A 115343-nucleotide genomic window follows, 5' to 3' on the forward strand; every position below is an offset into this window, starting at 1 on the left:
GCCATATGCCATATACAGCCTTAGCCTTATATGCCATATGATAAATAAGATCTAAAATATTAAAAGACAGTCTGTTTTGAACACTTAGGCCATTTGCCTGTAATAGTAATAGTAGAAAGAAGATAGATATACATAAGAAGTTCAGCTATTCTTGACAAACAGCGGAATCGCCATTAAAAGATAATACCAAGGCGCAAGATTGGAAGACCATGGAGTACGTAGCATCGTTAGCATTTGCTAAAGAGAGGGACCAACAGGATCCATTAAATAAATTCAGAGACCAGTTTTATTTCCCACAGCGTAACGGAAAGGATGCTATTTATTTATGTGGCAACTCGCTCGGATTACAGCCAAAGAACGTGAAAGCGGCTATAGAACAGGAATTGACGGATTGGCAACAATGTGCGGTAGAAGGTTATTGGGCGGCTAAGAATCCATGGTTATATTATCAACAATATTGCAGTAAACCGTTGACAGCCATTTTAGGGGCCAGCCAGCAGGAGTTGACAGTAATGAATACGCTTACGGTAAATCTGCATCTGATGATGCTCAGTTTTTACCGGCCAAACAAACAGCGATTTAAAGTGTTAATGGAAGCAGGGGCTTTTCCCAGTGACCAATATGCGGTTGAAACGCAGGTTAAGTTTCACGGTTACGATCCTGAAAGTGCGATTATAGAAGTTTCCCCGCGACCCGGAGAATATTTGATAAGATTAGAAGATATTTTAGAGATTATTAACAGAGAAAGTGATAGCTTAGCATTAGTTTTATTTGGAGGTATAAATTACTATACCGGACAGTTTTTTGATATACCCGCTATAACAGTTGCTGCTCATAAGGCAGGCGCTTACGCAGGTTTCGACCTGGCACACGTAGCTGGAAATATACCGGTAACTTTGCACGATTGGGAAGTAGATTTTGCCGTTTGGTGCTCTTATAAGTACCTGAATGGCGGTCCCGGCGCAGTAGGAGGCGCTTTTGTGCATGAGAAACATGCCAGTAACCGCGATTTTCTTCGTTTAGGTGGCTGGTGGGGCAATGAAGAGAGTGCACGTTTTAAAATGGARAAAGGGTTTGTGCCTAAAAAAGAAGCTGAAGGATGGCAACAAAGCACCGCTCAGGTGTTCAATATGGTTAGCCTGAAAGCCTCCCTGGAATTATTTGAAGCGGCCGGTATCGGCGCTTTGCGTATCAAAAGTGAAGGAATGACCAATTATCTTGAATTCCTGTTACGACAGTTAGAAGGCATAGATTTCCAGATTATTACACCGGAAAAAATTAATGAAAGAGGCGCTCAATTATCTTTATTGTTCCTGGACAAGGGTAAAGAAATACATCAACGAATGACCGATGCCGGAATAATCGTTGACTGGAGAGAGCCTGGAGTTATCAGGGTATCACCGGCACCCTTATATAACTCCTATCAAGACGTATTTCATTTTTATGAAATCATAGCTAATATTGCTTCAAACGCTTAATTAAGTAAGATGACTTTTGAGAGAAACGAACGCCCCCGCAGGCCTTATTCTTCTGATACCAACAAAGAGAATGATCCCAATAAGGAGAAAGGCGATGACAAACCCAATGTAAATAACGAGCGGGAAGGCGGCAAACCCGACTACAACAGTGGAAGCTCTGAGGGGCGCCCTGGTTACAATCGAGAAGGCGGATATCGTCCGCGCACAGACTACAATCGTGATGGCGGCACTGGTGGCGGCTACAACCGTGAAGGCGGAAGTGGTGGTTACAACCGTGATGGCGGTGGCGGCGGCTACAACCGTGATGGTGGTAGCGGTGGCTACAACCGTGATGGCGCAGGTGGCGGCTATAGCGGCGGCGGTGGTAGTGGTTATGATCGCGGCGGCAGCGGCGGTGGTGGCTACAATCGCGGTGGCGGCGGCTATGGTGGCGGCAGCGGTGGTGGATACGACCGCGGTGGCGGCGGTGGTGGCTATAATCGCGGCGGTAGCGGCGGTGGTGGTTACGATCGTGGCGGCAGTGGCGGTGGTGGATACGATCGCGGCGGCAGCGGCGGTGGTGGATACAACCGTGGCGGCAGTGGCGGTGGTGGTGGCTATGATCGCGGCGGAAGCGGCGGTGGTGGTGGTTACGATCGCGGCGGTAGCGGCGGCGGTGGTGGATACAATCGCGGCGGTGGCGGCGGTGGTTACGATCGTGGCGGCAGCGGCGGCGGTGGTGGATACAATCGCGGCGGTGGCGGCGGCGGTTACGATCGCGGCGGTGGCGGCGGTGGTTACAACCGTGGCGGTGGCGGCGGTGGTTACGATCGCGGCGGCGGTGGCGGTGGTTACCGTGGTGGTGGAAGCCCAAGACAGGGTGGAAGACCTCAACGCTTTGAACCAAAACCTGATAACAAAATTTACTTTATCGCCCTCCTGCCAACTGCAGAAGTAGGTAAAGAAATCATAAAAATCAAACAGGAATTTGCAGAATCATATGGTCCTATGTACGCATTGAAAGTATTGCCACATATTACCCTGCAGGTACCTTTCACGGCTGATCCGGCATTGGAAAAAGCTTTCTGTGATGAACTGACGGATTTTGCCAAAACACAGGCACCTTTCGAAGTTTCCCTGAAAGGCTTCGGTACTTTCCCGAACAAACAAAACCGTGTACTCTTCATCAACGTGGAAAAAAGTGAAACCATGTCTGCAATGCACCGTCAACTGATCAACTTCCTGCGTAAGGAATTTGGTTTCAGTACGATGCTGGCTCGTACAGGATTTACACCTCACGTTACCGTGGCCTTTAAAGACCTGGAAGATGATCAGTTTAATAAAGCATGGCCCGACTATGAAAACAAGGAATACGAGGCTACCTTCAAGGTAAATAACCTCTACTTCCTCCGTCACAACGGTAAATCATGGGAAGTGCTGCAGAAATGCAAATTAGGTGGTGCCTGATAAAAGCCCCTCCTGTAAAATAAAAAAAGGCCTCCGCTAATGCGGGGGCCCTTTTCGTTTTATAAACACAGACAGTATAACAGTGTAGGTTATACGAAGTTAATCGCTCATTGTTTGATCACTTTGCCGGATCCTACTATATTACTTACTACTACAGGCTCACCTTTGTAATGAACCTCCCCGCTGCCGCTGATATCCACATCCAGGTACTGACGCACAAATGCTTCTTGCTCACCAGAACCACTGATCGTGATATTGGCTTTTTGTACTTCCATATCAATACCAGCTATGCTGCCACTGCCATTGATTTCGCTGTTATGCGTATCGGCATTGCCCTTCAGTACCATATCCCCTGAACCGTTAATCGTGGTAGTCAGGTTAGTAGTAGTCAATGTAAGCCATCCTTTACCACTGCCATTAATTTCATACTTGAAAAGAGAACTACGTATGGTGTCCTGATTATCTGCCGTACCTGATCCATCAAACTGCAGCCGTTGAAAAATAGGACTCTGTACATATACTTTTATAGGCAGATGATTCTTGATATGTGTCCGCTCCCGGATACGCACATACAATGTATTGCCGCGTACACCTGTTTCTACCACGCCTATAATATTATCTTCTGCTTTTATTTCCAAAGCAGTCACCGCAGCCTGTTTCAGGTGTACCTCAAAATCTCCCAATACTTCCACATCCGTGAGCGCACTAATACTGCGGGTTTCAGACACTATATGGCCGGAACCGCTGATATTATCTTTGGTACAGCTGGAAAGTATAATGCTGAAGATCGCTATCATCAAAAGCAGCCATCCAATACTTAAGCTGGTGTATGTAATTATAAATTGCTTTTTCATATCGTCACTTTTAAGGAGCTTTAAGAAATGACGTGTATGGAAGAACATACCCCTATGCAGAAAAATATTTTCCGGAGAAGAGAAGGAGAGAGGAAGACCGGGAATGGCCATCCGTACGGAAACAGGTATAAAAAAATAAGCCGGCCGTACAGACGTACGGAACCGGCTTTTTGATTAACCCCTATGAAAACAAACTATTGCTCTTATTTAATGTGCTAATTTAATTTCTCCCAAATCAGTGGACTTTCCTTCGTCCACCTTTACATCAGTAACAGTTGCAGGCTTAAAAGGCGCCTTCGCCCCTATAATAACGGTATATGCACCCACTTTCGCATGTTCAAAACTAAAAGCGCCATCGGTAACAGGTGATGTTAATGTATCTGTTCCCTGAATGGCCCAGGCTTCAGTGGCTCCTTCTGCCGGTGTTACTTTACCTGCTATGGATCCACCATCAACGCCCTTAAATGCGAATGCTCCAAACGCTACAGCTGCAAGTGCTAACATGCTTACTTTTATCTTCTTCATAGCTTACAATTTTAAATGGTTTAACAATAAAGGTTATATGGCAAGTAAAGGTGTTAGCATTGTTTTATTCTGTTTTTAAAGATGTAAAAGAACTTTGTTGTTGAAGCACAATTTTGCAATTACGATGCCATAATATTTTGAACACCTGCCATTTAACATATCTTTTGGAAGACATTAACAAATCTGATAAGACATGAAATAAAACAAAAAAGCCCTGTCTATACAGACAGGGCTGGGAATTATTTATACAGACGTTTATTATCTTCTGCTATTCAGATTCATTAATAAGCGCAGTATTTCAAGATATAACCAGATCAATGCAAGCAGCAAAGAGAAGGAAGCATACCATTCAAAATATTTTGGTGCGCCCATAGATGCTCCTGTTTCGATTTCATCGAAATTCAGAATGAGTCTTAATGCAGCAATAGCTACAATGAAAAGGGAAATACCAATGCTCAGTGGGCTACCCGGCGCTAATGCAGGCATACTTACATGAAACATACCTAATACAAAGGTGGCCAGATAAAAGATCAGGATTCCCAGCATCGCCGTGAAAATGATCGCCCTGAGTTTTGCAGTAGCCCGTATCACACCTGTACGATATAATACCAGCATGGCCACGAATGTACCGAGCGTCAGACCTATTGCCTGGAAAGCAATACCCTGGTATTTAGCATTAAATAAAGCAGTAACGCATCCCAGAAACAAGCCTTCCGCAAGCGCATAGGCGGGAGCGATATATGGTGACCATTCTTTCTTAAAAATCATTACAAACGCCAGGATGGTGCCAACGACAGCGCCACCTATTGCCAGTAAGCCGGCCTGACCGGTTTCTCCTTTGGTGATTAAGCCCCAGCTATATACGGCTGCGGCCAGTAATAACACAAACAGGAAAGACATTTTGTTAACAGTGCCACGTATCGTCATGGATTCACCCTGGACAGGCGTTGCACGACTGTACACATCTTGATTCAGTACAGGGTTGTTCGATTGAAACAGTGCCATAAAGTATAGTTTAAATTTATGGGTTAAAAATACGATTTGATTTGATAAAAGGACATTAGAATCCGGTAAACACTGCCAAAATTAGCATTTCTATAACCAATAACTACCGGTTATCACCCATAACCAGAAGTAATGGGAATACGCTATTTATACCGTAATAGTCTACTGAAGTTGTGTACTTTTGTGATCGGATCGGGAATAATATTCGCGGGTAGCATAATACTACCGCCCGATTACCTAAATTTACATCTTTAAAAAGAATACCTTAAAAGAATAAATAGATGCCTAATACTTCGATTCAACAGCTGGAGGATGTAGTGATAAAATTTGCAGGCGACAGTGGAGACGGGATGCAGTTAACAGGTACCCAGTTTTCAAACAACACCGCTTTGTTCGGCAATGACCTCAGCACATTCCCGGATTTTCCGGCGGAGATACGTGCCCCAATAGGTACCTTGCCCGGCGTGAGCGGATTCCAGCTACATTTCTCTTCTAACAGAATATTTACCCCGGGTGATGCCTGTGATGTACTGGTAGCCATGAACGCTGCTGCGCTGAAAGCTAACCTGAAAGGACTTAAGAAAGGAGGGATCATCCTGGCCAATACCGATGGTTTTGACTCCAAGAACCTCCGCCTGGCCAACTATCCGGAAGGCGTTAATCCGCTGGAAGATGGTTCCCTGGCTCCCTATCAGCTCCATACCATGGACGTGACCAAAATGACGCGCGAAGCGCTCAAGGACATGAACATGGGTATGAAAGAGAAAGACCGTGCAAAAAATATGTTTGTACTGGGATTCCTCTACTGGCTGTACGACCGTAACATGGAGAATACCGAGGTATTCCTGAAAGATAAGTTTGGTAAAAAGCCAGATATCCTGGAAAGTAACCTGAGAGTGCTGCATGCCGGCTACAACTTTGCCGATACCGTAGAAGCCTTTACTACCCGCTACCGGGTGGAAAAAGCCCGCATGGAACCGGGTACCTACCGCAGTATCACCGGAAATACGGCGCTGTCATACGGACTGGTAGCAGCTTCCCAGAAAGCTAACCTGCCCCTGTTCCTGGGAACTTATCCTATTACACCGGCCTCCGATATCCTCCATGAACTGAGCCGCTTTAAGAATTTTGGCATCCGCACCTTCCAGGCAGAAGACGAAATTGCAGGGATTACCTCTGCTATTGGCGCTTCCTATGGTGGACATATGGGGATTACCACCACTTCCGGCCCGGGTATGGCATTAAAAGGCGAAGCTATGGGACTGGCAGTAATGCTGGAAATTCCGTTGATAATCGTTGATATTCAACGTGGAGGTCCTTCTACCGGCTTACCTACCAAAACAGAACAATCCGATCTGTTACAGGCGTACTACGGCCGTAATGGAGAGTGCCCGATGCCAATCGTTTCTGCATCCACCCCGGCAGATTGCTTTGAGGCGGTGTTTGAAGCATTCCGCATTTCCGTGCAACATATGACACCGGTTATTTTCCTCAGTGATGGGTACATTGCCAACGGTTCCGAACCATGGCGCTTCCCTAAAGCTGCTGATCTCCCGTCTATTGAAGTGAAATTCAAGAAAGGACTGGAAGAAGGAGAAGAACAATTCCTGCCTTATCACCGTGATGAAAACCTGGTACGCCCCTGGGCTGTTCCTGGTACACCCGGCCTGGAACACCGCATCGGTGGTCTGGAAAAGCAAAACATCACTGGTAACGTAAGCTACGACCCGGAAAACCACCAGCTGATGGTGAAGATCCGTCAGGAGAAGGTAGATAAGATCGCAGATCATATTCCACTACAAAAAATTGAACTCGGCCCGGAAAAAGGAAAAGTGCTCGTGCTCGGCTGGGGATCTACCTATGGTGCTATCAAAAGTGCCGTACTGGACCTGATAGCAGAAGGACACGAAGTAGCGCATGCACACATCCGCTATATCCGTCCTTTCCCTAAAAACCTGGGCGAAATACTCCACAGCTACGATAAAGTACTGATCCCGGAAATTAATAATGGTCAGCTGATCAAAATTATACGTGATCAATTCCTGATCGATGCACAGGGTTATAATAAGATTATGGGTGTTCCTATTACCAAAGGTGAATTGATCACTAAGATCAAAGAAATGCTGGCATAGGTTCCTCCACAACATATTATTTTATTGCACAATAAAAAATCCTGTCCGTTGTGACAGGATTTTTTGTATTTTCCTGTATCGGCAGACTATTCACAGCTACTTCTGCCAGGATTTTTTTAGTTTAAGTTTACTATTATGTATAGCCTTTTTCGTGTATTGCTAACCGTTGTAACAGTAGCTGTATTGTATTTGCAGGCAAATGCCCAAACTAATACTTTTGAAGTGCGGATCGCAAACCATGCGGTAGGTACAATAGAAGCTAACAGGAAAACGAACGGACCGGTAAAAAGTATCATTATCAAAACGCGTATCCAGGTGATGCTGTCTAAAATTAACAGCGATATTGCCAATGAATACAGTAACAATGTGCTCTCTTCTTCTAAATCTTCCCGTATATCCGGTAAAAACGGGGAAGATAAAAATACCACGACCACTCGTAATGGTAAAGAATATACGATTACAGTGAACGGGGAAAAATCGGTGATCAATAATGCCGAAATAGAAGAATGTGTGGCAGATCTTTACTTTGCGGAACCCAAACAGATCACCCGTGTGTTTTCTGAAACATTGGGCAAGTTTCTGCCGCTGAAATCTATCGGAGGAGGAATGTATGAGCTAATATTGCCCGAGGGGAAAAAGAACGTGTTTAAATACGAAAACGGTACATTGGTATTGGTAGAAGTGAACCACACTTTCGGCAAAGCTTTCTTTGTGAAGGTCAGCTAATACTTTGTCTGCCAATGATGGTGATTTCCCCGATGGGCGAAGACGGCAGACAATGCTATCATCTTCGCACACCTGGTTTATCATAAAAAGATCTATACTGTTTGCTCAATAATCTGCCCGGACACTTTATCTTTCAGGATCAGTTTCCTCGCCCCAAAATGCGTCATTTCTTCTTTCACCAGGTAGTATTGATCGTTATAATCTGTTAATGTTTTGATTTTGGGAACACCTTCCTGTCCACGCCATATGTCTAATTGTACCGGCTCCCATTGCCTGGTAGCGGCACTTTTATAAGCGGCATCCAGGATCGCATTTACCACATAGCCATCATAGAATGTTTCTTTGGCTGCATGTCCACCCTCCATAGCGTTGAACATATCTGTGAACATGTGATTATATCCCAGTTCATTGAGTTCATCGCCTACCGGAAATAACCAGCCGGTGTTGCTCTCTGCTTTTTCAGCTACATAATCAGCACCTTTGCCGGTGGTAAACATATCAAAGCCGGTACGTAAAAAACTGTTGGTCCAGATCGTTCCTTCTGTGCCCATGACTTCATCACGCAGATCCAGTCCGCCGCGGAAAGTCCAGCTCACTTCAAACTGACCGATGGCGCCGTTTTCATATTTTACCAGCCCGATAGCATGGTCTTCTGCATCAATCGGCTTTACCTGTGTATCTGCCCAGCACATTACTTCTACCGGTCTGATATCTTTCCCGATAAAATTGCGGCCAATTTCCACGCAATGGCAGCCCAGGTCAAGGATACAGCCGCCACCGGCTTGTTCCTTATCCCAAAACCATTCACTGTGAGGGCCAGGATGCGTTTCCCTGGACTTGGCCCAGAGTATCCTGCCTAACGCGCCACTCTGTACGCTTTCTAATGCTTTCAGAAATTTGGGTGTATATACCAGGTCTTCCAGGTAACCATGGAAGATACCGGCTTTTTCAACGGCTTCCAGCATTCTCTTTGCTTCTGCTGCATTGCGGCCCAGGGGTTTGGTACAGATGACCGCCTTTTTGTGTTTGCAGCAAAGCAGCACCGCTGCCTCATGCAAATTGTTGGGCAGCGATATACATACTACCTCCACCTCCGGATTAGATACCGCCGCTTCCATCTCTGTTGTTTGGTGTGCTACCTGGTAATCTTCCGCAAATTTCTTTGCGCTTTCTTCCCTGCGGGAATACACACTTACTATTTTATCGCGGCTGCGCTGTCCCTGCAATGAATCTGCATAAAACCGCGCAATAAAGCCTGAGCCAAGCATTGCTATTTTTGCCATAGAAACCGTTTTGCCGATGATTAATTTTTAAGAACCTTCTCTTTATTGCTATCTCTGAAAAATAACATAAACAGTACTAATACTACTGCTGCAATACCAGCAGGTATAAGCCAGATGATATGCCAATCGTGGCTTTTTTCACTGGTTTGGTAAATATCAACAATGCGCCCGGAAATGAGGAATCCAATGAGCATACCTACGCCATAGGTCGCTAATGTTACAAAGCCCTGGGCCGAGCTTTTAAATTCTTCCCCTGCAATTTTATCTGTATAAATCTGTCCGGTTACAAAGAAGAAATCATAACAGATGCCATGTAAAATAATACCTATAATCAGCATCCAGTAGTTTCCATCCACATTACCGAAAGAGAACAGCACGTAGCGCAATACCCAGGCCAGCATACCTAATGCCAGCATCTTTTTTACCCCTAAGCGTGCAAAGAATAATGGCATTACCAACATAAACAGGAACTCTGACATTTGTCCCATGGTTTGTTTACCAGCAGCGGCATTCATGCCTATTTCATTCAGGAACAGATTGGTGAAATTATAATAAAATGCCAACGGAATACAGATAGCAATGGATGCCAGGAAGAACAGGAGGTAGGCGCGGTTCTTCAACATGCGGATAGCATCCAGACCAAGTATTTCGTTGATAGAAATCTTTGTTCCTTTTTTAGCAGGTGGTGTTTTCGGCAGCGTGAAACTGAAAAGCCCTAACAGGATAGAAGCACCTGCGGCCATTTTAAAGGTAAGGTCTAATGTATTGGATTTTTCCCATTGCAACCATGCAATCAGTAAACCGGCAATGATCCAACCTACGGTACCGAATACACGAATAAAGGAAAATTCTTTACTGGGGTCATTCATCTGTCGGAAGGAGATAGCGTTTACCAGTGCCAGGGTAGGCATGTAAAGGATCATGTATACAAGTAATACGGGATAGAACGTGTCGTAGGTTGTCATGCCGGAACAAATCCACAGCATTGCCGCACCTGCCAGGTGTATTACACCCAGAATGACCTGTGCAGAAATAAATCGGTCTGCAATAATGCCCACAATGAAAGGGGCAATCACCGCACCGATGGATTGTGTAAGAAAGGCATAGCCAATTTGTTCTCCCACTTTTTCGTTGGCGCCATGGGCCAGCCCATTTGCTACAAACGTGCCCAACGTCACAAACCATGCTCCCCAGATAAAGAATTCGAGGAACATCATGAACGATAGTTGTATCCTAACAGCTGATTTCATAACGACTAATGCTTTATTGATTGAATCTTAATGAACTGCTTAAGTTAATAAAAATTGGGAATTGCCCATTAAATTAATGATGGACAAAAGAAACTTTTTGCGTTCACAAAGTACTGGTCCTGATCTTTGTGCCGGGCATTACCGAAATCTCGGAACCTGCCGCCAGCAAGGCGCTGCGGGGAGGTTGCTGCAGCATGTTTTCAAAATCTGCACCGTAGAGGGCCCGGGTACTGCAATGATAATCGAAACTGGTAACCGGATGTGTATGCCACTGAGGATGGGTAACCTGGTATTCGCCGGTAGTAAGGTCATCTACCCGTGTATAACCCCAGTAATGTTCTGTAATAAATTCTTCTTCACTGCCGGTGATGATAGGTTGTGTGGCTTGTAATGCAGTGGCCGTTAAATGATTCCATTCATTATTTACTTTCCATTTATACGCTACTTTCAACGTATCTGCATCCGGGTATTCCCAGCTGTGTTCCATGACATGTGTAGCGTATTTTTCTTTGTAAATAGTATTGGCCACAAAGGTAATAAATGGTTTGGGTACCAGCTCTTTTACAAATACCACCCCTCTTTTCCATACTCCGTTTTGTTTATAGCGGACATAGAAACGAAGATTTACTTCTTCAAAAGTACGGTGGCCGGGTAAACTCAGCCCTTTTACCCGTGTGTCCTGGAACAGGAAGCCTACCAGGCTTACATAGCTGGTATTATTCCAGGTATCCAGTTCTGTATGTGCAGGTAAATATGCTTTGAGTACTGCCGGATCAGCTTCAAAGTTGATCATCAGCAAGTTTCTCCAGGCAGCAGTCAGAAATGGGCGCATAGTTAACTGGCTTTTATAAGTTTGGCATAATACTTACACGCCGGTCTTAGTCCGCATTCACCGCATTTTGGGCTTCTGGCCACACAAATATATCGGCCATGTAAAATGAGCCAGTGGTGTGCAATATGTACTTTCTCTTTAGGAATATGTTTCAGCAGTTGAAGCTCTGTTTGTAGCGGCGTTGTGGCATTGGTGGTAAGGCCAATGCGGGCGGATACCCTGAACACGTGGGTGTCCACTGCCATATTGGGCTGATGATGTACTACAGAGGTAATCACATTGGCCGTTTTGCGGCCTACGCCGGGCAGCTTGATCAGTTCAGGTACTGTAGCAGGTATTTCCCCATTGAAGTCTTCTACCACCATTTGTCCCATTCCTATGAGGTGTTTGGTTTTGTTGTTGGGATAGCTGATACTTCGGATCAGGGGAAACAGGTCATCAAAGGTGGCCTTACTGAGGGCATATACATCCGGATACTGTGCAAAGATGGCAGGAGTGGTCATATTCACCCGTTTATCGGTGCATTGAGCAGATAGGATAACAGCTACCAGCAATTGGTAAGGATTGTCGTAAATGAGTTCCGTTTCGGCATTGGGAGCATGTTCCTCAAAGTACTTGAGAACAAATGCATAACGCTCTTTTTGAGTCATGCCATAAAGATAGGAAAAATGAAAAAAGTAAGGTCAGCTACTACTTTTCTTCCTGAGTTTGTTTGTTGGCAGCATAATCAAAGATTAGCTGGAGGGTGGCTACCCGGGGAGCATAGCGTACCGTGTTAAGGGCAGCTTTGGTATTGTCAAAACAAGCCTGCTCTTCCTGGGTTAAAGAAAGTTCCTCCTGGTGATGTTTGATGTCGCTCTTTGTAACAAGACACAGGGTTGATAGTACAGAAAGTGTAAAATTACTCATGCATTATTATTTTAATACTAAAATAGGTTCTGTTTTATAACGAAATAAGCGCGGAATCTATTGTTAATTTAAGATAAATTTTTAAGAAATGCAAGGGCAGTGCGTGCTTAAGGCTTAGGGGCAGGGGTGATAATGAAGAGGTCCTCGTTATCTTTTTTCATATAATATTTCTCGCGGGCAAACTTTTCCAGTTTTTCGGGGCTGGAAAGCAATTCCTGTTGCTCTTCTTTGGTTTGTTTGATTTCCTGGATAAAGAATTCCTTCTGGCTTTCCAGTTTATTTACTTCCGACTGGAACTGATATTGGGACATCAGGTTGGTTTTGTCCAGGAAGGCGATCCATATTACAAAGGCAGCGAAGGCCATGAAGAACTTATTCTTCAGGAAACTCGGTACTTTTTTGATGGATGTAGACCAGGACATATGGCAATTTACTAAAGAATTACGAATTACAAATTACGAATTACGGGGAAGGAATGATCCCCGATAGTTCGTAATTTGTAATTCGTAATTTGTAATTTATTTTTTAACGCTGATAGAGTTGGTAGGATAAATCGCTACTTCACCCAATGCTTCTTCGATACGGAGTAACTGGTTGTATTTCGCCATACGGTCAGTACGGGAAGCAGAACCGGTTTTGATCTGCCCGCAATTCAGTGCTACTGCGAGGTCAGCGATGGTAGTATCTTCAGTTTCGCCGGAACGGTGGCTCATGATGGAAGTATAACCAGCTTTGTGTGCCATGTTTACGGCATCAATTGTTTCTGTTACAGTACCGATCTGGTTTACTTTTACCAGAATGCTGTTAGCGATACCTTTGTCGATACCTTCTTTCAGACGCAGTACATTGGTTACGAATAAATCGTCACCTACCAGCTGAACGCGGTTACCGATAGATTCGGTCAGTTTTTTCCAGCCATCCCAATCATCTTCAGCCATACCGTCTTCGATAGACACGATAGGATATCTGTTAGCCCAATCAGTCCAGAAAGCGACCATTTCATCGCTGCTGATTACTTTTTGGGAGCTCTTATAGAATTTGTAGCTCTTGGTAGCATCATCATACATTTCGCTGCTGGCAGCATCCAGGGCAATAGCTACCTGGGTACCTGGTTCGTAACCAGCTGCTTTGATAGCTTCCAGTACCGTTTCGATAGCTTCTTCGTTGCTCTGGATTTCAGGAGCAAAGCCACCTTCATCACCTACGTTGGTGCTGTAACCTTTCTTTTTCAGTACGGATTTCAGGTGGTGGAATATTTCCACGCCCCAGCGCAGACCTTCAGAGAAAGAAGGAGCACCTACCGGTACGATCATGAATTCCTGGAAGTCAATTTTATTATCCGCGTGCGCACCACCATTGATGATGTTCATCAAAGGAATAGGCAAGGTGAAAGCGTTTACACCACCGAGGTAACGGTAAAGTGGTTGGTTGCTTTCTTCAGCAGCAGCTTTAGCTACCGCCATGCTCACTGCCAGGGTAGCGTTAGCGCCCAGTTTGGCTTTATTTGGAGTACCATCGAGTTGAATCAGGAATTTATCGATGCCGGCCTGGTCTGTAACTTCCCAGCCTATCAGCTCTTCAGCAATGATGTCATTTACGTTATTAACGGCCTGCAGYACGCCTTTGCCCATGTAAACACTTTTATCATTATCACGCAGTTCTACCGCTTCGTGCTTACCTGTGGAAGCACCGGATGGAACGGCTGCACGACCAAAATGGCCGTCTTCTGTGGTTACATCAACCTCAATCGTAGGATTACCACGGCTGTCGAGAATCTGCCTGGCATGGATTTCTGAAATAGTACTCATAATTCGAAAAGTTATTATTGTTAGCGATTTATATAGCGAGTTAGCTGTTAGCCTTTAGCTGTTAGCTTTTAGCAAATGCAGCGAAGATTAACATATGGTAGTCTTCGCTGCATTTGCTAAAAGCTAACAGCTAAAGGCTAACAGCTAATCAGAGCTTTTCGTCATTTCCCGGAAAATTGTTTCCAGGCTTTGTGAATTGCTCTGCAAAGAAAGTATGTTCCTGTTATTAATCAAAGCAAATTGTAACAGGTTTTTTCTCACTTCGTCTACCTGGCTGGTAAATAATTGCCAGCTATGGTCTTCCCGGGCCACCACGCGTGTGATTCCGCCGATGGTCAGCAACTCGGTTTCCGTAACAGGTTCCGCAAAGGTAACCTGTAAATAACCGTTGGCCGTATTGTTTTGCTGTAAGATGGATAATTTATCGTCTGCTACGATTTTTCCTTTGTTGATGATGATTACCCGGTCACAAAGTGCCGCTACTTCCTGCATAATATGCGTGGAAAGGATCACCGTTTTGTTGGCACCCAGTTCTTTGATCAATTGCCGGATATCCGCCAGCTGATTTGGATCCAGGCCCGTGGTGGGCTCGTCCAGGATCAGCACTTCCGGGTCATGTAGTAAGGCCTGCGCCAATCCCACCCGTTGTTTGTACCCGTTAGACAATGCGCCAATCTTTTTGTGACGCTCCGGTTGCAGCCCGGTGAGCTGCATAACCGTTGTAATCCTTTCTGCTCCTGCCTTTCCCAACTGATGAATACCAGCTACGAACTCCAGGAACTCCCGGATATACATATCGTAATACAAAGGATTCGATTCCGGCAGGTATCCCACTCTTTTGCGTACTTCCAGCGACTGGGTGACAATGTCAAAACCACATACACTGGCCTTTCCGCTGGTAGGCGGTAAAAAACCGGTAATCATTTTCATGGTGGTGGATTTTCCGGCGCCGTTAGGCCCCAGAAAACCAGTGATTTCGCCCTTTTTGAGTTCAAAGGAGATCCCATCTACCGCCCGCTGTTCGCCATATACTTTACTGAGTTCTGATACCTGGATAGACATGTATGCTTGCACGTTTTGCGGGAACTAATGTACTATAAAAAGAGGATAAACTATAACGCTGCCGCCAGCAGGGGATTGAGTGGACTTTTCGTGGTAAAAATACAGCCCGGTAGTACGTTTTTTACCGGATCCGGAACGGTTTTAAAGCCTTCCGGTACGCTTTTACACTAATATGGTACTACTTCTCTTAAATATATATATATTTATAGCCAAATTAACTAGCACATATATGTGAACAGAAATACCTGCACTGACATTGGCATATAACTTGCATTTAACCTGATACCTATACGTTATATAACCTATACAGGCAAAGCACTACATATAAAATCACTTTCATGCTTCAACCCAATACTTGATGTCAAACTTTCTAAAAAAAGCAATGGGCCTTTTTGTGGAATTTGAACCCGACGAAAACAGCGATGTCAGGAGGCCGGAACAGCCTTCCCTGTCGCAAAAATTCCCGCTTAGTAATCCTTCAGGATCTGCGCCAGCCCGGCCACCAGGACCTGTTGCCCTGTCTGCCGCAGATATGGACAAGTTTGAGCAGCATTTCAGTGCGCTGTTTGAAAAAAGCAACTTTCCCGGACCTGATTATTACGAGTTCTGGAAAATGATGGACACACTGGAAGCGCATGTAAAGGACGAAAACGCCCGTATGGCAGCCGTGTATGCTACACTCAGCATTCAGGGCCTCACCAAAAACAGGCTGATTGAAAGCGCTGCCCAGTACAAACAAATCATTGAACAAGATAAGGCTGAATTTGAAAAAGCTGCCAGCGACAAAGCCGCTACGGAAGTAGATGGTCGTCATCAACAGCTGAAGGACATGGAAAAGAAAATGGCCGATAACGCCGCTCTGATCCAGCAACTTACCAAAGAAATCACCGAAGCACAGGCTAAGTCAGAACAGCTCAGGGCGCAAATGGCAGAACAGGAAGAGAAAATAGTAGCGAACCGCCAGGGTTACCAGGTGGCTTGTGAGGCTATGGTTAGAAAAATAAACACAGACATTCAAAAAATAGAAACATCGCTTTAACGCTATGGAAACGCAAATCTTTCCTGCCGCTGAATCGGGGCAGAAACTGAAATCTTACTGGAACAGACCGGGCGGTAAATTTGGACTCCTGATCGGATTAGGACTCCTGGTAGCTATCGGGTATTATGTAATCCCCATCCTCACCGCCGTTGTCTGGAACACACTCAACTTCGGTATTGCACTGGTGTGCCTTGGCGTATTCCTGTACTGTATCACACATCGTAAACTTCGCCTTAGCCTGTTTTACCTGTATGAGTGGCTCATGAAGAAACTCGTAGGACTGGTGATTGAACTCGACCCCTTCCTCATTGCAGAAGATTATATCGGCGACATGGAAGAACAGCGTGAAAAGCTGTACGCTCAATCCGTTGATGTAGACGCACAGAAGGAAAAGATCGACCTCAAAATCAGTGAAAAGGAAAAGGAAATGACGCAGCTCCTGAGCCGCGCCAAAGCCGCCCAAAATAATAACATGTTGCCGGAACTGGGTAACGCTACCAGGCAGATTGCCCGTGTGAAAGAATACATCGCACAGCTCACGCCTATACGTGATAACCTCGCCCGCATTGGTGACTACCTCACCAAAGTGCATAAAAACAGTGGTTACATGATTGAAGATGCCCGCAATGAACTGGAACTGAAAAAAGACCTTTACAAGTCTGTCACCTCCGGTAACAAAGCGTTATCATCTGCACTCAAAATTTTCAACGGAGATCCGGAGAAAAAACTGATGGTAGAGCAGTCTATGGAATTCCTGAAAGAGGATATTGCGACCAAACTGGCCAGCATGAAAAAAGCCATCAACTATTCTACAGACTTCATGCGCTCTATAGACCTGGATAATGCCACCTATGAGCTGCAGGGACTGAAAATGCTAGAGTCTTACGACCCCGATAAAACATATAAACTGGATGTACAGAAGTGGGAGCCTTCCCGTGAACCCCATCAACCGGGTACTGTTCGTACTGACAACTACAACGATCTGTTAAGTTAACAATAACCTTTAATCAACAAATATTACAACTATGGCCGTGAAAGTAAAACCCGGTGGAAAGGTTTTTGGCATCGTACTGCTGTTAGGTGCCATCTATGCAGGAAAAGTGTTATGGTGGGATAAACGCCCACAGGAAGCTAAAGCAGCTACCGAAATTGGGAAAGTAGCCTTGCCGGATGCGGCAGAAGCTTCCCTGGGTGGTAATGCCGTGAAATTGCCTTTACCGGAAAGTACAGAAGCATTAAATGGCGGTACTAAAATATCCTGGCGCGTAATGGCGTGGAACTCTCAGTTCGCGCTGATGTACGCCAACGGTGGTGTAAATACCACCAAAGGTTCACTGATAGATAAAGCAAAACTGCAGTTGCAACTGGTACGCCAGGACGACTGTAATAAATCACTGGCAGACATGGTAAAGTTTGCACAGGACTATAAAAAAAATCCTAACACCGCAGGGGTATTTGCTTCCTTCATGGGAGATGGTATGCCGGCCTTCTTTGCCGCACTGGCAAAGGAACTGGAACCACTGGGTGCTGACTACCAGCCTATCGCTTTCTATACCATGGGTAAAAGCTATGGTGAAGATAAACTGATGGGGCCTGTAGAATGGAAAAAAGATCCTAAAAGTGCCATGGGTAAAACTGTTGCTGGCGTACTGCGTGATGGTGATATCAACATCATGCTGAAATGGGCTGGTGATAACGGCATCCCTGTAAATCCGGACGAAACTTCTTATGACCGCAATGCGATCAACATCATTGCTGCCAACGACTTTCTGGATGCCGGTGCGAAATACATCGCAGGTTACAAAGAAACCCGCAAACTGGTGATCGATGGTAAGAAAACCAGCAAAGACACTACTGTTGGTGTGGATGGTGTGGCTACCTGGACTCCTGGTGACGTGAATATTGCACAGAAGAAAGGTGGTCTGGTGAATATTGCATCTACCAAAGAATACTCTTCACAGATGCCGAACATCACCATTACCATTAAGAAATTTGCTTACGATCACCGTACAGATATCGAAAACCTGATCATTGCGCTGGCTCAGGCCGGCGACCAGGTTCGTTCTTACAACGAAGCAAAAGCCTTTGCAGGTGATGTATCTGCGAAAGTGTACAACGAGCAGAATGGTGCTTACTGGCTGAAATACTACAATGGTGTGGAGGAGAAAGATGCGCAGGGCCTGAATATTCCTTTGGGAGGATCTATGGCATTTAACCTGACAGATGCTGCCAACACCTTTGGTATGGGTAAAGATGCCATTGACCGTTACAAAATAGTGTACACTACTTTCGGTGAAATCCTGACCAGGATGTATCCTGAAATTATGCCTACCTATCCGGTATATACCCAGGTAGTAGATAAGTCCTTCCTGGCCTCTGTGGTGGCTAACCACCCTGAGTTACTGGAAGGTGCTGCTATCAAGGAAAAATATGCGGAGAGCATCACTTCAGAAGTATCTTCCAAATCATACCAGATACAGTTTGAAACTGGTAGTTCTGTGATCAAAGCTGCTTCTCACGCCGTACTGGATGAAATCCTGAAGAGCGCTGTGGTAGCGGAAGGTTTGAAAGTAGGTGTGTATGGCCATACCGATAATGTAGGTAATCCAACTGCCAACGAAAAATTATCCAACGAACGTGCTGAATCCGTAAGGAAATACCTGCTGGATAAAGGCTTACCAGAAGCACGTATCGAATCAAAAGGTTATGGTGATACCAAGCCTATCGCAGATAATACTACCAATGATGGTCGCGCGAAAAACCGCCGCGTACAGATCGTATTAGGTCAATAATATGAAATTGTCTGAATGGTGAATCAGCGCTGTTCAGACAATTTTCTCTCCGACCCATTTACACATTGACTCAATAACTTTAGACGTGATAAAATCTTTTTTTGAACCACTGCGTATACTCAACCGCCGTGCGATGTTGTCGCTGGTGATTGCTGAGGCTATAATAGCATTGGTATGCTGGCAGCTGAGTGGAGGTGGTTTAATTCCGACTCCGGTAAAAGTATTGCAAACACTGGGTAAGATAGTGCAGGATCCGTCTTTCATCGACAACCTTTTCAGTAGCCTGGTACTGACCATCAAAGGCATGTTTATTTCTATTGTCATCGCCCTGGTGATCAGCTATCTTTCTATTGTTCCGTTTTTTAATCCGATTGCACGTTTTGTAATCAAGTGCCGTTACCTCACCCTTACCGGCTTAACGTTTCTCTTCACCCTGTGGACACAGGATGGGCACGAACTGAAACTCAGTCTGCTGATTTTTGGTATCGTTCCGTTCTTTGTTACCTCGCTGTTGTCTGTAATCGATGGCATTAATAAACAGGAATTTGAGCTGTGTACCACACTGCGTATGAACAGCTGGAAAACCCTGTGGGAAGTAATTATCGTAGGACGACTGGACCAGGTTTTTGAAGTAATGCGGCAGAACTTTGCCATTGCCTGGCTCATGATCACCTCCGTAGAAGGACTGAGCATGAGTGAAGGGGGACTTGGTGTAATGCTGATCCGCGCTAATAAGTATGTACAGCTGGATGTGGTATTCGGTACCCTGGTGATCATCTTTCTGCTGGGCATCTTCTTTGACTATATTCTCGGCAAATTCCGGGAGTGGTTATTTCCTTACACTAAACTCACGACCCGCTGATGAACACCAACGTATATACGAAACATGCGCCGTTGCTGTGTGCGGAACACATTACGCTGAAATACGGTGAGAAAACCATTCTCCGCGATATTAATTTCTGTATCCATGATATTCACCGTCCTGATGTACAACAGGGACAGGTGGTTTCATTGATTGGACGCAGTGGCATTGGTAAAACTCAGTTGTTCAAAACCCTGTCAGGACTGATTCAGCCCACAGAAGGAGTGGTGAAAATAGATACGGACCAACACCCGGTGAAAGCAGGAGAGGTGGGCATTGTACCGCAGAATTATATCCTCTTTAACCACCGTACTATTTATCGTAACCTTAAGATAGGACTGGATAATGCTGCCGTGAAGCTGACAGAAGACGAGAAAAAACACATCATTGAAGATTATGCGGCTACCTTTCAACTGACAGAGCACCTGAACAAATACCCGGCGCAAATCAGTGGTGGACAACGTCAACGTGTTAGTATCATTCAACAAGTACTTACCGGCAACAAGTTCATTTTACTGGATGAACCCTTTTCCGGATTGGACGTTCTCATGATAGATAAGGTGATTCAACTGTTGATAAAAGTATCAACACTGCATGAAGAAAACACCCTGATCATTGTGAGCCATGATATTGAAAATGCGGCCGCTATTTCCGATACCGTTTGGGTATTGGGAAAAGAAGAAAATAAAGAAGGGGCTACCATTATACAGGAATATGACCTGTGCAAAATGGGATTCGCCTGGCAGCCTGAAATCCGTAAGGAACCCGGATTCCAGGAGCTTATCAGCACTATTAAAAAACAGCTGTAGCTTACCAATAGTTTTTTAATTTTTTTGGGGAGATGGATACTGCCACAGCGGTATCCATCTCCCCAAATCTTTTTCCTATGGTATATATTAAAAACTGTTAAAACTGATGGAGGGAAAAAGGGCATCCGCATGACAAACTTCTCTTTTCCCTACATTTGCAATATTATGAAGAGAGTCATCGGTCTATTTTGTTTACTACCGCAATTATTACAGGCGCAAACCATTCCGGTAAAGGACTATCCCCAGGGCTATTTCAGAAATCCGGTGAATGTTCCAATAGAGCTGGCAGGGAATTTTGGTGAGCTGCGTCCTAACCATTTCCACTCGGGAATGGAYATTAAAACCCAGCAAAAGGAGAATCTGCCGGTACATGCTGCCGCAGATGGTTATGTAAGCCGTATTGGCGTTTCACATACGGGATTCGGGAATGTATTATACATCACTCACCCCAATGGATATACGACCGTATACGCGCATCTAAATGCCTTTTTCCCGGCGCTGCAACAATATGTAAAGAAACAACAATACCAGGTGGAAAGCTGGGCAAGCGATCTGGCTATTCCTGCCGGATTGTTCCCGGTAAAGAAAGGCGACTTTGTAGCCTGGAGTGGTAATACCGGAGGTTCTGCCGGCCCGCACCTGCACTTTGAAATCAGGAATACCCAGTCGGAAAAACCATTGAATCCGCTACTCTTTGGATTCGATATTGCAGATACCCACGCGCCGGACGTATATCGCATCGCTGTCTACGACCGGGAGAAAAGTGTTTATGAACAGCAGCCTATTATGTTGCCGGTGAAAAAAGTAGGAGGCGAATATGTGACCACCCAGCCGGTCATTAAAATTAATGCAGCGAAAGCAGGATTAGGGGTGAGTGCGGTAGATCGCATGAATACAGGTAACATCTACGGCATATACGAAGTTACTTTATTGCAAAACGGTGAGCCGGATATCGACTTTCAGCTGGATAACATCGGCTATGAAGAAACCCGCTACCTCAATGCGCATATAGATTATAAAGTGAAGAAGGGTGGTGGTCCGTATTATCAGCTGCTCTTCTCTTTACCCGGCAATAAACTGGATATCTACCACGATCTGAAAGGAGATGGTACTATTCACCTGGAGGATGGTGCTGTGCACGAAGTAAAGCTGCTGGTAAAAGATGCTTACGGGAATACGTCTACTGTGAAGCTCCATCTGCAGCAGGGAGGACCTGAAGCCGCAGATAAAAGCTGTGCCAACCTCATGTATCCTGATTCACGCAATATCTTCGAAAATAACCAGGTAGAATTTTACCTGGATGAAGATGCTTTGTACGACAAGATCTGCTTTAACTATGCAGAAACACCATCTGTCAGTACCAAAGCATATTCTAATGTATATCATCTGCACAACCCACTGGTGCCGGTACACGATTTCTTCAATGTACGTTTGCGTGCTTCCCGTACGGTTCCCGAAAACCTGCAACCTAAAGTAGTGATGGTGAGAGAAGGAATGGGCAGCAATGCTTCTGCTACTACACTGGAAAACGGCTGGTATAAAGGAACGTTCCGTGACTTTGGCAACTTTCACCTGGAAGTGGATACCATTGCGCCGAAGGTAACGCCATTGGGCGTGAAGCCAGGGGCGAGTCTGGCTAGAGCCGCGAAAATAATTTTTGCCATGAACGATGCCAGTGGTATTAAAAGTTACCGGGCAGAACTGGATGGCAAATGGTTATTGTTTTCCCGTAGGAGTAACGTGCTTACCTATACGTTTGATGAACATTGCCAGCCGGGCACACATATCCTGGTGATGAAGGTAACAGATATTGCCGGCAACGAAGGAACATACAGACTATCTTTTAAGCGTTAGGAACATAATTTTAAACAGCTAAAACCTTATATATGGGAAACTTAAATGAAGGCGATAAAGCCCCGGTTTTTAAAGGACATGATCAGCACGGCAAAACCGTATCCCTGACAGACTTTAAAGGAAAGCGGGTGGTTCTGTATTTTTATCCGAAAGACAATACCCCGGGATGTACAGCTCAGGCCTGCAACCTGCGTGATAATTACGATGCGCTGTTGAAAAAAGGATATGTAGTAGTAGGCGTAAGCACAGATAGTGAGCAAAGCCACCAGAAGTTTATAGAAAAGTTTGATCTGCCTTTTACTTTACTGGCGGATGAAGACAAGAAGATCGTAAACCAGTACGGTGTTTGGGGCGAAAAACAAATGATGGGGAAAACGTATGATGGCATTCACCGCACTACCTTTCTCATTGATGAAAAGGGTGTAATTGCTCACATCATTAAAAAGCCGGATACCAAAAATCATACAGAAGAGATTCTGGAACTCTGGAAATAGTCAGCGAAAAAAAGAACATAAAAAAAGAGCGAAGATCACTGATCTTCGCTCTTTTTTTATGTTCAGTTATAACTGTTATCTCTTCTGGCGCTGTTTCTTGAACAGGTTACCGGTTTTAAACTTATTACCTTCAGGGCTACCTACACGATCCATGGCGCAACGGAAACCTACGGTGTTAGTGGCCATATCTTCCTGCATGTAACGGCGGGTACCTGGTGAAAGCCAGTAAGCGCGGTCGTTCCAGCTACCACCCTTGATCACGTGTGATTTATCGTTGATCAGCGTAGTAACGCCGTAACCATATTCGACCTGTGAAAGGGAGTCACCATCCAGGTAGTTGATTACATCACCTTTCTGGTAGTTAAGACGGTTAGCACTTTCTTCGTCTGTTACATCACGCATTTTGAGGTGACCGAGACTATCTTTCTCCAGTTCTTTATTTTCATTCTGGTAAACAGTCTGGAACTTGTTACCACGGAAGTAGTTGAAGTCTTCCCCATCAATTGGGTTCAGTGGTCTGTAAACGTCCAGTACCCATTCTGCTACGTTACCTGACATATTATAGATGCCAAACGTATTAGGGTAGAAGGAGCGGATAGGACCTGGAATGGAAGCACGGTCATTCAAGCCACCGGCCACACCCATGTTATCACCGGAACCACGTTTGAAGTTGGCCAGAAACTGACCCTGCATGGTACCGCGGCGGATATCACGTAATCCGCTGGTGTTGGTACCCCAGGAATATACCTGTTTGTTCATGATCAGCTCTTCCCCGTGTTTGCCTTCTTTTTTGGAAGGGCCAGGGTTTTGACCAATATAACCCAGTGCGGCGTATTCCCATTCTGCTTCTGTTGGGAGGCGGTAGTTTGGTAACATTACGCCATCTTCAAAGGCAGCATTACGGGGAGTTCCGTCTGCGTTTTTAAATTGATTTTTGGCACTTTTAGACAACTTGCCGGGAGTACCTTCGTACAAACCAGCGGTGTATGACTTGGTGTCAAAAGTATTGTCGTCTGACTGGTTACCGACATCTGCTTTAGAAAGCAGGCCTTTATCCATCAGCAACTTTTCGTTTACACGGTTGGAACGCCATTTACAATAGTCGGTTGCCTGTTTCCAGGTAACACCTACTACCGGATAGTCGTTGTAGGCCGGGTGGCGGAAATAATATTCTACCAATGGTTCGTTGTAAGCCAGTTCACTACGCCATACCAGGGTATCGGGCAGTGCATTGCGGTAAACATCCGGGAATGACTCGCCATAAACGCGGTTCAACCAGTAAAGATATTCACGATAATGTACGTTGGCTACTTCAGATTCATCAATGTAGAAAGAGGAAACAGTGATACGACGTGGAATATTATTCCAGTCGCCCATTACATCCTGCTCCGTTGCTCCCATCGCAAAGGTACCACCTTGTACAAACACAAGTCCGGGCCCCGTTTGCTGGGCAACGTTTTTAGCTACGCTGAAACCGCCCATTTTCTGGTCGTTGTAGTTCCAGCCCGTAGCGGAAGAAGATTCCTTCTTCTTACCGAAAAGTCCCCCGCCGTCTTTATGACAGGCACTCATGGATAGCATTACGCTGGTACCTACGAGCAATGATAAAGAGGTTAATCTACGCATGCGATACAGCTTTAGTCTAGTATATTTACAGTAAACGCAAATGTACTCTTTTTTATTTTATGGCGAAAAAAATTAATTTGTAATTTGCTGCCATTCGTCCCTGCTGATAAAGGGTTTTCTACATCAACCGGTCGAAAAACTGCGATTAAGATAATGAAACTCAATTATATTTTTATCGGGATGTTCCTGATTTTTTTGCTGCGGCAACCCGAAATATATGCCCAAAGCAGTATCCGTCAATATAAAAAAAACTCCGCCCTGGCTACCGGGAGCTGGTACAAGCTGTCGATCACCGATCCCGGGGTCTATAAAATAGATGTTGCCTTCCTGAAAAGTATGGGTATCAATACCCAGCAGCTACCGGTTACTGCCATCCGGCTGTTTGGTAATGGTGGACAAATGCTGGGGGAGCCCAACAATACCCCACGGTATGACGATTTGCCGGAAGTAGCCATGTATGCGCAAGATGGAGGAGATGGCATACTGGACGGAAATGACTACCTGCTTTTTTATGCCCCTGGTCCACATAGCTGGTCCTATAATATGGTCTCCCGGACATTTACCCACCAGCGTAATCTTTATTCGGATGCTTCTTTTTATTATATAACCGTGGGGGGAGAAGGATTACGGGTACAGGCAGATAATAACCCGCCGGCAACCGGTGCTCCCGAATATGCTTTCACTTATCGCGCGTTTTATGAACGCGATAGCTTTAACTTCCTGGGCAGCGGCAAACAGTGGTGGGGAACGGAATTCAGTAAGGTGTTGGGGTTATCCCGCAACTATCGTTTTACGCTGCCTGCGTCACCGGCAGGACCGGTTACGGTGAGTATGCGGGCGGCCGCCCGCAGTGGTGGCGGATGTAATTTTAATGCCACTGTGAATAATGCAACAGCGGTCAGCAATTTATACCTGCTGCCGGTAACAGATAATATTTTTGAAGGCGTAGCTACTGCCGCTGCAGCCACCGGCAGCGCTAATGCGTCCCAGGCGCAGCTGGATATAGGAGTGGAGCTCGCTCCCAACAATATTAATGACCGGGGATGGCTGGATTACCTCGAAGTACAGGCTCCCTGTCCGCTGGTAATGCCGGTAGGAGGTATGCTCGATTTTCGTAGTGCCCTTTACGTGGGTAGCGGGCAAAACAGTCGCTTTGCACTCCATAACGCTGATGTGCAAACGAAAATATGGGATGTCACCGATCCGGTAAAGCCGGTCGCCGTCAAGTATCAGCCACAGGGAGATTCCCTGCTGTTTACCGGAAAGAATGAGCGCCTGCATGAATACATTGCTTTCTACGACAAGGCCGCGCTGCTGCCTGTATTTGCAGGCCAGGTGCCTAACCAGGATCTGCATGGGAATGGCGTAGCAGATATGATCATCGTTACCACAACCGCATTAAAAGGGCCTGCAGAAAGACTGGCAGCCATGCACCGTGCACAGGATCAGCTATCGGTGCAGGTAACGACTATTGACCAGGTATATAATGAATTTGCTTCTGGTACACCCGATCCCACTGCCGTCCGGGACTATGTAAAAATGTTTTATGACCGGGGACCAGTACCCCGCTACCTCCTGTTATTTGGAGCCGCCTCGTATGATTACCGGCAGCGTATAAAAAATAATACCAACGATGTTCCCTCCTGGCAAAGTGAAGCCTCTCTGGATGCTATCCGCTCCTACGTATCAGATGATTATTTCGGGATACTAAAGGATGGGGGAGATATTACCCAAACCAGTGTACCCGATCGGTTGGATATAGGCATAGGACGTATTCCGGCGCGTAATGTGAGTGAAGCCGCTTTGGCTGTAGATAAGATAGTGCGGTACCGGCAACCGGCGGCCTTTGGCCCCTGGCGTAACCAGGTAGCTATACTGGCAGACGATGAAGATGATAACCTGCACCTGGAGGACGCCGAAAAAATGGCGACCGTCATCGCAGGCAATGCCCCCATATTAAATACAGAAAAGATTTACCTGGATGCTTATCTGCAGGAAACAAGTTCGGGGGGCGCCACTTATCCCCAGGTGAATACGGCTATTGCCAACCGGATCAACAAGGGTGCGTTGATGCTGAATTATTCGGGTCATGGCAGTAATTCCCGCCTGGCAGCCGAAAATATTATGGATGCTAACAGCATTGCTGCCTGGCATAACGATAATAAATTGCCCCTGTTCATTACCGCTACCTGCGACTTTGCACCTTATGATGATCCGGGAATAACTTCGCTGGGGCATAAAATACTATTGCAGCAATCCGGAGGTGCAATTGCGCTGATGACCACTACCCGGGCCGTTTTTGCGGCTTCCAATCAGCTCATGAATGCCAATTACCTGAAAGTCGCTTTTGCCCCTGCAGCCAATGGAAAGATGCCTGCACTGGGAACTGCCGTTATGCTGGCAAAAAATGTTACTTACAATACCTCTGCGGATGCAGTCAATAATCGTAAATTTCAGCTGCTGGGGGATCCGGCGTTCACGCTGGCATTTCCGGCTTATAAAGTAATCACAGATTCTATAAATGGAGTAGTACCGATGGGCATAGATACACTGAAAGGGTTAGGGACCTATACTATCAGGGGACATATTGCTGATGCACAGGGGAATACTGTAACAGACTATAGCGGTGTCCTCTATACGACTATATATGACCAGCCTACACTGCAGAAAACCCGAGGCAATGATGCCGGGAGCAGTGTGGAAGGGTATAGGGTACAGCGTAATGTTTTGTTTCAGGGAACACAAACAGTAGCAGCAGGCAAGTTTTCCCTTACATTTGTGGCTCCCCGCGACATTCGCGAAGGCACCGGAAAGGGGAAGATCAGCTATTATACCAATAATGATCAGCTGGATGGAAGTGGTTATTTTGATAATTTTACGACCGGTGGAATCATTGCGGGACCTATAGCCGACATAACAGGACCTGCTATAAACGCCTGGCTGGATAACCGCCAGTTCAGAAGCGGAGATATAACCGGCCCGGACCCTATGCTGATCATCGATCTGGCAGACAGTAGTGGTATCAATATGTCAGGGAATAATGATAATCATAGTATTATAGCAATTCTGGATAGTACTGGATATATTGTATTAAATGATTATTTTGAGTCATCTTTGAACAGTTACAAAAAAGGGAATATATTGTACCCTTTGAAAGGTTTGTTAGCAGGAGAACATAGGATAACAATTAAAGCCTGGGATACTTACAACAATGCTGCTACAACTACCATTTATTTTAAAGTAACTGAACAGGAGGCGCTGGCAGTAGAGGAGGTGAGGAACTATCCGAACCCTTTCCACGATGTAACACGTTTTACCTTCCTGCACAATCAGCAGGGAGAAGAACTACAGCTAACATTACAGGTATTTACAGTAGCAGGAAGTCTGGTAAAAACAATGCGTAGTACAATAATTTCCACAGCCGGTCGTTATGATGGCATGCCCTGGGACGGACGTAGTGATTCGGGAGCAAAGTTACCCCCGGGAGTATATGTTTACAGATTAACAATCAGAACCACGAAAAGAACAAAAATAAAGGGCGGTAAGCTGGTGTTATTATAGCCTATGCAAGGAAAATAATTTTTGCCATTATCCCAATTAAACCCCTTTCTGTATTATATTAATAAATAAGATTATTTTTACATCCTTATCAAATACAAAATCTGCATGATCCGAAAGGTAACAATGGGCCTCGTGTTCATTTACGGCACTTTCATAAGTTTTAAATCCTCAGCGCAAATTTCTACGGGGCAAATTGATGGTCGTTCAGTACCTATTAACACCGCTGTACCTTTTTTGCGCATTACACCGGATGCACGCAGTGGAGCCATGGGAGACGTGGGGTTGGGAACTTCTGCAGATGCCTATTCCATATATAGCAATCTTGCCAAGCTGCCATTTGCCGAAAAGAGCGCTGGTCTTGCAGTTACTTATACTCCCTGGTTAAAAGAACTGGTGAACGATGTGTTTCTGGCCAGCCTGAATGGTTATACCAAACTGGATGAGCAACAGGCCATTTCCGGATCCCTGCGTTATTTTTCGCTGGGCACCATTGCTTTCACCGACAGAGATGGTAATCCTATCCAGGATTTTCATGCACGGGAATTTGCATTGGATGCGGGTTATGCCCGTAAGCTGTCAGAACACTTTTCTATTGGGTTAACCGGGCATTTCATTTATTCCAACCTGGCCAACGGACAATCTGTGGATGGGGTTCAGGTGAAAGCCGCTAAGGCATTTGCCGTGGACTTATCCGGGTTCTATACCAAGGATTTTGAGAAATCAGATGGACTGGTGAATAAATTAAACATCGGGATGGCTATTTCCAATATGGGTACCAAAATTTCTTACCTGAGCTCTGCACAGGAAAAAGATTTTATACCCACCAACCTGGGAATTGGTACTGCGTACACCATCGCCCTGGATGAAACCAATCAGTTAACATTTGCCCTGGATATTAATAAATTACTGGTGCCTACGCCGGATTCTGCAGGAAAATATAAAAGCAAAAGCTCACTGGAAGGAATGTTCAGTTCCTTTGGCGATGCGCCGGGAGGATTTAAGGAAGAAATGCAGGAACTGATGTATTCCGTGGGTATGGAATACTGGTATAATCAGCAGTTTGCAGTAAGAGCAGGATATTTCAATGAAAATAAGAATAAGGGCAATCGTAAGTATTTTACCGCCGGTATCGGGGTGAAGTATGACATCTTCGGCCTGAATTTTTCTTACCTCGTACCTTCAGGATCAGGTATTCAACGTAATCCGCTGTCCAATACACTGCGGTTTACCCTGACTTTTGACCTGGGGCCAAGAGATGAGGATTCCCGTACAGGCTGGTAATGAACATTTTGTCTTTTCTTTAACTAAATAATTAACTGGTTAAACGGTTGAATCCCTCCGCCAAACGGGGGGATTTTTATATTTATTGCCTTACCTTGCGGATTGGCAAAATGATTAAATTATTACAAATATGAGTAGGATACGTATTGGACTGGGGGTAGATTTTCATCAGCTGGTAGAAGGCCGTGAATTCTGGCTGGGTGGTGTACTGGTACCTCATCATAAAGGAGCGCTGGGACACAGTGATGCCGATGTGCTGTTACATGCTATCTGTGATGCTATGTTGGGTGCGCTTTCCTTAGGTGATATCGGGGTACATTTTCCTGACACGGATAATGCCTATAAGAACATCGACAGTAAAATATTATTAGCCCGCTGTGCACAACTGATCGGGGAAAAGGGGTACCAGGTGGTAAACGTAGACAGTACCCTTTGTTTGGAGGCGCCTAAAATAAAACCATACGTAGCTGCCATGCAGGCCGTGATTGCAGAAACCCTGCATATCGGTATAGAAGACGTATCTGTGAAGGCTACTACTACTGAAAAACTAGGCTTCGTAGGCCGCGAGGAGGGCGTTACAGCACACGCTGTCGTATTGCTGGAGCATATCACCCAGTAATTCGCAATTCGTAATTATTTTAAAATATCTTTGTTCAATGGCGGATATTATAGTGAAAATCATCAATAAGTCTGGTAATGAATTACCGGCTTATGCAACGGCAGATGCGGCAGGAATGGACCTCCGCGCACATTTGGAAACAGCAGTTACATTACAGTCACTGGAAAGGATGCTGATCCCGACTGGTTTATTCATGGAATTACCAGCAGGACATGAAGCACAAATCCGTCCCCGCAGCGGGCTGGCTATCAAACAGGGATTAACCCTGCTGAATACGCCCGGCACCATAGATGCCGACTACCGTGGGGAGATTAAAATCATTATGATCAACTTATCCAACGAACCGCAAACCATACAACCCGGCGATCGTATTGCCCAAATGATCATCGCCCCTTTTGTACAGGCGGTAATAGAACCGGTAACTGTGCTCACTGAAACAGTAAGAGGCGTAGGTGGTTTTGGACATACCGGTAAATCCTGATAAATGCGGATATACTTCACCGTTATAGGGCTGGCAGGTATTTTATTAATGGGGGCGTGTAGTGGTGCCAGGCAATCTGCATCACGTGGTAACACTTCCGTTAAGAATGCTGCTGTGCTTTCACAGCGGGCAGATAGCCTTTTCTTTGCTGCTCAGCGATCTAAAATGCTGGGCGACTATCGCACGGCTATAACCCAGTATGCTGACTATCTGCGGCTGAATAAAAATAATGCCACCGTTAATTATGAACTGGCCCGTCTCTTCATAGAAGTACAAAATGCCGGCAACGCACTCATTTTTGCCCGCCGTGCGGTAGCGCTGGATCCTGAAAACCATTGGTTCCAGGTAACCCTGGCAGACGCCTATGCAGTGAATGAAAAGTTCGACAGCGCTGCTTTCGTTTTCGAAGGACTCACCAATAAGTATCCTGATAACGAAGACTATCTCTACAACAAGGGCGTATTACTGGCAAAAGCCAATAAAGCGGCATCTGCACTGGCTGCATTTAACCAGCTGGAAAGTAAAGTAGGCGTAGTAGAAGAACTCATCTACCAAAAACAAAAACTGTTGCTCAAAATGAGCATGGTAGATGAAGCTGCAGCGGAAATAAAAAAACTCATTAACCAGGAGCCTCAGGAAATAAGGTACTACTACCTGCTGGCAGAAATATATGATGCCAACGATCGTATCGTAGATGCAGCAGATGTATACCGTACCATCCTCACAAAAGATCAGAACAATCCAAGAGCATTGATTGCATTAGCTTCTTACGCAAAGAAGAATAATGACATGAACACTTATTGGGCAAATCTCACCAAAGCATTTGCCAATCCGGGTTATAGCATCGATGAAAAAGTAGCTTACGTGTATCCTTATCTCCAGATGATGAACACGGATACTACCAAGCTGGAAGAAGGCCTGCATCTTACCTCCCTGATTATTAAAGCACACCCGAAAGACGCCAAAGCATACGCCTTGCGCGGTGATATGTTTTCCCAGGCCGATATGCTCGACAGCGCAGAAGCCAGCTATAAAAAGGCCCTGAGCCTGGATGATACCCGCTTCTCTGTATGGTATCAACTGATGTGGATTTACTCCCGCAAAGAAGATCCCACCGCTTTGCTGACACTCAGCAATAACGTGACCACCAAATTTCCAAAAGAATTTATGGGCTATTACTTTAAAGGGGTAGCCAGTTTTCTTTTACAACAATATTCTAATGCGATTAATTCTTTGAATGCCGCATTGGAAATTGGTAATGGGGAGAAGAAATTCCTGGGAGATATTTATTCTCTGCTGGGTGATTCTTACCATGCTACCGGACAACACCGTCAATCAGACAGCAGCTACGAAAAGGCACTGGTACTCCGCCCTAAAGATGCGCTGATCATGAACAATTACAGCTATTACCTCTCTTTACGGGGGGAAAACCTGGATAGAGCCGCTGAATTGTCAAAACAATCCCTGGATCTGGAACCGGAAAGTCCAACCTACATGGATACTTACGCCTGGATTCTTTTCCGGCAGGAAAAGTTTGGAGAAGCAAAACAGTGGATCGAAAAAGCACTACAATATCCGGACGCGCAGAAAAACCCGAATGTATTGGAGCATTACGGGGATATCCTGTTTAATCTGAAAGAAGTAACAAAAGCAGTAGAATACTGGCAGATGGCGAAAGACAAAGGAGCTTCCTCTGTAGACCTCGCCCGTAAGATCGCTGAAAAAAGATATATTCAATAAGCTTTTAGCTATAAGTTTATCGCTCAATGAAGAGAAAAACCATCGTCACACTTTTAATAGTAACCATAGGCCTGGGTATGGTGGCCTGCCGCCATCCCAAAAAACTGGCCCGTAGTTCCTTCCCGGCTGCTGATACCAGTAAGGTAACAGTGGTAAAAGACAGTTCATCTAACGAGGAACTGGCCCGGTTTACCAACGATATGCTGAAGGGAATACATGCCAATCATATCGATTTTAATACTTTTTCCGGCAAAATGAAGCTSGCATTTGAAACAGATAAAAAAAGCCATAATAACCTGAATGCTACTTTTCGTATTAAAAAAGATAGCATCATCTGGATATCTATTTCGGCTCCGATTGTAGATGAAGTGATAAGGGCAGTGATTACGCCGGATAGCCTTAAAATGTATAATCGTCTGGATAAACAATTATTTCTCCGGAAGATGTCTGATGCAGAGGACCTGCTGAATATACCATTTGATTTCCAGACCCTGCAGGATATGCTCATTGGGAATCCGGTATACCTGACAGACTCTGTATACCAGGTGGTGAAAACACCTTCTATTATTTCCTTCAGTTGTAATCATTCAAAGTTTGTAAGCCTGTTTAATGTGTTTGCAGATGATTATGGATTACAGCAGAGCAAAGTGATGGATAAGGATAGCGCCAGCGCTGTAAAGCGTTCCTGCGAACTTACTTATGGCGATTATACCAAAGTAGCCGGGCGTAAATTCCCTACTACCCGCCGTATATATGTGGAAGAGAAAAATGTAACGAAAGTAGCGCTGGATTTTACGCGCTATGATTTTGATATCCCACTCAGTTTTCCGTTTAGTATGCCATCGAGCTATAAGCGCATGTAAAATGGCAACTGAGTAAATGTCATCTTCATTAAACTAATAAACGTTGTATATTTATTTAATTTGCAGTTACTAAAATCAGTCATGTTGTATTTGAAGAAGATTATCCCGTTGATGTTGATGCTATGGTTAATGCCAGCCATGTTGGTTGCCCAGAATAATGGGCAACAGCAGCAATCGCGGGAGGAACTGGAGCGAAGAAAAAAGGAGCTGCAAAGAGAAATAGATGAGGCAAATGAACAACTGAAGGAAACCAAGAAGTCTACCAAGGAAAGTCTTGGCCAACTTCGTGCACTGCGTGATAAAATTACGCTGCGTTCCCGGCTGATCAACAATATCAATGAAGAAATAAACTTTATCAACGGCGATATCAACTCCGCATACCGGGATGTAAAAACCCTGCAGAAAGACCTGGATACCCTGAAAGCACAATATGCACTCCTGGTGGTATATGCTTACAAGAATCGCTCTTCCTACGATATGCTGAACTTCGTGTTTTCTGCTCAAAGTTTTAATGATGCAGTGAAACGCTTCCAGTATTTAAAACAATACCGCGAATACCGCCGCAGACAGGCAGATAACATTGTGAGCACACAGGATCAGCTAAATCAGAAAATACAGAACCTAGAATCACAACGGGTAAAACGTTCCGACGCACTTAAAACAGAACAGGAACAAAGAACTACCCTGGAAGTAGATAAGAAAGAAAAAGATGAAGTCTTAAATAAACTGAAGGGACGGGAAAAAGAGTTGATAACAGATATCAACCAGCGTAATAAAGATGCCCAGAAAGTACAGGTGGCTATCAGGGCGGTAATCCGTAAAGAAATTGAAGATGCCCGCCGTAAAGCGATAGAGGAGGAAACAGCCCGCCGTAAAGCCGCAGAAGAAAAGCGCAGACGGGATGAAGAGGCACGTAAAGCCGCTGCATTAGCTGCCGCAGAAAAAGCCAGGGCTGCTGCTGCCGCTGCTGCAAACAATAACAATAATACGGCTAATAATACCCCTGCCCCAGCGCCGGAAAAACCGGCTCCAGCTCCGGTTAAAACACCAGAGCCGACCCCGGAACCGGAAAAAACTACCCGTACCGAAAACGTACTGGAAGCAACACCGGAAGCACTGGCATTGTCAGAAAGTTTTGAAGCTAACCGTGGTAAACTCCCATGGCCGGTAGATGCCGGTAACATCATCGAACATTTTGGTATTCACCAACACGCTGTAATGGAACATATCCAGGTACCGTCAGATGGTATTGTGATTGCTACCAACAAAGGCGGCGCCGTGAAATCCATCTTCGACGGTGAAGTGAAATCTGTAGTGGTAATGCCAGGCTCAGGATATGTAATTATTATCCGTCATGGACAATACTTCACTACTTATGTACGTTTGCAAACTACCCGGGTGAAGAAAGGTGATAATGTTAAAACCGGTCAGGTAATAGGTACTGCCAGCACCAACGATATTGAAAACACTGGTGAGGTGGAACTGCAGATATGGAAAGGTATTACCAAACAGAATCCTGAGCAGTGGATCCGGAGAAGATAATTTAACTAGAACTGAAACTATAAGAGATAAAAGCTGAAAGCATTTGATGATGCTTTCAGCTTTGCGCTTACTAACCAAATGCATTTTTTTTGAGAAAGTTGATCCCTCTTTTGATGGCTCTATGGCTATTGCCTGCGCTGTTGTATGCACAGCGGGGTGACAGACAATCGCGCACGGCACTGGAAAACCGTAAGCAGGAACTGTTGAAAGAAATAGAAGAAGCCAATAAAACCCTGCAGCAAACAAAGAAGTCTACCCGCCAGAACCTTAGTCTGCAGCGGGAGTTACAAAATAAGATTGCCTCCCGCAATGCGCAGATCGTAAATATTAACAAAGAAATCAGTTTAATTGAAGGAGACATCAGCAGTACTAACGATAACGTACAAACGCTGGAGAAAGAAGTCGATTCCCTGCGGGCCCGCTACGCGCAACTGGTAGTGTATGCCTACAAAACCCGGGACTCCTATGATGTATTGAGCTTCTTTTTCTCCGCTACCAGCTTTAATGATGCCCTGCGCCGTTATCAATACCTGCAGCAATACCGGGAAAACAGACGTAAACAGGCCGAAAACCTCCTGTCTACCAAAGCTTTACTGGGACAGAAATTGGTGGTTTTACAGGAACAAAAGGCGCAAAAAGCCGGCGCATTACATACAGAACAGCAACAGCGGGTAACCCTTATTGCTGATAAAAAGGAAACGGATCAAACTATTGCCCAACTGAAAGACCAGGAACAGGAACTACAGCAGCATATCAATAAAAGTAAGGCAGAAGCCCGGCAGGTAGACCAGGCCATCCAGGATGCCATCCGGCGCGAAATTGCAGCTGCACAGAGAAGAGCCGCCGCACAGGCACTGGCAAGGAAAAAGGCCGCGGATGCAAAACGTAAACAGCAGCGGGAGCTAGCCGCAGCCCGTCGAAAAGCGGCGTTGGAAGCAGCCAGAAAAGCACATAAAAAACCACCTGCGAAACCAGTAGCAGAGGAGAAGGAAGAAGAAGAAGAGGATGCTCCGGTAGCGAAGACCTCCAGCGAAGATGTGCTGGTAGCTACACCGGAAGCATTATCGCTGTCGCGCGACTTTGAAGCCAACCGTGGCCGTTTACCATGGCCGGTGGAAGCTGGTCGTATTACCGGGCATTTCGGCACCGGAAGAGTGGGTAAAATTGAAGTAGATCATAATGGCATTATCATCGCTACAGCAAGAGGTGCTGCGGTAAAAGCCATTTTTGACGGAGAAGTAATCATGGTATTTATGGTACCAGGCGCAGGGTATATGGTTACCCTACGCCATGGAAAATATTTTACCAATTATGTGAGATTACTGGATGTACGTGTTAGCAAAGGTGCTAATGTAAAACGCGGTCAAACACTGGGTGCTGCCGCCTCCGGGCCTGGTAGTAATACCGGTGAGATAGAATTACAGATATACCGGAATATGGTGAAACAGAATCCTGAAAAATGGATCCGTTCCCGTTAAAGCAATTGTACCTGTTTTAGCAATACTTCTTCGTATAAAGCCTCGTATTGGGGAATGATATTATCTATATGAAAGCGTTGGGCTTGTTCCAATGCACCTTTCCGTACATGTGCCAGCAATGTTTCGTCTGTCAGCAACTTGATGGCGTGAGCTGCCATACCTTCCACATCGCCTACATTACTCATGTAGCCGGTCTGGCCGGGGATGTTGATCTCAGGTAAACCACCTGCATTGGAAGATATCACGGGCACTTGTGCCGCCATGGCTTCCAGTGCCGCCAAACCGAAGCTCTCATATTCTGATGGCAGCAGGAACAGGTCACTGATAGACATCACATCTTCCAGTTGCTCCTGTTTTCCTACAAATCTTACATCTTCGCAAATACCGAGTTCCCGGCAGAGACATTCAATGGAAGGTCTGTCCGGACCATCACCTACCAGCAGTAACTTGGCAGGTAATTCTTTGCGTACCAGGGCAAATATTTTCACTACATCAGGTACCCGCTTCACCTTACGGAAGTTGGATACATGCAGTAATATTTTTTCACCGTTAGGTGCTATCGCCTGCCTGAAATGAGGTAGTTCCCGGCGGCTGAAACGCTGGGTATCCACAAAGTTGTAGATCACCGTGATATCCTTTTCTATAGGGAAGGACTTGTAGGTTTCATCCCGCAGGTTTTCAGATACTGCGGTAATAGCATCTGATTCGTTGATGGAAAAGGTAACTACCGGCTCGTAAGTCTTATCCTTGCCCACCAGGGTAATGTCAGTACCATGCAAAGTGGTGATAAAGGGAACCGTTCTGCCATGTTTTTTCACGATTTGCTTCGCCATATATGCCGTGGAGGCATGTGGAATCGCATAATGTACGTGCAGGAGATCCAGCTTCTGGTTAATGATCACATCCACCATGGTGCTGCTCAGTGCAGACTCATAAGGAGGGAAGTCAAAAAGTGGATATGTGGGAACCTGTACTTCGTGATAATATATATTAGCGTGAAACGCGTTAAGCCTTACAGGCTGTTGATATGTGATAAAGTGGACCATGTGGCCTTTGTCTGCCAGAGCTTTACCCAGCTCGGTGGCCAGTACCCCACTACCACCGTAAGTAGGGTAACATACTATTCCTATGCGCATGAGTTAATTTTTTGCATTCTGCAAAGGTACTAAAAAGCAGAATGGATACAGCATAAAGCAAAACGCTGCCAGGAGTGGCCATGGGAAGCGACCCCGGCTATCGGGCACCCACCTGGATAGCTTTATGCTTTTTGCCTTCGGCTTTTTTAGTAGTTTTAACCATAAATTAACCTGCTACATGAGAAAATATATTGTGCCAATTTTATTAGCCTGTTCATTGCCAGCCCTGGCAATGGCGCAGGAGAAAGATTCAGCCACCCTGAGAAAATTAGCTGACGAAGTCTTAACTCACAGCACTGCTTATGAAAATCTGCGCAACCTCACCAAAAACATTGGTGGCCGTTTAGCCGGATCTCCCCAGATGCCGAAAGCAGAACAATGGGGAGTAGCTGCGCTGAAAGCAGCAGGTGCTGATACGGTATACCTGCAGGAGTGCATGGTGCCGCATTGGGTGAGGGGAGCGAGGGAAGAAGCCCGTATTATTTCCAAACGCCGCGATTTTATACCACCACTGAATGTCCTGGCTTTGGGAAACTCTGTTGGCAGCGGCCCGGACGGAGTGACGGCAGAAGTGCTGGAAGTTGCTTCTTTTGATGACCTGGAGGCTAAAAAAGACAAGGTAAAGGGAAAGATCGTTTTCTATAACGTTCATTTTAATCCCACTTATATAAAAACATTCCATTCCTATCGCGATGCCGTGATGTATCGTGGGGTGGGAGCCAGCAGGGCGGCTAAATACGGCGCTTTGGCAGTCATTGTGCGCTCTATGTCTCATGGCGCCAATAACTTCCCGCATACAGGCGCTATGCGCTACGACAGTGCCTATCCTAAGATACCTGCAGTAGCCATTGGGTTGGAAGATGCCGATCGCCTGAGCCAGCGCATTAAAGACGATATCGATGCCAAAGTGTTCCTGCGTACCAACTGCGAAATGTTGAAAGATGTAGTAGGCCATAATGTGATCGGGGAACTGAAGGGGAGCAAATATCCGGATCAGTACCTCACGGTTGGCGGCCACCTCGATTCCTGGGATGTAGCCGAAGGCGCACATGATGACGGGGCCGGTTGCGTACAGTCTATTGAAGTATTACGTGCTTTCAAAGCGCTGGGAATAAAGCCGGAACATACATTGAGAGTGGTATTGTTTGCCAACGAAGAAAATGGCACCCGTGGCGGTACCAAATATGCGGCAGTAGCCAAGGCGAAGAACGAGAAACACATCTTTGCCCTGGAAAGTGATGCCGGTGGCTTTACCCCACGTGGTTTTTCCACTACGATGGATGCTGCTAAAAAAGCAAAAATCGCCAGCTGGAAACCACTGTTTGAGCCCTATGGCATCTATGATTTTGCAGAAGAAGGTGGTGGAACAGATGTAGGGCAACTGAATGAGGCATTGGGTACACCTATGGCTGAACTTTATCCTGACTCACAACGTTATTTCGACATTCATCATGCGGCTAGCGATGTATTTGAAGCGGTGAATAAAAGAGAGCTGGAATTGGGTGCTTTTGGTATGGCCGGTTTGATTTATCTTGTAGATCTGAATTTCTGATCATCCATCACTAAAATGTCCTTATGGGTCGCTTTGTCTTTATTGTTGTAAGTATTATTATACTGGTACTGGGAGGTATATTCTTTTATAAATACTATTTTGTTTTCGGACAGGGAGTAAAGGCAGGTGAGCTGAATTATTTTGTGAATAAGGGGTTTGTCTTTAAAACCTATGAGGGCAAGCTGATACAGTCGGGGTACCGGGGGAAGGTGGTAGGAACGATTCAGTCAAATGAATTCCAGTTTTCCGTAAGCAACGAACGGGTTGCGCAGCAATTGATGACAGCCAGTGGTAAAGTAGTAGAGCTGCACTATAAAGAGTATCTGGGTGCTATTCCCTGGAGAGGTTATAGTCCGTTTATTGTGGACAGTGTTATTTCTATCAAAGATCCCAACAAGCAGGAGCTTCCATAGAGAATTACGAATTTCAAATTACGAATTACGGATTTGTGAGTAGATAATGTATTGGATAATATCCGCGTTTACCATCTACCCACAAATCCGTAATTCGTAATTTGAAATTCGTAATTTTTTTATTCGCTTGCTGCCAACAGCAGAAATATGGCTGGCCGCTTGTGAAGGTCAGGTATCTGTTGTTTCCATTCTTTCACTGTCTTCGTTTTAATATATTCAGTAGGAGCAGTGATATCTGCTGCCACACATACTTTCGTATAGTCCTTGCAGTTATCCAGTATATCTTTCATTAACTGGTTGTTGCGGTAAGGCGTTTCTATAAACAGTTGTGTTTGGTTTTTCTTTTCGGATTCCTGTTCCAGTTCGCGGATCATTTTTGTTCTTTCCGGTGGTTTGATGGGCAGGTAGCCTGCAAACTGAAAGTTTTGTCCATTTAAGCCAGAGCCCATCAGGGCTAGTAGCATGGAGTTGGGGCCAATCATTGGTATTACCCTTGCATTTACGCTGTGAGCCACCTGTACGATCAGGTTTCCCGGATCTGCAATAGCAGGGCATCCGGCTTCACTCAGCACACCAATATCCTTGCCTTCGAGTAATAACTTTTTAGCGAGCGCCAGGTCTGGTGGCTGATTTTCATTCATGATCAGCAACTGCAGGGCATCTATATTTATATTTCTGTCCAGCGCTTTTAAATAGCGGCGGGCGGTGCGTTCATTTTCTACATAAAAAACAGATAGCTGCTGCACAATAGCAGTTACATATGCAGGAATGCTAAACAAGGCATCGGCGCTCAGCACAGTAGGAACAAGGTACACTTTGCCAGGGGTATTCATTATTTCAGTCTTTTAGTTTGTAAGTCAATAGTAGCAGCAATCACTGCATAAGAAGGCGCCAGCATCCAACCCAACACGGGAATAAGCATGAACAGGTAAAACACCATTCCATTACCCAGGGCCATGCCCCGGTGCTGCCGTATAAAATCGATGCTCTGCGACATATTTAATTTATGCCGCTCACAACTGTAATCCATCATAGAAAAACCGTAAAAATAAGATTCAATAAAGAATCCTACCATCGGCGTAAGCCAGCCAATCACAGGTATAAATGATACCAGTAACAATACCAGGATGGCGGCTGTTTGATAAACAATATTGCGGCAGGACATTTTGATACCTCTCAGGATATCYTGTCCCAGCTGCGACCAGCTGAAGGGGAAATCTTTGTGATCAAGAATGGCCTCTGTCTTCTCTGATAAATAAGAAAAAACAGGAGATGCCACTATCAGGAACAAATATTTGAAATAAGAGAAATACCAGAAAACAAAAACGATTCTGATAGAGAAGGCGACTAATATAAAAAGAAAACTTATCCAGCTGCTTTCCAGGTCCTGTACCCACTCTGTAATGTGCATCAGCTTAGTCAGGTATTCCACGAAGTCACCAGAATATCCCCATACAAAGTAAAAGCCGGTAAAAAATAACAGGCAATATATAATGCCTGGTATCAGTATCCATTTCCATAATTTATGCTGCAGTATAAATTGGTGGGCTTTTCCGTAAGACTGAACAGCCGACAGTACTTCTCTGAATGAAAACAACGCCTGAATATTTTAGTGTAACTGAATTTGTGTTTGTTCCTGTTTTATGAAAGAGCAACGAAACTAAGGCAAAAATAACTATGATTACTATAGTTTTAATGAATATCCCGCTTAACTGAGCAGAAAGCAAAAGGCAGAAAGCAAAAAGCGATCGCTTTTTGCTTTCTGCCTTTTGCTTTCTGCTCCACTAGAATCGTGGACAGAGCGTCTTGTACTTATTATTTTCGTTCCGGGTATGAATATAGATCAGTGAGATTTCCATACCACCGCGGTAATGGGAGGCAGGGTTGAGGGTGGATACGTTGGTATCGTAGGTGAGACCAACCTGGAAACCTTTGATTTCCATACCAATGTAGGGGATGATCGCATCTTTCAGGCGGTACCAGCTACCCACATAAAAAGTGGTAGGGTTGTCGTCCATATCGCTGAGAGAGAAGCCGTATGCACCGCCGAAAGTGAGTTCTGATGCGGTACTTTGCTTCATATACAGAATACTTCCGTGAAAGCGGTCTTTCCCATTAACAGGGACAGATCCTCCGCCGTGTACCGTCCAGCGGTAGCTGAGCCGGTTCTGGGTGAGGTTCATAAAAGACTCTGTAGGCTGCGTAATATGGTAATAGGAGGCTCCCAGGTAAATATTGGAAGATTCCCCGATCAGGCCGTTATACAAAATACCAACGTTAGGATCGAAATAAGATATTTTAGGATTCACCAGCGTTTCATTACTGGGAATCATAGGATTATATCCGTTATTGTCTATCTGATTTTCGAACTGCAGTTTGCTGTTATCCAATCTTTTTTGCACCAGTGTACCTTGCAAACCGATCGCCAGCGTATGATTTCCTTCCGGATCAAGTCCTTTGTGGTAGGCTGTGCTGAAAGAAAGGTAACTGGAAGTAAGTGCACCACCGCCACTTCTGTCATACATCGCCATAAAGCCCACTCCCCAGATATCGGTATAAGAAATGACATTTTTCAGGATGCCGAAGTCTATCGCAGCAGTACCTGTTACAAACGGCGTGGCAATACTGCGCCATTGTGAACGGTAGTTACCTGATAAGCGATAATCTCCTGAAAACAAACCTGTATAAGCTGGATTAAGTGTAAGCGGGGAGGCAAAAAACTGCGAAAAGTGCGGGTCTTGCGCCCGCAAAGGATTCACATAAAGCAATATGGCCAGGAATAGTAAAGCTCTTTTCATATTAGTAAAGCTTAAAGCATAGGGTATTATGCAATACGGGTGAAGGTACGTCAATTAAATCATATCTCAAATTAAATCCATGTATAAAAAAGTTGATGAAATAAAATACGAATAGCAGCTATGCTCGTTTAAAGATACAAAACTGCTATTCGTAAAACGATATATTCAGTGTTATTGTTGTAATTTATTTCCAAAAGCCAGATCTCCTGCATCACCTAATCCCGGTACTATATAGCCCTTGGCAGTCAACTCATCATCAATATCTCCGGCCCAGATGGTCAGATCAGCTTTCGTATTACGCAGTACATATTCAATTCCAACGGTGCAGGCAATAGCTACTACCAGGTGAATATGACTGGGTTTGCCAATTTCTTCCAGGTGTTCGATTGTTTTCACCAGGGAGGCGCCGGTAGCCAGCATTGGATCGGAAAGGATCAGTACCTGTCCATCTATGGAAGGGGTGCTGACATATTCCAGGCTGATATCAAAAGAACCATCGTGATTATGTTTGCGATAGGCAGAAACAAAGGCATGATCTGCTTTATCAAAGTAATGCAGCAAACCCTGGTGCAGTGCCAGTCCGGCCCGTAAAATAGTGGCCAATACTGGTTGTGCTTTCAATACCCGGCAAGTAGCAATACCCATAGGGGTAGTCACTTCTTTGTCTTCGTAGTCCAGCGTTTTACTGATCTCATATGCTGCTACTTCCCCCAGTCGTTCCATATTACGCCGGAAGCGCATACGGTCCTGCTGAACCTCCACATTTCTGATCTCGCTTAACCATTCTCCAACCAATGAATTGGTTTCACTTAAATTGATAATCATGAGCTATCCCTTTGAGGCCGCAAATTACCAAAAAATAGTGTAACTACTCTTTGTCCTCTTTGTCCAGCAGCCTGGCTTTTTTCACCAGTTGTATAAATTCTGCCCGGTAGCCTTCGGCATCTTCACCACGTGCATTTCCTGCCCAGGCCAGTACCTGTTCGTAGGTAGCAGTGCCTTTGAATGCGGAGTGGCGCAACAATTGACCAAAAGCGGCTACTGCCGTGGCCATGCGGAAATCTTCCGGTGCAGCGGTGATGGCCTGGTTATTATAAGGCAACACCTTTTCCATCAATTGACTCTCGTCAGCGGAAGGTTGCTTGTAGCGCAGCTTCACCGTCAATACCTCGCTCTGGTTGCCCAGTATTTTGCCCTGTTGGTATTTCAGTGGATCCACCCAATTGACGGTTTCTCCTTTTTTGCCGGAAGGAATGATCTCATAAAGTGCTGTCACCGTATGGCCTACGCCCATATCACCGGCATCTTTTTTATCATTGTTGAAATCTTCATTCTGCAATATCCTGTTCTCATAACCCACTAACCGGTATGCCTGCACGAACTGCGGATTGAATTCTACCTGTAGTTTCACATCTTTAGCCACGGTAAAGAGGGTACCGCCAAATTCAGTCACAAATGTTCTGCGGGCTTCTTCAAAATTATCAATGTAAGCGTAGTTACCATTGCCTTTGTCGGCCAGTAATTCCAGTGTATTATCTTTTAAGTTACCCATACCAAAGCCCAGCACAGAAAGGGAAACGCCTTTTTGCCTTTCGCTTTCTATCAGCCGGGTGAGGTCTCCTTCACTGGAAATGCCTACGTTAAAATCGCCGTCTGTGGCCAGTATAACCCGGGTGTTACTGTTTTTGGAATGTAGTTCGTCTGCGATGTTATAAGCCAGTTTTATTCCTTCTCCACCTGCGGTAGAGCCACCAGCCTGTAACTGTTCTAATGCAGTCAATATCTTTTTCTTATCGTTACCGCTGGTAGCAGGTAATACTACACCCGCTGCACCAGCATATACCACAATCGCTACTTTATCCTGAGGCCGGAGTTGTTCCGCCAGGACTTTAAATGCCCGTTTTACCAGGGGTAATTTATTCTCCTCATCCATAGAGCCGGAAACATCCAGCAGGAATACCAGGTTGGTGGCAGGAAGATCTTTGGTATCTACCTGTTTGCTTTTTAAAGCAATGCGAACCAGCTGGTGGCCGGTGTTCCAGGGGCAGATGGCCATGTCGGCATAAATGGCCACCGGATCTTTACCAGTAGGCGCTTTGTAGCGATAATCAAAGTAATTGATCATTTCTTCTACTCTTACCGCATCCGGTGGTGGGAGCTCGCCATTATTCAGGAATCGGCGCATATTGCTGTAGGAGGCCCTGTCCACATCAATACTGAAAGTGCTTAAAGGTTGATCAGCAGCGGTGTGGAAGGTGTTTTCGTTGATGGTGCTGTAATCTTCTGTATTAGGAGTCGGGCTGTAATAATAACTGGGAGGAGTCGCATCGGCGGTTACACCGGCAACACGGCCAGCCAATGCGCTTTGTGTGTTCTTTCCCGGCATAACGGGAGCTGCATATTCAACAATTGCTGAAGGCGCTCTGGAACCATATAAGGCCTGTGTTTCCTTCATAACATACCGGTTCTTCTCACCGGCTTTTATCACCTGCTGCAGCTTGGTTAGCTTCACTTTCAAGACTGTTTGTGTAGCATTGATCTTCATCTCCACCTGTTTATAATTGGTGGCGGTTACTTCAATGGTCAACGCCCCTGCCGGCACTTTCAGGCTGAAGGCTCCTTTGGCGTCTGTAGCCGTTAAAAAATCTGTGCCTTTTACACGTACCACTGCATTGGCGATGGGGGAGGAGGCAACATTGTCGGTTACTGTACCGGTGATGGTTCGCTGTTGCCGGGCAGCCGCAGTAAATGCCACCAGGCAACTGAGCAATAGTAAAGCAAGATATTTTTTCATGGCGATATTATTTTCTGCCAATAGGATGGTCCGGAGTCCCCTGTTTCCATAAATCGTAAAAAAAATATTTTAAAACTACCTTTGCTTAAATTTTTGTCGATGGTATATAACGTGATTGGCACCATGTCTGGTAGCTCATTAGACGGACTGGATATAGTTTTTGCAGAACTGACGGAGATACGCGGACAGTGGACCTATGCGATCAAAGCCTCGGAGAGCCTGCCTTATGAGCCGGAATGGGTGGAGAAACTGTCCCAGGCCACTGCGCTGTCAGCCAGGGATTACCTGTTGTTGCACACCGCTTACGGACATTATACCGGGCAACGTATCCTCTCCTTTATAGAAAAGAATCAACTGGATCATAAAATACATTTCATTGCCTCCCATGGCCATACCACCTTTCATATGCCGGCAGATAAAATGACGGCACAACTGGGAGATGGCGCTGCTATCACGGCGGTGACCAGTTTACCCGTCATCTCGGACCTGCGTGCTGTAGATGTGGCGCTGGGTGGACAAGGAGCACCTATTGTTCCTATTGGTGAAAAATACCTGTTCCCGGGATACCAGTACTGGCTGAACCTGGGTGGCATTGCCAATATTTCTGCACAGTTGCCGGAGCAATTTGTAGCCTTCGATATTTGCCCGGCCAACAGGGTGCTGAATGCCCTGGCGGCAGCACTGAACAAGCCATATGATGACGGTGGCGCCCTGGCAGCAGGTGGTGTAGCAGATAATGGCTTACTGGAGCAACTGAATCAACTCTCTTATTATACTGCCCCCTGGCCCAAATCGCTGGCCAACGACTTTGGTATAAATACCGTACTGCCGATGATAGCGCCTATGCGTATATCTGTGCAGGGTAAGCTACGCACCTATGTGGAGCATATTGCTACGCAGGTAACAAATGCCGTAAAAGCATTGAAAACACAAATGCCGGAAGGACCGGGAAAAATGCTGATCACCGGTGGAGGAGCTTTTAATACCTTTCTCGTTAATACTATTCAGCAACAGCTGGCACCACTGGACATTACGATAGAAATACCTGATGAACAGGCTGTGAGTTTTAAAGAAGCGCTGATAATGGCCCTGATTGGAACTTTGCGCTGGAGACAGGAAGATAATATATTGAGCGGGGTAACAGGCGCTTCGAGAGATTCGATTAACGGAGCGCTCTGGACCTGTTGAGCTTTTAGCCGTTAGCTATTAGCTTTTAGCAAAAATGCAGCGAAGATATGAGCGTAGTTATTGTTTAACTTTTGCTGATGTCTTCGCTGCATTTTTGCTAAAAGCTAATGGCTAGGAGCTATAAGTTGAAATTTATCTCCATCAAATAGTCCGAGGTCGCTCAGCTTTAAATGGGGGATGACCAGCAGGGCCATAAACGACAGGGTCATAAAAGGAGATGCCAGCGTAGAACCCAGTGCCTTGGCTGCTTTGTCGAGTGCGCTGTATTGTGCGGCCACCGTATATCCGTCGAGGTTACTCATTAATCCGGCTACGGGTAATGGCAATACCTGCGTTGTGTTGTTGGTTACCACACTGATGCCCCCTTGTTCGGCTATCACGGCATTGATGGCGGCAGCAAGACTTTCATCGTCAGTGCCTACCGCAATAATGTTATGGCTATCGTGTGCAACAGAAGATGCAATGGCGCCATGTTGTAGGCCAAATCCCCTGATAAATGCTACTGCAGGTGGAGCTGCCCGGTATCGGTTTACCACTGTCAGTTTTAAAATATCTTTTTCGGTGCTGCCTTGTAATACACCATTGCTGACAGGTAATGCCGCAGTGATGGCATTGGTAATCAGTTGTCCGTCCAGGGCTTCTATTACTTTTGCCTGCAAGGTGGTAGTGCTGCTATCACTAACGGGTATACGAAAATCATCTGCCTTTACCGGGGCGCATACAAAATTGTTAACTGGCGTAGAAGGAATAGAATCGATCAGTGTATGGCCGTTTTCCGCGACTTTTATACCGCGGATATATGTTGCGAGAATGTTAAAGTTTTGAAGATCATCTACTATAATAAAATCTGCCGGATCATTCTCCTTCAGTAACCCGTTATCCAGCTTGTAATGCAGTACCGGGTTGATACAGGCGGCCAGTAATATTTTAAAGAGATCAATACCATATGCCAGCGAGCGTTTTACCAGCAGGTTAATATGTCCTTCTTCGAGGTTGTCAGGATGCTTATCATCACTGCAGAACATGATCCTGGAGGCATGGTCGTGCAAGAGTGGATACAGTGCTTCAAAGTTTTTGGCGGCGCTTCCTTCCCGGATGAGAATGTGCATACCATGTTGCAGTTTATCCAGTGCTTCTTCTATCGTAAAACATTCATGATCGGTGCTGATGCCGGCTGCGATATATTCGCGGGCAGCTTCGCCGCGAAGGCCAGGAGCATGGCCATCTACGGGCTTATTCACTTTTTTGGCGGCGGCTATTTTGGCCAGTACTTCCGGGTCTTTGTGCAGTACGCCCGGGAAATTCATCATTTCAGTAAGGTATTTGATATCATCACGTTGCAGTAGTGTTTCTACGTCGGCCACGCTGACAGTAGCGCCGGCTGTTTCAAAAACCGTAGCCGGTACACAGGAGGGCGCACCGAAGTTAAACCGGAAAGGCACTTTTTTCCCATTCTCCAGCATGTATTCCACCCCTTTTATACCCATTACATTGGCGATTTCATGAGGATCGCTGACAGTAGCAATGGTGCCGTGAACAACCGCCAGCCGTGCAAATTCCGAAGGAATGAGCATGGAGCTTTCTATGTGTACATGGGCATCTGTAAAGCCTGGGAGCAGGTAGTTCGGATATTTGTTGTTGTTGCGTTCAATCCTGCGGATATAGCCTTCTTCGATATGCAGTGTGGCCGGATATATTTCCTGTTGTAGTATATCAACCAGGTTGCCTGAAATCTGGAATGTATTCATGTTGTAAATCTAAGGAATAGGTCGCATTTTCAAGCCTGGCTTATTTTTTGGAAAGATGCGCAGGAGATGTTTTTTGGTTATCTTTATTTGCCTAAAAAACGGGCATCAAAAATTCTTTTATGACAAGGATTAAATTTTTTACGCTGTTAGCGGCGCTATTGATAGCAGGTGCAGCCACTTATGCTCAATCTGTAGATGAAATCATCGCAAAGAATATTGTCGCCATGGGCGGACAATCGAAGCTGAAAGATATTAAATCGCAGTATATAGAGGGCAACATGGAAGTGCAAGGTATGACGGTGCCTATCAAAAGATGGGTGAAACAGGATGAAGCCATGCGTTTAGTGTTTACAGTACAGGGATCTGATAACATTCAGGTAGTAACGCGGACCAATGGATGGAGCCTGATGCCGGTGATGATGCAAACGCAGGCACAGGATATGGATCCTCAGATGCAGAAGCTGATGCAGAGCCAGCTGGATGTAAGAGGAGAGTTGTATGATTATAAAAACAAAGGCAAAAAGGTAGAATTGTTGGGAACGGATTCTGTAAACGGAGCTCCTGCCTATAAGCTGAAAATCACATCAGCAGATGGTTTAGTGGGTACCGCTTTCCTGGATGCCAAAACTTATTTGTTAGTGAAAGCTACTAATAATGTGAATCTCCAGGGGCAGGATGTGGAGGTAGTAACGCTGATGTCTGATTATAAGAAAACGCCGGACGGGCTTGCGTATCCGGGTACTACCGAACAAAGTCCGGGTGGCGTGAAAATCAACATTGTGAAGATAGAAACCAATCAGCCGGTGGCGGATACTTTGTTTTCAAAGCCACAGTAATATTTTTCATTCAGATCAGCTGGTGTTACCGGAAATGTTTCTTTATCACCTGCTGATCTGAATTGTCCATTATTTATATAGTGCGGTCATTGCTTTGGCTTCTTCTGCCATTTTCTTTGCCAGGTGTGCCGGCTGCAGCACTTTTACCTGGGCGCCATAGCTGAGGAGGGTCATGGTGAGTTCAGGATTGATAACAACGTTCAGGGATATACGGCATTCTTTGCTGTTATCTTCTACTACTTTCTGAGAAGCGTGAATAGGCTGTGATTTCACATATTTCCCTTGCCGGGGCACAAAACTCAGCAGTACATTTTCGGGTTCTCCGTCATGTACCGTGATGCCGATAGCGTGTTGAAAATAGCTGGCGTCATCAAAATTCTTTTCATCAAAATGTTTATTGGTAGGCCAGAGTTTCACGACCCTGTCCAGTGCAAATGTAACCACAGCGCCTCCGCGGGTTTGCTGGCTTTTTCCGATGAGGTAAAAGCGGTGCTGATATTCGCGCAGGTGATAAGGTTCAACCCAGTGTTCCTTGGGCTCATCGCGGTCAAAGCTCTGGTAGGCAATACGTATAACTTCCAGGTTTTTGATGGCGTCTACTATTTCCGGAATATGTTCTGCTCCTTTGTATTGAGACGTGCGGGTAAATTTGATCAGGCCTTTATGTTGCAGGGCTTCCCTGTTCATTTTGAGGCTGGCGGCTATTTTCAGAATAGCATCTTCAAACTGTTGTACCACTGGTAAACTGCGGAATTGTTCCAGTATGCCGATCGCTATTTCCAGTCCCTGCAGATCTGCTTCTTCAATAGGAGAGTTACCAATGGAAAAACCTTCTTCCGAATAGCGGTAGGTGCCACTACTGCGGTCGTACACAATAGGCGCCATATAATTCAGTTCCGGGTCCTGGCGCATGTCCTGGATGTCTTTCTGGATGGTACGGACAGATATTCCTGTTCCCATTTTATCAGATACATATTCTATCAGGTCTTCCAGGGTAGGTTTGGGCTTCTGCTTATTGCGCAGGCGCTCGTCAATCCAACGGTAGCGCGACACCGCGTCTTTGTTCTTTGGCAAAAGATAAAATTTAGATAATAAAAATACGCAATTCCAGCTTTTGCAAACAGGATTAAAAAAATTATAGCGAAAAGATCACTACGCAAATTCTTTGCGTGCAGCGCGGTTAGATTTGTATTGTTATTAAAACCTGATGGTTATGAATAAGGTAAATACAACGACAGCTATTACGCAGATGCAGGCTATTTCAATTGGACAGATCATTATGGATGATTCCAATTACCTGACGCTCTGGGGCCAGGTGCTACAGGATAATGTGTGGTACCCCTGTGATTTTGTAACGACTTATGAAGTAATGAATACCATGCTGCGTTTCAGCCAGGATAAGCATGACGCCGTGCAGATGACGATTGTGAAAAAGCTGGAAGACATGTGTCGTGTTCCGGATATTATTGATCTGGAAGCGGAGCTGGGCACGACAGTGGTTTTTGATAACCTGATTTTTTATATGAGAAGGCCCTGCCTGCAGCAGGATGATAACTGGGAGGCATATGCGGATGAAGAGTGTTATTATATAGAAAGGGTAGTACAACTACCTGTTGTGCCCATCCTGCCACCCGCTGCGCGCTATGATGCGGATGATATTCATGAGAGAATGGAGTACTGTATACAATTGCTCCATGATGCCTATAACCTATACCTTGGATTTATTGAGATAGAACTCGGGGATGAAGCTGCCCGAATAAAAGCCGGACTGGAGGATGATAACAAATTCAGTATGGCCTATTATGCCTGGCAGCTACATACCTCAAATACTTAAACCCCTGTCATCCATATTTTTATCTATTGTAAGACCCCTTTTGTCTGTTGATCTTAACCCCTTCGTATCCATTTGAATTAACCCTGTTGTACATTGTTTGTTAGCCCCAATTCCCTCTCCCTGGAAAAAATATCAGTTAAATTGAGAAAAAAATCCCTTAAAGTCTATAAATTTTGTAGGAAAATGCTATTTTTGGTCAATTAAATCGTAAAACTATGAGTTTAAGACTGGGAGATGCTGCTCCTAATTTCAAAGCCAATACCACTTTAGGGGAGATAGATTTTTACGATTTCCTCGGCGAGGGTTGGGGTATATTGTTTTCGCACCCGGCAGATTTTACTCCTGTATGTACTACTGAGTTAGGTAAAACGGCTTTATTAGCGGAGGAATTCGCAAAACGCAATACTAAAGTACTGGCTGTCAGTGTAGATCCATTAGATAAACACCTGAGCTGGATAAATGATATTAACGAAACACAACAGTGTGACGTAACTTTTCCTATTATTGCAGATGAGAATAAAACAGTGGCTAACTTGTATGATATGATTCATCCAAATGCCTCTGAAACTTTTACAGTAAGATCCTTGTTTATCATAGGACCAGACAAAAAAGTAAAACTCATCATCACTTATCCGGCCTCTACCGGCAGAAATTTCGTTGAAGTACTGCGTGTACTTGATTCTCTGCAACTGACCGCTAAATACAGCGTAGCTACTCCGGCAGATTGGAAAGATGGTGAAGATGTAATCGTTACGGCAGCAGTGCCTACTGCAGATATTCCTGCACGTTTTCCGAAAGGCCATAAAATTATCAAGCCTTACCTGAGAACAACACCGCAGCCAAACAAATAATACCACAAAGAAGCCGAAAGGCTCTTCTTATAAAGATTTTTTAATGGTTGGTTTTTGATTTTTACGAAACGGGGATTTCTCCCCGTTTTTTTTATGCGCGCAAGTTTTCGTCTTTGTCCAGGATCATACTGGATCAAGTTGAAAACCAGTGGGATAGCGTAAATTTCAAGCATAAAGTTTAGTCAATCTATAAAGAAAGAATGCTACAGATCTAAGGCTAGTAACTGCCTGACAGCCTGCTTCACGCATATCGATGCTATGGTTAGCACCCGCTAAGTAGGTATAGTATCACTGCAGGAGAGGTGGACTTGAGGTGGACTTGATGCGGGGATGAGTTCCGGATATATAACCAGGATTAAATTGCATCAGAAGATGAGAACTGGCCAGCAGCACTGCTTCTGTACCAGGCTGAAGCAATGGAAAGAGACATACCATTTTTGTCTTGGGACAGGATGATACTGATGTAGATGATTTTCCGGATTATGGCTAAAAAGAAGAGGGAAGATATCAGCGAACTTATCCGCTTATATCTTCCCTCTTCTTTTAAAATCATCTGTATCACAAAGAAAAAATCGTGAAAATCATCTACATCAGTATCATCCTGAAGAAAGACAAAACCCGCATTATTCTTCGCTGCCCACTGGCTGTTTGCCACGGTGCTTACGCAACTGCGTTAGCAGGGCACTCATATCTTTCGGCAAAGGTGCCTCAATAGTATATTCCTTACCATTTGGATCCTTAAAGATCAGCATTGACGCATGTAACGCCAGTCTGCTCAATAAAGGACGCTCTTCTTCTGTATGCTTGCCCAGTTTGAATTTCTTCTTGATACTGGATAACAGCACCGGTTCAGCACTTCCATAAAATTCATCTACAGCAATTGGATGCCCCAGGAATTTCATGTGAACCCTGATCTGGTGTGTACGGCCGGTGTGAATCTGCATTCTTACCAGGCTATAAAGACCAAATTCTTCCAGCACTTCGTAATCAGTAGAGGAGGGTTTGCCTTTTCTGTTGGTGACCATTTTACCTTTTTGTACAGGGTGTTCCATGATCCCTTCACTTACATTGCCTTGCTTAGGCGTAGGCTGGCCACTTACCAGCCCCAGGTAAAACTTTTTCACATCCCTGCTTTCAAAAAGCTGAGAGAAGTATTTATGTGCTGCTTCGTTGCGTGCAAACAGGATAATGCCACTGGTTTCACGGTCCAGTCTATGCACCGTAAATATTTCACCATAAGCCTTTTTCATGATAGCAATCAGCGATGCTAACTCATTATCATGACGATCAGGCAGGGTAAGCATTCCTGACGGCTTGTTTATAACAACAAAATCAGGCGTTTCGAGTATAATATGATCAACTAATCGCATCAGGTTATTCGGCAGTTATTTTTTAAAATGTTTCAGCAGGATGACCTCTTTTTCATTGAGGAAGCGCCATTGGCCGCGGTTCAATGTTTTTTTGGTAAGACCTGCGTACATTACACGATCCAGCTTTTCTACCGTATACTCCAGGTGCTCAAAAATACGACGCACAATACGGTTTTTACCGCTGTGAATTTCAATGCCCACCTGCTTTTTATCTTTAGGATCTACGTAGCCGAGTGCATCTACAAAGGCAACACCATCTTCCAGGGTCACACCTTCAACGATTTTTTCAAAGTCGCCTTTTGTCAGCGGCTTATCCAGTTCTACCTGGTAAATCTTTTTGATGTTGTGCTTGGGATGTGCCAATGTTTGCGCCAGTTCACCATCGTTGGTGAGCAGCAACAGCCCGGAAGTATTGCGATCCAAACGGCCCACAGGATACACCCTTTCATTTTCAGCAGCGTCCTGGATCAGATCCATTACGGTTTTGCGGCCTTCAGGATCATCAGTGGTGGTGATGTAGCCTTTGGGCTTGTTGAGAAGAATGTATACCAGGTTTTTGGTTGGCGTAATCTTTTTATCCTGCATTGTTACCACATCACTGCTGGTAACTTTGGTAGCAGGTTCGGTTACTACCTTACCATTTACGGTTACTTTTCCTTCTTTGATCAGGTCTACCGCTTTTCTGCGGGAGCAAAGACCACAATGGGCTACAAATTTGTTCAACGGCATTTCACCGGGGCCAAAAATGCTTTCCTTAGGCTCCTGATCATGATCGCCTCTTACTTTTCCGCCTTTTTTTTTATCTTGTTTATCCGCGAAACGTTCGTTGGTTTTATCAAAGAACTTTTTACGGTTAAATCCGCTCGGAGTATCTCTTTCGGCGGATTTTCCACCTTTTTTATTTTCACCGTGAAAGTGGAAAGCGCTATCGTCGCCTTTTTTGGCTCCTGCTCCGTAGGTACGTTTACGTGGTGGTCTTGCACCACTGTTGTCTTCTTTATCGAAGCTACGGGTACGTTCGGGGCGTTCGCCATCTTTTCTGAATGCGCTGAATGCACGATCACCGTCTGGTTTGTCTTTTTTGTCGCTGTCAAAGCCGCCACGTTTATGTGCAGGCTTTTCATCGCTGTCAAAGCGTTTGCGGGAGCCGGGTTTGTCGTCACGTTTGTGACCGCCGAAAGAGCGTTTCTCGTCTTTATCACCGAAGCTACGCTTAGGTCTGTCTTCGCTGCTACCGAAACTGCGTTTAGGTCTTTCGTCTTTATCACCGAAGCTACGCTTAGGTCTATCTTCGCTGCTACCGAAACTGCGTTTAGGTCTTTCGTCTTTATCACCGAAGCTACGCTTAGGTCTATCTTCGCTGCTACCGAAACTGCGTTTAGGTCTTTCGTCTTTATCACCGAAGCTGCGCTTAGGTCTATCTTCGCTGCTACCGAAACTGCGTTTAGGTCTTTCATCTTTATCACCAAAGCTGCGCTTAGGTCTGTCTTCACTATCGCTGCCGAAAGTACGTTTACGCTGCGGCTTATCGTTGCCTAAGCTATCGGTGGCCGGTCCGTGTTTGCGGGCTGGTCTGCCGGTACTGTCGAAGGTGCGTTTGCGGAAAGAAGGTTTCTCATCACCCGATTTCTCGCCTTCAAAGCGTGGTTTACGGGAAGATGGTCTGTCATCTCCACTGCGGTTATCTTTTGCAGATGCCCTTCCTGGCCTTTCGCCATCGGCGGAGGAGCGGTTGCGGTTGCCTGCTGGTTTGTCGCTTTTACCAAACTTATTATCCCTTGATGGGCCAAACCCTTTTTTAGCAGGTTGTTTTTTCTTCATAAATTATTATTGATTGATGATCATGCGTACATGACCAATAGAAATATTATTGTAATGATCAGCCTTTATTGGCCAGTTGTCCACATGCAGCATCGATATCTTTACCACGACTGCGGCGCAGCCTTGCATTCACCCGGTTTTTTGTAAGATATTCCATGAACTCTTCTGCGGTCTGTGAATCCGGCTTTTGAAAACGGGCCGCATCGATCGGATTGTATTCGATAATGTTCACCAGGTCGGCAGGTACCTGCCGGTAAATTTTAATCAACTCATCCGCATCTTCTTTTGAGTCGTTAAAATCTTTGAAGAGAATATATTCGAAGGAAATTTCATTTTCAGTAGCCTTGTAGAAGTAGTTCAGTGCAGCTATCAACTCCTTCAAATTGTTGGAATCGTTGATAGGCATGATTTCACTGCGCTTTTTATCATTTGCGGCATGTAAGGAAATGGCCAGGTTAAAACGTACTTTGTCGTCACCCAGCTGCCGGATCATTTTGGCCACRCCAGCGGTTGAAACGGTAATACGTTTGGGCGACATTCCTAAACCATCAGGAGAAGTAATGCGTTCTATGGCATGCAATACGTTCTTATAGTTGAGCAGGGGCTCACCCATGCCCATAAATACGATATTGCTCAGTTTTTTTCCATATGATTTCAGGGCTTGCTGGTTTATCAGCGCCACTTCATCATAAATTTCATCGTAGTCGAGGTTACGTGCACGATCCATATAGCCCGTAGCACAAAACTTACAGCTTAAGCTACAGCCTACCTGGGAAGACACACAGGCGGTTTGCCTGCTATCTGTCGGGATCAGCACACCTTCTACCRGGTGGTTATCATGCAAGCGGAAACGACTCTTAATGGTACCATCAGTGCTCTGTTGTACAGTATCCACCTTTACGGCTGGCAATGAAAAATGTTCTGTTAGTTTTTGTCTTAGTTCTTTGGAGAGATTGGTCATAGCTTCAAAACTATCAGCATGACGCAGCCAAAGCCACTCATACACCTGTTTTGCGCGGAAAGGCTTTTCACCTATTGACCCGAAATATTCCTGTAAAGCCGGTAAACTTAAATGCCGGATGTTTTTATTGTCAGACTTCATTATTGACCATTAATTGAGCAAATGGCTGCCTTACGGCAGTCGGAAAGTAACGGCAAAGATACGTAATATTGGCGTACTGACAGAATGTGCCCTTAAAAGTAATGCCACAGCCGTTTCCAGCTGTGGCATCTGTGTAAGTTATGTATTCGGTTTATTTCATCCATATCGCCGCAAAGCGGGAAGAATTGTCGTATCCCTGGATACGATACAACTGAAATCCCTGGCCTGTGAGGTCGTTGAATTTAGTCTGGTAATCAGCCGGACTCATGTTCATGTAAGAATAATATGCTTTGCTTTTAGGCCACCAGAGCCCTCCTACGTTGTTCTGGTTACCATTTTCCTCCACATTCACATTCACGGTCATCAGACCCGCCTTATTCATTTCATCGAATTTTTTGGCAAAATCGGTGGTATTCATGCCATAATACATATAAAATCCACCCGGATTGCTGCTACCAAAAACACCGGCATGATAGCGTTTGCCTCCCACATAATACACTACATGTTCTGTTACCCGCATTTTTCCCTGCTCTACGTAAGTTTTCCATTTGGCGGCGTAAGCATCATCGGTAACATTGTGTACGGCGGCAAAGTTTTCGCCACCACGTTGCTTCCAGATCACGGTAAACAGTGGATTACCTGAATTATCGTTGGTCACAGAAATCTGACGGGGAATATAGCCCTTGCCATAATACTCATCAAAGTATTGCTGGTACTGGGTGGCGCTCATATTAATACGGCAATACCATTGTGATGGCAGCCCATACTGGAAAGAGCCGGAGGCCAGGTATTTGTTGCCTGACTTATGTACGCTCAGGGTTTGCAGCGCCATGCCCATACTGGTATAATAGCCCCAGTAGCGGGTGATATGCTCTACCGGCACATTGTGAAAAGAAGGATAGAAAGGTGCAAAGAAGCGGTTAAAGGCACTGTTGGCACCTATGTCATAACAATCAATGTTGCTGTTATCGGCTTTAGCATAAACGCCATAGGCATCTACCTCCATCCAGTCTACACCTGTAGATGGATTAGGGCTTTTAATCCATAGCATAAAGTGAAGGTGATTATTAGCGGTATTAGGATCACTGGGCGTACCATCCTGGTTAAGTCCCCATCCTGCGCCACCAAAACCGGTGTTACCGGACCAGGCGATCTGCTGGCCTGCATATACCTGATCTCCGGCTTTTACCTTCAGCTTCTGTTCATTGGTACCCCATAACAGTTTGGAAGGGTTAGGAAGATTAGCAAATTTCTTGTACTTGGTATCCCGTGCATCTTTGTTAGAGGGGTCGCTTACAGGTGTATTTTTCGCGTTTTGTACATCATGATCAAAACCGCCGCGCAGGTGAAAATAGCCAGTGCGGTAAAGCGTTCCATCGGAGCCGGTATGCTCTATAATCACCACATTACCAAAGAAGGCATCCCACATGGCGGTTACCACTTTGCCGGAAGCCGAGGCATACACACCAAAAGTGGGGTCAATTCCAGGACCATAGGCATCGGATGTTTTAAGAAAATCTACAGAGCCATGGCCGCTGCCACTGTCATAGATCCAGGCGCCGGCAGGATACACTTTACTATTTGTAAAAGGCATGAAGAAAGGCACTTTAGGCGTCAGGCTTTCTGCGTAAGTCCGTGCATCTGCTTCATTGCCAAATACAGAAGCGGGCGACGCATAAAAGAGATTTTTATTGGCTGCCTGATCTTTAATGGTATAGCCACAGCATCCAATGGTAACGGTAGGTGTGGTGCAGAATGCAGGCATATTTCCCTTCATAACAGTCACCTTGTTAGGGGGAAGTAATTGGAGGTTGTCTACACTTATCAGCTCAGTTTTGCTGTCAGTAATACGATTCCATTTCGGCGCAGCCCTCAGCGCCCTTACATTAACATTGCTGCGTAAAGCAGGATTAGCTACCGGTTTTTGTTGCCGGGAAGGTTCTTCACCTTCCATGATTTTAGCGGTAGGCTTAATAGGTCTGTACAGTAATTCAGACAGATTTGCATCATTTTCTCCTGGTGGTACCTGCGCTTTGGTGATCATGGGAATGGTGCACAGCAAGGCTGCGAGCCACAGGAGGCTACGTACGTGTTTCATTCTTTTTGGGGTTAATATTTATTAAATATGATAAATGATAGGGTGTAAAGCTAACTAACTGCGGAAATGGATCAAGCACCATTTACTGAAAGGCGGGAATAGGGTTATATCTGGCGGGTTTTGTATTTCTGCCGCAATAAATGAGGGTGATGTTTTATTGGCCGAGTTGGCAGGATATGTTTTATTTGCATATAAACCAAAACACTTACATGCAAGTTGCTTACATAGTAGATGCAGTACGTACACCTATAGGTCGCTATGGTGGCGCTTTAAGCACTGTCCGCCCGGATGACCTGCTGGCGCATGTGATCAAAGCATTAATGAAAAGAAATGCGACTTTGGATCCCGCTGTAATTGAAGATCTGATAGCCGGAGCAGCCAATCAGGCCGGAGAAGATAACAGGAATGTTGCCCGTATGGCTGCATTGCTGGCCGGGTTACCAGTAACAGTAGCCGGTAATACCGTAAATCGTTTATGCGCTTCTGGCATGCAGGCCATTATGGATGCTGCCCGTGCAGTGATGTGCGGAGAGGGCGATGTGTACCTGGCAGGGGGCGTGGAAAGTATGACCCGCGCACCATTTGTAATGCCGAAATCAGATGGAGCTTTCAGCCGCAAAACGGAGATATATGATACTACTATCGGCTGGCGCTTTACCAATAAGCAGCTGGCAGACATGTATCATCCGTACGCGATGGGAGAAACAGCAGAAAATGTAGCAAACCAGTGGAATATCGGAAGAGAAGAACAGGACATTTTTGCTTTGCGCAGCCAAACCCTTTACAAACAGGCATTGGATGCCGGTAGATGGCAGGATGAAATTGTGCCGGTAGAAATTACACCTAATAAAGACGAACAGGTGATCTTTTCAAAAGATGAGCATCCCCGGGAAACCACGTTGGAAAAGCTTTCCGGACTGCGTCCTGCGTTTGCAAAAAATGGTTCTGTGACAGCAGGAAATTCTTCCGGTATCAATGATGGTGCCGCTGCAGTATTAATTGTGTCTGAAAAAGCATTGAAACAGTTTAACCTGCAACCACTGGCKCAAATAAAGAGTATGGCGGTAGCGGGAGTGGACCCTTCTATCATGGGAATTGGTCCGGTACCAGCTTCCACTAAAGCGTTGCAACGGGCAGGCATCACTATAGGTCAGTTGCATCTGGCGGAGTTGAATGAAGCTTTCGCTGCGCAATCAATAGCGTGTATACGTGATCTGGCGTTGAATCCTGATATCGTAAATGTGAATGGAGGAGCGATTGCCATCGGGCATCCGTTGGGTTGTAGCGGTGTACGTATTACTACTACGTTATTACATGAAATGAAACGCAGACCAGGGGCCAAATATGGTCTTGCTACCATGTGTGTGGGGGTGGGGCAGGGCGCTGCAATGATATTTGAAAAGGTATAGTTTTTTGAATAGGAGGAGCAGGAAAAGTTCAGTAGGGTTTCCCTAAAATACCGAGCGGTCGGACATTACATCCGGCCGCTCGTTGCTGGCAAGCAAAAAAAAGGGTTCATCATAGACAGATTTGTTTCTCCGTCATCATTTTCCGGAGATTGATCAGACCGTAGCGCATCCGACCTAATGCTGTATTAATACTCACTTGCGTGAGATCTGCAATTTCTTTAAAACTTAGTTCTGCGTAATGGCGGAGAATAATTACTTCCCGTTGCTCTTCCGGCAGCATATCCAGCATTCTGCGAACGCGGTCATGGCTTTGACGGGTAATCATCTTTTCTTCTGCGCAACTGTCACTGAATCCCAGTACATCAAAGATGTCTTTATCATCACCTGTTCTTATCATAGGTGTACGCTTGATCTTCCTGAAATGATCTACACACAGATTATGTGCAATGCGCATAGCCCAGGGTAAAAACTTCCCTTTCTCCGTATAACGTTCAGCTCTGATAGTATCAATAATCTTAATGAAGGTGTCCTGGAAAATATCCTCTGCGAGGAAAGAATCTTTCACCAGTAATAGGATAGAAGTGAACACCTTGTCTTTGTGACGGTGTACCAACTCTTCTAATGCGGAAGAATGTCCCTTTTTAAAGAGAGTAATCAACTGCTCATCGCACAATTTGTACATTACTTGCATAAACTTCTACAACTAGGCGGGTTAGTAAATAAATTACAGTATTACAGCCAGTTTGGTTGTTTTAATTAAGTAGAGTTTAGGCGATATTGAACAGTTTAAGTTAAAGATAAATTTTTGGTATATCCAGCGAGATAGATCTGGTCCTATGCAAATATAAAAGAATAGTTCAATAAAACAAATAATAAAAATAGCTTTTCGCCTTTCGCTATTAGCTTATAGCGTATTACGGACGCATATAAAAACCTAACTTCTGCACTAACATCTTTTCCCTTAAATTTGTTCTGTCATGGCAACAAAAGTAAAGAAACAAACAAGTATAATTGATCCTCAGGAAGTTAGCCCACAGGACCACATATTCATAAAAGGCGCCAGGGTACATAATCTCAAGAATGTAAGTGTATCTATCCCCCGTAGCAAGCTGGTAGTTGTTACCGGTGTGTCCGGTTCAGGGAAGTCTTCCCTCACCATGGACACCTTGTATGCGGAAGGGCAACGCAGGTATGCTGAAAGCTTAAGTTCTTACGCCCGTCAGTTCCTGATGCGTATGAATAAGCCCGATGTAGATTATATCAAAGGCATCTGCCCTGCTATAGCCATTGAGCAAAAAGTCATTACCCGTACTCCCCGGTCTACCGTGGGCTCTATGACGGAAATTTATGACTATCTCCGGCTACTGTTTGGCAGAGTGGGCAAAACATATTCTCCCATCTCCGGAAATCTGGTAAAAAAACATGAAGTAAGCGATGTGGTAGATTATATCACCAGGCTGAAAAATGGCAGCAAAGTATTGCTGTTGGCTCCTTTCCGCCGGCACGCCAAAAGAGAGGTAAAGGAAGAACTGAATATACTGCTGCAAAAAGGCTTTTCCCGTTTATACGTTCCCGGTAGCGAAGGCACCGGCTTATTACGTATAGAAGAACTGCTGGAGCAGAAGAAAATAACAGTATCTGCTGATGCCTGGGTGCTGATAGATCGCCTGGTAGTAAAGGATTTTGAGGAAGATGATAAACATCGGATTGCCGATAGTGTGCAAACTGCGTTTTACGAAAGTGAAGGCGATTGTTATGTGGAAGTAGATGGAAAGGAAACCATCCACTTTGCCAATCGCTTTGAGCTGGATGGCATTGCATTCGAAGAACCGGTGCCTAACCTCTTCTCCTTCAATAATCCCTACGGTGCATGCCCTACCTGTGAAGGATTCGGACAAACACTGGGTATAGATGCCGACCTGGTAATACCAGACAAGCGCTTAAGCGTTTTTGAAGGCGCTATTGCCCCCTGGCGGGGTGAGAAAATGGGCGAATACAAAGAAGCGCTCATTAAAACCGCCCGTAAGTTCGGTTTCCCGGTGCATAAACCTATTGCAGAACTAACGGATGAACAGGTGAAATTACTCTGGACCGGAAATGAACATTTCTACGGCCTGAATGAGTTCTTTAAAATGGTGGAGCAAAACCTGTACAAGGTACAATACCGGGTACTGCAGGCGCGTTACCGTGGCCGTACTGTTTGCCCCGAATGTGGTGGCGGACGTTTACGCAAAGAAGCACTGTACATCAAAGTAGGAGAACGCAATATTGCAGAACTGGTAGACCTGCCGGTGTCCGATCTGAAACAATGGTTTGATACACTGCAACTGAATGAATATGAGCAGCAAATAGGTAAACGTATTCTCATTGAAATAAATCATCGTCTTAAAACATTACTGGATGTAGGTTTGGGCTACCTTACCCTAAACAGGGTGGCCAATACCCTGAGTGGTGGAGAAAGTCAGCGTATTCAACTGACCCGCACACTGGGGAGCAACCTGACTAATTCCATGTACATCCTGGATGAACCAAGTATTGGTTTGCATGCACGCGATACCCATCGCCTGATTGCGGTGCTGAAGGAGCTGCGTGACCTGGGCAACACGGTAGTGGTGGTAGAACATGATGAGCAGATGATGGAAGAAGCCGACTATATCATTGATATGGGGCCACTGGCCAGCCATCTGGGAGGAGAAGTGATCTTTGCCGGCACCTATCCGCAGATTTTAAAAGATGCTAATAGTTTGACGGGTAAATACCTCAGCGGTCAGTTCACCATTGATCCCCCTGCGAAAGTGCGCAAGTGGAAAAAGGCGATCACCATTGAAGGCGCCAGACAACATAACCTGAAAGATATCACCGTTGATTTTCCTTTACAGGTATTAACCGTGATCAGTGGTGTGAGCGGATCCGGTAAAACCACGCTGGTAAAGCAAATCCTGTATCCTGCGCTGATGAAACTGAAAGGTGAATTTGCAGAAAGGGTAGGTAATCACAAAGCATTGAAAGGTGCAGTAGATGATGTTACCCAGGTGGAAATGATTGATCAGAATCCTATTGGTAAATCATCCCGTTCCAACCCGGTTACTTATATCAAGGCATACGATGAAATCCGGGACTTGTATTCCAAACAGCCACTGAGTAAAATGCGTGGCTTCCAGCCTAAACATTTTTCTTTCAACGTAGATGGCGGCCGTTGTGACGCATGTAAAGGAGAAGGAGAAGTAATTGTAGAAATGCAGTTCCTGGCAGACGTACATCTTACCTGTGAAAGCTGTGGTGGCAAAAGGTTTAAAGATGAAGTGCTGGAAGTAACCTACAAGAATAAAAATATCTACGAAGTATTGGATATGGGCGTGGATGAAGCATTGGACTTTTTCAAAGAAGAAAAAGATGTGTGCAATAAAATACGCCCGTTGAGCAGCGTGGGATTAGGCTATGTAAAACTCGGACAAAGCAGCGATACCCTGAGTGGTGGAGAAGCGCAGCGTGTTAAACTGGCCTCTTTCTTAGGTAAAGGAAAAGCGCAGGGACATATTATGTTCATCTTCGATGAACCTACTACCGGTCTGCATTTTCATGATATCAAGAAATTACTGGATTCCTTTAACRCTCTTATAGAACAGGGGCATACAGTGTTGGTGATTGAGCATAACCTGGACGTAATCAGGAGTGCCGATTGGGTGATTGACCTGGGGCCGGAAGGTGGTGTTGGCGGTGGTAATCTGCTGTACGCTGGTGTACCGGATGGGTTGAAGAAAGTAAAAGATAGTTATACAGGAAAGTACCTGTAAGTATATTGGAAAAGGATATTAAAAAGAACGGCCCGGAGATTACTCCGGGCCGTTCTTTTTAATATCCTTTTCCAATATAGGATCATTGTTAAGCGTAGTCCCGAAATCCAGGACTGCCGCGGCGGATAGCCGATGACCCGTAATTACCCTTAAGTCTACACCTATGAAAATCGGTGCTTATCTAAGCCTGTCCAATGATTTGATCAGTTTTTCATCTTTATAAATTCCTCTTACAGCCAGGAATAAAAAAATGATCACTACGATAGGAAGGAAGGACGCGGGAAGATAGGATGCCGAAACAATGCTTACGCCACCGGAACTTAATTTATTGGCTGTTTGCTGCACCACATAATATTGGTAAGCGAGGGCGGCAAAACCAAAAAGAATGTTAAAAATTGTCAGGCGAAACTGGAGTTTACGTTTCTTAAAAAGGAAAATAGTGGCCAGCGACAGTAGTATAATAATGATATACAGTACAAACAGGAGATAGTTGCTGGAGGCGTTTACATAAACAGGGTTAGTGCTATTGGTAAGCGTGGCTTTCCACAGATCGAAAGACAGAGCAGCAGCGCCTGCGGCGGCAGCCAATAGCAGATAGAGACTCTGGATGCGTTGTATCATGATATTTATGAATGTTTAACGCTGTAAAAGTAAGTAATTTTAATGGTTAGAATGCTTAATTATGAGGACATATCCCACTATTTGGGTGGATGTGCTTAATGCAATACTTCGTATATTGCACGCCCAATAACAATCTTTATATTTATATGGCAAAGAAACTGAATAAGCAGGATGCGTTAGACTATCATGCAAAGGGCAGGCCGGGTAAAATTGAAGTCATACCTACAAAGAACACAAAATCGCAATGGGATCTTTCACTCGCTTATTCTCCCGGAGTGGCGGAGCCCTGCAAAGAAATTTTTAATGATGTAGAAAACGTTTATAAATATACCGCAAAGGGTAACCTCGTGGGCGTTATCAGCAATGGTACTGCAGTGCTGGGTTTAGGAGATATAGGTCCGGAAGCCGGCAAACCGGTTATGGAAGGAAAAGCGGTATTATTTAAAATATTCGCGGATATAGATGTATTCGATATAGAACTGGATGCAAAAGATCCGGATACTTTCGTTGCCGCTGTAAAGGCCCTGGAGCCTACATTTGGTGGTATTAACCTGGAAGATATCAAAAGCCCGGAGTGTTTTGAAATTGAAGAAAGACTCCGCAAAGAGCTGAAAATTCCGATCATGCATGATGATCAGCATGGTACGGCCATCATTTCTTCTGCCGCCCTGTTGAATGCACTGGAACTGGTAAAGAAGAAAATAGAAAAAGTAAAGATCGTAGTGAATGGCGCAGGAGCTGCTGCCATGGCCTGCGTAAAATTATATGTGGCACTGGGTGCCAGGCCGGAAAACTTTATCATGTTTGATAAAGACGGCGTTTTGAATAAAGATCGGGAAGGTCTTTCTGACAGACATAAACAGTTTGTTACCAATACAAAAATAACAACGCTGGCAGAAGCTTTGAAAGGCGCGGATGTGTTCCTGGGCCTTTCTGTGGGTAACGTGGTGACGGCGGAAATGATTAAGAGCATGGGTAAGAATCCGATTGTATTTGCTATGGCAAATCCGGATCCTGAAATTGCTTACGAAACAGCGATTGCTGCCCGTCCGGATATCATCATGGCTACCGGTCGTTCCGACTATCCTAACCAGGTAAATAACGTACTGGGCTTCCCTTACATTTTCCGTGGTGCCCTGGACGTTAGAGCCACACAAATCAACGAGGAAATGAAACTCGCGGCAGTAAGAGCTTTGGCTGAAATGGCGAAGTCTCCTGTGCCCGATATCGTGAACCTGGCCTATAACGAACGAAATATTTTCTTCGGACCTAAATATATCATTCCAAAACCACTGGATCCACGCTTGCTGAGCACTGTGGCGCCTGCTGTAGCAAAAGCTGCCATGGATAGTGGTGTGGCACACCGTCCTATTACGGATTGGGAAGCTTACCGGAATGAGCTGAATCACCGTTTGGGACTGGACAACCAGTTATTCAGAGTGATCGGTACCAAAGCACGCCGCGATCCAAGGAAGGTGGTATTTGCGGAAGCAGATAACCTGAAAGTATTGAAGGCGGCACAGGTAGTGAACGATGAAGGGATTGCGCATCCTATCCTGTTAGGTAACGAAGCGCGTATCCGTGAACTTATGCTGGAAAACGCTATCGAAATTGACGACGTAGTGATCATCGATCCGAAGAGTGAAGAAATGAAGGAAATGCGTCATCGCTTTGGTGACCTGTTCTTCGAAAAACGCCAGCGTAAAGGTCTGAACCTGTACGAAGCCCGTAAGATTATGCGGGAACGTAACTACTTCGGTTGTATGATGGTGGAAACAGGTGAAGCTGATGCGCTGATTTCTGGTCTTACCCGTAAATACCCTGATACCATTCGTCCTGCACTGCAGGTAATTGGTATGGAAGAAGGCGCGAAACGTGTAGCCGGTATGTATATCATCGAAACCAAACGCGGACCTTTATTCCTCGCCGATACTACGGTTAACTTCAATCCTACTGCAGAAGAACTGGCAGATATTACCATGATGGTAGCGAAAGAAGTGAAGCATTTTAATATTACACCACGCATTGCCATGCTGTCATATTCCAACTTTGGCAGCAGCCAGACACCGGAAGCACAAACCATGAGCAAAGCCCGTGAAATTGTGAAACAACGTGATCCATCCCTGATTGTAGATGGTGAAATACAGGCTGCTATGGCCTTTAACAAAGAGATTCTGAAAGACAATTATCCGTTTACAGAATTACTGGAAGAAGAAGTGAATACCCTCATCTTCCCTAACCTGGCGGCAGGTAATATTGCCTATAACCTTTTACAGGAAGTAGCCGGATTTGATGCGATTGGTCCCATTCTGTTAGGAATGAAAAAGCCGGTACATATCCTGCAGTTGGGTAGTACCGTAAGACAAATCGTTAACATGGTGAACATCGCCGTAGTGGATGCACAGGAAAAATGCTGCAGACAAGCGGAAGAAGAGAAAGGAAAGAAGAAGAAAAAGAAATAGTCTTATGTAAGTATTTATAGCATGAGCGAAGATGAACATAGGATCTATGTTTGCCTTCGCTCATTTTTTAAATCCGCTTTTTCCTATATTTATCCTATGCAAACCATTTCCCGTAAGAAAATATTCTTTCCGATTAACTCTGCTTTCCGCAACTACCTCAAAATGTATGAGCGGGAAGTGAAGCTGCCTTTATCTTACGAGGAACTGCGCTATTATGATCAGTCGATATCCGTGTATGATAAAGAGGGGAAAGATACTTTGTGGGAAACGGTGTTTTATCCTCAGAGCATGGTAGGGCCTATTCATGCGGGCCTGAAGCGGGTGTACTCTATCCTGAAAGCAGGTGGGGACCAGGCGGCAGAAGAGCATCTGCATATTGAGCGTATCGACTATTGCACCTTTGGAAATTCTCATCCGTTCCGCATCAAAATCGTCAATAATTACAACGAAGTATACGACTATTTTTATATTAAGATAGCCGATGCGTCCCGTATTTATGGATTGGAACTGGAGCATATTTTATCTCCCTACTGGATGAACTTCCTGATAGATGGTAATACCCTGGTAGAAGAACATATTGCCGGAGTGCCGGGAGATCAATTCATTCTGCACTACCTGAACCGGCCGGAATTTAACCCCAAACGTATCGCCAAAGAGTTCGTGAAATTTAATGAGCGCTGCTTTGTGCGGTTGTTGGGAGATATGCGTTCCTATAATTTCATTTTTGATATTACCCCTGATTTTGATGATGTGCAATTCCGTATCCGTGCCATCGATTTTGATCAGCAGTTTTATGAAGGCAGACGTACTTTATATATGCCGCAGTATTTTAAGGAGAACAAGATATTTGTGGATTTAGCCATTAAGCATCTCAATGCAGAGGTAGTGAAACAGTATCAGCAGGAGGAGCGGGCCGTTATTGCGCGCCGTATAAAAGTGCAGCGGCACCGTATCAAAGACCTCCGGGATGTGATTATGACGGACCGGGTTTCGTTCCCTGAAAAAATACAGCAGTTGGGCAACGAACTGGCGGAATATTATCATGATGCAGTTTTTTCCCGTTGCAAAACTATGGGGGAAATTATTGAGCGCAGTTTAAAACGTTTGTTGGTGAGTAGTTTACGTTAACGGCTGTATTAAATCTTAAATTAGGATCTGATTGAAAAAATCCTTCCTATCTTTGGTCAGTTATGGAGTTCAAATTCTTCTATCATTTCGGAAATTTCCTGCTCATGCTTAAAGGCATGTTTTCCCGTCCGGAAAACATGAAGATGTACTGGAAGCAATTTATGCAGCAATGTGTGGATATCGGCGTAGGGTCGTTTGGGATAGTATTTATTATTTCCCTGTTTATGGGAGGTGTAACTACTTTGCAAACAGCTTATCAGCTGGTAAGTCCTATCATCCCCAGAAGTACCATCGCACAGGTGGTACGTGATACCATTATCCTGGAATTTGCGCCTACACTGACCTGTATTGTACTGGCCGGTGTGGTGGGTTCTAAAATAGCTTCTGAGCTGGGTAATATGCGGATATCCGAACAGATTGATGCCCTGGAAATTATGGGGATCAATACCAAAGGATACCTGATTGCCCCCAAAATTATGGCTGCCGTATTGATGATACCTGTATTGGTAGCCATTGCTGGTTTCCTCGGTATTTATGGTGGAAAGGCTGCAGGTGAACTGTCTGGAGTTCTTTCCGGTGAACAGTTTATGCAAGGGCTCCGGCAGGAGTTTAAGGCTTACAACGTATTTTTTGCGATGGCCAAATCCTATACGTTCGGATTTATTATCGCCAGCGTATCGGCCTATTATGGCTACAATGTTTCCGGTGGAGCACTGGAAATAGGTAAGGCCAGTACCACCTCCGTTGTGGTGAGCTGTGTGCTGATATTATTTATGGACTATGCGTTAACGGCTATATTACTGTAATCATGATTGAACTGCAAGACATAAGAAAGAGCTTTGGCGAAAAGGAAATACTAAAGGGCGTATCAACAATCATGGAGCCCGGTAAGGTTAACCTGATCATCGGTTCCAGCGGTAGTGGAAAAACCGTGATGATGAAATGCATCGTGGGGCTAATGGGCGTGGATCAGGGAAAAGTACTGTATGACAATCAGGACTTTACCGCCATGGACGAAAAGGAAAAGAAAGTAGTACGCCAGGAAATAGGTATGCTGTTCCAGGGTTCTGCCCTGTTCGACAGTATGACCGTAGAACAAAATGTGATGTTTCCCCTGGAAATGTTCGGTACCGGCAGTATCAAAGAAAAGAAAGCCCGTGTGGAAGAGTGCCTGGAAAGGGTACAACTGAAAGAAGCAGCCAAGAAATTTCCTGCTGAAATCAGCGGTGGTATGAAGAAGAGAGTAGGTATTGCCCGCGCCATCGTACTCAATCCAAAGTATCTTTTCTGCGATGAACCTAATTCCGGTCTGGATCCACAAACCTCGTTGCTCATAGATAAGCTTATCACAGAGCTGACCAAAGAATACAATATCACTACCGTTATCAATACCCACGATATGAATACCGTAATGGAAAGCGGTGACCATATTGTATATATGTACCAGGGCCAGAAGCAATGGGAGGGTAGTAATAAAGACATCGTATTCAGCAAGGATCAGCAATTAAACGACTTTATTTTTGCGTCTGAGTTCCTGCGGGAAGCCAAGGAAATGCGGCAGCTGGAAATGTTTAAAGATGGTAAATGGCGGGATCAGCTGAAGAAAGAGYAGGGGGGAGAGAAAGCTTAAACGAAAGATATTTTTTCTTTTAATACATTATTATTCCCGGTAGTTGCAGACTAAAGTCGAACTCCCGGGAATCTTTTTTTGATGTAGTTCAGGTGTAAATAGTGTGTAATTTATTTTAATATGAATATGGCGCCTGCTAAATTCAGGTTAAGATATCCCGGAGTGGCCAATTATTTTCTAAACCAATTGGTAGCTTTATCTTAAAGGTGCTAAATTGCAGAATTATAGAAATCGGCTTATTTTTGCCGTCCAGAAGAATCAGACATATAACATTAAACCAATAAAACAAGCGCGATGAGTGTTTTAGTTAATAAGGATAGTAAAGTGATTGTTCAGGGATTTACCGGTACTGAAGGTACATTCCATGCTACTCAGATGATTGAATATGGTACCCAGGTAGTGGGTGGTGTTACACCGGGTAAAGGTGGCAGCACGCATCTGGAACGCCCGGTATTCAATACGGTGGCCGATGCAGTAAAAGCAACCGGTGCAAATGTTTCTATCATTTTTGTACCTCCGGCTTTTGCAGCTGATGCAATCATGGAAGCTACCGAAGCAGGAATTGCGCTGGTGGTATGTATCACAGAAGGTATTCCTGTGCAGGATATGATCAAAGCGAAAAACTTCCTGCAAGGGACCACTACCCGCCTGATCGGACCAAACTGCCCTGGTGTTATTACTGCAGACGAAGCTAAAGTAGGTATCATGCCTGGCTTCATCTTCAAAAAAGGTAAAATCGGTATCGTTTCTAAATCAGGTACTTTAACTTACGAAGCTGCTGACCAGGTAGTTAAAGCTGGTTTAGGCGTTTCTACAGCGATCGGTATTGGTGGAGATCCAATCATCGGTACACCTACCAAAGATGCGGTAGAACTGCTGATGAATGATCCTGAAACAGAAGGTATCATCATGATCGGTGAAATTGGTGGTAGCATGGAAGCAGAAGCGGCCCAGTGGATCAAAGAACATGGTACTAAACCAGTTGTAGGTTTCATCGCTGGCCAGACAGCTCCTCCGGGACGTCGTATGGGTCACGCAGGTGCGATCATTGGTGGTGCAGAAGATACTGCTGCTGCAAAAATGAAGATCATGGCTGAATGCGGTGTAACCGTAGTAGAAAGCCCTGCTAACATTGGTAAAACAATGGCAGAAGTACTGAGCAAGAAAGCAGTACTGGCATAATTATCTGCCGGTAAAAAATATAACGGGTGAAAAGTGAGCGGGAGTCATTCCATCACTTTTCACCCTTTTTTGTCCCCATTTATGGAAACCATAGAGGTTCCTGCATCCTCTCTAAAAGAAGTAACTTACTGTAAATAACGATCCTATATGCGTTTATTCATCGGAATATTCATTGTTTTAATCTTTAGTAGCAACAAGATGATGGCCCAGTTTAATTATGATAACTCGTGGAAGAAGATAGCAGCGCTGGAAGAAAAAGGATTGCCTAAATCCGCACTGGAAGTGGCGAATGACATCTACGCACACGCAGTGAAAGACAAGGTAACCGTGCAACAAATCAAGGCCCTGATCTTTCAGCTGAAGTACAACGCCCAGATCAACGACAGCAGCACCCTGCAGAACATGCAGAAAATGGACCAGCAGATTGCTGCCGCCACCGGTGCCCAAAAGGCCATACTGCAAAGTATCAAAGGGGATATGTTGCTCCAGTATTTTAGGCATAACCGCTATCGGTTTTATAACCGTACCACCATCGCCAATGATGAAGGAACGGACATCACCACCTGGGGTGCCGATAAGCTGCATCAGCAAATTACAGCCACCTACCAGGCTTCCCTGTCGGATAAAGCGCTGCTGGAAAAGACTGACCTCTCCGCGTTTGATCCCATTCTTCATAAGGGAAATACACGCGCACTGCGGGGAACTTTATACGATTTGCTCGCGCATCGCGCACTGGATTATTTCAAGTACGACGAATCCGGGGTGACCAAACCGGGTAATCAATTTGAGCTGACAGATCCCGCTGCTTTTGCTCCTGCAACAACTTTTGCTGCACATCATTTTACCACTACGGATAGCACTTCCCTGCAATACCATGCCCTGCTGATTTTGCAGGAACTGATCCACTTACATGCCGGTGATAAAGCCGCACTAATGGACGTTGATGTAGAAAGAATCTCCTACATGAACCAGGTGGCGGTAATGGAAAATAAAGAAACGCTTTACCTGCAGGCGCTGGACCAGATGTTGCTGACCTACACCGGCCAGCCCGAAGTAACCAATGTATTGCAGTTACAGGCAGCTTATTACCTGCAACAGGGACAATCGGAAAAAGAAGGAAAAGGCGAAGCCATGAGAAAGGCAAAAGCCATCTGCGATAAAGCCATAGAGCTGGCTCCGAAATCCGATGGTGGTATCGCTTGTGCTATGATACGGGACCAGATCATGGCAATATCCATAGAACTGGTAACAGAGGCCGTAAACGTACCGGCACTCCCGTTCCGCGCCCTCGTGAGATACCAGAATATTAATAAAATATACCTGCGCCTCGTGAAGGTAGATGAGGCATTTTTGCAATCATTACAAAAGGCGCAAAATAACTATAGCACTAAAGAAAATGCTTACCTGAAAATGATCCTTGGCCGCCCTGTGGTAAAGGCATGGGAACAGGCATTGCCAGACCCTAAGGATTACATCACTCATAAAGCAGAAATAAAGATAGATGCCCTGCCGGCAGGACATTATATGCTGTTGTCCAGCGTGGACCCTAAGTTTGTCGTAAAAGATAATCCTATTGCCATACACCTGACCTGGGTATCTGGTATCGGCTACGTAGAAAATAATGACACCTACTATGCCTTGGACCGTACTAGCGGCAAGCCACTGAGTGGAATAAGTGTTGATGTGAAAAAGCTGAGAAATGGCGGAGACTACGACACCTGGATACTGCAACAATCGCTGGTGGCCGGGAAAGATGGCAGCGTAAAGCTGGCTCCCACTAAAGAGGGTGGCCGCTTACGTCTGCACTGGAAGAATGGTGCGGATGAACTATATGAAGATGATTATAAGTACTTCTATACGCAGGGAGAGAATACTCCGGCGCCTTCCCCTCAAACCTTCCTTTTCGCCGACAGAAGTATTTATCGCCCGGGTCAAATCCTTTACTTCAAAGGAATTGTACTAAAGAAGCGTTCCAAAGAAACACAGAGCGATATCCTGGCCAACTATCAGACTACCGTGTTTTTGTATGATGTGAATGGAGATAAGGTAGACTCTATCAAAGTCACCACCAATGAATACGGTGCTTATTCCGGAAAATTTGTATTACCGGAAGGCCGTATGAATGGCAGTTTTAGCCTGAGAGATGATAAAGCAGATGCATTTCTTGCCTTCAAAGTAGAAGAATATAAACGACCTAAGTTTTATGTAGCATTTGATACCGTAAAAAGCAGCTATCGTTTAGGCGATACCGTTACCGCTACTGCCAAAGCATTGGCCTACGCCGGTAACAATATAGATGGTGCCAAAGTAAAATACAGGGTGGAACGCCGGGTGCGGTATCCTTATCCCTGGTTATTTTATAAGATATCCATCCCATACGGTTCTTCCCGTGAAATTGTACACGGAGAAACCACTACAGATGCCAATGGCGCCTTTACGGTGAAATTCCCTGCTATCACAGATAAGACGGTAGATCCAGCCAACAAGCCAGTTTTTACCTACGTGGTACATGCTGATGTAACTGATCTGAATGGTGAAACGCGCAGTGGTGACCAATCCGTAAGCGTGGGTTACCAGTCTATGGAAATTGCGGTGAATGCACCTGATCGCATGGAGCAAAAGGACTTACAGGACATCAGGATCTTCTCCAAAAACCTGAATGGTGCTTATGAACCAGCTACTTTCTCACTGCAACTGAAGCCGCTGCAACCTAACAAACGCCTGTTGCGCCCACGTTACTGGGAAGCACCTGACCAGTTTGTAATGGATGAAGCCAGTTACGTACAGGCATTTCCGGTAGATATATATAAAGACGAAGCCGATGATAAAACATGGCCCCGCCAGGCGGCCGTTGTGAACGAAACCGTTGCCAGCAGCCCGGATGGAAAGATTGCTTTCAATACATCCAAATTAACACCTGGTTTTTATGAACTGGAAGTAAGCACGAAAGACAAGAACAACGAACCGGTGATACAGAAAGCAACTTTCGAGTTGATTGATGTAAAAGCTAAAAGCCTGTCTGCGCCCGCCTATCTGTGGTCTTATCAATCAGAAGCTGCAGTGGAGCCCGGAAAAACAGCAGAGATCTTATTAGGTACATCTGCCAAAGACCTCCATATCATTCAATCCAAAGTGACAGCTATCAGCAAAGAAGAACGTACCAGCCTGGAGCTTTCTGATATTAAAAAACTGGAATACCCGGTGACAGAAAACAGCAGAGGAGGTATACAGGTAGCCTATGTGTTTGTAAAAGATAACCGTGTATTTAATGGACAAATGGATGTTTCCGTTCCCTGGGATAACAAGGAGCTGCAGGTAAAACTTGGTACACATCGTGATAAACTATTGCCCGGCGAAAAGGAAAAATGGACGGCTCAGATTTCCGGTTACAAAAACGAAAAAGTAGCAGCAGAAATGCTGGCATCTATGTACGATGCTTCTTTAGATGCTTTCGTGAAGCATAACTGGAGCATTCCATATATCTATCCCAATGCAAATGGCATTACCCAGTTTAATGGTCATGAAAGCTTCAAAATGGAAGTGTCCTCGCTTCAGTATGAACATGAAACGCCGGGTTATGCCAGTGATGGCAAAACGTATGATGCGTTGAATTTGTTTGATTGGGTGATGGAAGAAGGTGGGGGAGACAGGATGTATGAGCGTGCTCCGATGGCGGCTATGCTTAGCAAAAAAAGTGTCGCTGGTGCCGTAAGGGGTAGAGTAGGAGGAATACAAAATGAGGCTGCGCTACAGGATGCGGCTCCCGCGCCCCCACCAGCCGCTCTGGCAGAATCTGTAGTCACAGTAGGCTATGGAAAGGCTAAGGATAAAGCCGACGCAGACAAATCTGCCGGCAATGAGGCTCCCGCTCCATCTATCCGCAAAAACTTCCAGGAAACAGCCTTCTTCTTCCCGGATCTCCGCACAGATAAAGATGGTAACATCACTTTTGAATTCACCATGCCGGAAGCCTTAACCAAATGGAACTTCCAGGCATTGGCCCATACAAAAGATCTGTCCTTCGGCATGACCAGCGCCAGTATCGTTACGCAGAAAGTGCTGATGGTACAACCTAACACACCACGTTTTGTACGTGAAGGTGATAAAATGGAGTTCACCGCCAAAGTGAGCAACCTCTCCGATACCTTACTGATAGGACAGGCCCACCTGGAATTGCTGGATGCAACTACCATGCAGCCGGTTGACGGATGGTTCCAGAATATTTTCCCACTACAGCATTTCACTGCCAAAGCAGGACAGAGCACCGTAGTAAGTTTCCCGATACAGATACCGCATGGTTTCCAGAGCGCGCTGATTTACCGGGTTACAGCACAGGCAGCCAACTTTAGTGATGGAGAAGAAAATGCACTGCCGGTATTAACCAACCGGATGCTGGTAACAGAAGCCCTGCCACTGCCGGTTCGTGGTGATGGTAAACATGATTTTACTTTCGAAAAACTGTTGCATAGCGATAGTTCCCAAACATTGGTACAACATGCAGTAACAGTAGAATACACCAGCAATCCAGCCTGGTACGCTGTACAGGCATTGCCTTACCTGATGGAGTATCCGTATGAATGTGCAGAACAGGTATTTAACCGCTACTATGCAAACGCACTGGCCACGCATATTACAGATGCAACGCCTGGTCTGAAAACCATCTTCGAAAAATGGAAAATTTCAGATACCGCTGCGCTGCAGAGCAACCTGCAAAAAAATGAAGAGCTGAAAGCCGTATTGCTGCAACAAACACCGTGGGTGCTGGAAGCTAAGAATGAAGCACAGCAGAAAAAGAACATTGCACTGTTATTCGATCTGCAACGTATGCAGAAAGAGAGAAAAACAGCACTGGATCAGCTGGCGGCCAAACAATTACCTAATGGCGCTTTCTCCTGGTTCTCCGGTATGTGGGAAGACCGCTTCATTACGCAATATATAGTTGCAGGAATTGGACATCTGCAACAACTGGCACAGATAAAAGATCCGGTAGCCATTAGCATGGCCAACAAAGCCATCGACTACCTGGATAAAAAACTGGATAAAGATTATTACGATCTGTTGAAAGTAAAAGCCAATCTGAAGCAGCAACAGATCAGCTCGGAACAGATCCACTATCTGTATGCACGTAGCTTCTTTGACCGGCCGGTGCCTGCCGCTATGAAAAAATCATTTGATTTCTTCTTTGCACAGGAACAGCAATACTGGACCAAACAAAACAGGTATGCGCAAGGTATGATCGCGCTGTCGCTCTTCAGAAAGGGGGATGCAATAACACCTAAGGCTATATTAAAATCGCTGAAAGAAACGGCGATGAACAGCAAGGAAATGGGCATGTACTGGAAAGATGTAACGGCTGGTTACAGCTGGCAGCAGGCGCCTATTGAAACGCAGGCATTGCTGATAGAAGTCTTCCAGGTAGTAGGTAAAGATGCAGAAGCAGTAGCCGACCTGAAAACATGGTTGCTGAAAAACAAACAAACCAATAACTGGAATACCACCAAAGCTACAGCAGACGCCTGTTATGCTATGTTGCTGCAAGGCAGCAACTGGTTGGCAGCCAACCCGGAAGTAACCGTGCAGTTAGGTACTACCACCGTGAAACCTGCCGCTACGGAAGCCGGCACCGGATATTTCAAGGAAAAGATTGATGGTAAAGCGGTGAAGGCGGATATGGGTCATATCAGCGTTACCGTACAGGACAGCAAAGGACAGCCTTCCTGGGGCGCTGTGTACTGGCAGTATTTCGAGGATCTGGACAAAATCACTACCGCTAAAACGCCGCTGGTACTGGAAAAAGAATTGTTCATAGAAGTGAACAGCGAAAAAGGACCAGTACTGACTAAAATCACAGATGGTAATGAACTAAAAGTAGGTGATAAGGTGAAAGTGCGAATTGTATTGCGTGCTGACAGAACCATGGAATACATTCACCTGAAAGACATGCGGGCGGCTTGTTTTGAGCCTACCAATGTGATCAGCGCCAGCAAATGGCAGGGTGGACTGAGCTATTATGAAAGCACTAAAGACGCATCTACTGATTTCTTCTTCAGCTATTTGCCAAAAGGAACCTACGTTTTTGAATATACGCTGTTCGTTACGCATCAGGGTAAGTTCTCCAATGGTGTCAGCACTGCACAGTGTATGTATGCACCGGAGTTTTCTGCGCACAGTGCGGGATTGAATGTGAAAGTGACCGAGTAGGGAGAATTACGAATTAGGAATTACGAATTACGGATTTGTGGGTAGATGGTAAACGCGGATATTATCCGATGTTATCTACGTACAAATCCGTAATTCGTAATTCCTAATTCGTAATTTCTATCTTTGTTTTCCATGAAAAAAGCAGATTACCTTATTATAGGGCAGGGAATTGCGGGGACTATGCTGAGCTGGTTCTTACTACAGGCAGGGAAAAAGGTAATCGTTATCGATGACGCCAAACCCAACAGCGCTTCCAGGGTGGCTGCCGGGATTATCAACCCGGTGTCTGGCCGCCGCTTTGAGCCGGCCTGGATGTATGATATTATTTATCCGTTTGCAAAAGATACCTATTCGCAGCTTTCTGCTTTGCTGCAGGTACCGGTTTTTACAGAACGTCAACTATGGACAGTGTTCCCGTCCGCTCAGATGCGGGAGGCATTTTTAAACAAAACCACTGTCAATGACTATACGGAATTGCCGGCGGCGCTGAAGTATGAATCTTTCCTGGATCAGCCTTTTGGTGCAGCCATTGTGAATGGGGCCACGGTGAACCTGCGATCGCTGTTGCCCGCTTACCGGCAGTATTTAATAGGGCAGGAGGCATTGCTGGAAACGCATTTTGATATGGCCGCCCTGGAGATTTCTTCCACCCGTGTTATATACGGAGATATAGAAGCCGGCAAGATTATCTTTTGTGATGGAGTTGCCACTACGACACTTTCTTTTTTTAAGTCGGTCAAATTTCTGCCTAATAAAGGGGAAGTGTTGCTGGTGAAAGTACCGGGTCTGGAAACAACTGATATTATAAAGAAGGGCATTACCCTGGTGCCTCAGGAAAATGGGGTGTTCTGGGCGGGGTCTTCTTTTGTATGGGATTATGAAGATGACCATCCAACGGCTACTCAGCGGGAAGTATTGGAACAGCGGCTTGGGCAGCTTTTAAAGGTGCCTTATGAGGTGGTAGACCATTTGTCGGCCGTGAGGCCTTCCGGGAATGACCGGCGCCCTATTGCCGGTTTTCACCCCAATTACCCTGTTATTGGGATATTTAACGGACTTGGTACGAAGGGATGCTCGTTAGCGCCTTTTATGGCGGCTCATTTCAGGGATGTGCTTGTTGCCAATGCCCCACTGATGCCGGAAATAGCCTTACAGCGATATTTTTAACATACATCGGGCATAAAATGCCCGATCCAAACCGTATCTTTGCCCCCCTTATGGGTCTAAGTGAACAACTGGATAGTGGTCGCCATTTGATGACAGCTTGTCCCGTATGTCAACCATAAAACTAACTAAATCAACTATTTACGCATGTATAGGACGCACACTTGCGGGGAATTACGAATGGAACAGGTGGGCCAGGAAGTAACTTTGGCCGGATGGATACAGACAGTAAGAAAGTTTGGCAGCATCAATTTTTTTGATCTGCGAGATCGTTATGGTATTACTCAATTGTTATTCGGCGAAAGCCTGAATGCCAAACTGGATGCACAGCCCCTGGGCCGTGAATTTGTTATCCAGGTAAAAGGTACCGTAACCGAGCGTTCCAATAAAAATAAAAACATCCCCACCGGTGATATCGAAATCACGGTGAGCGATTTTACCATCCTCAATGCGGCCAAGACACCGCCGTTTACTATTCAGGATGATACAGATGGCGGCGATGAACTGCGTATGAAATACCGTTTCCTCGATCTCCGTCGTAATATAGTTAGACAAAACCTGGAACTGCGCTACAACATAGGACGTGTTGTACGTAACTATCTGAATAGTGCTGGCTTCATGGATATAGAAACGCCTTTCCTGATTAATTCTACTCCGGAAGGTGCCCGCGATTTCGTAGTACCCAGCCGTATGAACCCTAACCAGTTCTATGGTCTGCCACAGTCTCCGCAAACTTTCAAGCAATTGCTGATGGTGAGTGGGTACGACCGTTACTACCAGATCGTTAAATGCTTCAGAGATGAGGATCTGCGTGCAGATCGTCAGCCGGAGTTTACACAGATCGACTGTGAGATGAGCTTTGTGGAGCAGGAAGATATCCTGACCACCTTTGAGCATATGCTGAAGCACATCTTCAGAGAAATAAAAGGAATCGAGTTCCCGGATGCGTTCCCAAGAATGACATTCGACGATGCCATGGAATATTATGGTAACGATAAACCGGATATCCGCTTTGAAATGAAGCTGGTTMACCTGAACGATACTGTAAAGGAAAAAGGCTTTAAAGTGTTTGATGATGCAGAACTGGTAGTGGCCATTGCAGCGAAAGGCTGTGTGGATTACACCCGGAAGCAACTGGATGAACTGACAGAGTGGGTGAAGCGTCCGCAAATTGGTATGAGTGGCCTCGTATATGTGAGGTACAACACCGATGGCACGTTGAAGAGCTCTGTGGATAAGTTTTTTGACGAGGAGCAATTAAAATTATGGGCGCAAAAATGTCAGGCGCAACCCGGAGATCTTATCCTGGTGCTGGCTGGCAAGGAAGAGCGCACTCGTAAAGCTGCCAGCGAACTCCGCCTTGAAATGGGCGAACGCCTCGGATTCCGCAACAAAAACGAGTTTAAACCGTTGTGGGTAATAGACTTTCCGTTATTTGAGTACGCCGAAGAAGAGAATCGCTGGGTGGCCCGTCACCATCCGTTTACATCGCCAAAGCCAGAGCAGATAGCTCTGATGGATGATCCTTCCCAATATGGTAAAATCAAGGCAAACGCCTACGATATAGTATTAAATGGTACAGAGATAGGTGGTGGCTCTATTCGTATTTTCCAGCGCGACCTGCAGCAGAAAATGTTTGYAGCCCTGGGAATGAGCAAAGAAGAGGCAGAACATAAATTTGGCTTTCTGTTAGGTGCATTTGAGTATGGTGCACCACCACATGGAGGTATTGCCTTAGGATTTGACCGTCTGTGTTCGCTACTGGGTGGCAGTGAAAGTATCCGTGACTTTATCGCTTTCCCGAAGAACAACTCAGGTCGCGATGTGATGCTGGATGCACCTGCTGAGATCAGTCAGGAACAACTTAACGAATTGAAAATCAGTCTGATAAAGTAACCGGCTACTAGCGTTTGCTGCCTGGTTTAACTTATCAGTAACAGCTAGAAAGCCCAAGAAACAGTTTAACGGCATAGTCTTTGCAAGAAGCTAGGCTTTTGTAGCAAAAAATCCCCTTTGGTATGGCACATTGCCGCATCAAAGGGGATTAGCACAAATATAAGGGTACAATATTTTTAACAAACGATTAACGGGATAGATAAGAAGAAGACGAAGAGACGTATTATTTAAATTTTTAAAGTAATATTGCGGTGTGATCATCGTTGATATGTGAGGAAGAAAGTGATGCTGAAAACACAGAGAAAACTATCACCTGATACAAAAAGTACTACCATGAGAATTTCATCATTCTTTAAGAGGACAGTATGGTTATGTGCGGTGTTATTATTGCTAATGCTCAGCAATGTTGGGTTTGCACAACAATCCACAAACAATTATTTAAAGAAATTTAAACCAGTATCAGTAGAGCTGATGCAGGAAACCGGTATCCCGGCCAGTGTTATTCTAGGAATAGCGATGCTGGAATCAGGCACCGGAACCAGTAGAAATGCGAAATTGCTGCATAACCACTTTGGAATTGTAGGTAAGAATAACATTTCTCAGATTAAGCCAGGACATCGCTCTGTGTACAAACAGTATGTAACCGACATGGCCTCCTATGAGCATTTTGTGGAGCTGTTGGCAAGTAAGAAATGGTTTGGGCAAATGAAAGGTAACCCGGAATTTTCCGTATGGCTCAAAAAAATGAACCATAGCGGTTATTCCTCTGCCGGTCATGAGTGGATAAGGAGAGTGACTAATATTATTAACCGCTATAAATTGTATAAGCTGGACGCAAGCATGGATAGCGTGGCAACGGACTCCAAACAATGGTTAACCGTAGGCATGCCGGCAGCTGGCGATCAGTGATGTGCTAACTGATTATTAACTATGTCCGGCAAAAATAAGTCTGCCTATCCGTTCTATATTATTTTAGGAACATTAGTATGCCTGTTAGGGCTTTCACAGCTTAATTACAGCTTTTCATATAAGGATTTTCAATTCCGGAAAGTGGATATGTTATCAGATCTGAGAACAACACCTCCTTCCCCGGACAACCAAAAGCTTACTGCTGCCGGAAACGACAGCAGTAAGCTTTCTGGTTTAGACAGCAATAGTATTGCTGGCAACCCTCATGTGCCCAATCCGGACGGCACCCATGATTTTATGTCGTACACCGGCATCCTGGATTATGCTTCCCCTATACCAGGTGATTCTGTGGTAGGTATGAAGCAATTCCTGGCAGCTCTGAAAGAACTGAAAGCAGGCAAACGCCGCAAAGTGCGTATTGCTTATTTCGGTGACTCCATGATTGAGGGTGACCTGATCACCAGCGATCTGCGCGACAGTTTGCAGCGTTTCTTTGGTGGCGCAGGTGTAGGCTTTGTGCCGGTAACCTCTGTAGTGGCTTCTTTCAGAACAACGATCACCCACACGTTCTCTACCGACTGGAAAGATTACCACTATAAAAATTCACCCCCCTCCAATATTACACTGGGTTTATCCGGACATACCTTTTATCCGGGTGGTAGCAGCTGGGTAAAGTATTCTCCTGTGAAGAAACCCCTGCTGGATAAATTCCAGGAGGTATCACTTTTATACGGTCCTGCAAGTGCAGGCACCGTTACCATTAACGATAAAGCCTATACGCTTTCAGGAAATGCAGAAGTAAACAGGCTGGATCTGCAACAGGATACTGCACAACCGTCTGTAATGCTCCGCTACTCTGGTGCCGCACAGCCTTTTTATGGACTTTGCTTTGAGAACGGCAATGGTATTTATGTAGATAACTACTCGTTCAGAGGTATCAGTGGTATTGAACTGGGTCGCCTGTCGGCCGACATGGTACGCCGCATGCAGCAGGAACGCCCGTACGATCTCATCGTGATGCACTATGGCGCCAATATATTGTTCCGCCCGGAGCTGACCGACTATAGCTGGTTTGAGCGCCCGATGAAGAAAGTCCTGGATTCCCTGCGGCAGGATCTGCCGGGAACCTCTTTCCTGATCATAGGTGCCGCAGATAAATCTTATAGAAAAGCCGACAAATATATAACCGCACCAGGCGTTGAAGCATTGCTGAAAGTACAGCATGACCTGGCTGCCGGTCACGGTACCGCGTATTGGAATCTCTATGCCGCGATGGGTGGCGAGGGATCCATGGTAAAGTGGGTAGAGGGAGACACAGTGATGGCCAACAAGGACTATACACACTTTAACAGAACGGGAGCAGCCAAGGTAGGGTCGCTGCTTTATAAAGCTATTATGAATGAATACAGGCTGGCACAACAACCTTAGTAAAAGATGGGTGGCAGTGCTATCATTGTTACTCGCCGGTATTACAACTTATGCACAACAGGTAAACGTCAACAACATTCAGCAGGACACTGCGCTATACAATGTTTTTCACTCCCTTTCTGCAGCAGATAGTAATGTAATATCCATCCTTCACCTGGGAGATTCCCATGTGCAGGCAGGCTATTTCCCGCTGGCAACGGCAAGCCTGCTGCAACAGCAGTTTGGTTATGCCGGCAGAGGATATATTTTCCCTTACAGTCTGGCCGGTACCAATGGTCCGGAAGATTTCAGGTGGAACAGCACCGTGAGATGGTCGTCGGAACGCGTAGTAGACCGTAACAAATCGGATGTGCTGGGACCTGGCGGTATTGCCATCACTTCCCAGAACGATGCGCCCACCCTGTCTTTCGCTGGTAAACCAGATGGCAGCATGGACAATAATTTCCGCAAGGTGCAATTGCTTTATGATGCCGGAAATACGAATAATACAGTGGTAGCGCCGGATGCTTCAGTAACGGTAACGCCTGCACCTTTTCCCGGTTCATCTACCCTGAGCATGGCTACCCTGGATTTTTTACAAACCTCCCAGTCATTCCAGGTAAGATGGGAAGGCACCAGCAACGGCCCTTTCCGCTTCTACGGCGCCGTTATGCAGAACGGACGTAATGGCGTGCTGTATCATAGCGTTGGTATCAACGGTGCGATGTATCAGCATTATAATGAAATCAGTAATATCCTCCTAGCGCAGATGGCAGTGCTGAAACCTCAGCTTGTTATCATCTCCCTGGGTACCAATGAAGCTTATGGCCGACTGGACCCACTGGCCTTCAGAGATGAAATAGATAAAGCCGTTACACTCATCCGGGAACAAAATCCTGCCGTAAATATTCTGTTGACTACTCCACCGGATTGTATGCGTGCTGTAAGGAAAGGTGTCAGGAAGAAAATAGGCAAGAAAAAATACAGGATGATATACCATACAGCGTATTATCCAAACCCATATATCTCCATGGTAACTCAGCAAATCATGGGATATGCCAGACAGCATGGTATTGCCTGCTGGAATTTTAATGCAGTAAATAAAGCGCAGAAAGATAGATTTGCAGGGGCGTGGGCGCCAGATCATATTCATTTTAATGTGAGAGGATACCAGGTGCAGGGACAATTATTATACGAAGCCCTGCAACAGTCTTACTCACATTATTTACAGCAAACAAAGAAAAATCCAGTTACCTCCGATGATCATCAACGTTAATGAGCTGCTTTCAGAGCTGTTGTACAATGAGAAGAATCCAGTTCTCTTTAACAGTGGCTTCTTCTTTTATTTCTTTGCTTTGTTCATGTTTTGCTATCTGCTTGCCAGCAGAAGTAAAACAGCCAGAGTGTGGATTTATACCGTGTTTTCGCTTTATTTCTTTTATAAAGCCTGTGGTTATTATGTAGGACTGGTGATACTTTCAGCGATCGTAGATTTTAATTTATCCCGGTGGATTCATCAGAGCCAGGATAAAAGGAAGAAGAAATCATTGCTGGTCATTAGTATCCTGCTGAATATCGGGTTGCTGTTTTATTTCAAGTACACCAACTTTTTCATTGGCATTGTCAATGACTTTACATCCGGACATATACATCCGTTAAGCTTAATTCTGCCTATCGGTATTTCTTTCTATACGTTCGAGAACCTGAGCTATACGATAGATGTGTATCGCGATGAAATTAAGCCGGTGAGCAATTTCATGGACTACCTGTTCTTCCTTTCGTTTTTTCCGAAACTGATGATGGGGCCTATTGTGCGTGCGGCAGATTTTATCCCGCAGATCTCGCAGCCTTACCGCCTGAGTTCAGAAGATATCGGTAAGGGGATGTACCTGATTATGGCTGGGCTGTTCAAGAAAATAATAATATCGGATTTCATCTACCAGAACTTTGTACAATACATTTTTGATGATCCTAGCAAGCATACGGGGCTGGAATGTTTAATCGGCGTGTATGGATATGCGTTAGTGATCTATTGTGATTTCTCCGGTTATTCCGATATGGCGTTGGGTATTGCCCGCTGGACCGGCTTTAAGATCCCGCCTAACTTCGATTCTCCTTACCAGAGTTCTTCTATCACAGAGTTCTGGCGCCGCTGGCATATTTCATTATCCAGCTGGTTGAGAGATTACATTTACATTCCACTCGGAGGTAACCGTAAAGGCAAGGTGCGTCAGTATATTAACCTGGCGCTGACCATGCTGATTGGTGGCTTCTGGCATGGTGCCAGCTGGAACTTTATCTTCTGGGGGGCACTGCACGGTGGTGCACTGGCCATAGACAAGGTGCGCATCGACTGGCTGAAAAAGAGTAAAACAGTGATTTCAGGTGGGAAAGCCACCTTCTTCAAAATACTGGGTATCCTGATCACCTTCCATTTCGTGTGTTTCTGCTGGGTATTCTTCAAGGCAGCTACCTTCCATGATGCCTGGTCGCTGATACACCAGGTATTCTACGACTTCCAGCCGGAAATTGCGGTAGAACTGTACAACGGTTATACAGCGGTGTTCTGGGTAATGGTGATGGGTTTTGTATTACACTTCCTGCCTTCCAAAGCAGAATTCTCTATGGAAAGAGTATTGGGACGCTTACCTGTTGCAGGTAGCGTAGCCATTATGGTGGTGTTTATGTGGTTGCTGGTGCAGGTAAAAAGCACCCAGCCGATGATTCCGATCTATTTCCAGTTTTAGACCTTATCGCCTTTGCCAGGGAATAAAGATTTCGCAATTATCTGCACCGGTTAGAGAGATAAAGAAATGGTTACCACTCATTTTGAAGTAACCGGCCCGGCAACTGCCGTTAATAAATTCATACATCGGTAAACCGGCAGCTACGAAGCTCATGGGAACCGGCAACTTTTTATAGTACCCTCCGGGAACATATTTGGTGAACAAGCCAAATGGTTCCTGGAAGGACATTCTGATCTGCAGATGTGCCATGTCGTAAGCTTTAAGCACAGGCACCATAATTCCCACATACATCATCATTTTAGCGTAATTGGTAACGGGCACCACATCCAGTGTACCAGTAATCACCATGGCACCAGGTAGCATCAATGATGTTTTGATGGCATGTAGTTGCTGTTGATAGATGCTCATATACTCCACCATACTTCTCACCGGATCATTATTCCGGGGCAGGATGTTATAGTACAGCACATATTCCGGCAATCTTGCGTCTTCTGTTCTGTCGGGTGTAAAAATGAGGCTATGCGGATCATCATGCGGCGTAGTGGCTATTTTGGTACGGGCCAGCGTATGTTCTTCATTGGGCAGGTAAAGCCGGTCACGGAAGCTGATAGGGGCTTCGTTGTATAATTCCCGGAATGCTTTGGTGAAGCTCGAATGTGTATAGCCGCACATTTCACTGATTTGGCCGATGCCGAAATCACTATGGCGCAGATAGCCTGCACCGGCTTCCAGTCTTCTTCTTTTAGTAAAATGGATATACGATTCCCCATAAATTTCTACAAACTTATGTGAGAAGTTATCCAGGGATTCGCCGAGCATAGACGCCACTGTTTTGAGATCCTTTTCCCCGTATGGATCATCATGTGATAATGCGATGGCCAGCTGTATCTTTTTCTCCCAATGGTTAATTGTCGATGTTTTCATGAAGGCATATTTTGGAGGCTGATTCTAATCTAATCATTTTGATACCCGGAAGGTTCACAATGGCCGGAATGGGGTCGGATTAACGAGCGGTTAACAATTGTTGTTTTACAACCGTATTAAATAATTGCTAATTCTATACTTTTGCGCAATAATCCACCTACCTGATGCGCATAGCCAGAATATTTCCGATTGTTATTTTGATGTTGATTTCCTCGCTGGCAGCCCATGCGCAATTCCTGATGGATATGATTGACACCACTTCAGAGCTGGGTAAGGGGATGATTTCCATGTACCATAAATATGATGCCCTGCGTTTCAGCGGTTATATTCAGCCCCAGTTCCAGATGGCACAGGCCAGGGGAGCTACAAGCTATGCTGGCGGAGACTTTGGCGCTGCAGTAGATAACCGTTTTACCCTCCGCCGTGGCCGTATTCGTATGGACTATGAGCGTTTCAACAAAGAGGATATGCCGGTTGTTCAGTTCGCTTTTCAGTTTGATGGTTCGGAGCGGGGCGTATTTATCCGGGATTTCTATGGTCGTTTCTTTGAAAATAGGTTCAACGTATTGTCGCTTGTAGGGGGCATGTTTGCCCGCCCTTTCGGTTATGAGGTCAATCTGTCGTCTGCCGACCGTGAAACGCCGGAAAGGGGTCGTATGTCGCAAGTACTGATGAAAACGGAACGTGACCTGGGTGCGATGCTGACTTTTGAGCCCCGGCGCAAAGATCATCCATTGCGTTTCCTGAGAATAGATGCAGGAGCATTTAACGGGCAGGGCCTTACAGCTACCACTGATTTTGACAGCCATAAAGATTTTATAGGTCGTGTGGGCATTAAACCCCGGAAAATAAAGGGTACCAAAGCATTGTTGTCTGGTGGGGTATCTGTGTTGTATGGGGGCATGCAGCAGTTTACCAACACCATCAACACCATGGGGACTGTAAACGGTAAACCGGGGTACCTCGTGGATTCATCGGCAGCCAATCTGGGAGAAATTGCCCCCCGGCATTATTACGGTGCTGATGTGCAATTGAAAATTCCGAATGGCCCGGGCAAGGGCAGTACACAGTTCAGGGCGGAGTATATCCGCGGACAGCAAACTTCCACCGCTCTTACGTCGGAAACACCGGGTATTATACCCGTTACACCACAGGGGAAACCCCAGCCGCTGTATATCCGCAATTTTGATGGTGCCTACCTGTATTTTATTCAGAACCTGGGCAGTGATAAACACCAGGTGGTGGTAAAATATGATTGGTATGATCCCAATAAGAAAGTATCCGGAAAAGATATCGGGGTGGCCGGTGCAGGACTCACAGCAGCAGATATACGCTATAATACGCTGGGCGTTGGCTACCTGTATTACGCCAATGAGCACCTCAAATTTATGTTCTACTACGATTGGGTAACCAATGAAAGCACTGAGCTGGAAGGCTATAAAGATGATCTGAAGGACAATGTACTGACTTGCAGAATGCAGTACAGGTTTTAGAGAATTACGAATTTCAAATTACGAATTACGGATTTGTGAGTAGATAATCGGGGATATTACCCGCATTTATCATCTACCTACAAATCCGTAATTCGTAATTTGAAATTCTTTTATTCTCTTCCGGATTCCATGGTGAATCCAAACGTGCTGCCTATTTCGGGTTTGCTGCGTACGGTAATGGATTGGTCGTGTGCTTCTACTATATGTTTTACGATCGCCAGGCCAAGGCCGGTACCACCAATATCGCGGCTACGGGCTCTGTCTGTGCGGTAAAAGCGTTCAAATACGCGCGGCAGGTGTTCTTCTGCCATACCGATGCCATCATCAGAAATTTCTACCAGTACCCGTTTACCGTCCATGCTGTAAATGCTGGCGATGGTGTGACCATCCGGTTTGCCGTATTTGATAGAGTTATCTACCAGGTTAATGAGTACCTGTCTGATTTTTTCTTTGTCGGCGTATACCGGTTGTGGAGCTTCACAACCTTTTTTGATATGGAATTTGATGCCTTTGGTATTGGCTTTCAATGACAGGGTATCAAATACATCTTTTATCAGGTCCTGGATAACGAATACTTCCGCATTGACAGTCATTTCACCGCTTTCCAGTTTGGATATTTCATCCAGATCATCGATCAGCCGGCAAAGGCGGTCAATGTTTTTGGTGGCGTTTTTCAGAAACAGCTTATTTACGGTAGGATCTTCCAGTGCGCCATCCAGCAGGGTGTGGATGTAGCCCTGCACCGCAAAGATGGGCGTTTTCAGTTCATGGGAAAGGTTCAGCAGGAACTCCTTACGGAACTCTTCATTCCGGCGCAGATTTTCCAGTTCTTCTTTCTTCTGGCTGGCCCATTTTTCCACATCTTCACTTACCTCTTCAATGGTTTTCAGGGGAAGTATATTCTTCTGAAAAAACTCCTCTCTCTTGGAGGCTTTGGTTTGGTAAATGAACTTGTAGATCAGTTTTATTTTCCTGTAAATAAAATTCTGCAGGGTATACAGGTACAGGTAATATGAAACGAGAAAGGTTAGCACAAAGGCTCCCACTACTACTTTCCAATTGCCGTCCACCAGAAGGCTACCCAATGCTATGATGGCTGATATCACCAGGGCTGTAAATCCCGCTAACTTTTGCGGGGACAGGTTTTTTGCTTTAAACATACTCCAGAGTGAGTAATTAGTATAATAATGGGAAATTACTTTAAATTTCTTACTTGCCATAAAAAAGCTGTTAGCTCTTAGCTGTAAGCTTTTAGCTAATGTTCTGTTTTGGTGGAAAATTTAAGGAAGACTAAAAATGAATACGGGAGCGCTACCGGTTTGCGCTAACAACTCAAAACAGTAGCTATTAACTAATCGCTGAAGGCTGACTAGCTAATAGCTACTCCTACTACATCTCAAATTTGTATCCTACTCCTTTTACGGTAGTAATCAAATCAATGCCTATTTTCTGGCGTATTTTACGGATATGTACATCGATGGTGCGGTCACCAACAATCACTTCTGTACCCCATACCTGGTTCAGAATTTCATTACGCAGGAATACACGACCTGGTTTGGATGCCAGTAGCTGCAATAACTCAAATTCTTTTTTGGCAAGGATAATTTCCTGCCCTTTGTAAGTCACCGTGAACTTTTCACGGTCAATGATCAGATCGCCCAGGGTAACACGTGTTTCTTCCGGTTTGTGTAAACGACGGAACAGCGCATTGATCCTGCTCACCAGCAATTTGGGTTTGATGGGCTTGGCAATGTAATCGTCCGCACCCATGTTCAGTCCGTCTACTTCGGACTTTTCATCATTCAGGGCGGTTAAAAACAATACCATGGTGTCTTTGAATTCAGGGATTTTCCTGATTTCGCGGCAGGTATCGATGCCGTTCTTGTTCGGCATCATGATATCCAGCATAATCAGATCCGGTCTGAATATTTTAGCTTTCTGGATAGCCTCGCTGCCGTCTTTTGCGGTTACGGTATCGTAACCCGCTGTTTTTAGATTGTAACTGATAATTTCCAGAATATCCAACTCGTCATCAACTACCAGAATTTTTCCTGCAACCGCTTGGTCTATCATAAATTTTGCTTTTAAAAAGACGGGACAAAATTATAAAGCCATCCCCGTGATTAATGGAAAATTAACATTATGAAATTGTTAATTCAATATCAGCGTGGTTTTCCGCGACCAAAGGCAAGGTACGCCAAATAACAATATCACTTCGATATGATAAATATTCAGCATTCATACATGTGTGATTGTTACCTTGCCCGAACATTTTCACTTTTCCCACTGCCAAATAGGGGCAGCCGCCATCATGAAATGACAGTTGGAGTTATAGATTGAATTATTTATATATATTTTGGCTTTAAAAACAAAAGATAGCAACACAACACTGGCAAACTCTGTATTTTGGTTGTAAATTTGCTATCTGGTCCTCGGGAAAAGATCAATTTAGTATGAGAAGATTTCTATTAATATTATCGCTGACGGTGTTTGCAGTCAGCTGGCTACAGGCACAAAACAGCCATCATCCAATTCCAATCAGCAGACAGGGATTTCATGATAACATCGACAAAGAACAGGCTGCCGCCGCAAAATTCGACGGCAAAGCAGATGATCTGGTAAAGGTATCTGAAGATCAAACCATTAACCTGCAGGTAACCAACGCCCTTCTCAAAGAAGTGGACGACATGCAGCAGGAAATAGAAGATAATGATGCACTGGATCACCGGCTGAAGGTAAAGTACCTCTCCGGCATATACGTGATGTTGAAAGACTTTAATCAAAAGCGCTCTCACCGTAACATAGATGCTGAAGAAGCCCCCGCTATGGTACAGGCATTCCGCAATATGATGCACGCCGATATCAAAGGACAAAGCATCATGCCCTATATTCAGCACCTGTCTTACGAAGCATCCGAAAGAATGATAGAATCCTTCCAGGATAACCCCGGCTACAAAGAAGCCAGGGGAACTGTATTTACCAAATACGCCTTCAATAACCTGGAAACGGTAATGCCCAAACTGGGGGACTATCTGAACTATCCGGGTACAGACTCTATCATTGCCGCTGTAGCGCGTAAATACCCTAACCAGGTGCTTACCTACGCTACTTCCTTTACGCCCATGGCTACCGTAATCAAGCGTAACCAGGATCCTATTGTACAAACCATTGTGCGCATCGGACAATCACCTCAGAGCACTAAAATATTGCCTTTCATAGATGAGCTCCTGGCCGGTACTACCACGGTAGACAAGCTGGAAACCGTCGTAGATAACGACTATCAGTACTATAAGCAAATGGTGAAATCGACCATTGCACTGCAGAAACTGAAGAATGAAGGACAAAATCCATTCGGACTGAAAGCCATGATGGAAAATATGCAGGCGAAGTCACTGCTGTATATCCGCGATGTGAACGACCTGCACGAAGAACCAGCCCCCGTTCGTTTTGCCAGCGTTAAAAACTTTACACCGGAAGAACTGTATTACCTGATCATCAACGGTCAGGAAGAACTGTATACGTCCAGTTATACTAACCACAACAACGCCGGTTTATATGATCAGATGATGATCCGTATGAAACCTCCCCGCGGAGATAGTTTACTGATGATGGTTAACTTTGACCGCTTCAAGAAATTTATCGCCATGGCCGCCGGTTTCAACACCCTGGACAACTTCCTGAAATCTATGGCGCCGGAAAATTCCAACTACCTCATGCAGAAATACGTGCAGAACCTGGAAAAAACCGAAGACCTGGAAGATGCAGTGGATGTAGCGAACTCCTTTGGAAGTATCCGTGATGAAAAACTGTTGGAATTCCTGCGGGTAGAAGTGAAAAAGAACCTGGCGTATGTGAAAAAGCATGATGATAAACGAGGGACTGTTATTTACCAATTGCTCAGCAGCTTGTTTGAAACAGAGTCGAAAGATGAAAACGATTCTTCCAAGGCAACAGATATGGCCAGCAAGTTACAGCTGCCTCCGATTAACTTTGTTTCTTCCGCCGCACTGGAAAGTGACAGTGGCAGAATTTATCAACAGGTATTTTTCTACGGAGATAAAGACGGACAGGAGTCTTTCTCCAGCTTCATGACGAACTTCCCGGCTGCTGAATGGAGAATCAGCAAGAATAAATATTGGGCTACCATTACCTCCACAAAGGGTAAGGCTACCACTATTTTTGCCAACCTGCCAACAGACGAACCAGCAGATAAGGAAGCTATTTCCAAGCTGTCTGATTTCCTGGACGAAAACGATATTCATCCGACCATCTTCATTCACCGTGGTCACAGTTATCATATCAATACCACACTGGAAAACCTGCAAAGCTCTGCAAAGATTGTACTGCTGGGTTCCTGCGGTGGTTACCATAACCTGGCTACTGTATTGGAAAAATCACCCGAAGCACATATCATTTCGTCTAAACAGGTAGGTACCCGTTTTGTAAATGAACCCATCATCCATACACTGGAAGATCAGGTACGTGCCGGCAAAAACGTAGACTGGGTGATCATGTGGTCACAGCTGACCAGAAGGTTTTCAACAGATGCCCGCAACAAGGACCTGTTCAGTGATTATGTGCCTCCTCACAAAAACCTGGGAGCCATTTTCATCAAGGCCTACAAACAGATTATGAAGGACGAAAAGAAATAATTTAAGCGGAAAGCAAAAAGCGATGAGAGCGAATGATTATAGCGAAGGTTAATACCCGCTACAGGCATTCGCTCTCATCGCTTTTTGCTTTCTGCTTTATCCTTTCTGCTATTTATCGTAGGTTTGTTGTGTAGTTTAAACCTGGCACATTGGAAAATCTTGCGGTAAAGAAAGTATTAGATTTTAGTTTATTACGGCGCATATTCTCATTCGCGGCCCCTTACAAACGCTCCTTTTACATCTCCATGATATTAACGGTTATACTGGCCGCTATATCACCCTTACGCCCTTACCTGATCCAGGTAACCGTAGATAAATACATTGCCAACCAGCTGATGCAGATGCTTCTGCTGGTAACGATGGTACAGGTAGGATTGCTGGTGGTGGAAACCATTGTGCGTTTCTTTTTCTCCTATCTGACCAACTGGCTGGGGCAGTCGGTGGTAAAAGATTTGCGGGTAACGGTATATAAAAAGATTGTACACCTGAACCTGGCCTTTTTTGATAAAACACCTATCGGTACCCTGACTACCCGTACCATCAATGATATTGAAGCGATTAACGACGTTTTTTCAGAAGGGATCATCTCTATTGTGGCGGATCTGCTGATGATCATAGCGATACTGGTGGTGATGTTTATGGAAGACTGGCGCCTGACCCTGATCAGTCTGTCGCCTTTTCCGATATTGATTTTCGCGACTTATATTTTTAAAGAAAGTGTGAATAAATCCTTTTACCGGGTACGCAATGCCGTGTCTGCCCTCAATGCCTTTGTGCAGGAACACCTCACCGGTATGGTGGTGGTACAGGCATTTACTGCTGAAAAAAGGGAGTTTGCCCGATTCAAACATATCAACAAAGAACACCGGAAAGCCAATATTGACGCCATTTTTGCTTATTCTGTATTTTTCCCGGTAGTGGAAATTATCCTGGCTATTTCGCTGGGCTTAATGGTGTGGTGGGGAGCTAATAAGGTACTGAATTACGAAGTGACCCAGGGTGTGATGATTGCTTTTATCATGTACCTGAATATGTTGTTTCGCCCGCTGCGTATGCTGGCAGATAAATTCAATACGCTGCAAATGGGTATGGTAGCCAGTGAGCGCGTTTTTAAAGTGCTGGATAACCAGGACTATATTCCCGATAGAGGTCATCAGACAGCGGAGAACATGAAAGGCGCTATTACTTTTGATAATGTGAGTTTTGCGTATGTAGATGACCGTTATGTACTGAAAAATATCAGCTTCCATGCTAACCCGGGAGATACGGTTGCGATTGTGGGACATACCGGTTCCGGTAAAACCACCATCATCAGCATCCTGAACCGGCTATACGAAATACAGAAGGGAAGTATTAAAATAGATAATATTGATTTGCCGGCATATTCCCTGGAATCCCTGCGCGGCAAGATAGGCGTGGTATTACAGGATGTATTCCTGTTTGCCGGATCTATTTTTGATAATATTACCCTGCATAACAGCAATATCAGCAGTGCGCAGGTGGAAGAAGCTTCCCGTCTTATCGGCATCCATGATTTCATTATGCAGCTGCCCGGAGGATACAATTACCAGGTGATGGAGCGGGGCAGTACCCTGTCGCTCGGACAGCGGCAGCTGATTTCCTTTGTACGGGCCTTATTGTATGATCCAGCCATCCTGGTGCTCGATGAAGCCACATCTTCCGTAGACACAGAATCCGAAATGATGATACAGCAGGCGATTGACAAACTCATCGCCGATCGTACCGCCATCATCATCGCTCACCGCTTATCTACCATCAGCAAAGCAGACAAAATCATCGTACTTGATAAGGGGGAGATCAAAGAAATGGGTACCCACGAAGAACTGCTGAAGCTCGAAGGATTCTACTACAAACTCCATAGCATGCAGTTTAACGTCAGTAAAGTATAAGTCCGTACATCGTAAGTAGGATATAACGGCTGCAATTTATTTGTACTTTTATTGCAGTTAAAATCCTTATACCTGATGAAAAGAGTTGTTAACGCTATTCTTATCCTGTTGCTGTTATGCCCTGCATCATTGTTTGCAGGCGATTACGAAAAGGCCTGGGAGGCTATTCACAAAAATGATTTGAAAACGGCGATCACTTATCTGCAAAAAGTGATCAAATCCGGTGGCGCTCAAAAGAACAGCGCTATCAGCACACTGGTGTTTATCCAAACTGCTACTGATTATGCGGACGACTTCCCCCGTGCGTATTTTAATCCACTTACGGGCTTTACTAACCCGGCGCCTTACGTGTATGCCCTTTGGTTTAACGGGGCACTCCTGGGGGACTATAGTGCGAAACAGGGAACACAGCTGGAAAACCTGGACCGCATCATTGCAGATTCGGTGAACTTTAATGGCTCCCTGCGTGCTGCTGCCCGCTACTTTAAAGCCTACCACCTGATGGCCAGCAACCAGAATGATCTGGCCAAAACATTATACCCGCAGATGGGAGCCCTGGAAGAATGGGCTTATGTAGGACCGTTTGATAATATCATGGGCAGCGGTTTTGATAAGGACTATGGTCCTGCAAAACAGCCTACCGGACGAAATTTTATTTCCAGTAATAACGCGCCGGTAAATTGGTTTGTGCCGCTTTATACCACCCGCGAAGGCTGGAACTTTGTAGGTTCTGCCCTTGCGGCGGGAAGCGCAATAGGCTACCTGCAAACCTTTGTGAAGTCAGACACTGATCTGGACGCATTGCTTTGCCTGGCAGGTAATGGTACCATGAAGTTGTGGGTAAATGATAAGCTGATGATCAGTCAGCCGGAAGAACAGGTTACAGAGCTGGACTGGTGGAAAACCAAAGTACACCTGAACAAGGGCTATAACCGCGTGCTGTTGCAGCTTGGCTATACAGAAAGTAATTCTTCTCCCCACTTTATGGTGCGGTTAACCGATGGACAATATAACCCGGTGGCGGGGATTACGTCTAAAACGCAGCCGGAAACGTATCAACCGGATCTGTCCAAAACAGAAGTGGTGCCTATTGTGCATTTCGCGGAAGAATATTTTAAGAAGGAATTGACACTACATCCCACGGATCCGGCCATCGCCATATTGCTCAGCAGGGTGTATGTACGCAATGAGGAATGGGATAAGGCCAAAGCAGTGATGTATCAGCTGCAGAAAAATTATCCTAAAGACATGCTGTTGCAGAATTGCTACATTGACTGTCTATCCAGCGAAAATGACCGTACGGAGATTGCGGAGAAAATGGAAACAGTTAAAATGCTGGCACCGGATAGTTACTGGATTTTAGGCGCCAAAGTAAATAAACTGGAAGAAGAGAAAAATTATACGGAGGCAATGGAAGTGCTGGAGCGGATGATTGCCATGAGGGGCGAGCATCGCTTTACCACTTTTAAAAAGCTGCAGCTGCTGGTGGCGCAGGAGAAGATTGATAGTGTAGTGCAGTTGCTGAAGATAGCGTATGAAAAATATCCTTTTTCGTCAGACATCGTACAAAGCATGTATCTGTATGAAGGCAAAGTGAATAACGATCCGGCCAAAGCACTCGCTGTGCTGGAAAAATTCTGCGACAAGAGGTCGCTTTATTCTATGCAGGACGCACTGATAGATGAATATCTTAATCAGGGCAAAACGGCTGCAGCAGTGCAGGTGATGCAACGAATAAAAAATCTGACGGAGTATGAGGTCAAGGCCTATAATAAGCTGATCAAATTTTATTATACCCGGCAGGAATATGATTCCGCCCTGCATTACCTGCGTATTGCGCATCAGATAAGCCCTTACAGCCATGTGCCGCTGGGCGATATGGCGAATTGTTTTCTCCAGAAAAAACAAAATGATTCTGCGATATATTATTTCAAACAGGCATTGACGTTGTACGCGGGTGGATTTGGTTACCGCGAAAAACTGCGTACCCTGGAGCAGAAGCCACCTATGGATAAATATTTCCCGGTATTGGATTACTACAAGGAGATAGAAAAAGCGTTGAAGGGGCCGCGTGATTCGGCACAGTCCTATGCGTATATTTTTGATGAAAAGAATGTCATCCTTTACCCGGAGGGCGCTGGCGAGCAGACCATCAACACGGCCATGATCATCAACAATAAAAAAGGCATTTCCCGTTGGAAGGAAATTTCGATTCCCTACAACACTGTTTACCAGGATGTAATAATTGTGAAAGCAGAAGTGATCAAAGCCAACGGCTCCAAAATACCGGCAGAAACCAATGAAAATGAAATCGTGTTTACCAAGCTGGATGAAGGGGATGTGATTTATTTCAACTATAAAATCAACAGCTTCGGACGTGGACGTTTAGGCAGAGAGTATTGGGATAAGGTGTATTTTTCTGCTTATGTGCCTACGCATATTTCCAGTTATAACGTATTGATATCGGATAGTATTCCACTGTATTATGAGTATGTAAACGGAGGCGCGGTAAAGCCTAAGATCAGCCAGCATGAACAATTTAAGATGTATAGCTGGAGAGAAGAAAATATACCTGCCCTGCGCAGTGAATCTTATATGCCCAGTATCAACGATGTGGGTAAGGTGCTGCACCTGTCTACCGTGAAAGACTGGGACGTCATAGGCGAGTGGTACAGTGATATTACCCGGGTACAATCCAAGGAAGATTTTGAGATCAATGAAGCGTGGAAAGAGATCTTTCCGGCCGGCGTTGAAAAGCTGGATGATGTTACCAAAGCGAGGAAGATTTACGAATACATAGAAAAGAATATTGCCTACAGTTCTGTATCATTCCGGCAGGGTGCTTATGTGCCGCAACGTGCAGGAAAAACTCTGGTCACCCGGTTGGGAGACTGTAAGGATTTATCCACCCTGTTCCTGGCGTTTGCGCGCAAGGCAGGACTGGAAGCTAACCTGATACTGGTCAGCACGCAGGATTATGGCCAGCATAATATGCAGCTGCCTTCCATGGACTTTAACCATTGTATTGTGCGGTATAAGACCGGTAATCAATACAGCTACCTGGAGCTGACGGATAATGCGTTGCCGTTTAATTCGCTGTCATCTTCTCTGGCTGGTGCGCAGATATTGAACATCCCGTATAATTACAAGACCGGTGAGAAGATAAGTGTATTGTCGGCAGGTAACTTTGCACCTAAGTCTATTCGGCGTCAGCTGGATATAGATCTGAGCGGTAGTGATCAGCGGATTAATTCCTATTGTGCTTACAGTGGTGAACTGGCTTCACAGATCAGGCATTCCTATCAGCATAAAACCCGGGAAGAAACCAGGGATGCGGTGCAGCGCGGTATCAGCGGAATGTTTAAGAACCAGATTGTACTGGATAGTTTTTCTTTCCGCAACCTGGATAACCTGGAAGATACGGTATGGATGCAATCCAGTTTTACCGTGAAAAATGATGTGATCAATGTAGGTGATTTCAGTATGATCAAGCCTGCGTTTATGGATATAGTGGCTACGGCTGATATTTTCACGCCGGAGGCCCGTCAGCATCCTTTCCTGTATGGCAACTATGAGAATACAGATGATTATAGCACAGAAATCAGTATCCGTTTGCCGGCGGGTAAACAGTTTGAGCAGGTGCCGGGGAGTGCGAGTCTGCAGCTGGAGGATATGAGTTATGTGCTGGCATTCAAAAAGGAGTCGGACGATAAGCTGGTGATCAACAGGCATTTTAAAACGAACTGTAATAAAGTGGTGGCTCCTGCAGACTTCAAGCAGCTGGAAGCATTTTTCAATGGAATTATTAAAGCGGAGCAGAAGTATGTTTCATTTAAGTAGCGGGAGATCTGAGCCGCAATTGGTCAACTAAGGCGACTAAAAGGTATGCCTCTCCCGTAAAAGAACAAAAGGGCAACTGCCTGTGCAGTTTGCTTCGAAGTAACCAACTTGCCATGGTTACGGGAAGTGAATCATGGGTTTGCCCTTTTGTTTTTTGGATATGTTTTATTTTCAATAGATGAGCAGGAGGGATGATTTAGTGAGAGGGGGTACCGGGCGGCGTTCTGTGGGTGAGATTTGTAACAACCGGCCAATGAATTATGAAAATATTAATATGAAATACTTTTCGGGACTGCTGATTTCAGTGGTCTTTTTTTATGAGAAAAAGCTATATATTTTTAACTCCAAGGATTTGATTATCAATATAATTAGAATATATCGTTCTTTTTTTTCGTAGTCGCTTAATTTTGAAGATAAAAACGAGTATCTTTGCGCAAAATTTCAGAAAACGGTGATTTCTTTCAATTGGTTCAAACATAGAATGGTAGCACTTGTGATGGTTTTAGGCCTTCACAGTTTTAGTAATTTTTCCTTTGCCGAGGGCAGTCATCCAGAGAAACCAGCAATTTCTGCTGAAGAACATGGGACAGAACAACCGGGAGAGGAGACTGCACCTAAGAAAGTAGATATCAAGGAAACGATTTTCGGCCACGTAAAGGATGCCCACGACTGGCATCTGTTCGAGCTGGGTGAAACGCATGTAACGGTTCCGTTGCCTGTGATCATTTACAACCCGGCACGTGGAACTTCCGTATTTACTTCTTCTGCGTTCCATCACGGGCATGAAGCACATGACGGATACCGTTTAGTGACACCTCATTACCGTGCGGAAAAAGGACTGGATGCTGCGAAGTATCCTACGGATGAGATCATTGCAGTAGATGGCAGCGATAATCCAACCGGAGAAAAGATCTACGATCTTTCTATCACCAAAAATATCACATCCATGATCATTGCAGCGGTGTTGCTGATAGTGCTCATGCTGAATGTGGCCAAGGCATATAAAGTGCGTGGTTCCAAGAAAGCGCCTAAAGGTTTCCAGAGTTTGATGGAGCCGGTAATTGTATTTATGCGTGATGAGGTAGTGAAGCCTAATATTCCTGGCAAAAGCGCTGCGAAGTTTACTCCTTTTATTCTGACTATATTCTTTTTCATCCTTATTAACAACCTGTTGGGTTTGTTACCTGGTTCTGCCAACGTAACGGGTAACCTGGCGGTGACGGCGGCACTGGGTATTATCAGTTTTGTGGCTATCCTGCTCAGCACCAACAAGCATTTCTGGGGTCATATCTTTAATCCTCCAGTACCTTTGGGTGTGAAGATCATCCTGGTACCGGTGGAGCTGATTGGTATATTCACTAAGCCAATATCACTGATTATCCGGTTGTTTGCCAATATCCTGGCGGGCCACATTATCATTCTGAGTATCATCTGTCTGGTGTTTATATTTGGATCTTTAAACAAGATCGCAGGTTACAGCTTCCTGCCTGTTACTGTATTGTTCAACATTGTAATGATGATGCTGGAACTGCTGGTAGCATTTATCCAGGCATTCATTTTTGCCAACCTGACAGCTGTATTTATAGGCCAGGCGATGGAAGGTGCACATGATGAAGCACACCACTAGCATTTAGCCATTAGCTTTTAGCTCTTAGTTTGCTATTAATGGCCAACAGCTAAATGTGAACAGTTTTCAACTTTAGAAATAACGTTTTTTATAAATCAAATACATATTCATTATGGCACTTTTGTCTATTTTATTGCAGGCTGCTGCTGCATCTGGTCTGGCTAAGGCTGGTGGTGCTGTTGGTGCTGGTATCGCGGCTATCGCGGCTGGTATTGGCGTAGGTAACATCGGTAAGAGCGCTCTGGAGTCTATCGCTCGTCAACCAGAAGCTGCTAACGACATCCGTGCAAACATGATCCTGGCTGCTGCGCTGGTTGAGGGTGTTGCCCTCTTCGGTGTAATCGCTGGTCTGTTGGCGGTAGTTATGTAAGCCGAACTCTTTACTGCATCCGGCGCACAGGGCAAAGGATGCAGTAATCTTTGCCAATTTGAAATTAGTAAGTATCAAACATAACAACATAATAAAATTCTAATTATATGGATCTGTTGCAACCCGCGTTAGGCTTGTTTCTTATTTCATTTTTCATTTTCATCATCGTTTTCCTGATCCTGAAGAAATTTGCCTGGACTCCGATCCTCGCTACTTTAAGAGAAAGGGAAGATTCCATCACTGACGCTATTACTACAGCAGAAAGAGTGAAGGAAGAAATGGCGCAGATGAAAGCAGAACATGAACATGTGCTGGCGGAAGCTAAAGCTGAAAGAAGTAAGATCCTGAAAGAAGCGAAAGACGCGAAAGATTTGATCATCAGCGAAGCCAAAACTCAGGCGCAGGCAGAAGCCAAGAAGATCATCAGCGAAGCTTACACCGCTATCGAAAACCAGAAAATGGCTGCGTTAACGGACGTGAAAAACCAGGTAGGTAATCTTGTGATTGAAGTAGCAGAGAAAGTGCTGAGAAGAGAACTGGCTGATAAAACAGCACAGGAAGGTTACGTGAAACAACTGGCAGGAGAAATCAAATTAAATTAAGAGATTAACTTTTAACCTTTGGCATTAAAGCTAAAGGCTGAAAGCTAAAAGCTAAAAGCTATATGCAGAATCCCCGTTTAGCATCCCGGTATGCAAAGTCATTGATAGATCTGGCGCAGGAACTGAACCAGCTGGAAGCGGTGCATACTGACATGCTGTTTTTACAACAGGTGATGAAAAGCAACCCCGATGTGGTGAGTTTGCTTAAAAGCCCGATCATTAAGGCAGATAAAAAGCAAAAGATATTAGCTGCCATATTGGAGGGCCGGATCGGTGCTACTACACTTTCCTTTGTGAACCTGCTGGTAACCAAAGGCCGTGAAAGTGCACTGGCGGAAATGACCACTGAATTTTCACGCCAGTACATGGTGCTGAAAAATATCAGCCCGGTTAAAATCACCACTGCTGTTGCTATCGATAACGCCACACTGGATGTGATTAAACAGAAAATCGCCAGCGAAACAACCCAACAGATCCAACTGGAAACTGCTGTAAATGCAGACCTGATCGGTGGTTTTGTACTGGAAGCAAATGATCAGCTGTTTGATGCGTCTATACTGCGTGATCTGAAAGACATTAAACAACAGTTTAACAAGAATATTTACGTATCTGATTTACGTTAATCTATACAGCAGCCGCTGCGTACACGCAAAGCTGTTGTCGTTATACTAAATTTCTCTAACGACTTTTTTTTAAAATCATAATTATGGTTGATATTAAACCTGATGAAATTTCGGCGATATTACGCCAGCAGTTGAGCAACTTCAATGCTTCTGCCGACCTGGAAGAGGTAGGTACTGTATTGTCGGTGGGTGATGGTATTGCCCGCATATACGGTTTGGGTAACGTAGGTTACGGTGAACTGGTTGAATTCAGCAACGGCGTTAGAGCTATTGCACTGAACCTGGAAGAAGATAACGTAGGTGTGGTATTGATGGGTCAGTCAGCAGGTATTAAAGAAGGTGATAAAGTACGTCGTACCAAAAAAATCGCTTCCATTAACGTGGGTGAAGGTGTGGTAGGTCGTGTAATCAATACACTGGGCGAACCTATTGATGGTAAAGGTCAAATTAAAGGTGAACTGTATGAAATGCCACTGGAGCGTAAAGCACCGGGTGTATTGTACCGTGAGCCGGTAAAAGAACCACTGCAAACAGGTGTAAAAGCAATTGATGCGATGATCCCTGTTGGTCGTGGTCAGCGTGAGCTGGTAATTGGTGACCGTCAGACAGGTAAAACAGCTATCTGTATCGATACCATTATCAACCAGAAAGAGTTTTACGAAGCAGGTAAACCTGTTTATTGCATATACGTAGCTATTGGTCAGAAAGCATCCACTGTTGCTGGTGTAATGAAAACTTTACAGGAAGCAGGTGCTATGGCTTACACTACCATCGTTGCTGCAAACGCTGCTGATCCGGCTCCGCTGCAGTTCTACGCTCCGTTTTCCGGTGCTGCAATCGGTGAATTCTTCCGTGACTCAGGTCGTCCTGCACTGATCGTTTATGATGATCTGTCTAAACAGGCGGTTGCTTACCGTGAGGTGTCCCTGCTGCTGAAACGTCCTCCAGGTCGTGAAGCTTACCCAGGTGACGTATTCTACTTGCATAGCCGTTTACTCGAGCGTGCTGCGAAAATCATCAGCAATGATGCCATTGCTCAACAGATGAACGACTTACCTGAATCTATCAGACACCTGGTAAAAGGTGGTGGTTCCCTGACAGCATTGCCTATCATTGAAACACAGGCGAGTGACGTATCTGCTTACATTCCTACCAACGTAATCTCCATCACTGATGGTCAGATCTTCCTGGAAGGTAACCTGTTTAATGCCGGTATCCGTCCTGCGATCAACGTAGGTATCTCTGTAAGCCGCGTGGGTGGTAATGCTCAGATCAAATCCATGAAGAAAGTATCTGGTACCCTGAAGCTCGATCAGGCACAATACCGTGAAATGGAGGCTTTCTCCAAATTCGGTGGTGACCTGGATGCTGCAACCAAAGCAGTTATCGACAAAGGTGCCCGTAACGTGGAAATCCTGAAACAGGCACAGTTCAGTCCGTACTCCGTAGAAAAACAGGTAGCGATGATTTACCTGGGTACTAACGGTTTGCTGCGTGATGTTCCTGTTAAACAAGTACGTGCTTTCGAAGAAGCGTTCCTGAATGAAATGCAGGTTCGTTTACCAGAAGTACTGGCTGAGTTTAAGAAAGGTAACCTGCCAGAAGATGGCCTCAAGAAAATGGTTACTTTGGCTAATGAACTGAAACCAAGATTCGCATAATAGCGTTCCATCGCTTAAGCATACAAAAGCACCCTTTGCTATATCAGCAAAGGGTGCTTTTTTTATATGAAAAGGAGTATTATTTAAATATAAAATTGCACTTATATAATTGATTATAAATCTTTTTTAAAAGAAAATATAAACGATCTGATCTTTATATGGAGAGGCCGCTCTACATTTGCTGTGTAACAAATATTGATAAAAACCAGAATTAAGGTTCCTGTCTTAGCTCATAATCTTAACAACCCAGAGTACTTTCATAGCCTCCTTTCTTAAGAGTAATATCGCCAAAATTGTATCCGAAATCCGTATCCGTAGTTAGTCTTGTGAAGATTGGTATTTTAACTATTACTTCTTTTTAATTCATTTCAGAAAATCAAATACACTTGCCTGAACCCCGGGAAAGTAGTGTGCTAATGGTATGTGTCTGTTCAGCAGTTGCTTGAGATGCAAAACGCTTGTATGAAAAGACTCCTGACCCTTTGTTCAATTGTATGGTTGTTCCTGTTCCCCGTTATTTGCTGTTTGGCAGAAGGTAGTAAAGACATGTACCCGTCCGGTGCGTTAGGTAACCGTGCTTACATGACCAGCTCCTCTACCGCTACCAGTGCGCTCATCGGAAATATTTACAATCCCGGCAGAATGTTCGTATATGCGAAAGCGGGAGAAGTGATTTATGTAGGGTCAAGCGCGCAGGGGATAGGCACGGGCACTACCCGGTTAATAGCCCCTAACGGGAACGCCTATAACACCGGCGCCTCCATCACTACAGGACGTATCAATAACCGCGCAGAAGAACTGGCGGGCCCCGCTGCATTGACAGTAGGAGGATATACTGCATATAACAGAACAGTACTGGCCAGTGAAGAAGGCATATGGACAATAGAGTTTGATCCTCCAAATACAGGATCCACCTCTTTAGGCAGTGGCTTTAGTCCCCCGGCAGCCAATGCCGCCTGGACAATTGTCAATCAAACTGCCGTGAGCACCCTGGCGCTGATAGTAGCCTGGGATATTACCGTGGCTAGTGCAGGTACCGCACAACCAGGGCGCACCTTCCTGAATATTTTTACAGGCAATGCAGGTACCGCCGCTTCTGCCTTTTATGGTAAGTTTAATGTACTCACCAAAGATGGCTTTACCTATACTGCCTCCAGCAATGGCATACAACCTTTCCTCTTTGCTTTTTTTGTAAATAATAAAGGCACCCGCGATAGAGCCACTGGTGTACCGGTATATAAAAGTGTTGACCTCAACTCCGTTGTTTCCAGCAGTGGCACCTATTCTTTTCATAATCCCACTTCGCCGGATGATGCCACCAATATCACCCAGAAACTATTTTATAATCCGCCTAGTAGTGCTTTACCGGCGAGCGCACCCGTATGGGTGAGTGGAGCCGCCTCCAGTACCTGGTTAATTAGTACTCCTGTCAATCCCGTAGTTAGCCAGGTTTTTTTTACAGGTAGAGAAGGTACACCTGGTCGTTCCGGAACACCGCCACTGGGAGGAGGATACGTCCATTTTACCGCTAACCAGAACGGGAATTTTAAAATTCTGATAGATGTAAATAATAACGGCAACACCACCGATCCTGTGGATCGTATTATTACCGGATCATCTGTTACCGGAGACAATGCTATTTTATGGGATGGCAAAAATGGCCTCGGTGTGGATGTAGCCAATGGTACCACCATCAATGTTACGGTAATCCTGTTTTCAGGAGAAGTGCATTTCCCTTACATGGATGTGGAGAATAATGTGAATGGTATTGTTATTACCCGTACCAATGGATCCAATGCCCCCGATCCTACCGTATACTGGAATGATCAATTGCTGGGAAGCGGTACAGGTGCGTCTGTTCCCGTTGATGCATCCGCCAGTCCGGGCATTAATAGTACTACTAACGGTCACAAGTATACGAATAGCTATGGCGATAATAGTTTGCTGGATACCTGGGCTTATATTTTCAGCCTACCGATTACTTCCAGTGTAACGGTGAAACAATACCAGGCCGATCTGGAAGTAATCAATAATATTCCGGCACTTACTGCTATCTGTGCAGGCAAGCAAATTAGCTATACCACCAGTGTCCGGAACAATGGACCGGACTCCGCTAATGGCGCGCGTTACAGCTTCTCCTTCCCGCCGCAGCTCACCAACGTTACGGTTAGCCCCGTAATTACGGGTAATGCGGTGATTGTATCCGGAGGTGTGAGCGGTAATGCCTACACAGCAGTACTTAACATGCCTAACGGCGCGGTGATTAATTATACGATCACCGGTACACTAACGGATGTGCCTGTAGGTGGTAACCTCATTACTAAATCCAGTGTATTACGTCCCAAAGATGTAACAGATCCCGATGCAACCAGCGCCACCAGTGGCAATCCTACTGATCCAGACATAGAATGTAACGGTGCCCCTTCCGGCACCGGGTGTAATAATATTAAGACCAGCAGCATTCCTGTTTCTACCGCCATCGGTAGCAATGTGATCAATGCGCCGCAGTCTATTTGTATAGGCAGTACGCCGGCAGCGCTTACCGGTAACGCCATTACCGGTAGTCCGGTATATCTATGGCAATCCAGTATTACCAGCGCTACTACCGGGTTTGCTACTGCTGCCGGTACTACTAACGGTAAAGACTATACGCCTGCAATATCTCCGCAAAATATCTGGTTCAGAAGAATCGTTAATTCCGGTAGTTGCAGTGATACCAGTGCAGCTATCATGATCACGGTGAACCCAGTACTGCAGCCGGGTGTAATAGCAGGAAACCAAACATTCTGCAGCAGTGGAGACCCGGCAGCGTTTACACAAACAACACCCGCAACAGGAGGTTCCGGTGTTTATACCTATCGCTGGCAATCATCTCTTAACAATATTACTTTTAATGATATTGCCGGCGCAACGCTGGTAACTTATGATGCACCGGTAGTGTCACAAACCACCTACTTCCGGCGTATCGTCAGCAGTACCAGTTCCGGTTGTGCGGATATGATCAGTGATACCCTCACGGTACTGATCAGCGCTACACCTACTACCGCTAATGCAGGTACTGATCAAAATCTTTGTAACGTAAACGCCACTACGTTATCGGGCAATACCCCGATAGCCGGTAGTGGTGGCTGGCGGCAGGTCAGCGGTCCGGGCACCGCAGTGATAGTAGATACTACATTGCCTAATACCGGCATCAGTGGGCTCAGCAGCGGTACCTTTACTTTTGTATGGAGCATCCGTAATGGCGTATGTCCGCCTTCTGTTGATACGGTATTGATCACGATAGCTCCGTTGCCTTCCGCGGCTAACGCAGGTTCGGATCAAACCTTATGTAATGTGAACAGCACAACGCTGGGCGGTAATATACCTGCCAGTGGTGTAGGTACCTGGACACAAATCAGTGGTGCAGTAACCGCTACTTTTGTTAATCCAAACCTGGGTACTACACAGGTGCAGGGACTGCAGCCAGGTAGCTACCAGTTCAGATGGACCATTAGCAGTGGTAGTTGTGCCACTACGGCCGATACCGTACTGGTGGTGGTAAACGCGTTGCCTACCGCCGCCAATGCAGGTCCTGACCAGACAAAGAATAACAGCGGCGTATTTACGATGGGCGCCAATGTCGCCACTGTTGGCACAGGAGCCTGGACATTGGTAAGTGGATCAGCCAGCATTACAGATCCGGCTAACCCCAATACTAACATTACGCTGCAACCCAATACCAATGCAGTACTTACCTGGTCTATTACCAATGGCAACTGTCCGCCTTCTGTAGATACCGTTGTGCTGAACTATGTGAAACAGGCGGATCTCAGCGTAATTAAGTCTGATGCAGGCAACACCTATACATCCGGAGGCCCGGTAAGCTATACTATCACAGTAGAGAATTTCGGCCCGTCTGATGTAAATGGATTTTCAATACAGGATGCGCTGCCGGCAAAAATGATCAATGCCAGCTGGACATCCTCAGTAACCGGTGTAGGCGTTAGCGTTAGTCCTGCCAGTGGCAGTGGCGCTACTGTTGCCGCTACCGGTAATATGCCTTTTGCTGCCGGCAACAAAATTGTTATTACGGTAACAGGAACGGTGGATCCGGCATCCATTGGTGGTGACTCACTGGTGAATCAGGCTAATGTGCCTGTTCCTGCAGGAACACCTGATCCAAATACAAATAATAACAGTTCTACGGTAAGAGGTGCGGTACCTAACAGACTACCTGTGGCGGTGGATGATCAATACACTACCGTCCGCGATGTGCCGGTACAGGGAAATGTATTGACCAATGACAGCGATCCTGAAAATGCTACGCTGACAGCCGTATTGGTAACAAATCCTGCCAATGGTACCCTGCAACTGAATGCAGATGGCACTTTCACTTATACACCTAATGCCGGATTTACAGGTACGGATAGTTATCTATACCGCGCCTGTGATGATAAGGGAGCCTGTTCGCAGGCTGTTGCCACCATACAGGTAACAGCAGCTGTATTAGATCTTAAGGTGACAAAAACAGCCAACCCTGCCAGTGCAGGAGCCGGAGAAGCATTAACCTATACCATCACGGTGACCAACAATGGTCCGTCCACATTATTACCTACAGAAGCATTTACTGTTACAGATAGCTTACCGGCTGGATTTGTAGCAGAAAACTATACCCCTTCAGCAGGTAGCTATATACCGGCATCCAGTCAGTGGAGAGGCGTTTCATTGGCGCCGGGACAATCTGTGTCGCTGACCATTGCGGGACGTGTAGCCGCAGGATTTGCCGGCAGCAGTTTATCCAACAGGGTAATTGCTACGCCACCAATTGGTACTACTGATCCTACTCCTGCTGATACGACTATTATTACGCCTGTTGTACACAAGGTAGAAGTAGAGGTAACAAAAACAGATTTAACCACACTGTATACACCAGGTACATCGGTGATTTATAACATTGCATACACTAATCATGGTCCTTCCGATGTACTGCAATTGAATGTTACAGATCCTTTACCGGCAGGTATTACTACGGCCAGCTGGACTTACGCATTTACTGCTGGTTCACAACCAGGCGGACAGGGTACTGGTCCTATTGATCAAAAGTGGGATTTACCATCCGGTATCGGCGTCGTATATACTTTAACGTTAGTAGTGCCGCCTAGTTTCACTGGCCCTCTTGTAAATACCGCCACCGCTATTGTTCCAGCAGGATATGTGAATGTAAATCCAGCAGGAAACAGCGCCACGGATACAGATACCGCTGCTCCGCGTTATAATGTAACCATTACAAAAGATGGCCCTGTAAGTGAAATAGCCGGTACGCCGATTACCTATCACCTGCAAGTGGTGAATACCGGACCATCGGACCTTGTGGGAGCTGTTGTGAATGATCAGCTTCCTGTTGCTATTCAGAATGCTACGTGGACAGTTACCGGATCGGGTACGGCGAGCGCCAACGTGAGCAGTGGAAGTGGCAACGTTGTCTTTACCGCGAATCTACCGGCAGGTAGTGCCAATAAGCTGGATGTGACCATTACCGGTACCGTTAGCACCTCAGCTACAGGCAGTTTCAATAACACCGCTACAGTTACAATACCTGGACAACCACCGATATCTTCCAATAAAATTATTACCACAGTAGAGAATAAAACGGGTCTGAATATCACGAAGGAAAGTACCCCTGCCGGTAGTGTTAATGCGGGAGAAGCTATTCAATACAAGATCATTGTTACCAACAGCGGTCCTTCCGATGCTGTGGGTGTTGTAATTGCAGATGCTATACCAGCAGCTATTCTGAATCCACAATGGCAGGTAGCAGGTAGTGGCGGAGCTACAGTAACAGGTGCTGTATCCGGCAGTGGCAGTAATATTAGCACTACTGCCGATATTCCGGCAGGTACCAGCAATATGATCATTGTTACAGTAACAGGTACTGTGGATGCAGCCGCAAAAGATTCTATTGTAAATAGTGCTACGGCAAGTGTTCCGGGCGGTTCCACCGTTACAGGTAATAATGAAATAAGGGTGGTGAGTAAACCTGGCTTGCGAATCGTGAAAACAGGCCCATTGGCGGCAGATGCAGGTACGGGGATAGATTATACCATTACCGTCACCAACAATGGCCCTTCTGATGCCGTGAATGCGGTGATTACAGATGTAGTACCGCTTAACATTACCGGTGCCAGCTGGACCACTGCTACTACCGGTACGGCCACGGTGGTGAGCGGCGCTACCGGTAATACCAATAATGTACTGGAAACGGTTAACATACCTGCCGGCCCGAACAATAGTATTGTCATCCACATCACAGGTACCTTACTAACGGATGCGGGTGGTACCATTACCAACACTGCAAAAGTGCAGGTGAATAACGATCCTCCGTTACCATCTAACGATATTGTTACCACTATCAATAATAGCCCTGGACTGGTGCTTTCCAAATCTGGTCCTGTAACAGCAAGTGCAGGTCAGAGGATTGTATATACTCTGAACATAAGTAATACCGGTCCATCAGACGCCTTTAATATACAGCTGCTGGATACCGTACCGGGAGTGTTACTGGATCCACAGGTGCGGATAAATACTTATGGAAGAACTACAGTGGCATCATCTGCCATTATTAACGGTGTATTGCAACTGACCGGTAACTTCCCGGTAGGAGATACCAATCATGCAGTGGTGTTCTTAAGTGGAATAATTAATCCAACATTCAAAGGACAAATTACTAACCAGGCATTCATCAGTAACGGCAGCAATCCTCCGATTGCTTCTGAACGTGTGGTTACCACTGTTACCAGTGATCCTAAGGTGATTATTAACAAGAATGCACCTGATACGATTGTAGCAGGTAAACTGATCACTTACAAGTTACTGGTCACTAACACCGGATTGTCTGATGCACAGAATATCACGATCTCTGATATTGTAGATAATACGCTGACAGGTGTAGTATGGAATGCTACTCCAGGTGGCAGCGCAAGCATTAGTTCCGGCGACAACGGTAGTGGTAATACAGTAACCGTGGGCGCAACGATACCAGCAGGTGCAGGCAATTATATTGCCATTACGATTGTGGGCAAAGTAGCGCCGGGAGCTACTGGTCAGTTGAGCAATTTTGCCACCGCCACTGGTACTGATGTTCCAACCGTGCATTCTGATACGGTGACTACCAGGGTGGTGAATACCCCGTCGTTACAAATCAGTAAGGCTGGTCCGCAAAATGCCGTAGGTGGAGAGAATGTAGTGTATACATTGGAAATCACTAACAACGGTCCTTCCAACGCCACCGCTGTTAACATAGCAGATGTGGTACCGACGGAAGTACAGCATACTAACTGGACAGCAGTGGCTTCCGGCGGCGCCGTCATCAGCGGACCAGCTACCGGTACCAACAACAATGTGGCATTGATCGCCAATGTACCAGCAGACAGTGGTAAAATAAAAATTACTATCAACGGTACCCTCGATCCATCTGCTGCAGGTACTATTGTGAATACTGCCACTGCTGCGGTAACAGGTAGTACGCCTGTATCTGCCTCTCAACAAACAATTATCAGCAATGAACCGGGGCTTAATATTAGTAAAACGGGCCCGGCTACCGTGAATGCAGGTGAACAGATCACCTATACATTGGTCGCCACTAATCTGGGATTGTCTGATGCGAAAGAAATATTTATCCAGGATGTAGTACCATCACAAATTACAGGTGTCAGCTGGACATCTGCAGTGAGTGGTAATGCTACTATAACAGCCGGCAATGCCGGTACCGGTAACAACATATTGCTCACCGGCGATCTGGCTGCCGGCACTGGCAACCAGATTACGGTTACAGTTACCGGAACAGTAGCGCCGGACTTTACAGGTACACTCAATAACATTGCTGCTACTTATCAAAAAGGAAGAGATACGACGAAGAGTGAAACCGTGATTACAACGGTTAATAATTTACCTGCTTTGCAATTGGTGAAGAGTGCACCAGATACATTAGCCGCTGGTAGCGCGATTACATATACCGTAAACATAACCAATAACGGTCCATCTGATGCATCACAGATAACAATCGCAGATGTGGTGCCTGCCAATGTGAAGAACGTAACCTGGTCTGCTACCAATGGTGGCAACACTACAGTGGCAGGTGGTTCCGGCAGCGGCAATAATATCAGCTTTACTGCAGATATTCCCGCAGGCAACAATAATTTTGTGCTGCTCACAATAACGGGTACCATTGACCCTGCCTTTGCAGGAGATATCAATAATACCGCTACCGCTACCGTTGCGGGACAACCGGTATTTACTTCCAATGAAGCAGTTACACATGTGATCAGTTCTCCAGCGGTCAGCATCTCCAAATCAGGACCAACGCAAAGTCCCGCAGGAGGCGATATTTCGTGGATCATCACCGCAAGTAATAACGGTCCTTCTGATGCTACAGGCATTATCATAAAAGATACTGTACCGGCAGCTGTTACCAATGTAAGCTGGACAACTGTTAATAACGGCACCGGGCAGGTGACGGCAGGAGGCACAGGAAGTGGTAATATCATTGCTGTTACCGGCAATGTACCAGCCGGCGCAGGCAATACCATCCAGGTGTTGGTAACAGGTAAAGTATCCTCTTCCTACACCGGGGCTCCTTTGGTAAACAGGGTGGTAGCCACTATTCCTGGTATGCCTGATAAACAGGATACTGCTATAACAACGATCACCAGTACGCCTGGATTGCAGATTGTGAAAGTTGGACCGGGCGCCATCAGCGCAGGTGATCATGTGACCTACACACTTACTATTACTAATAATGGTCCATCTGATGCGGTGAACGCCGTGATTGCAGACGTGGTAGATCCTGCGTTGCAGAATCCTGCGTGGACAGTTGTTACAAATGGCACGGGTACCAGTGTAAGCAGTACCAGTGGTACGGGTGATATTAACATCACCGGCAACATACCTGCTGCTCCTGCCAATAGTATTGTCATCACTTTAACGGGTACACTGAGCCCTGACTATACAGCTATTGTGTTGGCTAACGTGGCCAGCGCTACACCTCCGGGACTGCCAGGCGTTTCTTCTGCAGTAACGTCTACGGTTACACGTAAAGCAGATCTGCAACTGGTGAAGAGCGGTCCTGCCAATGCTGTGGCCGGAGAACCTGTTACTTATAATATTACGGTTACCAATCGTGGTCCTTCTAACGTAAAATTGGTGCATATAGCAGATATGATTCCTCCGGGTATCATTGATGCTACATGGACTGCTACGGCTACCGGCACCGGCGCTGCGGTATCCGCCGCATCAGGTACCGGCAATGTGGATTTAACTGCTGATATACCAGCTAACACCGGCATCATTAGTATCGTAATCAATGCCAGGGTAAATCCAGGCGCTGTAGCGGGCGATATTGCGAATACGGCCATTGCTACACCTCCTGCTGCAGTAGCAGATAGTACGCCTGCCACAGCTACTGTTATCACTAATATTACAAGAGCGGCAGACCTGGTGATTGTGAAATCCGGTCCTGCTAACAGAGCTGCGGGGCAGGATATTACCTGGCAGCTGGTAGTAACTAACCGTGGCATTTCAGATGTGGCCAATGCAGTGATTACTGACAATGTGCCGAACTTTGCTACCATCACGGATGTGACGACCAGTACACGTGGTAATGCTACTGCACAAACGCCGGTAATTGTTGATAAACTGGTAACGGTGAATGCAGATATTGCTGCGGGTGCCGGTAATGAAGTGATTATAACTATCAAAGGAAAGGTTGCCAGTGAGGCAATAGGTACCCTCACTAATACGGCTACGGTAGCTCCTCCGGCAGATGTAACAGAAACTATTCCTGCTAATAATTCCAGTACAATTAATACCACCCTTATTTCAGATATAGGGCTGCAGTTATCCAAATCAGGACCTGCTGCTGTTAATATAGGCGATACGATCAACTATAGTATCCTTGTGATCAATACCGGATTGTCTGATGCCAATGGTGTGGCGATTGCAGATATTGTTCCTGCTGCGGTATCCGGGGTAACCTGGACGGCAGTAGCTACCGGTACTGCTAACGTTTCAGCTCCTTCCGGCACAGGAAATAATATTAATCTAACCGGTTTAGTGGGAGCAAATCAAACAGGAAGCATAGAGATAAATATTAAGGGAATTGTAGGCACTACTTCTGGTGGTACGATCACCAATACTGCTACCGCCACTTTCGGCAGCATCAAAAGCAGTCAGGTGGTTACAACCGTTAATAAAACGGCGAACCTTCGCATAAGTAAAACAGCGCCGTCAGCTATGGCTGCCGGACAGCCGATTACTTATGTTGTGAAAGTGTATAACGCTGGCCCTGCTGGTGTAACAGGTGCCGATATCAATGACGTAGTGCCAGCAGGTATTACGAACCTGAACTGGACCGCTACCGCTACCAGCGGCGCTACAGTTTCGCCTAACAATGGCTCCGCTGCCAGTATTCACCTGACGACAGATTTACCTGCTAATACGGACACTGTTACACTCACCATCAACGGTATGGTAGCAGTTGATTTCACTGGCACACTCACTAACACCGCTACGGCTACACCTCCTCCGGGAGTGACCAATCCGGTGCCTGCTACTGCTACAGTAAATACAGTGGTAACGAGTCAGCCCGGACTGGTGTTGGTGAAATCCGGCCCTGCAGAAATTATCGCAGGTTCAGCGATTACTTATCGCCTGGAACTCCGTAACAACGGACCTTCTAACGCCACAGGCGTTAAACTGGAGGATATTATACCAGCAGCAGTACTGTTGCCTTCATGGACCGCCACCGGAAACGGAACGACTAATTCTGGTACCGGTAACGTATCTGTTGCCCGCGATATTCCGGTGGATAGTGTGTTGACGGTGATTATCACTGGTACTACTGATCCGGCTGCCAATGGCACTATTGCCAATAGTGCGGTGGCTACCGTAAACGGACAAACGATTAACAGTAATGTTGTCAATACCAATATTGTTAACAGGCCATCCCTGCAGATCAGCAAGTCTGGCCCTGCGAAAATAGCTGCTGGTCAGTCTATCAGCTATGTACTGAAAGTGACCAATAGCGGTCCTTCTACTGCCAATGGTATCACCGTGTCCGATCAGATACCTGCTGCCATTAAGAACGCAACATGGAACGCTACAGCAGTCGGCAGTGCGGCTATCACAGGTGGTAATATCAGCAATCGTTCCGGTAATGTGGTATTTACGGCCAACCTCCCGGCTGGTAGTGCCAATAGCATTGTGGTAACGATCACTGGCACCGTAGATGCGGCATCCAATGGTACACTCACCAACGTGGCGAATGTAACCCCTGTAGATGGACAGCCTGTAACGGCAACGGCTATATCAGAAATTACCGGTAACCCGGGTCTTCGTCTGGTGAAATCAGCACCAGACAGTGCTACTGCCGGAGGAGCCATTACCTACACTATAGATGCGTATAACGATGGACCATCTGATGCGGTGAATATGGTATTGACGGATGTGATACCTGCACAACTGCAACAGGCAGTATGGTCAGCTACCGCAGCAGGTGCAGCCACCATCAGTGGCGGTAATGTTACGGGTCAAACAGGTAATGTTAATATCACCGGTAGTATTCCTGCAGGCAGCGGCAATGTAATACACATCGTCATCAATGGCATCATTGATCCTGCCTTTACGGGTAGTATAAGAAATGTGGCCAGCGCTACTGTAAATGGTACAACTACTTCGTCTAATGATGTGGTTACCACCGTAGCGAATCGTACAGCCATACGGTTGGTGAAATCCGGTCCGTCCGGGGCTGTCGCTGGTTCACAAATCACTTACACCATGGTGCTGACTAATGGAGGTCCTTCCGATGCGACCGCCATTACCGTATCAGATATACTGCCGGCTCAACTTCAGAATCCGGTGTGGTCTGCTACCGCTGCGGGTGCTGCTGCCATCAATGGTGGTAATATCGTTGGCAGAACAGGTAACGTATCCTTTGTTGCCAATGTACCAGGTGGTATAGCGAACCGGGTATTGGTAAGTATTACCGGTACCATTGCAGCTTCGTTTACCGGAGCGGTTACTAACGTAGCCGGATATACGATAAATAATTTACCGGAAGTACCTACAACTCCGGTAGTCACTAATGTGGTAGCTGAACCAGGATTACAGCTGCGTAAATCCGGCCCTGATACACTGGCCGCAGGCAGACGTATTACCTATGTGCTGGAAGCTTCCAATACAGGTCCGTCTGACGCCAGCAATGTAACGATCAGTGACATTGTACCAGCAGGGGTGCAGCAGGTTAGCTGGACCGCTGTTGCAAACGGAGCTAGTATCATTGGTGCTGCCACCGGCAATAACAATAATATATCTGTGAATGGAAATATTCCTGCCGGGGGTAGTATCGTTATTACGGTTAATGGTACTATTGCTACCGGCCAAACTGGTACTATTCTGAACAAGGCTTCCCTGCAGTTTAATGCAGCGGTGGTGGCGCAGGATTCAGTGAGTACCCGCATCGTTAATACACCGGGTGTATCTATTACTAAATCAGGTCCGCAACAGGTAAATGCAGGCAGCCCGGTTACCTATAACATAGACCTGACCAATGCTGGCCCGTCTGACCTGCTAAATGCGCTCGTAAAAGATATCGTGCCTGCACAGATCAAACAGGTAACCTGGAGTATAAGTCTGGATGGCAGCGCTACACTGGCTGCTGGCACTGCCGTAACAGGCATTGGTAATACGATTAGTTTCCATGGTAATGTACCGGCAGGTAATACCAATGGCATACATGTAACAGTGACCGGTATTGCTGATCCTGATTTCACAGGAGTGATCACCAATATTGCTACTGCAACAGATAATCTGGGTAAAGCATACAATGCCAGTGTAACCACGGAGGTAAAACAACTGGCACAGATGGCGATTGTTAAATCCGGGCCAGCTACATTGAATGCCGGCGATGTGATCAGTTACCTGGTAACTGCCACTAATCTCGGACCATCCAATGCCACTGGTGTCAGCATCACCGATGTAGTGCCGGCAACAGTTACAGATGTTACCTGGACAGCAGTGGCTAATGGTAACGCGGTAATCAATGGTGCAACTGCCGGAACAGGCAATAACATCAGCGTGCTGGGTGATATTGATGGTGGCGCAGGCAACAATATACAGGTACTTATTAACGGAAAAGTACCTGCTAATACCACCGCTGAAAGCAT

The 115343-nt window shown here is 45.5% G+C and carries 78 protein-coding genes and 1 pseudogene (1 of these 79 running past the window's edge); 49 read left to right on the forward strand and 30 right to left on the reverse strand.

The genetic code is table 11. The features are described from left to right. The first annotated feature begins 209 nt into the window (after positions 1-209). Positions 210-1478 (forward strand): kynureninase, encoded by a 1269-nt coding sequence (kynU, locus tag AC1DP6_RS20415; protein WP_477056481.1) that lies wholly within the window; start codon positions 210-212, stop codon positions 1476-1478. Between the two features lie 9 nt (positions 1479-1487). Next, positions 1488-2924 carry a 2'-5' RNA ligase family protein gene (locus AC1DP6_RS20420; protein WP_477056482.1) on the forward strand — a complete coding sequence of 479 codons (1437 nt, stop codon included), beginning with the start codon at positions 1488-1490 and terminating at the stop codon, positions 2922-2924. Positions 2925-3031: 107 nt separating this feature from the next. Here AC1DP6_RS20420 and AC1DP6_RS20425 read toward each other — a convergent pair whose 3' ends face one another. The 3 genes from AC1DP6_RS20425 to AC1DP6_RS20435 form a co-directional block, all read right to left on the reverse strand. After that, the gene (locus AC1DP6_RS20425; RefSeq protein WP_477056483.1) at positions 3032-3778 is read right to left on the reverse strand and encodes a head GIN domain-containing protein; all 747 of its coding nucleotides are present in this window, start codon (positions 3776-3778) and stop codon (positions 3032-3034) included. A 207-nt stretch (positions 3779-3985) separates the two neighbouring features. Beyond that, entirely contained in the window at positions 3986-4303 is a 318-nt protein-coding gene (locus AC1DP6_RS20430; protein ID WP_441576410.1) for a carboxypeptidase-like regulatory domain-containing protein, read from the reverse strand. Positions 4304-4561: 258 nt separating this feature from the next. Further along, positions 4562-5308: a Bax inhibitor-1/YccA family protein gene (locus tag AC1DP6_RS20435; protein WP_477056484.1), complete on the reverse strand. Its 747-nt coding sequence runs from the start codon at positions 5306-5308 to the stop codon at positions 4562-4564. Positions 5309-5589: 281 nt separating this feature from the next. On the opposite strand from AC1DP6_RS20435, the gene AC1DP6_RS20440 reads away from it, so the two are divergent. Both AC1DP6_RS20440 and AC1DP6_RS20445 read left to right on the forward strand, forming a co-directional pair. Beyond that, positions 5590-7440 carry a 2-oxoacid:acceptor oxidoreductase subunit alpha gene (locus AC1DP6_RS20440; RefSeq protein ID WP_441576412.1) on the forward strand — a complete coding sequence of 617 codons (1851 nt, stop codon included), beginning with the start codon at positions 5590-5592 and terminating at the stop codon, positions 7438-7440. A 135-nt stretch (positions 7441-7575) separates the two neighbouring features. Continuing rightward, entirely contained in the window at positions 7576-8166 is a 591-nt protein-coding gene (locus tag AC1DP6_RS20445) for a DUF6134 family protein (RefSeq protein WP_477056485.1), read from the forward strand. A 92-nt stretch (positions 8167-8258) separates the two neighbouring features. Here the strand turns inward: AC1DP6_RS20445 and AC1DP6_RS20450 are convergent, their stop codons facing one another. The 8 genes from AC1DP6_RS20450 to gldA form a co-directional block, all read right to left on the reverse strand. Further along, complete coding sequence (locus tag AC1DP6_RS20450; RefSeq protein ID WP_477056486.1) at positions 8259-9449, reverse strand: Gfo/Idh/MocA family protein; 1191 nt, start codon at positions 9447-9449, stop codon at positions 8259-8261. A 20-nt stretch (positions 9450-9469) separates the two neighbouring features. After that, positions 9470-10699 (reverse strand): nucleoside permease, encoded by a 1230-nt coding sequence (locus AC1DP6_RS20455; protein WP_477056487.1) that lies wholly within the window; start codon positions 10697-10699, stop codon positions 9470-9472. Between the two features lie 103 nt (positions 10700-10802). Beyond that, the gene (locus AC1DP6_RS20460; RefSeq protein ID WP_477056488.1) at positions 10803-11531 is read right to left on the reverse strand and encodes a YqjF family protein; all 729 of its coding nucleotides are present in this window, start codon (positions 11529-11531) and stop codon (positions 10803-10805) included. Between the two features lie 2 nt (positions 11532-11533). Then, positions 11534-12181, reverse strand: a complete 648-nt coding sequence (nth, locus tag AC1DP6_RS20465; RefSeq protein WP_441576417.1) for an endonuclease III — start codon at positions 12179-12181, stop codon at positions 11534-11536. A gap of 40 nt (positions 12182-12221) precedes the next feature. Further along, positions 12222-12440, reverse strand: a complete 219-nt coding sequence (locus AC1DP6_RS20470) for a hypothetical protein (RefSeq protein WP_331969349.1) — start codon at positions 12438-12440, stop codon at positions 12222-12224. Between the two features lie 107 nt (positions 12441-12547). Continuing rightward, entirely contained in the window at positions 12548-12862 is a 315-nt protein-coding gene (locus AC1DP6_RS20475) for an FtsB family cell division protein (RefSeq protein ID WP_477056489.1), read from the reverse strand. A gap of 96 nt (positions 12863-12958) precedes the next feature. Next, positions 12959-14248 (reverse strand): phosphopyruvate hydratase, encoded by a 1290-nt coding sequence (eno, locus tag AC1DP6_RS20480; protein WP_133807419.1) that lies wholly within the window; start codon positions 14246-14248, stop codon positions 12959-12961. A gap of 144 nt (positions 14249-14392) precedes the next feature. Next, positions 14393-15310, reverse strand: coding sequence for a gliding motility-associated ABC transporter ATP-binding subunit GldA (gene gldA, locus AC1DP6_RS20485; RefSeq protein ID WP_477056490.1), 918 nt, complete (start codon positions 15308-15310; stop codon positions 14393-14395). Positions 15311-15668: 358 nt separating this feature from the next. Here gldA and AC1DP6_RS20490 point away from each other — a divergent pair, with 358 nt between their 5' ends. The 7 genes and pseudogenes from AC1DP6_RS20490 (at position 15669) to bcp (ending at position 23160) form a co-directional block, all read left to right on the forward strand. Further along, positions 15669-16349 carry a hypothetical protein gene (locus AC1DP6_RS20490; protein WP_477056491.1) on the forward strand — a complete coding sequence of 227 codons (681 nt, stop codon included), beginning with the start codon at positions 15669-15671 and terminating at the stop codon, positions 16347-16349. A 4-nt stretch (positions 16350-16353) separates the two neighbouring features. After that, positions 16354-17343, forward strand: a complete 990-nt coding sequence (locus tag AC1DP6_RS20495) for a hypothetical protein (RefSeq protein ID WP_441576422.1) — start codon at positions 16354-16356, stop codon at positions 17341-17343. A 31-nt stretch (positions 17344-17374) separates the two neighbouring features. Next, entirely contained in the window at positions 17375-19141 is a 1767-nt protein-coding gene (locus AC1DP6_RS20500; protein ID WP_477056492.1) for an OmpA family protein, read from the forward strand. 85 nt (positions 19142-19226) lie between these two features. After that, the gene (locus AC1DP6_RS20505) at positions 19227-20003 is read left to right on the forward strand and encodes an ABC transporter permease (RefSeq protein ID WP_477023476.1); all 777 of its coding nucleotides are present in this window, start codon (positions 19227-19229) and stop codon (positions 20001-20003) included. After that, positions 20003-20812 carry an ABC transporter ATP-binding protein gene (locus AC1DP6_RS20510; RefSeq protein WP_477056493.1) on the forward strand — a complete coding sequence of 270 codons (810 nt, stop codon included), beginning with the start codon at positions 20003-20005 and terminating at the stop codon, positions 20810-20812. The genes AC1DP6_RS20505 and AC1DP6_RS20510 overlap by 1 nt, the downstream gene beginning before the upstream one ends. Before the next feature lie 330 nt (positions 20813-21142). Next, positions 21143-21325: pseudogene (locus AC1DP6_RS20515) on the forward strand (M23 family metallopeptidase); the annotation flags it as partial. A gap of 1373 nt (positions 21326-22698) precedes the next feature. Continuing rightward, a complete protein-coding gene (gene bcp / locus AC1DP6_RS20520) occupies positions 22699-23160 on the forward strand; it encodes a thioredoxin-dependent thiol peroxidase (protein ID WP_133807411.1) in 462 nt (153 codons plus the stop codon). Between the two features lie 75 nt (positions 23161-23235). Here bcp and AC1DP6_RS20525 read toward each other — a convergent pair whose 3' ends face one another. Beyond that, the gene (locus AC1DP6_RS20525; RefSeq protein WP_331972568.1) at positions 23236-24786 is read right to left on the reverse strand and encodes an SUMF1/EgtB/PvdO family nonheme iron enzyme; all 1551 of its coding nucleotides are present in this window, start codon (positions 24784-24786) and stop codon (positions 23236-23238) included. 153 nt (positions 24787-24939) lie between these two features. Between AC1DP6_RS20525 and porU the strand changes: the two genes are divergently transcribed. The 8 genes from porU (at position 24940) to AC1DP6_RS20565 (ending at position 36351) form a co-directional block, all read left to right on the forward strand. Then, on the forward strand, positions 24940-28347 hold the full coding sequence (gene porU, locus AC1DP6_RS20530; protein WP_477056494.1) for a type IX secretion system sortase PorU: 3408 nt from the start codon (positions 24940-24942) through the stop codon (positions 28345-28347). A 105-nt stretch (positions 28348-28452) separates the two neighbouring features. Beyond that, a complete protein-coding gene (gene porV, locus AC1DP6_RS20535; protein ID WP_477023472.1) occupies positions 28453-29628 on the forward strand; it encodes a type IX secretion system outer membrane channel protein PorV in 1176 nt (391 codons plus the stop codon). A 130-nt stretch (positions 29629-29758) separates the two neighbouring features. Next, entirely contained in the window at positions 29759-30247 is a 489-nt protein-coding gene (gene ispF, locus AC1DP6_RS20540) for a 2-C-methyl-D-erythritol 2,4-cyclodiphosphate synthase (protein ID WP_441576429.1), read from the forward strand. Positions 30248-30284: 37 nt separating this feature from the next. Beyond that, entirely contained in the window at positions 30285-30728 is a 444-nt protein-coding gene (dut, locus tag AC1DP6_RS20545; RefSeq protein ID WP_441576430.1) for a dUTP diphosphatase, read from the forward strand. Positions 30729-30731: 3 nt separating this feature from the next. After that, positions 30732-32468 (forward strand): tetratricopeptide repeat protein, encoded by a 1737-nt coding sequence (locus AC1DP6_RS20550; protein ID WP_477056495.1) that lies wholly within the window; start codon positions 30732-30734, stop codon positions 32466-32468. A gap of 26 nt (positions 32469-32494) precedes the next feature. Then, on the forward strand, positions 32495-33331 hold the full coding sequence (gene lolB1, locus AC1DP6_RS20555; protein ID WP_477056496.1) for a lipoprotein insertase outer membrane protein LolB1: 837 nt from the start codon (positions 32495-32497) through the stop codon (positions 33329-33331). Positions 33332-33421: 90 nt separating this feature from the next. Then, a complete protein-coding gene (locus AC1DP6_RS20560) occupies positions 33422-34873 on the forward strand; it encodes a murein hydrolase activator EnvC family protein (RefSeq protein ID WP_477056497.1) in 1452 nt (483 codons plus the stop codon). An 89-nt stretch (positions 34874-34962) separates the two neighbouring features. Next, positions 34963-36351 carry a murein hydrolase activator EnvC family protein gene (locus AC1DP6_RS20565; RefSeq protein ID WP_477056498.1) on the forward strand — a complete coding sequence of 463 codons (1389 nt, stop codon included), beginning with the start codon at positions 34963-34965 and terminating at the stop codon, positions 36349-36351. Here AC1DP6_RS20565 and bshA read toward each other — a convergent pair. After that, positions 36348-37487 (reverse strand): N-acetyl-alpha-D-glucosaminyl L-malate synthase BshA, encoded by a 1140-nt coding sequence (gene bshA / locus AC1DP6_RS20570; protein WP_441576435.1) that lies wholly within the window; start codon positions 37485-37487, stop codon positions 36348-36350. The genes AC1DP6_RS20565 and bshA overlap by 4 nt on opposite strands. Before the next feature lie 178 nt (positions 37488-37665). Between bshA and AC1DP6_RS20575 the strand changes: the two genes are divergently transcribed. Beyond that, complete coding sequence (locus tag AC1DP6_RS20575; RefSeq protein ID WP_477056499.1) at positions 37666-39039, forward strand: M20/M25/M40 family metallo-hydrolase; 1374 nt, start codon at positions 37666-37668, stop codon at positions 39037-39039. Positions 39040-39062: 23 nt separating this feature from the next. Next, positions 39063-39452, forward strand: a complete 390-nt coding sequence (locus tag AC1DP6_RS20580) for a hypothetical protein (protein ID WP_477056500.1) — start codon at positions 39063-39065, stop codon at positions 39450-39452. A gap of 119 nt (positions 39453-39571) precedes the next feature. Here the strand turns inward: AC1DP6_RS20580 and AC1DP6_RS20585 are convergent, their stop codons facing one another. From AC1DP6_RS20585 to AC1DP6_RS20605, 5 genes are all read right to left on the reverse strand, one after another. Continuing rightward, positions 39572-40285 carry an SAM-dependent methyltransferase gene (locus tag AC1DP6_RS20585; protein ID WP_441576438.1) on the reverse strand — a complete coding sequence of 238 codons (714 nt, stop codon included), beginning with the start codon at positions 40283-40285 and terminating at the stop codon, positions 39572-39574. Continuing rightward, complete coding sequence (locus AC1DP6_RS20590; RefSeq protein WP_477056501.1) at positions 40285-41049, reverse strand: EI24 domain-containing protein; 765 nt, start codon at positions 41047-41049, stop codon at positions 40285-40287. The genes AC1DP6_RS20585 and AC1DP6_RS20590 overlap by 1 nt, the downstream gene beginning before the upstream one ends. A 187-nt stretch (positions 41050-41236) precedes the next feature. Then, positions 41237-42250 carry a PorP/SprF family type IX secretion system membrane protein gene (locus AC1DP6_RS20595; protein ID WP_441576440.1) on the reverse strand — a complete coding sequence of 338 codons (1014 nt, stop codon included), beginning with the start codon at positions 42248-42250 and terminating at the stop codon, positions 41237-41239. 171 nt (positions 42251-42421) lie between these two features. Further along, the gene (upp, locus tag AC1DP6_RS20600; protein WP_441576441.1) at positions 42422-43075 is read right to left on the reverse strand and encodes a uracil phosphoribosyltransferase; all 654 of its coding nucleotides are present in this window, start codon (positions 43073-43075) and stop codon (positions 42422-42424) included. Between the two features lie 43 nt (positions 43076-43118). Further along, entirely contained in the window at positions 43119-45044 is a 1926-nt protein-coding gene (locus tag AC1DP6_RS20605; protein WP_477056502.1) for a vWA domain-containing protein, read from the reverse strand. A gap of 99 nt (positions 45045-45143) precedes the next feature. Here AC1DP6_RS20605 and AC1DP6_RS20610 point away from each other — a divergent pair, with 99 nt between their 5' ends. Next, positions 45144-46232, forward strand: coding sequence for an anhydro-N-acetylmuramic acid kinase (locus AC1DP6_RS20610; RefSeq protein WP_477056503.1), 1089 nt, complete (start codon positions 45144-45146; stop codon positions 46230-46232). Between the two features lie 104 nt (positions 46233-46336). On the opposite strand, the gene ade is transcribed toward AC1DP6_RS20610, so the two are convergent. Next, a complete protein-coding gene (ade, locus tag AC1DP6_RS20615) occupies positions 46337-47980 on the reverse strand; it encodes an adenine deaminase (RefSeq protein WP_477056504.1) in 1644 nt (547 codons plus the stop codon). A gap of 119 nt (positions 47981-48099) precedes the next feature. On the opposite strand from ade, the gene AC1DP6_RS20620 reads away from it, so the two are divergent. Continuing rightward, positions 48100-48816, forward strand: coding sequence for a hypothetical protein (locus AC1DP6_RS20620; protein WP_477056505.1), 717 nt, complete (start codon positions 48100-48102; stop codon positions 48814-48816). A gap of 69 nt (positions 48817-48885) precedes the next feature. Here AC1DP6_RS20620 and AC1DP6_RS20625 read toward each other — a convergent pair whose 3' ends face one another. Then, positions 48886-49890, reverse strand: coding sequence for a helix-turn-helix transcriptional regulator (locus AC1DP6_RS20625; RefSeq protein WP_477056506.1), 1005 nt, complete (start codon positions 49888-49890; stop codon positions 48886-48888). 139 nt (positions 49891-50029) lie between these two features. Between AC1DP6_RS20625 and AC1DP6_RS20630 the strand changes: the two genes are divergently transcribed. Next, positions 50030-50650, forward strand: a complete 621-nt coding sequence (locus AC1DP6_RS20630) for a hypothetical protein (RefSeq protein ID WP_441576447.1) — start codon at positions 50030-50032, stop codon at positions 50648-50650. Positions 50651-50865: 215 nt separating this feature from the next. Next, complete coding sequence (locus AC1DP6_RS20635; protein ID WP_441576448.1) at positions 50866-51501, forward strand: peroxiredoxin; 636 nt, start codon at positions 50866-50868, stop codon at positions 51499-51501. A gap of 355 nt (positions 51502-51856) precedes the next feature. Here AC1DP6_RS20635 and AC1DP6_RS20640 read toward each other — a convergent pair whose 3' ends face one another. The 5 genes from AC1DP6_RS20640 to AC1DP6_RS20660 all read right to left on the reverse strand — a co-directional run bounded on the left by AC1DP6_RS20640 (position 51857) and on the right by AC1DP6_RS20660 (position 57892). Further along, on the reverse strand, positions 51857-52156 hold the full coding sequence (locus tag AC1DP6_RS20640; protein ID WP_477056532.1) for a hypothetical protein: 300 nt from the start codon (positions 52154-52156) through the stop codon (positions 51857-51859). Then, positions 52125-52871, reverse strand: a complete 747-nt coding sequence (locus AC1DP6_RS20645) for an RluA family pseudouridine synthase (protein WP_477056507.1) — start codon at positions 52869-52871, stop codon at positions 52125-52127. The genes AC1DP6_RS20640 and AC1DP6_RS20645 overlap by 32 nt, the downstream gene beginning before the upstream one ends. 15 nt (positions 52872-52886) lie before the next feature. Continuing rightward, complete coding sequence (locus tag AC1DP6_RS20650) at positions 52887-54692, reverse strand: pseudouridine synthase (protein ID WP_477056508.1); 1806 nt, start codon at positions 54690-54692, stop codon at positions 52887-52889. A 58-nt stretch (positions 54693-54750) separates the two neighbouring features. Beyond that, positions 54751-55794 carry a dual-specificity RNA methyltransferase RlmN gene (rlmN, locus tag AC1DP6_RS20655; protein WP_477056509.1) on the reverse strand — a complete coding sequence of 348 codons (1044 nt, stop codon included), beginning with the start codon at positions 55792-55794 and terminating at the stop codon, positions 54751-54753. A 151-nt stretch (positions 55795-55945) separates the two neighbouring features. Next, positions 55946-57892, reverse strand: a complete 1947-nt coding sequence (locus AC1DP6_RS20660; RefSeq protein ID WP_477056510.1) for a hypothetical protein — start codon at positions 57890-57892, stop codon at positions 55946-55948. Between the two features lie 209 nt (positions 57893-58101). On the opposite strand from AC1DP6_RS20660, the gene AC1DP6_RS20665 reads away from it, so the two are divergent. Further along, the gene (locus tag AC1DP6_RS20665) at positions 58102-59301 is read left to right on the forward strand and encodes a thiolase family protein (protein WP_477056511.1); all 1200 of its coding nucleotides are present in this window, start codon (positions 58102-58104) and stop codon (positions 59299-59301) included. A 109-nt stretch (positions 59302-59410) separates the two neighbouring features. Here AC1DP6_RS20665 and AC1DP6_RS20670 read toward each other — a convergent pair whose 3' ends face one another. Then, entirely contained in the window at positions 59411-59983 is a 573-nt protein-coding gene (locus AC1DP6_RS20670) for a sigma-70 family RNA polymerase sigma factor (RefSeq protein ID WP_133807882.1), read from the reverse strand. Between the two features lie 295 nt (positions 59984-60278). Between AC1DP6_RS20670 and uvrA the strand changes: the two genes are divergently transcribed. Then, positions 60279-63095, forward strand: coding sequence for an excinuclease ABC subunit UvrA (uvrA, locus tag AC1DP6_RS20675; protein WP_477056512.1), 2817 nt, complete (start codon positions 60279-60281; stop codon positions 63093-63095). A gap of 177 nt (positions 63096-63272) precedes the next feature. Here uvrA and AC1DP6_RS20680 read toward each other — a convergent pair whose 3' ends face one another. Beyond that, the gene (locus AC1DP6_RS20680) at positions 63273-63716 is read right to left on the reverse strand and encodes a DUF4293 domain-containing protein (RefSeq protein ID WP_441576455.1); all 444 of its coding nucleotides are present in this window, start codon (positions 63714-63716) and stop codon (positions 63273-63275) included. A gap of 146 nt (positions 63717-63862) precedes the next feature. Here AC1DP6_RS20680 and AC1DP6_RS20685 point away from each other — a divergent pair, with 146 nt between their 5' ends. The 12 genes from AC1DP6_RS20685 to AC1DP6_RS20740 all read left to right on the forward strand — a co-directional run bounded on the left by AC1DP6_RS20685 (position 63863) and on the right by AC1DP6_RS20740 (position 84442). Then, the gene (locus AC1DP6_RS20685; protein ID WP_477056513.1) at positions 63863-66178 is read left to right on the forward strand and encodes an NADP-dependent malic enzyme; all 2316 of its coding nucleotides are present in this window, start codon (positions 63863-63865) and stop codon (positions 66176-66178) included. Positions 66179-66274: 96 nt separating this feature from the next. Further along, complete coding sequence (locus AC1DP6_RS20690; RefSeq protein ID WP_477023450.1) at positions 66275-67306, forward strand: hypothetical protein; 1032 nt, start codon at positions 66275-66277, stop codon at positions 67304-67306. 62 nt (positions 67307-67368) lie between these two features. Beyond that, on the forward strand, positions 67369-68112 hold the full coding sequence (locus tag AC1DP6_RS20695; RefSeq protein ID WP_477056514.1) for an MlaE family ABC transporter permease: 744 nt from the start codon (positions 67369-67371) through the stop codon (positions 68110-68112). 2 nt (positions 68113-68114) lie between these two features. Beyond that, on the forward strand, positions 68115-68936 hold the full coding sequence (locus tag AC1DP6_RS20700; protein ID WP_477056515.1) for an ABC transporter ATP-binding protein: 822 nt from the start codon (positions 68115-68117) through the stop codon (positions 68934-68936). 294 nt (positions 68937-69230) lie between these two features. Further along, positions 69231-70118 (forward strand): succinate--CoA ligase subunit alpha, encoded by an 888-nt coding sequence (gene sucD / locus AC1DP6_RS20705; RefSeq protein WP_133807376.1) that lies wholly within the window; start codon positions 69231-69233, stop codon positions 70116-70118. Positions 70119-70265: 147 nt separating this feature from the next. Next, positions 70266-76319, forward strand: coding sequence for an alpha-2-macroglobulin family protein (locus AC1DP6_RS20710; RefSeq protein WP_477056516.1), 6054 nt, complete (start codon positions 70266-70268; stop codon positions 76317-76319). 132 nt (positions 76320-76451) lie between these two features. Next, positions 76452-77486, forward strand: a complete 1035-nt coding sequence (locus AC1DP6_RS20715) for an NAD(P)/FAD-dependent oxidoreductase (protein ID WP_477056517.1) — start codon at positions 76452-76454, stop codon at positions 77484-77486. Positions 77487-77630: 144 nt separating this feature from the next. Next, positions 77631-79379, forward strand: a complete 1749-nt coding sequence (gene aspS / locus AC1DP6_RS20720; RefSeq protein WP_477056518.1) for an aspartate--tRNA ligase — start codon at positions 77631-77633, stop codon at positions 79377-79379. 333 nt (positions 79380-79712) lie between these two features. Continuing rightward, on the forward strand, positions 79713-80288 hold the full coding sequence (locus tag AC1DP6_RS20725; protein ID WP_477056519.1) for a glucosaminidase domain-containing protein: 576 nt from the start codon (positions 79713-79715) through the stop codon (positions 80286-80288). Between the two features lie 147 nt (positions 80289-80435). Then, positions 80436-81716, forward strand: a complete 1281-nt coding sequence (locus tag AC1DP6_RS20730) for an SGNH/GDSL hydrolase family protein (RefSeq protein WP_477056520.1) — start codon at positions 80436-80438, stop codon at positions 81714-81716. Further along, entirely contained in the window at positions 81688-82971 is a 1284-nt protein-coding gene (locus tag AC1DP6_RS20735) for a GDSL-type esterase/lipase family protein (RefSeq protein WP_477056521.1), read from the forward strand. The genes AC1DP6_RS20730 and AC1DP6_RS20735 overlap by 29 nt, the downstream gene beginning before the upstream one ends. Continuing rightward, positions 82955-84442, forward strand: coding sequence for an MBOAT family O-acyltransferase (locus tag AC1DP6_RS20740; protein ID WP_477056522.1), 1488 nt, complete (start codon positions 82955-82957; stop codon positions 84440-84442). The genes AC1DP6_RS20735 and AC1DP6_RS20740 overlap by 17 nt, the downstream gene beginning before the upstream one ends. A 3-nt stretch (positions 84443-84445) precedes the next feature. On the opposite strand, the gene AC1DP6_RS20745 is transcribed toward AC1DP6_RS20740, so the two are convergent. After that, the gene (locus tag AC1DP6_RS20745) at positions 84446-85366 is read right to left on the reverse strand and encodes a helix-turn-helix transcriptional regulator (RefSeq protein ID WP_477056523.1); all 921 of its coding nucleotides are present in this window, start codon (positions 85364-85366) and stop codon (positions 84446-84448) included. A gap of 164 nt (positions 85367-85530) precedes the next feature. On the opposite strand from AC1DP6_RS20745, the gene AC1DP6_RS20750 reads away from it, so the two are divergent. Next, positions 85531-86859: a porin gene (locus AC1DP6_RS20750; RefSeq protein ID WP_477056524.1), complete on the forward strand. Its 1329-nt coding sequence runs from the start codon at positions 85531-85533 to the stop codon at positions 86857-86859. 110 nt (positions 86860-86969) lie between these two features. Here AC1DP6_RS20750 and AC1DP6_RS20755 read toward each other — a convergent pair whose 3' ends face one another. Both AC1DP6_RS20755 and AC1DP6_RS20760 read right to left on the reverse strand, forming a co-directional pair. Next, positions 86970-88079: an ATP-binding protein gene (locus tag AC1DP6_RS20755; protein WP_133807367.1), complete on the reverse strand. Its 1110-nt coding sequence runs from the start codon at positions 88077-88079 to the stop codon at positions 86970-86972. A gap of 169 nt (positions 88080-88248) precedes the next feature. After that, positions 88249-88932: a response regulator transcription factor gene (locus AC1DP6_RS20760; protein ID WP_079471020.1), complete on the reverse strand. Its 684-nt coding sequence runs from the start codon at positions 88930-88932 to the stop codon at positions 88249-88251. A gap of 380 nt (positions 88933-89312) precedes the next feature. Here AC1DP6_RS20760 and AC1DP6_RS20765 point away from each other — a divergent pair, with 380 nt between their 5' ends. From AC1DP6_RS20765 to AC1DP6_RS20805, 9 genes are all read left to right on the forward strand, one after another. Next, complete coding sequence (locus AC1DP6_RS20765; protein WP_477056525.1) at positions 89313-91511, forward strand: hypothetical protein; 2199 nt, start codon at positions 89313-89315, stop codon at positions 91509-91511. Positions 91512-91660: 149 nt separating this feature from the next. Beyond that, on the forward strand, positions 91661-93421 hold the full coding sequence (locus AC1DP6_RS20770; protein WP_477056526.1) for an ABC transporter ATP-binding protein: 1761 nt from the start codon (positions 91661-91663) through the stop codon (positions 93419-93421). Positions 93422-93496: 75 nt separating this feature from the next. Then, entirely contained in the window at positions 93497-97261 is a 3765-nt protein-coding gene (locus AC1DP6_RS20775; protein ID WP_477056527.1) for a DUF3857 domain-containing protein, read from the forward strand. A gap of 481 nt (positions 97262-97742) precedes the next feature. Continuing rightward, positions 97743-98888, forward strand: coding sequence for a F0F1 ATP synthase subunit A (gene atpB, locus AC1DP6_RS20780; protein ID WP_477056528.1), 1146 nt, complete (start codon positions 97743-97745; stop codon positions 98886-98888). Positions 98889-99000: 112 nt separating this feature from the next. Next, complete coding sequence (atpE, locus tag AC1DP6_RS20785) at positions 99001-99258, forward strand: ATP synthase F0 subunit C (protein WP_089758700.1); 258 nt, start codon at positions 99001-99003, stop codon at positions 99256-99258. A 107-nt stretch (positions 99259-99365) separates the two neighbouring features. Then, on the forward strand, positions 99366-99860 hold the full coding sequence (gene atpF / locus AC1DP6_RS20790; protein ID WP_441576473.1) for a F0F1 ATP synthase subunit B: 495 nt from the start codon (positions 99366-99368) through the stop codon (positions 99858-99860). 62 nt (positions 99861-99922) lie between these two features. After that, positions 99923-100483 carry an ATP synthase F1 subunit delta gene (atpH, locus tag AC1DP6_RS20795; protein WP_477056529.1) on the forward strand — a complete coding sequence of 187 codons (561 nt, stop codon included), beginning with the start codon at positions 99923-99925 and terminating at the stop codon, positions 100481-100483. An 83-nt stretch (positions 100484-100566) separates the two neighbouring features. Next, complete coding sequence (gene atpA / locus AC1DP6_RS20800) at positions 100567-102144, forward strand: F0F1 ATP synthase subunit alpha (RefSeq protein WP_477056530.1); 1578 nt, start codon at positions 100567-100569, stop codon at positions 102142-102144. A gap of 462 nt (positions 102145-102606) precedes the next feature. Beyond that, positions 102607-115343: part of an Ig-like domain-containing protein coding region (locus AC1DP6_RS20805; RefSeq protein ID WP_477056531.1), annotated on the forward strand (this coding region is incomplete at its 3' end). Its footprint extends 2045 nt past the window's final position; the window shows 12737 of its 14782 annotated nt.

The sequence above is a fragment of the Chitinophaga sp. 01L420 genome (genome assembly GCF_056399985.1).

Excerpts from the sequence above, each read along its gene's own strand:
- atpE (WP_089758700.1), top strand. The coding sequence starts at position 99,001 with ATGGCACTTTTGTCTATTTTATTGCAGGCTGCTGCTGCATCTGGTCTG.
- bcp (WP_133807411.1), top strand. The coding sequence starts at position 22,699 with ATGGGAAACTTAAATGAAGGCGATAAAGCCCCGGTTTTTAAAGGACAT.
- AC1DP6_RS20435 (WP_477056484.1), bottom strand. The coding sequence starts at position 5,308 with ATGGCACTGTTTCAATCGAACAACCCTGTACTGAATCAAGATGTGTAC.
- AC1DP6_RS20610 (WP_477056503.1), top strand. The coding sequence starts at position 45,144 with ATGGTATATAACGTGATTGGCACCATGTCTGGTAGCTCATTAGACGGA.
- AC1DP6_RS20690 (WP_477023450.1), top strand. The coding sequence starts at position 66,275 with ATGCAAACCATTTCCCGTAAGAAAATATTCTTTCCGATTAACTCTGCT.
- AC1DP6_RS20735 (WP_477056521.1), top strand. The coding sequence starts at position 81,688 with ATGAATACAGGCTGGCACAACAACCTTAGTAAAAGATGGGTGGCAGTG.
- AC1DP6_RS20670 (WP_133807882.1), bottom strand. The coding sequence starts at position 59,983 with ATGTACAAATTGTGCGATGAGCAGTTGATTACTCTCTTTAAAAAGGGA.
- AC1DP6_RS20490 (WP_477056491.1), top strand. The coding sequence starts at position 15,669 with ATGTCAAACTTTCTAAAAAAAGCAATGGGCCTTTTTGTGGAATTTGAA.
- AC1DP6_RS20775 (WP_477056527.1), top strand. The coding sequence starts at position 93,497 with ATGAAAAGAGTTGTTAACGCTATTCTTATCCTGTTGCTGTTATGCCCT.
- AC1DP6_RS20725 (WP_477056519.1), top strand. The coding sequence starts at position 79,713 with ATGAGAATTTCATCATTCTTTAAGAGGACAGTATGGTTATGTGCGGTG.
- AC1DP6_RS20730 (WP_477056520.1), top strand. The coding sequence starts at position 80,436 with ATGTTATCAGATCTGAGAACAACACCTCCTTCCCCGGACAACCAAAAG.
- AC1DP6_RS20585 (WP_441576438.1), bottom strand. The coding sequence starts at position 40,285 with ATGAATACCCCTGGCAAAGTGTACCTTGTTCCTACTGTGCTGAGCGCC.
- gldA (WP_477056490.1), bottom strand. The coding sequence starts at position 15,310 with ATGTCTATCCAGGTATCAGAACTCAGTAAAGTATATGGCGAACAGCGG.
- bshA (WP_441576435.1), bottom strand. The coding sequence starts at position 37,487 with ATGCGCATAGGAATAGTATGTTACCCTACTTACGGTGGTAGTGGGGTA.
- AC1DP6_RS20455 (WP_477056487.1), bottom strand. The coding sequence starts at position 10,699 with ATGAAATCAGCTGTTAGGATACAACTATCGTTCATGATGTTCCTCGAA.
- AC1DP6_RS20605 (WP_477056502.1), bottom strand. The coding sequence starts at position 45,044 with ATGAAAAAATATCTTGCTTTACTATTGCTCAGTTGCCTGGTGGCATTT.
- AC1DP6_RS20740 (WP_477056522.1), top strand. The coding sequence starts at position 82,955 with ATGATCATCAACGTTAATGAGCTGCTTTCAGAGCTGTTGTACAATGAG.
- sucD (WP_133807376.1), top strand. The coding sequence starts at position 69,231 with ATGAGTGTTTTAGTTAATAAGGATAGTAAAGTGATTGTTCAGGGATTT.
- porV (WP_477023472.1), top strand. The coding sequence starts at position 28,453 with ATGATCCGAAAGGTAACAATGGGCCTCGTGTTCATTTACGGCACTTTC.
- AC1DP6_RS20580 (WP_477056500.1), top strand. The coding sequence starts at position 39,063 with ATGGGTCGCTTTGTCTTTATTGTTGTAAGTATTATTATACTGGTACTG.
- AC1DP6_RS20575 (WP_477056499.1), top strand. The coding sequence starts at position 37,666 with ATGAGAAAATATATTGTGCCAATTTTATTAGCCTGTTCATTGCCAGCC.
- AC1DP6_RS20440 (WP_441576412.1), top strand. The coding sequence starts at position 5,590 with ATGCCTAATACTTCGATTCAACAGCTGGAGGATGTAGTGATAAAATTT.
- AC1DP6_RS20430 (WP_441576410.1), bottom strand. The coding sequence starts at position 4,303 with ATGAAGAAGATAAAAGTAAGCATGTTAGCACTTGCAGCTGTAGCGTTT.
- AC1DP6_RS20510 (WP_477056493.1), top strand. The coding sequence starts at position 20,003 with ATGAACACCAACGTATATACGAAACATGCGCCGTTGCTGTGTGCGGAA.
- AC1DP6_RS20660 (WP_477056510.1), bottom strand. The coding sequence starts at position 57,892 with ATGAAACACGTACGTAGCCTCCTGTGGCTCGCAGCCTTGCTGTGCACC.
- AC1DP6_RS20445 (WP_477056485.1), top strand. The coding sequence starts at position 7,576 with ATGTATAGCCTTTTTCGTGTATTGCTAACCGTTGTAACAGTAGCTGTA.
- AC1DP6_RS20525 (WP_331972568.1), bottom strand. The coding sequence starts at position 24,786 with ATGCGTAGATTAACCTCTTTATCATTGCTCGTAGGTACCAGCGTAATG.
- AC1DP6_RS20450 (WP_477056486.1), bottom strand. The coding sequence starts at position 9,449 with ATGGCAAAAATAGCAATGCTTGGCTCAGGCTTTATTGCGCGGTTTTAT.
- AC1DP6_RS20460 (WP_477056488.1), bottom strand. The coding sequence starts at position 11,531 with ATGCGCCCATTTCTGACTGCTGCCTGGAGAAACTTGCTGATGATCAAC.
- porU (WP_477056494.1), top strand. The coding sequence starts at position 24,940 with ATGAAACTCAATTATATTTTTATCGGGATGTTCCTGATTTTTTTGCTG.
- AC1DP6_RS20495 (WP_441576422.1), top strand. The coding sequence starts at position 16,354 with ATGGAAACGCAAATCTTTCCTGCCGCTGAATCGGGGCAGAAACTGAAA.
- nth (WP_441576417.1), bottom strand. The coding sequence starts at position 12,181 with ATGACTCAAAAAGAGCGTTATGCATTTGTTCTCAAGTACTTTGAGGAA.
- AC1DP6_RS20680 (WP_441576455.1), bottom strand. The coding sequence starts at position 63,716 with ATGATACAACGCATCCAGAGTCTCTATCTGCTATTGGCTGCCGCCGCA.
- AC1DP6_RS20550 (WP_477056495.1), top strand. The coding sequence starts at position 30,732 with ATGCGGATATACTTCACCGTTATAGGGCTGGCAGGTATTTTATTAATG.
- AC1DP6_RS20765 (WP_477056525.1), top strand. The coding sequence starts at position 89,313 with ATGAGAAGATTTCTATTAATATTATCGCTGACGGTGTTTGCAGTCAGC.
- AC1DP6_RS20635 (WP_441576448.1), top strand. The coding sequence starts at position 50,866 with ATGAGTTTAAGACTGGGAGATGCTGCTCCTAATTTCAAAGCCAATACC.
- AC1DP6_RS20645 (WP_477056507.1), bottom strand. The coding sequence starts at position 52,871 with ATGCGATTAGTTGATCATATTATACTCGAAACGCCTGATTTTGTTGTT.
- atpF (WP_441576473.1), top strand. The coding sequence starts at position 99,366 with ATGGATCTGTTGCAACCCGCGTTAGGCTTGTTTCTTATTTCATTTTTC.
- AC1DP6_RS20595 (WP_441576440.1), bottom strand. The coding sequence starts at position 42,250 with ATGAAAAGAGCTTTACTATTCCTGGCCATATTGCTTTATGTGAATCCT.
- atpH (WP_477056529.1), top strand. The coding sequence starts at position 99,923 with ATGCAGAATCCCCGTTTAGCATCCCGGTATGCAAAGTCATTGATAGAT.
- AC1DP6_RS20755 (WP_133807367.1), bottom strand. The coding sequence starts at position 88,079 with ATGGCAAGTAAGAAATTTAAAGTAATTTCCCATTATTATACTAATTAC.
- AC1DP6_RS20470 (WP_331969349.1), bottom strand. The coding sequence starts at position 12,440 with ATGAGTAATTTTACACTTTCTGTACTATCAACCCTGTGTCTTGTTACA.
- AC1DP6_RS20760 (WP_079471020.1), bottom strand. The coding sequence starts at position 88,932 with ATGATAGACCAAGCGGTTGCAGGAAAAATTCTGGTAGTTGATGACGAG.
- AC1DP6_RS20745 (WP_477056523.1), bottom strand. The coding sequence starts at position 85,366 with ATGAAAACATCGACAATTAACCATTGGGAGAAAAAGATACAGCTGGCC.
- AC1DP6_RS20650 (WP_477056508.1), bottom strand. The coding sequence starts at position 54,692 with ATGAAGAAAAAACAACCTGCTAAAAAAGGGTTTGGCCCATCAAGGGAT.
- AC1DP6_RS20620 (WP_477056505.1), top strand. The coding sequence starts at position 48,100 with ATGACAAGGATTAAATTTTTTACGCTGTTAGCGGCGCTATTGATAGCA.
- AC1DP6_RS20715 (WP_477056517.1), top strand. The coding sequence starts at position 76,452 with ATGAAAAAAGCAGATTACCTTATTATAGGGCAGGGAATTGCGGGGACT.
- atpA (WP_477056530.1), top strand. The coding sequence starts at position 100,567 with ATGGTTGATATTAAACCTGATGAAATTTCGGCGATATTACGCCAGCAG.
- dut (WP_441576430.1), top strand. The coding sequence starts at position 30,285 with ATGGCGGATATTATAGTGAAAATCATCAATAAGTCTGGTAATGAATTA.
- AC1DP6_RS20425 (WP_477056483.1), bottom strand. The coding sequence starts at position 3,778 with ATGAAAAAGCAATTTATAATTACATACACCAGCTTAAGTATTGGATGG.
- AC1DP6_RS20500 (WP_477056492.1), top strand. The coding sequence starts at position 17,375 with ATGGCCGTGAAAGTAAAACCCGGTGGAAAGGTTTTTGGCATCGTACTG.
- upp (WP_441576441.1), bottom strand. The coding sequence starts at position 43,075 with ATGATTATCAATTTAAGTGAAACCAATTCATTGGTTGGAGAATGGTTA.
- AC1DP6_RS20475 (WP_477056489.1), bottom strand. The coding sequence starts at position 12,862 with ATGTCCTGGTCTACATCCATCAAAAAAGTACCGAGTTTCCTGAAGAAT.
- ispF (WP_441576429.1), top strand. The coding sequence starts at position 29,759 with ATGAGTAGGATACGTATTGGACTGGGGGTAGATTTTCATCAGCTGGTA.
- AC1DP6_RS20750 (WP_477056524.1), top strand. The coding sequence starts at position 85,531 with ATGCGCATAGCCAGAATATTTCCGATTGTTATTTTGATGTTGATTTCC.
- AC1DP6_RS20710 (WP_477056516.1), top strand. The coding sequence starts at position 70,266 with ATGCGTTTATTCATCGGAATATTCATTGTTTTAATCTTTAGTAGCAAC.
- AC1DP6_RS20420 (WP_477056482.1), top strand. The coding sequence starts at position 1,488 with ATGACTTTTGAGAGAAACGAACGCCCCCGCAGGCCTTATTCTTCTGAT.
- AC1DP6_RS20685 (WP_477056513.1), top strand. The coding sequence starts at position 63,863 with ATGGCAAAGAAACTGAATAAGCAGGATGCGTTAGACTATCATGCAAAG.
- ade (WP_477056504.1), bottom strand. The coding sequence starts at position 47,980 with ATGAATACATTCCAGATTTCAGGCAACCTGGTTGATATACTACAACAG.
- AC1DP6_RS20630 (WP_441576447.1), top strand. The coding sequence starts at position 50,030 with ATGAATAAGGTAAATACAACGACAGCTATTACGCAGATGCAGGCTATT.
- AC1DP6_RS20695 (WP_477056514.1), top strand. The coding sequence starts at position 67,369 with ATGGAGTTCAAATTCTTCTATCATTTCGGAAATTTCCTGCTCATGCTT.
- atpB (WP_477056528.1), top strand. The coding sequence starts at position 97,743 with ATGGTAGCACTTGTGATGGTTTTAGGCCTTCACAGTTTTAGTAATTTT.